Origin of the sequence: Leifsonia psychrotolerans, from assembly GCF_013410665.1 — a bacterium.
GTDB lineage: Bacteria > Actinomycetota > Actinomycetes > Actinomycetales > Microbacteriaceae > Cryobacterium > Cryobacterium psychrotolerans_A.
The window spans coordinates 55,006-170,348 of sequence record NZ_JACCFM010000001.1 but is presented as its reverse complement, the minus strand read 5'-3'; the positions used below and the strand labels follow the sequence as shown (position 1 = coordinate 170,348).

The following is a 115,343-nucleotide window of genomic DNA, read 5'->3' as shown; positions in this document are numbered from 1 at the left end:
CGATCGCCGTGCTCACCGGTGCGAGCAAGTTCTGGGTCTCAGCTATTCGCTCGCCAAAGAGCCGGTCGGCTTCGACGGGGTCCATCCAGACCACGTCAATTTCCCTGTCGCCTGCGGCGTCCCGCGCCTGAAGCAGGACAAGCTCGATGCCGCCAGCCAGAAGCACGAACGCCAGTGGAACGGCAGGAATAGCAATCCACCACCGAGCAGCCCGCACTGGCCGCTCGCTCCTCGGCCGAAAACTGAATGCGCAGATCACCGCCGCGATATACGCGAACAGCGCCGCTAACGGCGAAACGATAGTGAGCAGTAACTCAAATCGCCGCGTGACAATGGAAAAGACGTCACGCAGCAGCGAGTCGGAGCTGCCGCTATCGCCAATGCCGCGCGCAGCAATGATCGACAATGCCAGGCCCGTCCAGGTCACCATCATGAGTATTGCGATCGTGAGCGGCGTGAAGGTGTGCCCACGCTTGCGCAGAATAAACCGCGGCGTCATGAACAGTAGGCCCAACGCCGGCAGAACCACGGGCGAAAGAAGGATGTAGAAGGCTACTTCCCAGCCCCCGGTACCCGACGTGAGCTTTATTACAATCAACGCAGCTGGGAGAAACCAGGCGATCCACGGCCATGCCTTCCAGAAGACGTCCCGTGCAGGCCTCGTTGCGGTCTCACCAGTCGACATAGTCCTTCTCCCCCACGAAGTCGTCGCTTGATTCCACCGAAAACAAGCTGAAGGGAGCAGTCTACGGGTGCGCGCCAACCGGTCTCGCCCTGCAGCCGGGCGTTCGTGATGCGCCAGCGGATGCCACTGGCAGGGAATACCCGCGGCATCCGCTGCGCTGTGCCTGGCATGGACAAACGCATCGGCTTCCTCTCGTTCGGGCACTGGCAGGCGATCCCCGGCTCGCTGGTGCGCACCGCGCAAGACGCACTGCTGCAGTCGATCGAACTTGCCGTCGCGGCCGAAGAGATCGGCATCGACGGCGCGTTCGTGCGTGTGCACCACTTCGCCCAGCAGCTCGCCTCGCCGTTCCCACTCTTGTCGGCCATCGCCGCCCGAACGAGCCGCATCGAGATCGGCACGGGCGTGATCGACATGCGCTACGAGAACCCGCTGTATCTGGCCGAGGAGGCGGCCGCGACCGACCTGATCAGCGACGGCCGGTTGCAGCTCGGCATCAGCCGCGGGTCACCCGAGACGGCGCTCGACGGATACGAGTCGTTCGGCTTCGTGCCCGAGCCCCCGCAGACGGCGGCAGACCTCGCGCACCAGCACACCGAGATCTTCCGCGCCGCGATCAGTGGTGCCGCGATGGCGCGCCCGAACCCGCAGATGACGCGGTCGCTCAGCCCTCTGGCGATCGAGCCGCGCTCCCCCGGATTGCCCGACCGCATCTGGTGGGGTGCCGGTTCCCGAGCCACGGCGGTTCGAACCGCAGAGCAGGGCATGAACCTGATGAGCTCGACACTGCTCACCGAAGATACCGGGGTTCCATTTGACGAGCTGCAGGCCGAACAGATTCAGATGTTCCGTGACGCGTGGAAGGCCGCCGGGCACGCCCGCGAACCTCGCGTGTCGGTCAGCCGCAGCATCATTCCGATCGTGACTGACCAGGATCGCGCATACTTCGGTGGGGCCGCAGACGGCGAACGGAGCGACCAGGTCGGGTACATCGACGGCGGCATCGCACGATTCGGCACGAGCTATGTCGGCGAGCCCGACCGCATCGCCGCCGAACTCGCCCAGGATGCCGCGGTAATGGACGCCGACACCCTGATGATCACGGTGCCCAACATGCTCGGCGTCGACTACAACGCCCACCTGCTGGAGAACATCGCGAAGTATGTCGCACCCGCGATCGGCTGGCGTCACGGGGGCTCGGGCACTCCCCTGGCATAACTCCTGCAGGTTCGAACCAATTCGGGCAACGGCCCCGACCCATTGCCCCGGGGCGGCCCGCCCCAGTGGTCTGCAGGAGTTATGCGCGCGGTGCAGGAGTTATGCGCGCGGTTTCGCTAGATCGTGAAGGTGCCTCCGGTGGGCACGATGTCGGTGGGCACCGGGGCGTCATGGCTATAGGAGGCCGTCACCAGAATCGGCATGTGGTCTGATGTGCCCCGAGGCAGCGTTTCGACGCTCTCGATGGTGAGGCCGATCGAGGTGGCCAGATCGTAGTGGCCACGAAAAACCTTGTAGCGCGTGTACGTGCGGCTGTCGCTGAGCGTGAGGTCGTAGCCGCGCGACTGGACCTTCTCACTCAGGTTTTCTTTGAACAGCGGGTAGTTGTAGTCCCCCACCATCAGGGTGGGCAGGCCCGGTCCGAGCGTGTGCAGCTCTTCATGGGCTGTTCGGATCTGGTTGCGCCGCAGCGAATTGCGGGCGGTCAGGGGCGCGGCATGAAACGAAGCGACGACGAGCTCTCGCCCCGCCGACCGATCGGTCAGACGCGTGCCGATCAGCCGTTCATGAGCCGGACTCAGCACGCGGTCGTGCAGCGATTTCTTGAGGGCGAAGGCCTGCGTGGTGATCGCATCAAACCGGTCACGCCGATAGTAGAGCGCGAGCCCCAGGCGGTTGCGAGTTGTGGCGTCGGCTAAGTGAAGTCCGCTGATCTCTTCGGGGAGAGCGAGCGTGTCGCACTCCTGCAAGCAGAACATGTCAGGGTCGTAGCTCTCGGCGAGTGCCGCGAGCTCTCCGCTGGCACGGTTCTTGCGGAGGTTATAGCTGATGACCCTCACAACTGTTCGTCCTCACTTTTCGCGGTGTAGATGACAGCCTACGTTCGCTCCGAGGCGACACGCTGCCATTCTGTGCAGAATTACACTGTACGAAAGATGTGAATTCTCTGGATGAGTCGTGTGACTCAGTGTGTCAACAGAATCTTCACCGCGGCGACGACCACACACACGACGGCGAGCGCCACACCTGCCAGGATGGTGCGCAGCGAGCTCTTCTCAGCACGGAGGTGGCTGAGAATCACGCCGAGCAGCGCCATGCGTCCGACTGTCACAAGTACGGCGACTGCCACCGCGGCCACCGGGGTGAGCCAACCGATCCAGGCGGCGGCCAGCAGCACAGCAGGAATTGTCGTCGACGACACAATCGGCATGGCATTGCGCAGCTCGTGGATGATTCCGGACCGCCCCAGCGACTCACCGCGGCGGGTTCGGTGTCCGACCAGTTCAGAGGTCAGATGCGCCAAATAGGTCGAAAATCCAGTTCCGAGAATCACGAACATGCCGCGGCCGTCCAGGATGTCGGCCGGGTTCAAAACGACCAAAGCCGCCAAGATGAGCAAGTTTCCGTACACGTATGCGGTGGTACGGGCGGCGACATCGTCGGCGGGGAGGCTCGGGCGGTTCTGACGATTCGTGCGAAACCAAGCCACGGGGTGGGAGCTCCTTCTGGTGCTGTCATGCGGGAAGACCACGCTAGCAGGCCGGGCTGGGTGAAAGCGTGGGCCTCGGCCCGGCACTCAGCTCGCGCGGTCCCGATGGGCGATCAGGGCCTCGATCACGAGCGCGTGATCATCGCGCTGCGGCAACCCCGAGACGCCCACCACTCCCACCTGCATGCCGTTCACGCGAATCGGGAACGCCCCGCCGTGCGCGGCAAAGGCGGCGACGTCGAGCCGGGAATCCGTGTCGAAGTTCGCACCACGCGACCGAAAATCGGTGCCGACGGCAAGCGATGAATGACCGAACCGGCGCACCACACGAAACTTGCGTTCCAGCCAGTCGTCATTGTCGGCGGATGCTCCGGGCAGGCCGGCATGAAACACCCGTTGGTCGCCGAGCATGATCGCAATCGCCACCGGATGCAGCCGTTCGCTGGCCAACTCGACGAGGTGCAGACCGACTGTCCACGCGTCGGCGTGGGTGAATGCGCTGAACTGAATCTCTCGTTCCTGTTCAAGCAGCGTCGCGAGCGCGGCCTCTTCGTCGTGGCGGTCGGTCATCACGGGCTCCTTCTCGGGCGGCTGGGGGCGGATGCGCTGATTCAGCGAATCTCCACCGTACGGCAACCCCCGCTTGGGCCACGAACCGCGCACACCGTGGCGCCGCAGGCCAGCCCACGCGTACGCTGGGCGCATGCGTGCGATTCTGGTGAGGTCCCCTGGCGGTCCCGAAAACTTGAGTGTGGAAAACGTGCCAGAACCGCTCGTCGGGGCTCACGACATCCGTATCGCAGTGGTGGCGTGCGGGGTGAACCGAGCAGATATCGCGCAGCGGCTCGGCCGATATCCGTCGCCGGCCGGAACGCCGCCGTGGCCCGGCCTGGAGGTGTCCGGCACCGTCACCGAGATCGGCCCTGCGGTCACACGCTTCGCCGTCGGTGATCGGGTCTGTGCTCTGCTCGGCGGTGGTGGATACGCCGAACAAGCCGTCGTGAATGAGGATCTCGTGCTGCGTGTTCCGGATTCGGTCGATCTCATCGATGCGGCGGGCCTGCCTGAAACGGTCGCCACTGTCTGGTCGAACCTGTTCCAGAGCGCCCGGTTGCAGCGCGGCGAGACCGTTCTCGTGCACGGTGGCGCGAGCGGAATCGGTACGACTGCCATTCAGCTGGCGCGATTGAGCGGCGCTCGGGTGGCAGTCACTGCCGGAAGCCCCGAGAAGCTCGAGGCGTGCCGTCGGCTCGGGGCCGACATTCTGATCAACTATCGCACCGAGCGGTTTGCCGACGCACTGAGGGACGCCACAGACGGGCACGGCGCCGATGTCATCCTCGATATCGTCGGTGGCGCCTCTGCGGCCGACAACGTGAGCGCGCTGGCCGTCGACGGACGCATCATGGTGATTGCCAATCAGAGCGGTGTGAACGCCGACTTCGACCTGTTCCGGCTCATGCAGAAGCGCGGACGACTCTGGGGCACCACGCTGCGCGCCCGGCCGCACGTGCAGAAGGCCGCGATCATGCAGGGCATCCAGGCGGATGTCTGGCCGTGGCTGGCCAGCGGAGAGTTCCACCCCGTGATCGACAGCCGGTTTTCGTTCGCCGATGCGGCCGCGGCCCACCGTCGGATGGAGGCGTCCGAGCACGTTGGCAAGATTCTGCTGACGCCGTAGCGGCACTCTGCCCGCAGCATCCGTCTGGAATCTCGTCGCCGATTCGCCGATTTACCTCGTTACGGCCGACTTTCTCTCGCGTGCCGGGGGAACTCGACCGAAAAGGGCGAAGGAGGCGAGGAGGCTGCCGCACGGGACACAGGGAAGCGCCGGGCAGGCCCTGCTACCGTGGAGGAAGCATCCACGTATTGGTGCACTCGTCGCGGCCTTTCGCGCACTCATCCCGAGGGGAATCCGCTCACAGTGATCCATGCCGTGAAGAACGTGAAGAACTGGTCTTTCAACACCTGCGCGATCACCGGATTTTCGCTCAGCAGCTTCGCCGTGATGCTGCTCATCGTGAACGCCCTCGCCCAGAACCTCTTCGTGGGCGTGCTGTTGCCGATCGCCGTCGTCGCGCTCGTTCTCGGCGGAGCGGTGTCTGTGCGCGCTCACTTCCTCTGGATCCAGGGGAACAAAGACCCCAAGAAGCCCGTTCGCCGAGGCCGACCGCTCAGCTGAGCCGACCGAGCTGAGCTGACTCAGCCGAGCAGACTCAGCAGGTATGGCAGCGCCATCACCGGCGTGAGCACGAGCGCAGCGTAGGCGGCCAGCTTCCAGACTCTGCGACGCGCGGCAGCGGCATCCACCTCGGTGGCGAGCAGCTCGAACGTGGCCGTCAGGCCGGCCGGAGTACGCACGCCGGGGTGCCGCACTGCCTCACCTGGCACAATCTGAACCGGCCCGGTCTCGTGCCAGGTGCCCGGGTCGTCCAGCAATTCTGCGACTTGATGCTGTTCTGTCGGACTGAGCACCGGAGTGAGGTTGGTCAGCCACCGTCGAATCTGCCACGCGTCGACAACCTTCACCTGCGCGGGCTTCTGCCGGATCGTCACGCGCTTCGAATCGACGAATGCGACGACGGGCTGCACCGGCGCGGGAAGCGGCATCCGCTCCTCGATGATGGCCGAGACTCGTTGTGCCTCGGTCTCGGCGTCAGGAATGTAGTTGCGCATCTGCCCATCGACCAGAAGCGTCGACTCCGCAACCCAAATCTCGGTGTCGCTGTGGTGCTTCGTATTCACTGTGAATATGCCGCACGGACCAATAATGAGGTGGTCGATGTCGAGCGCGCTGAGGCCGGCTGGGAGCGCATGAAGCACCGTCCACTCGGGCGGCAGCTGGTCGAGGATGCGGCCCATCGCGATTTCGCCCTGCGCTGCTTGATACCAAGCCGAAGCCTCGGCGCCCAACGGGGAGCGACCGAAGAATCGCGCGATCCTTGAGCGGGGCGGGGCATCAGCCTGGTGCCGCACGAGATTCTCAAGGACCGACTGGCCCGCGCAGCGCTGGCGCATGCTCAGAGTTTCGGTCACGGATCTCCTTGTCGGCTGAATAGAATCTAGCGGGCTGAACACGCCCGTGCGTAGCCCCAAATGGGGGGTTGTGGGCACGCCGTCACGCGGCGGTCGTCTGCGCTGTGTCACATCGAGCGCACTGCGCCGCTCAGCATTCTTGATGAGCCAGAAGAGGCGAGGGCCGAAGTCTTCGCCGGAACGATTGTAATCGCGTTGGGAGCGTGTGTGTGACGCGCCCCCGCCCCCACGCGAACCCCGCACCCTCGTCTCGCGGACTTCTCACTGCGGATGCTGGCGTAGCGTTGACCCATGAGAGCACGTCGGAATCCGGGTCGGGCCCCATGCGCCTGACCGTCCGTCAGGGCTTCGGCGTGGGGCGGCTTCTTCTTGCCGCCGCGGGAATAACCGGCTTGATCAGTAATTTCAATTACGTGCTCGGATTCAAGTCATTCGGTGCAAACAACTTCTTCACCTACTTCACGATTCAGAGCGCGATCGCCGCCGTCGTCATGTTCGTGGTCGCGGCCGCACTCGCCTTTCGACGGGCTGACGATCCGCCCTGGCTTGACGTGCTGCGCACTTTCGTCACGACCTACATCATCGTGTCGGGAATCGTCTTTGCGATCATGGTGGTGCAATCGTCGACGCGCGCTTATCGCATCGACGTGCCGTGGTCGGATCAGCTGCTGCACTTCTGGATTCCCGCCTTCGCGCTGATCGATTGGCTCTTCGACCCACACAAGACGCGGGTCTCCTGGCGCCTGATCGGCTGGGTGCTGCTGTACCCGCTCGCCTGGGGGGCCTTCACGCTCGTGCGTGGGTCGATTGTGGGCTGGTACCCTTACTTTTTTCTCGACAACAGCCAGGTCAGTCTCGCCGAGACCGCGGTGTACTGCTTAATCTGCCTCGCGATCATCGGCGGCATCGCCGCATTGCTCATCGCCACGTCGCGGCTCACACTGTCGCTCTGGTGGGAGGCCCGGCCCCGCGCGTCTACGATCCCGAGTGCGCCGCGAAGGGTTCCAGGCTCGCAAGCGCCACCGCAAGAACCTCATCGTCGCTCTGGGAGGCCAGCTTCAGCGCGCTCTGCGCGGTGACCACCCCCATCAGAACCGGCTGTCCGGTGAGCGGCATGAGGTTGACCCAGACCGAGAAGTCACCGCCGCCGACCGTGTTCCAGAGCGGGGCTTCGGTCGACCAGAACGGCTCCGTGAAGCGCAGCCAGACCTTGTCGAGCACGCCCATGCCGAGGGCGGCGATCGCACCCCGATGCGAGAACGGCAACGGCGGATCGAATTCGATCGCCTCGGCCTTCAACACCCCGAGCGGAACCGTCACGATCACGCGGTCGACCTTCACCGACTCGCCGGTGGCCAGCCGCAAGCTCACCTGCTCCGCCGTATGGGCGATGCGCGTGACCACAGTGCTGAGCATCACATCGAGCGCTGCCGCATCGCGTGTCAGAAGGTTTCCGAAACCACCCAGCACGATGCGGGCGTCCGCGTCGGCGGCGGCCATCTCACTCGGCGTCGAGGCGAACCAGGCGGAGACGGCGTCGGGCGCGGCACCGGTCACCAGGTCGAGCGAGGAGGCGAGCTCAAGACTCAGCCAATCGGCATCCGTGGCGCTGAAGTCGGCGTTCGCGGTGGGCGCGGCCGTGGCGGACGCCGTGGGCAGTTCGGGGGCGCCGGAACCGGTCAGCGCAGCTGCCACCGAGACATCCTGCTGCTGGGCCGCAGCCCAGGTGAGCGCGGCGGTCAGCAGGTCAGGGCCGGTCGGGGGCGCCTCAACGACCTGACCCGTGGGGGTGCGGGTTTCAGCGGGTGTCACAAACGGCGCCGTCGCGACGTCGGCCGCCGAGAGCGCAGCGTCGAGAGTCGTTGACGTGCTCGAGCGGATGAATGAGGCCCCCAACTCGATCGGGAACGGCCAGTCGGAGCCGGTCACGGTGTCGATCCGTCCACCGATGCGGTCGCGCGCTTCCAGCACCATCACGTCGAACCCCGCTGCGACGAGCTGGCGGGCCGCGGTGATTCCGGCCAGGCCGGCGCCGATGACCGCGACCTTCTCGCCCGCCGCGCCCACGTCGATCAGGGCCGTTGCGGCATCGCGACCGGTTTCCAGGGCGCCCTGCACCGTGCCGGGCGATGACTCAGAGACGGCCTCGCCGGCGAGGAAGATGCGGCCCTGCACGGGAACGCCCAACGCGGTGCGTTGCTCGGGCATCGACCCCACGCTCTGATAGCTGAAAGAGCCCCCCGCGAACGGGTCCGCCGACCAATTGGTGCGCTTCACGGCGAGCGGGGTGGGAATCGGAGATGGCGAGGGCGAGCCGGTCGGCACCGGCGAGAGGGTCGGCTCGGGGGTGGCTGTGCACGCGGTCAACGCCGCCAGGGTCAGACCGGACGCCGTGCCCAGCAGGAAGGTTCGACGATTGATCATCGGATGCGGATCCGATGGCGGTGAGACTCGGTAGCCGCCCGCGTCTGCTGCACATCATTCATAGAGTTCAAACTACAGGAGGAGGGGTCTGGAGGAACCCGTCGCCCAGCAGCTCCCGCACGCGCGGCAGCAGTTCTGCACCGAGTGCGCTCTCGTCGACCTCAAGCAACTGAGCCAGCGCGCCGATGATGGCACCGACGGACAGTTCGCCGTCGCAGGCGCCGATCAGCGCGGCGAGGGCGGTGTCGAGCTGCACGGAACGCCCGAAGCCGCTGCCCTGATGCAGCGTCATCAGCGTGGGATCGTCCTGACCCGGCCAGTAGTGGCGTTCCTCCGTGACGTCGGGCGCCACGGTCAGTGTGGCCTGGGCCAGCTCGGCGTCATCCGTGGCCACCTGCCAGTCGAAGGCGGTCAGGCATTCGGCAAGGTGAGCGCCGATTCCTGCGGCGTTGGAGCCGAGCGAGTCGTGCAGCCGTTCGAGACGACGCAGGCGGGCGGGCTCGGCCGCTGCTCGCGGCTGTGTCGACTGCGGACTACGCGGCGCGGGGCGGCGCAGCAGCATATAGCCGAAACCCACCTGGCTCACCCCGCGCGCCTCGAAATCATCGAGCCAGGCCCCGTAGAGGCGGTCGAAGTCGGCGGTGTCCGGGCGGGTGCCCCCGTCACGAATCCATGTCTCCGCATAGTCCGTCGGCCACTGCGCCTCGCGTTCGATGATCCAGGCATCGAGGGGGGCTGAGCCGTCGAGGGGTGTGTCGAGCCAGCCCCGCAGACGCTCGAATGCGTCGGCCTCCGCGTGATACTCCCAGTTGCCGAGCAGTTGGGCCACACCGTCGGGCGTGAGATGCTCGGCCGCGCCACGCACGACCGCCTCGACGATCGCATCGCCGACCAGCCCCCCGTCACGGTATTCATAGCTCGGCACCCCTTCCGTGCGGGGCGTGATCACGAACGGCGGGTTCGAGATGATGTGGTCGAAGCGTTCACCGGCAACCGGATCGAACAGGCTGCCGAGGCGAAATTCGATATTACGGATGCCGTTGAGCTCGGCGTTCAGAGCGGCGAGCTCGAGGGCTCGGGTCGAGATGTCCGTCGCGACGACCCGAGTGGCATGCCGAGCGGCGTGCATCGCCTGAATGCCGCAGCCCGTGCCGAGATCGAGCGCCGACTCGACGGGGGTGGGAATCATCAGTCCCGCGAGGGTGAGGGAGGCCCCACCGACGCCGAGCACGTGGTTTTCACCGAGGGCCTGACCGAGGGCGAGTTCGCCGAGATCCGACACGATCCACCAGCTGCCGGCGCCGTGTCCGTCGATGAAGCTGTAGGGTCGCAGGTCGAGTAGCGGCTGAAGCAGCCCCGACTGCGCGGTGTCTTCACCCGGCTCGCCAGCCGTAACCAAGCCGAGCGCTTCGGCCCCGGCCGAGCCGAGGGTGGGCAGTGCGGCGTCCAGATCCGCACGCGGAACCGGCAGTCCCAGCACGAAGACCCGAGCGAGGGTCGCCGACGGCTCGTCGCGGCCGAGTTTTTCGCGCAGGGCGGCGAGCGCGCGCAGCGCCGGAACCCGCTGGTTGCGGTGCAACGCGGCATCCGCAGCGCTCCCCCACAGCCCGGTGAGCGCGCTCACGCTGAAGTTGGCGGCAGAGAGGTCAGAGCGAAGCAGGTCGATCAGTGCAGAAGTCACTGAACCATTCAACTGCACCGAGCGCCCCGCCCACCATTTTCCCGAGCAACGCGCGCGTCAGAGCCAGCGCATCGTGAACGCCCGGGCGAGCAGGCCACGGGTCGGCGGCAGCGCCAGAGTGCGCACGAGCGCGTTCCGCGCCGTCAGACGGATGCCAGTGGCCGGGCGCCCCATGGCCATATTGAAGCCGGCCTGCCGCACCGCCATGCGCGCTGCACGCAGACGCGTACGCTCGTACCCGGCGAGCGCCGCCGCAGCACGTGCGGCAGCCGCGGCGCGCTGGTCGCTCGGTCCCGGTTGCAGCGCCAACTCGAGCACCGGGGCGAGCGCGACAGCGTCGAGCCAGCCGAGGTTCATGCCCTGCCCTCCGATCGGGCTGATCTCGTGCGCGGCATCCCCGACGAGCACCACCCGACCCGAGACCATGCGGTCGGCCAGACGCTGCTGCACCGCGAACGCACTCGCGGGCGCGCGTCGATCGCCGGCCGCCCGTGCAACATCGGAAGCACCGTCAGCACCGTCCGGAGTCGTGCCGCCACCGCGACCGACGGCATCCTCTCCCACACGATCGCGAATGAGGGCTGCCAGGTCGCTGACGGAGGAATCCAGCATGAGACTTTCCGTCAACGCCACCCAGCGGCGTCGACCCGCGGGCAGAGGGAACGACTCGACCACTCCCGCGCGTTCGAAGAACAACCGGGCGGTACTGCTTCGAACTCCCCGGTCGGCGAGGTCCGCCATCAGATAGCTCGCGCCCCGCCCGTAGGTACGCCAGCCGATTCCCGCCGCTGCCCGCACCCGACTGCGTGCGCCGTCAGCGCCGACGACGAAGCGCCCGCAGAACGAGCGGACTCCCGACTCGGTGCCGGATCCGACGTCGGTGGTGTGTAACTCCACACGGTCCCCCTGATCGAGGAGGCCTGAAACCGTCACCCCCTCGCGCAAACCGCCGGGACAGAGCTGGGCAAAACGTGCGCGCAGTAGCGACTCCGTCTCGTACTGGGGCAGGGCGGCAACGAACGGATGCCGCCCACCGACTCGCGTGAATGAGAGCCGCCCCATCAGGGCTCCGTCGCAACTGACCTCGCCCTCGGAGATCTTCACCGCGTCGGCCAGCAGGTCGTCGAGTACCCCGATCTGTTCGAGAGCACGCAGCCCAGGCGGATGGATACCGATCGCCCGCGACAACAGCGACGGCTCGGTGCGCCGTTCCACCACGACAATGTCGAGTCCGCGCACCGCGAGTTGGCAGGCCAGCATCATGCCAACCGGGCCTGCACCGACGATGATGACGTCGCGCAGACGAGCCTCCGCATCGGGAGAGTCAGGCACCCGTGCCCCCCGTGGAATAACGCAGCAGGTAGCGGGATGGCACCTCCCGAGTCACCCACCACCTCGACAGTCCGGCCACAGTCAGCACCGCGCGTAATTCGTCGACCGTGAAGCTGCGCCTGATCGAGGTGAGGCCGTCGGGGCGAATGTAAGAGTCGCGAAAGAAGGGCCAGGTTGCCAACCCGAACCCCAGGTAGCCCAGCCGGCTGCGTTCGATGTCGGCGTGCAGAACCACCTGCCGACAGAGCCGTTCCGAGTCGAACAGCAGCCCGCCCAGCTCGCGCGCGGTCAGGTGATGGAGAACATGATTCGAGACGACGATGTCGAAACGGGCGCCCTCACCAACCAGCTCCGAGCTGAACGCACGTCGAAAGGTCAAGCCGGGCTGTGCCGGCTGCGCAAGCGCATAGGTGTGAGCCCGCGCATCCGGATCGATGGCCGTCACATGCAACCGCAGCCCGTCCTGTCGCGCCCACGTCGTCAGCGACCGGGCGAGATCGCCGCCTCCCGCACCGATATCGAGCAGTGTGCGCGGCTGGTCGACGTGCAGCAGCGGGCGGATGTCGCGTCGATAGATCTGTCGCCAGCCCGAGACCACCGCGTTGACGACGGGAAAGCTCGCGTAGGTGCGTTCGAGGCGCACGGGGTCACAGTCGGGGCTATCCATGAGCTCGACGGCGTCGTCGTCCCGCACCCGCAAGGACCGCATGCTCCTCGCCGTCCTTACCCGCGCGCCACGGTGAGCAGGCCGGATTCGACAGTGAGTCCCGGACCGAAGGCCAGTGCGCAGACCCGCTCGCCGTCGGCAACGGTCGGGGCATCGACGATCGCCTTCAAGACGAACAGCACCGTTGCACTCGACATATTGCCGTAGCGGCGCAGGATCTCGCGGGACGGTGCCAGCTGTTCCTCACGCAGTTCCAACTTCGCCTCGGTTTTATCGAGAATGCTGCGCCCCCCGGGGTGGATCGCCCAGTGTGCGATGTCTGTCGCGACATCGAGCCGTCCGCCCGGAGCAATGCACTCGCGCAGCGTGGCATCCTGCGCCAACAGCGGTGTGAGGGCCCCTTCGATATGTTCATCGATGATGTGAGGCACATAGCTGCTCAGCACCATTTCAAACCCTTCGTCGCCGATCTTCCAGGCCATGTCGCCTTCGCCGACTGGGGTGATCACAGTCTCGAAGACGTCGAGGTGAAGAGCGGTCTCGCCCGGCGCGGGTGGGCGGGCACTCACGATTCCCGCTGCGGCGCCGTCGGCGAACAGCGAGGAAGCCACGATGGTGTCGGGATCGTTGGAGGTGCGCAGGTGCAAGGAGCACAGCTCGGCACTGACCACGAGCACGACGGCGTTCGGGTCGGCTTCGACAAACTGTTTCGCCGTGCGCAACGCGGGCATCGCCGCATAACAGCCCATGAAACCGAGATGGTAACGCTGGGTAGAGGGAGAGAGCCCCAACTCCCGCACGAGCATATAGTCGGGGCCCGGCGCATAGAAGCCCGTGCAGGAGACGGTCACCACATGTGTGACGTCGGCCGCCTCGATCCCCGGACAGTTCTGCAGCGCGAGTCTCCCGGCCTCGACGAAGAGCTTCGTGGCTTCGACGATGTACAGCTCATTGCGCACCCGGGTGCTCGGTGCCAGCAACTCCGAAGTCGCCGGGTCATAGAACTGAGGATTCTCGACATCGGCCTCGAGCGAGAGCTCCGAAATCACCGTGCGCCGGGTCTCGATCCCCGACATGTTGAACGAGGTTGCGACGAGGCGTTGGGCGAGGCGGCTGAGTCCTGGTTGGGCGACGAAAACATCGCGGACCTGGTCTTGCACCAGGATCGTTGGAGGAATCGCGGTCTGGAGTGCACGCAATGTGACGGCCATAGCTCAGTGTTGCACGCGCATCCGCCGGGCGGCACCCCCGATTTTTCGGCGGACCGTCCGGTTACGGCAGGCGAATGAGGTTACGGCAGGCGGATGAACAGACGGGTTCCCACGACGGCGAGCGCGAAACCAGCCGCGACGATGGCCGCCATGCCTCCGATGTAGGCGATCAGCGTTTCCGTCGAGTCGGAAGTGGCCCGCGACACCGTGATGAGAAACGCCAGGGCAGTGACGAGCGCGAACGGAGCAATCAGCAAGATCAGCCGTCCCGCGCGCCAGGGGCGGGCGATCGCAAGCCCCCGGCCGGGCAGGCTCGCGAGAACGACGCCGGCGACGCACCCCCAGAAGGCGACGACGAGCAGTCCGGCAATCACATCGCTGGGGCGATGCCATTGATTCGCCACCGTCGACAGCCCCGCGGCCACGGCGAAGGCCGAGCCCCACGCGCCCACCATGGGCCGAAAGCGGGGGCTCGAAACGAGAAAGACGGCGAGGGCGGATGCCGCGGCAACCGTCGTATGCCCCGAAGGGAATGAGTTGCTGGCGTAGCCAGACACCCCCAGATCCGGTCGGGACAGCACGCCGTATTTCAGGATCTGAGTCGTGGAGACGGCGGCGCCGGCGACACAGACGGCGACCAGCAAGGTGACCCAATTGCGGCGGGCGAGCGCGATGACCAGGGTGAGAACCAGCCCGATCACGGCCGAGACCAACGGCACTTGGTCGAGGAGGGTCTCGGCCACCGGAGTGACGCTGCGAGAACCGAAATCTGCGCCGTCAAAGGCCAGCTGATCGACGATCTGACCGCTGTAGCTGCGCACAAAGAATGCATACAGACCGACGAAAGCGACCGGGGCACCGAACGCCCCGGCAAGATACCGGGTCGGGCTGGAGGTCGAGAGGGTGCGCACGAACCAAGAGTGCCACAACCAGATGGGGGACTCCTCACAGCCCGTCGCCGGGTTGACAGCCTTCGTTACGCCAGATGTCTGGCTCCGTTGCGCGGGAGCAGCTCGGGTTCTTACTCTGTGACTCTGCCCTCGCTCCCTCTCAGAAAGAAGATCATGAGCCTTCTCGTCGATTCCGTCCCCACCGTCTCCGCCGCCGAGCGCGCCGAACGCCTCACTGCCGCGGGTGCGGCCTGGTCCGAACGGATCCGCGCCAATGTCGACAGTGCACAGCTGACCACACGGGTCTCCGGCGAGGGCGAAGGGTCCGTCGCCAGCCGTATCACCGTCGGCGCCCAGGTCTTCTTCGTCGACGAACCGGCAGCGTTGGCCGGTGACGACATCGCACCCAGCCCGGTCGAATACGCGCTGGGTGCGCTCATCTCCTGCCAGATCGTGGTGTACCGGCTCTACGCCCAGAACCTCGGGATTCGACTGGATTCGATCACCGCCACTGCCGAAGGCGACCTCGATGTGCGTGGGCTGTTCGGCGTCGACGAGAGCGTGCGGCCCGGTTTCTCCGCCGTACGGCTCACCGTGCGGGTGACGGGTCCCGAATCCGACGAACGCTACGCACAGCTGCATGCCGCCGTGGACAGCCACTGCCCCGTTCTCGACCTCTTCGCCAACCCGACCCCGGTCACGGTGACACTCGTCGCCAATTAGAGGCCTTTTCCCTCTGCGTCGCCTGCGTGGCGTACACCGAATGTTCAAGAACGTCTGGTCGAATACTTGGTGTACCGCAGCACTCTCACATTCTGGGGGCGCACGCCGACATGAAGAGGAATCGCGTGAGCATTCGAACGGCCGAATATCCGAGGCCGGACCATTTTCTGCTCCATCTCAGTGACACTCACCTGCTGGCCGGTGACCGGCGACTGTACGATCGTGTCGACAGCGCCGCACACCTGGCCCAACTCTTTGCCGAGGTCGAAGCCTCGGGGGCCCGGCCCGAGGCCCTCATCATCACGGGCGATCTGGCCGATAAAGGCGAGCCGCAGGCGTATGACCGCCTCCGCGAGATCGTCGAGCCGGCGGCCGAGCGACTGGGCGCCCGGGTGATCTGGGTGATGGGCAATCACGACGATCGGGCGGTTTTTCGTACCTCGCTGCTCGGAGAACTTCCCGCGACGCACCCGATCGACGACGTCGTCTTCATCGACGGACTGCGCATCATCACTCTCGACACCACGGTGCCCGGCCACCACCACGGCGAAATCACGACCGACCAGCTGGTCTGGTTACGTGAACAACTGCGGGTTCCGGCACCCGACGGAACGATCCTGGCCATGCACCATCCGCCGGTGCCGAGCGTGCTCGACCTCGCGGTTTCGGTGGAGCTGCGCGATCAAGCCCCGCTGGCCGAGGTGCTGCGCGGAACCGATGTGCGCAGCATCCTGGCCGGTCATTTGCACTACTCCTCAGCCGCTACGTTTGCGGGAATCCCCGTGTCGGTCGCGTCGGCCACCTGTTACACGCAAGATCTGACGGTGCCCGCGGGCGGCACCCGAGGTCAGGATGCCGCCCGCGCGTTCAACCTGGTGCACCTCTATGCCGATACCGTCGTGCATTCTGTCGTGCCGCTCGGCAGCCATCCGGAACTTGATTTCATCGATGCGCACGAAAGCGCCCGACGGTTGGCCGAATCCGGAATTGAGATCCTGCCCGCCGGGACCCTGCCACCGGCACCGGTTCCGCCGCTGACCACCCCGATTCCTGTCTACAGCGGGTAGTCGGCCTCGCTCGGCGCCGCCGGCCGCTCCCACGGTGCGGGGAACGGAAAGTACAGTTCGAGGAACTCGGTGACAGCCTCGCGTCGCACCTCGTCGGAGATCTCGGGAAAGCTGCCGTCATTGAGGCAGAACATGTCTTGATCGCGGCGCTTGCGCAGCTTGTCCATCTGCCGCAAAGCGCGCTTCAGCGTGGTTTCAATGTAGAGCGAACGCGCTTGCGTTTGCGCCACCGCCCGACCGGTCATCAGTGCGTAGTAGTGGTACAGCGAGTTTGTTACCGAGATATCGGTCGCCGACCGGAAGCGGCTCGCGGCGGTGCGTGCGAAGTCGTCGGGGAACTCCTGCTCCAACTCGTTCATGACGCTCTTGCACAGGGGCGCCGCAGTGTGTTCAAGATGGCGCGTGGTGACTTTCCCGAAGCGTTCGAGCAGCAGCGCCCGGTTCACTCGGGCGGCATTCTCAAACCCGCTTCGACTCGGGTCGTTCTCGCCGAGCCCGATGCGCGTGGGGGCCTCGATGAACTTGGTGATCCCGCCCGGCGAGAAGAACATCTCCGGACCCACCGGGCGACCAAAGAACATGTCGTCATTGGAATACAAGAAGTGCTCGGCAATGCCAGGGATGTTGTGGAGTTGGCTCTCGACCGCGTGCGAATTGTGGGTGGGCAGCACGCTCGGGTCGGCAAAGAACTCTTCGCTGCGCATGATCGTGACCCGCGGGTGATCCGCGAGCCAGACCGGAGCGGGTGAATCCGTGGCGATGAAGATGCGACGCACCCACGGCGCAAAGAGGTAAACGCTGCGGAGCGCGTACTTGAGCTCGTCGATCTGACGAAAGCGCGCATCGGAGTCGTCGCCCTCCCCCACCTGGTGAGATTCCATCCGCAGTGCACGTTCACGTTGGAAATCGGCCGACGAGCCGTCAACCCAGGAGAAGACCATGTCAATGTCGAAGCTCACGTCACTGGCGAGATCGTCGAACATGCTGCGCAGGGTGCGCCACTCCCGGTTGTACAGCACAACGGTGGTCTCGCGTGCCTCGGAGCGCAGCAGCCGAGTGCGCATCAGCGCATTCTCGACCGGCGCGATGATCTCGTCGTCGTCGAACCGCCAGAATTCCAGTTGGAAAGCGGTCTCTGCGCCGTAACGCAACCGCCCGATCGGTTCGATACGTGGGCGGTAGACCCGAAAGACCGCACACCGACGCAGGGTCGCCAGGGCGCCGTCGGCGATGAGCAACGGCTGCGCCTGCGTGCCGTCAGCGGGCTTGGCATAAAACGGCTCCTCGGCGAAGGCCGCGGAGAGAGCCCGGGAAATCGTCGCGCGCTTCGACCGGTCGACGGCGATTACCAGCCGGTTGTGGTCACCGCGCACCAACAGAAAGTCGATGCCAGCCTGCTCGAGGGCATCGTGCACAGCCACGAGGTCTTTCGCCATCGATTCGTGCGGTGTGTAGTGTCCGTTCACCAGGGCGATCTCGCCTTTGCGCACGACCACATCGTCACGGTCAAAACGGCGCGTGCGTGGGTCGACAGTGACGAGCACCGGCTCGGGCTCGGCGCTGAGCGACAGAACCGGCATCGATCCGGTTGCGGTCGTCGTCGGGTCGGCGGCGACCCGGGGTTCGCCAAGGCTTCCGGATGTCGCGAGCGAGTCCGCGCGGTCAAAAGTAGACATGGTCTCCTGGGGGGATCGGAAGGCGCATTCACGACGCTGCCGGAATGTCGAGACCTAGATCTGTGCAACCCGAGTGAATTCAGTCGCGTCTGTTTCAGTGTACGTCCGCCCGCGTCACGACACAGCCACGCCCCACCGACACCGGCAGTAAGCGTCGGGAAAGCCGCTCACCCCCGGTGTGCAATACTGGGTGATGCTAGCAGCGGGTGAGCCTTGCGACCCGCTCGGAGAGTGCGGAACGCCCGCCGATCAATGTGATTGTCTTCGGAGCAAAGGCCGTTAGATCCCCGCGGATCCCGGCCGGCACGCACGCCGGCTGCACCACGTAGAGCGGCGCTCCCTTGGCACCCGCCAGCGCCGCACCAGCAAGCGCGTCAGGGAACTGAAACCCGGTCGCGAAGTAGGCGCTCTTCACACTCGTGAACGCAGCCTTGTTGATCTTCTGCGAGGTGTCAAACCGATCGGTTCCTGAAATGCGAGTGACCGTTCCAACACCCGTCAACGACGACACGATACCGTCAGCAACCGCCGCTTTCCCACCGACGACAGTGATCCGAGTCGCTCTGAGCTTCGTCAACAGCGCTGTCGTCGCCGCGTCAGCACGGGCGGCACCACCGTTGACCAAAAGCACCGGCACACCACGAGCCCCCGCTGCAGCCGACGCCGACAACGCATCGGGATAGTTCAGCCCGGTCGCAACATAGGCCAATGACACCGAACCGGAAAACGCCTGCGCGACAACCTGCCGAGCCGTGTCAAACCGGTCGACACCCGCGACCCGTTTCACCGTCGGCGCAAGCTCCTTCAACTCGGCCAGAACACCGTTCGACACCGCCGCAGTACCCCCGACAACCACGATCTTTCCCGGCTTCACACGCGTGATCTCGGCCCGCACCGACGCCGGAAGCTCGGTCGGCTGCGTCAAAAGCAACGGCCCACCCTCCTTCGTCGCCGCCGGGGCCGCCCCGAGCGCATCCGGGTAGTTCGTGCCCGTCACAATGTAAACGACCGGAGCCGACGTCGCGAAACCAGCGCGCGAGATCGCAACGGCCGTCGCATACCGATCCTCACCCGAAATGCGCGTGACGACGGGACTCCACGGGGCCGGCGTCGGAGTCGGCGTGGGTGTCGGCGTGGGCGTGGGCGTCGGAGTCGGCGTCGCAGTCGGCGTCGGCGTCGCAGTCGGCGTCGGCGTCGCAGTCGGCGTCGGCGTCGCAGTCGGCGTCGGCGTCGCAGTCGGCGTGGGTGTCGGCGTGGGCGTGGGCGTCGGCGTCGCAGTCGGAGTCGGAGTCGGCGTCGCAGTCGGAGTCGGAGTCGGCGTCGCAGTCGGAGTCGGCGTCGCAGTCGGCGTCGGCGTCGGCGTGGGTGTCGGCGTACCCAGCTTCGCCGCAATCGTTGCGGTGGGTGCGGAGACCTTGGTCACCGTGCCATATCCGACGCGTGAACCCGTGACGTCCACGCTGATCTGGCTGCCGACATCCGCCGCTGTCAGAGTGTATTTCGTCGACGTAGCGCCCGAAATTACGGTGCCATCCCGCTGCCAGCGCTGGGTTATCGTGGCGTTCGCAGGCTGCCAGGTGCCGACGTTCGCTGTCAGAATCTGACCGTCGATGAGAGTTCCCGTGATGGTTGGGGTCACCCCGGTCACCGGAGGAAGGGGTGCGTTGTCCACCATCGAGGCGTTGATGCCCGTTGCACGGCCGCCGGCGCTGACGTAGACGGCACTCGCATCACCAATGAAGCTCACGTTGTTCCACACCTGCGGGTCGTAGTTTCCGCTGCTGGTTTTAGCCTTCGTAAAGCCAACGGTGTACTGCCCCGCCGGAAGGCCGACAAACCGGTACGTGCCAGCCGTGCCCAGATTCGCGATCTCCGGGGCGACGATGCGGCCCGTGTACCAACCCATCGTGCTGTAGCGCTCATAAAGCTCCACCGAAAAATCAACGCCGGCCGGGATCGGGGCAACGCCGCCCGCGGTCCGCGTGTTGACCGTGCCCGAAATTGACACGCCCGGCGCGAGCTTGACCGCACCCACGTCCACCGCACTCGCCCCACCAGCCTGGATGAACTCCCGGCTCGGCGCCGGATACACACTCCACGCGAGCGCCGTTTCAGCACGGGAAAGATCACGGAACGACAACTTGTATCGAGCGTCTCGCGGCACATCGAAGCCATAACTGCCGTTGACCGTCGTCACACGCTCGATCGCGCCCATGGCCTCATCACCCAACGACGTGTCTTGCACGTCATACAGGGTCACCTCGATCGGAATCCCCAACGGCACATTCGCCTGGTTCGTCACACGCCCGGTGAGATTCGCCGCGCTGTTCCGGGCGATCATCGAGAAGTTCAGATTCGACAGTGCCGCATTACCTCCGGGCGGGTACAACACCTCGGCGGCTTTCATCGACCCCTTGCGCGGCCAAAATTCGTCATGGTAACGGATGCCGTTGGTCACAACCGCCGCCACCCCCACACGATAAACAGTGCCACGCGACAACCCGGCGAAACTGTAGTTCCCCGATTCACCACCGCGCACCCGCACAGACCGAACCGGGGTCTCATCCCACCGAATTGACGCATCGGCGGCATACAAATTGACATCGAACTCGACACCCACCGGAATCGCCGCCGGGGCACTCCCCCGGACCTGCGTGTCAACGTGCCCAGAAATCGTCAAGGCCGACGCGGCCATGGCCGCATCCGGCGCCGGCGCCACAATGAAACCCAGCGACAGCGCCAAAGCCAGCGCCACCCCAGCAAATACCCGAAAACGCGACGGCCGTTCACTGCTCACGAAGGAAAACAACACTGCTTCGACCGCCTACTTGGCGATATTCACCGTCGCCACCGAAGTCTTGGTCGCCGTTGTGTAACCGGCCAGACTTCCCGTGACGGCAACGCTGATCTTTCTCCCGACATCCGCCGCCGTCAGCGTGTAGGTCTTCGACGTCGCCCCGGCAATCGCGACACCGTTGCGCAACCACTTCTGAGTGAGTGTGACGGTCGTGGGCTTCCACGCGCCGACGTTCGCCGTCAGAACCTTGCCATTCGCCCGTGTACCCGAGATCGTCGGTGTCACCGCGGTGAGGTTGGGCAGGGGCTTCGGGGCGATCTTCGGGGTCAAAACCGAGGTTGTCGTCGCCGTGGCATACCCCGCGAGCGATCCGCTCACGGCCACGCTGATCTGGCTGCCGATATCGTCAGTCGTGAGGGGGTAGGTCCGCTCCGTTGCACCGGCAATCGCAACTCCGTTGCGCAGCCACTGCTGGGTCAGTGCTGCGCCAGCCGGCTTCCACAGACCCACTTTCGCGGTCAGCACGCTGCCCTCGGTACGAGTCCCCGTGATCGTGGGCCTCGGAGCTGCGGTAAAAGGCCTGGCGGCGATCAGAGTCGTCGGCACCGATGTCATCGTCGTCGTGACGTAGCCGGCCCGGGTGCCGGTGACGACTGCGCTGATCTGTCGGCCAACATCCGCCGCCGTCAGCGTGTACTTGATCTTCGTCGCCCCGGTAATCGGGCTTCCGTCACGCAGCCATTGCTGAGTCAGTTTGGCGGTCTTGGGATTCCAGACGCCTGGTTTCAGCGTCAGCACCTTGCCGTTGGCGAGTATTCCTGTGATGGTCGGGGTCGGCCCAGTCATCGGCAACGGGATCGGCTTCGCGGCGATGGATGCCGTCTCGGTCGAGGTCTGCGACGCCGTGGTGTATCCCGTCATGCTCCCGGTGACGATCACGCTGATCCGACTGCCGACATCTGCCGCCGTGAGAGTGTAGCTCGCCGCGGTTGCTCCAGAGATCGGGTTGCCCCCGCGCAGCCACTGCTGGCTCACCGCCACACCTGTCGGCTTCCAGACGCCCGCCTGCGCGGTGAGGGTCTGGCCATCGATGAGAGTGCCGGTGATGGTCGGGGTCGCGGGGCTCACCGAGGGCAGAGGCCGCACCACCATCGAGGCGTTGATGCCCGTTGCACGGCCGCCAGCGCTGACGTAGACGGCACTCGCATCACCAATGAAGCTCACGTTGTTCCACACCTGCGGGTCATAGTTTCCGCTGCTGGTTTTCGCATTCGTAAAGCCAACGGTGTACTGCCCCGCCGGAAGTCCGACAAACCGGTACGTGCCAGCCGTGCCCAGATTCGCGATCTCCGGTGCGACGATGCGGCCCGTGTACCAACCCATCGTGCTGTAGCGCTCATAAAGCTCCACCGAAAAATCAACGCCGGCCGGGATCGGGGCAACGCCGCCCGCGGTCCGCGTGTTGACCGTGCCCGAAATTGACACGCCCGGTGCGAGCTTGACCGCACCCACGTCAACCGCACTCGCCCCACCAGCCTGGATGAACTCTCGTGTCGGCGCCGGATACACACTCCACGCGAGGGCCGTTTCGGCACGGGAAAGATCACGGAACGACAACTTGTATCGAGCGTCTCGCGGCACATCGAAGCCATAACTGCCGTTGACCGTCGTCACACGCTCGATCGCGCCCATGGCCTCATCACCCAACGACGTGTCTTGCACGTCATACAGGGTCACCTCGATCGGAATCCCCAACGGCACATTCGCCTGGTTCGTCACACGCCCAGTCAGATTCGCCGCACTGTTCCGGGCGATCATCGAGAAGTTCAGATTCGACAGTGCCGCATTTCCTCCGGGCGGGTACAACACCTCGGCGGCCTTCATCGACCCCTTGCGCGGCCAAAATTCGTCATGGTAACGGATGCCGTTGGTCACAACCGCTGCCACCCCCACACGATAAACAGTGCCACGCGACAACCCGGCGAAACTGTAGTTACCCGATTCGCCACCGCGCACCCGCACAGTCCGAACCGGGGTCTCATCCCACCGAATTGACGCATCGGCGGCATACAAATTGACATCGAACTCGACACCCACCGGAATCGCCGCCGGGGCACTCCCGCGGACCTGCGTGTCAACGTGCCCAGAAATCGTCAAGGCCGACGCGGCCATGGCCGCATCCGGCGCCGGCGCCACAATGAAACCGAGCGACAGCGCCAGAGCCAGCGCCACCCCAGCAAATACCCGAAAACGCGACGGCCGTTGACCGCTCGCGAAGCGTTGAGACAATGACATAGTTCAGGGCCATCCTTGATGTCGGTCGAGAGCAGGTGGATTCAGAGACACCGCAACTCGAACGATCCCCCTTGGCCGGCGCGAACCATCGTTGGCTTCTGCACGATCGTTCGCACGGAAGGCCTGGTCGACGGAATACGAGAGCCTGACGCCATACTAGCGATTAATGAGACAGTGCGTTCACTAATTGCGCTCGAGTTGTGCTGAATCTGTGACCGGCAGACGGCAGACGAAGTCTCGGCAGAGGTAAGCGGTCACCCGGCCACTGCGCGTTGCGCGCGAATCGAACAGCGCGAAGCCTGCCTCGGCAAATGCTCGAGCTTGGCTCTCGGTGACGCAGGTGACCAGATTGGCCGGATATCTGCGGGCCGCTGCGCGCAGACCACTGGGATCGGCGGAACCCGAATCGTCGGATGACAGGACATCGGGTGAGACGACGACGAGCTGTACGGCGGGCTCGGTGAGCGCGTTGATCAGGCGAAGCGTAGCTCCGAAGGCGAGGGGTTGTGCCAGCGCACGGGAGACGATGCCCGACAGCGCCGAACGAGCCGCGTCTCGATACCGAGTCTCGGCCGTGAGTAGAAAAAGCTGATGGGCGGCGTCGGCAATCGCCGTCAGCCCTGAGGGGTAGGCGCCGTCAGAGGGATTGGCGGTGAAGGCGAGCCCCTGGCCTTCCAAAACCGGGTCTCCGCCGCCCGGTGGGCGGAACCGCAGGGCTGTGGCCGACTCGCGATCCTCGGCATCGGCGCTGTCGGATGCCGGCGAGAGAGTGCTGTCGATGAGTCGGCGGGCGCCTTTGGCGTAGCCGACGTCGCCGGTGACCAGTGCCAGATCGAGGAGCGCCCGGGCGAACATCCCATAATCTTCCAGCGTGGCCGGCGCCGCCGAGATGCGCGCGTCGACGCTCACACGCACGAGGGTACCGTCGGCCCGCACATGATGGGCCAGGAGGTAGTCCGCCGCCTGACGTGCACTCACACACGCGCGGTCGTTCTCTCCCGCGAACCCGGCGCGTGCCAGCGCCGAGATCGCCAGGCCGTTGAATCCGGTGAGCACCTTTTCATCGAGGGCCGGTGCGCGCTCGGCCCTGCGGTCATCGAGCTCGAGCGCGTAATAGCCGCCTTCGACGCGCACACCATTGACGATGCTTTCGGAATCCTGGGCGCTGGCGAAGCCGCCACTCGGAAGGCGCAACACGGTGGTGAGAAAATCGACAAGCCCGTCGACGACGATGCGTGCCCACCGCTCGTTCGTGCGTTGCCACGCCCGGGTATACAGGGCGAGCAACTGGGCATTGTCGGAGAGCATGCGCTCGTAGTGCGGTTCCGACCAGTCGCGCTGCACGGCGTAACGAAAGAAGCCGCCTTCGACCGGATCGCGCAGTGGGGAGGCACCCATCCTTTTGAGGGTGCGCAGCGCCAGCGCCTGTGCGGACGGTCGAGGGTCATCGAGCAGAAAGCCGAGCGTCGGCGCCATCGGAAACTTCGGCGCGCCACCGAAACCGCCAGAGCGCGTATCTTCCTGAGCCACGAGCTGTGTCAGTGCCTGCTCGATCTCGACCGGCTCGGCCAGTGTCCCCGACCTCGAGGCCTCTGGCAGCGCGGCGATGTCGGCGAGGGCCTGAGCCACGCGCGCCGCAGATTCGGTGACGTCGTCGCGGCGCTGGGTCCAGGCATCCGTGACGGCATCAAGCACCTGCATGAAGGACGGGAGCCCCTGTGCCGGCTGCGGCGGAAAGTAGGTGCCGGCGTAGAAGGCCTGCCCGTCGGGCGTGACGAACACGGTGAGCGGCCAGCCGAGGTTTCGGGTGAATGCACCGGCCGCGGCGAGAAAACTGGTGTCGACGTCGGGGTGCTCTTCCCGATCGACTTTGATGCTGACGAAATTCTTGTTCAGGACACTCGCGAGCGCCGGGTCACTGAACGATTCTCTGTTCATCACGTGGCACCAGTGACAGGTGGAATAGCCGATTGACACGAGCACCGGCAGATCGCGTGCCCGAGCTTCGGCGAAGGCCTCGGCACCCCACTCATGCCAGTCGACGGGATTGTCGGCATGCGAACGCAGATAGGGGCTGATCGCAGCAGCGAGACGGTTCGGCATAGGCCTATTCTGCTCTCTCAGGGGAGAGTGAGTACGTCGGATGCGAGGGCGCGCTGCCGCCGCTGCACCCGCATCCAGACGAAGAATCCCACAATCGTGAACGCGCCATAAAACAGGTACAGCGTCGCCGAGGCGTAGTAGCCCGCACTGACCAAAAGTGGCACTCCGACGATGTCGACGGCGACCCAGATGAGCCAGAACTCGGTCCAGCCCTTGGCCATGCCGTAGGTGGCCAGAAGCGATCCAGTGAAAATCCAGGCGTCGGCCCACACTGGCTCGAACGAGCCGAGAGCGGTGAAAATGGGGGTCAGGATGAGCGTTCCGCCGACGAGTCCCAACCCGAGCAGAACTCGCACCCGGTTGCCCGCCCAGCGCGGAGTCACCGCCACCTGGCCGACGGCTGCACGGGCCCGTCTCCATTGGATCCAACCGTAGATCGACACGACGATGAACATGATCTGTCGACCGGCTTGACCGTAGAGATTGATCGGGTTGGGCGTGCCGAAGACGGCCCCGAGGAAGACGGTGAACAGCAGAGCGTTGCCGGCAATTCCAACCGGCCAGGCCCACACCTTGCGTCGCATACCGCCGAGTGCGCTGGCCAGACCGAAGAGGTTGCCGACAACCTCACGCCAGAGGATCACCTGATCGCCGATGTGCAGTTGGGCGTCGAAGAGCCAGCTGATGACATTCATCGTTCCCGCTCCCTTCGCCCGCGCGTTGGGCGGCGTCCTCTGTCTATTTGGTACCGGTAATGAGCGTACCCGGCAGTTCGTACTGCCCCTGCGCCGGCGGGGTGCCGTTGTCGACCAGATCCTGGATGAGCGCGACGACCTGACCGGCAATCGAGGCCCAGTCCTGCTTGATCGTGGCCTGGAACGGGCCCTTCTTATCGATCTCGGCCAACGCGAAGTCCTGGCCGTCGACTCCGACGACGGGCACGTTCGTGACGCCGGCGGCGTTCAGCGCCTGCGTGACGCCGAGGGCCGGTTCGTCCCAGCCACCCCAGACTCCGGTGACCTCGGCACCGCGCGACGAGATGATGTCCTGCATCGAGGTGCGGGCACTGTCGACGGCGCCCGGGTTCTCGACATGCTTCTCTTCGAGCACGGTGATTCCGGCGGCCGCAAACGTCTCGCGGGCTCCGGCGGCACGTGCCTTCACACCCGGGTGCGGTTCGTGGGTCATCATGACCACAGCCCCCGTGCCACCCATCAGGTCGATCAACGCGCTCGCGCTCTGGTCACCAAGGCTGGTGTTGTCGCTCGTGACGTTGGCGGCGATCAGATCGTTGGCCGCGGCATCCATGGCGAAGACCGGAATGCCGGCGGCCACGGCCGACTTCAAACCGAGCGAGATCTGGGTCGGGTCACCGGAGCCGAGCACGATGGCATCCGGTTGCTGCGCCGCGGCGTCCTGGAACGCACTGTTGAGCTTGTTCATGTCGCCAGCGGTGTCGACGACGCTGATCTCCCAGCCCAGCTTTTCGCCCTGCGTGGTGAACTCGTCAATCGACTCCTTCGTCGCTGCACTCGACAGGTAGGGCGTGAGTACGACGACGCGCGTCACATCGTCGGCTGCGGGAGCGCTGGTGCTTGAGCAGGCCGTGAGCGCGAACACAACGGGCAGCGTCAGTGCTGCGGCGAGGCTCAGCCGTCTGGAGATCTTCATGGTGGTGCCTTTCAGGAGGTGGGATGTGGTGCGGTGCGGTGCGGTGCGGTGCGGTGCGGTGCGGTCGAATCAAATCTGGGCGAGGGACTGAAAGCTCCCGGCGAGCGCGTCGTAGAGTGCGCGGTGCACCGGAAGGAGTTCTCGATAGAGAGGGGTGCCGGGTCCGGGTTCGGTCACGAACCCCGCCCCGGTCTCATCCCCAGCGGCGATGTCGAAAAGCGAACGGATGCTGTGAGCCAGTCCGAGGGCGTCTGCGGCGTGTCGGGCGGCCGAGACGGTTCCCGGATCCCCGTGCGGGCCGGTGATGACCGGCACATCGAAAACCGAGGCCAGAATGCGACGCCAGGTCGGCGACTCCGCTGCTCCGCCCACCAGGGCGAGCCGTCGTGGCGGAGGGGGCTGCCGGTCGTCGGCACGCGTGTCGTCGGCGCGCATGTCGTCGGCGCGCATGTCGTCGGCGCGCATGTCGTCGGCAGCGTGCCGCAGGTTCATCGCGACCCCGGTCAGAACCGCGAGGTAAAGATCGACCGCATCCGTCTGGTCGGTGATACCGATGAATGCGCCACGCGCCTGGTTGTCGCGCACCGGGGTGCGCTCGCCGTTCAGCCCCGGCAGGCACAGCAGGCGGGCCGGCGGTGCGGAATCCAGGCGCGCGCCGGCGAGGGCATCGGCCTCGGCAAAGCTCAGACCGGGAAGAAATGTTGCCAGCGCCCAGGCCGACGCCGTGCCGGCCGAGAGCACGGCGCCGATCTGCAGGCGCCGCTGCCAGCCGGGCAGCACGATGGAATGGCGCGGTGACGGATCGGCGGCAGTCGCGCCGATCTGCGCAAACCAGCCGGTACTGCCGAGGTAGAGGTAGGCGTCGCCGGGTTCGCTCCCCACGAGTCCGTCGGTCGTCGCTGCGGCATCGCCGAGCGCCAACACGAGCGGGATACCGGCGGGCAGTCCCCACTCGTGCGCTGCGGCATCCGTCAGAGTGCCCACGATGGACTCGGCGCTGGCCGCATGCTGAACCAGTCGGGGCAGCTGCGCGGGCGTCGCACCGCTGGCTGTCACCATCGCGTGGAACCACTCGCGCCGGCCGACATCGAGCAGCCCGGTCACCGACGCCGTCGCCAGGTCGCAGGCCGGCTCGGCGCCGGCCCGCCAGAGCACATAACCTGCGGCGCTGAACAGCAGGCTCGTCGAACTCGCAAGAGTCGCGGGTTCGGTGTCGGCCAGCCAGGCGATTTTGGCGCCCACATTTGACGAATCCTGGTGGTTGCCGGTGCGCCGGGCCCAGTCGGGAAACGCGTTGCTCAACCGAGTGTGCTGGGCGCCGGCCCGGGTGTCGGAGTAGAGCAGCGCGGCGCGAACCGGGCTGCGCCTGACCTCGCCGGCACCGCCCGAGTCCGCCACACAAATGAGATCTTGCATTTGCCCGGTCGCTGCGACGGCGACGACCCGGTCGCGCACGGCCGCCGGGCACTCGCGAAGCGCGGCGACGCCGGCCGCCCACCAGTCGCTGGGATCCTGCTCCCGCTCCCCCGCACGTCCCGACACGGTCGGGTAGGGCGCCTGAGCACCCGCGAGAGTCACACCGTCGGTGTCGATCAGGGCGACCTTCACCCCCGATGTGCCGAAATCAAGCGCGGCGAAAACTGCTGCGCTCATCGACGGTTCCGGCTCAACCGACTCAGGCTCACGGCGAGCACAATGATGACACCCGTGAGCACCTGCTGCAGGTAGCTATTCACGTGCAACAGGTTCAAACCGTTGCTGAGCACGCCGACGATGCCGAGCCCCACAGCGGTGCCGCCGATGGTGGGTGAGCCGGTTCGACTGAGCGTGACGCCGAGAAAGACAGCCGCGATCGAGCTGAGCATCATCGGATCGGCGGCAGACGGATGCCCGGAAGCGAGCCGCGCGGTGAGGATCACGCCGGCCAGGGCCGCGCCCAGACCCGCGATGAGAAAGGCCGAGAATCTGACCAGTCTGGTGTTGACTCCCGAGAGGCGCGCGGCCTCCGCATTGCCGCCGATCGCGTACCAGGTGCGCCCGAGCACCGTGCGTGAGAGCAGGAACCAGACCAGAAGCATGACGACAACGGCAATGACAATCGGCACGGGAACCGGGCCGAGGCGCCCCTGGCCGAGCCAGATGAACGATTCGGGCAGGCCGAACACCGTCGTTCCGTTGCTGAGCAGCAGGGCCAGGCCGGTGAACGAGGTCATTGTCGCCAGGGTGGCGATGAAGGCAGACAGCCCCACATACGCCACCAGGAATCCGTTGATCGCTCCGGCCAGCAGGCCGGCGGTCAGGCCCACCGCGATCGCCTGAACCGGGTCGACCCCGGCAACGAGCAGCTGGGCCACCAACACTCCGACCAGGCTGGCGAGAGCCCCCACCGACAGGTCGAAATCGCCGACGACCATGACGACGGTTTGTACGGCGGCAACCAGTGCGAGCACGGCTACCTGCTCGAGGATGTTGCTGAAGTTCAGAGGAGTGAGAAAGATGGCGGGCTTCAGCAGACCGAAGAGCACGATCAGCCCGATCAGCCCGATCAGGGTGCCGAGCGACGCCATCCGGCCGGGAAGGCGGTGGGCCAGCGCTCGCACCGTCGGGTTCGCGGTGCGCGGTGCAGATTCGAGACGCGACATTATTCGGCCCTCCAGTAGCAGTGGTGCAAAATCGACGACTCGTCGGAGTCGGCGGCCGCCACCACAGCGGTCAGCCGCCCTTCGTGCAGCACAGCGATCTCGTCGGCGAGGCCGAGCAGTTCAGGAATGTCGGAGGAGACCACGATGACCGCGACTCCGTCATCGGCCAGGGCACGGATGAGCGCATAGATTTCGGCTTTGGTGCCCACGTCGATGCCACGCGTCGGCTCGTCGAGCAACAGCACACGTGGGTTCCGTTCGAGGTACCGGGCCAGCACGACCTTCTGCTGGTTGCCTCCCGACAGCTCGTTCACCGGCTGCGCAACGGATGCCGCGGTGATGCGCAGGCGCGCCACGCCACGGGTGGCCATGGCCTTCTCCTGGCGCGCGGAGGCGACGCCCCACCGGCTGAGGGCGGTGAGGTTCGCCAGAGCGATGTTGCTGCTGATCGACTCCGCCATGATGAGCCCCTGGCTGCGGCGTTCTTCCGGAACCAACGCGATGCCGGCGGCCATGGCCCGTTTGACCGAGTGACCCGGATGCGCAGCATCGTCGACGGTGATCTGTCCGCCCGTTTTCGCCTCGGCGCCGGCGATGATCTTCACGAGTTCGCTGCGCCCCGAACCGGCCAGACCGGCGATGCCGAGCACTCTGCCTCGGGACGCGGTGAGGCTCACGCCCTGCAGTCGGTGGCCGTGCAGGTTCGTGATCTGCAGCAGCGGCACCCCGGCTGTGCCGGCGCGGCGCGGGTAGATTTCATTCTGGGCACGGCCGATCATCGCCGCAACGACGTCGTGTGTGTGGGTCTCCGCAACGGGCTTGGTCCAGACCAGGCTTCCACCGCGCATCACGGACACCGTGTCGGCGAGCTGGAACACCTCATCGAGCCGGTGCGAGATATAGACGATCGACGTGCCGGCGGAGCGAAGTTCACGCAGAACCGCGAACAGTTGCACGGTTTCGGTGTCGGTGAGTGCGGCCGTCGGTTCGTCGAGAATCAGCAACCGCGCTTCGCGGGCCAGCGCGCGGGCGAGCGCGACCATGGTCTGCTGCACGGCCGAGAGTTCGCTGATGGGGGTGCGCAGCGGAATCGTCTGCCCCAGACGGGCCAGAATCGACGCGGCATCCTGGTCCATCTGGCTGCGGTCGACGAGGCCGAACCGGCCGGGTCGGCGCAGACCGAGGAAGATGTTCTCTGCTGCTCCCAGACTGGGGACGAGGCTGAGCTCCTGCGGGAGCGCGACGATCCCCAGGCTCTGGGCCTCGGCGACCGAGCGCGGATGCCGCACCACGCCGTCGATCTCGAGGTGCCCGGCGTCGGCGGGAAGCACGCCGGCGAGCATTCGGATCAGTGTGGACTTTCCCGCACCGTTCTCGCCGAGCAGAGCGTGGATCGTTCCGGCCGGGAACTCGAGGTGCACGTCGTTCACGACACGTGCGGTACCGAAGTCCTTACGGAGACCGCGGAGGGCAAATACCGTCGGATCTGCGCGTTCAGGCATGAGTGGGGGGCGCGTGTGCATCGTGCCCCCAGTGACTCATCGATTTTGACCAGTAGAGCAATACTGGCAGAACTCAGAGCAGAAACACGCCGCGTCGGCTCCGCTCACCGAGAACGCAGATGCGCCAGTGTCAGCCCGATCGGGATGCTCACGAGCACGAGCGCAAGAAAGACCAGGTAGCTCGCCCGCGCCCAGACCACGGCTGTTCGCTGCGATCGGTGTGCACGGGGGCCGAGGGCGCGAATGGCGAGAACAAGCGTGACGACCAGCAGCACACCCCCGGTGTCGACAACGAGGGGAAGGCCAAGGAACGTGCCGGCGAGCACCGCTGCGCTGCCACCGTTCCACGCCACCACCTGCACGGCGACTGTCGCACGCGACGGAGCCCGCGGCACAAGCGCCGCCTGTGCTCGACCGAGTGCGATCTGCGCGACGCCCACAACGAGCACCAGATAGGCGGCGGCCCACGAGCCATGGTCGAGGCTGAGCGGCGCGGTGATGGCGGCAAGCAGGCCCCCTGCTACCACCGCTACCGATCCGACGAGCGTGAACGGGCGAGAACCCGGGGGGCGAGCGTCAGATTTCACGCCGCTCAAGCTAGCACCCGCCGTGTGGGTGCGGCTAGCGTTGAATCATGGAATCCGTTCGAGCAGACCTGCACAATCGCGACGACGTCTACGCGCTGACCAGCGAATTCTACCGACGAGCCTTCGCCGACGACCTGCTCGGGCCGATTTTCACCGACATTGCCCAGATGGATCTCGACCATCATCTGCCGATCATCTGCGACTTTTGGGAGACGGTGTTGTTTGGCGCCGGACTCTACCGCCGGAACGCCCTCGCGCTGCACGTCAGCCTGAACGAGAAGGTGCCGCTTCGCGCCGAGCATTTCGAGCGGTGGCTTGACCTCTGGGTGACGACCGTCGACGGGCTCTTTGTGGGCGAGCACGCCGAACGCGCCAAGCTGCAAGCGAGCCGTATCGCGGGATCCATTCACCGTCGGTTGCAGGGACGTTCCGGCAGTGAGTTCGAGACGATCACGCGCGCGCCGATCACGCCGTAGCAGCGGGAGTCACCGCTGCCGCTGCTAGTTGACCTCGTCGGGGTGTGCGCTGACGCGGCCCACACGCTCGAGCCCCGAGAGGGCCCGGACCTCGACCGGGGTCAGTTCGAAGTCGAAAACATCGAAGTTCTCGGCCATGCGGGCACGGTTGCTCGATTTCGGGAAGACGATGTTGTCGGTCTGGAGGTGCCAGCGGATGACGACCTGTGCCGGCGTCTTGCCGTGTGCCTCGGCGGCAACGGCGACCACGGTCTCGTCGAACAACGGGTACTTGCCCTGGCCGAGCGGACCCCAGGCCTCGATGGCGATGCCGTGGCGGCGCGCGTACGCGCTGACCTCGGGCTGTTGGTGCGCAGGGTGCAGCTCGATCTGGTTGACGGCGGGCACGACATCCGTCTCAGCCAGCAGGCGGCTGAGGTGGGGCACCAAGAAGTTGGAGACACCGATCGAGCGGGCGCGGCCGGAGTCACGAATCTGCTCGAGCGCCTTCCAGCTCTCGATGTACTTGTCGTTGGCCGGCGCCGGCCAATGGATCAGGTAGAGGTCGACGTAGTCGAGACCGAGTTTGTCGATGCTCTCATCGAAGGCGTCAAATGCCGACTGGGTGCCCTGACGGTCGTTCCACAGCTTGGTGGTCACAAACAGGTCGGAACGATCGATCGCCGACGAGGCCAGCGCCGCGCCGACGCCCTCTTCATTGCCATAGATGGCAGCGGTGTCGATGTGGCGGTAGCCCACCTCAAGCGCATCGGAGACGATGCGGGTCGTTTCGGTCGGTTCGACTTTGAACACGCCGAATCCGAGCTGCGGAATCGTGTGGCCGTCGTTGAGGGTGAGGGTGGGAACGCTGTGTGTCATCCCTCCACCCTACGGGTTCCTCCGCTGGGATTGCCGGGACCGGGTCAGCTCAGGGCGTGTATCAGGGGGTGCATCAGTACACCTCTCCCTGCGCCAACTCCGTGCTCTGCACCAACTCCGTGCTCTGCACCAACTCCGTGCTCACAAACTGAATATCCCAGTCGGTGGGGCCCGAAATGACGTGGCTTTCGGTGAACCGTCCCCGTGCGCGCTCGTCGAGCTCGGTGAGAAACTGAACGGGGTCATTCACGTTCGTCAGAATGAACCCTCCACCGGGACCCAGCGTGTCGAGAGTGCGGATCACTGCACGGCACAAGATGTCGTGAGGGATTCCGCCCACGTCGAGCGCCGTATACGACTGATAGTCGAGCTCCCCGCATTCACCGAAACGCGCGACGGGGTCCCTGGCGGGAACCAGCGCGACCGGCAAGATCAGGTCCATGGCATTGAAACTACCATCATCCTTTTAATCTGGCCTGGAAAAGCCCTCACCCTGCGGGAACCACTCGGCGGACAACTCAATCTCGCATCGGCCCGGTCCGGTGAATGGGCGCAAACTCACAGTGTGGTTCTCCTGGCCGAGCACTTCCGCCGCACCGCGCAGCAGCCCCAGATGCACTCCGCAGACGACGTCAGGGTTGCGCAGGGCTTCCTCTCGGAACGGGCAGGCCCGCAGGGTGATGAGGTGAGAGTCGCTCACCGCGTCGTAACCGAGCCGGTCGAGAAGACCGACCAGGGCATCGACGCCGGGCCCCGTCGCGTGATTCAGCTCCTGCTCGTATTTCTGCGACCAGGATTCTCCGGCGCGAATGGCTCGTGCACGCCCGCCATCGTCATCCTCTCCCAGAGAACTGCTGAGCACAGCGACCAGATCCCGGTGGGCCTCGACGCTGCGAACCGACGGATCAGAGGTGTACAGCACGCGGGGGCGGCCCCGGGTTCCGGCCCGAGGGGCAGCGCGACGCACGAGACCAGCGTCTTCCAGCCGATTCAAGTGGAAGCGTGTCGTCGTGACATGCAGCTCGATTCGCGCGGCCACCGACGCCGCGTCGAGCGGTTGCGCAGATTCCTGCAACGCTGCCAGCACACGCCGACGAGCCCCCGAAGCGAGGGCAGCATGGCGGGCATCTATTCGCTCGTCATCAGGCATGATGCGAGCGTAACAGGCGCCGTTCCCACGCATGTCCGGCCCGATCTGACGCACGGCAGCCGTCGAACCGAATACGATGGAAGGCTCATGATTCCCGCGCAGATCACCTTCCCCCCAGAACTTCCGGTCAGCCAACGGAAGGACGACATCGCGCGTGCCATCCGCCACAATCAGGTCGTGATCGTCGCCGGGGCAACGGGGTCGGGCAAAACCACGCAACTGCCGAAGATCTGCATCGAGGCCGGCCGCCAGTCGATCGGGCACACCCAGCCCCGCCGACTGGCCGCGCGCACCATTGCCGAGCGCATTGCCGAGGAACTCGGCCAGGAGGTGGGCGAGCTTGTCGGCTACCAGGTGCGCTTCACCGACCGGGTCGGCGCAGACACCAAGATCAAGCTCATGACCGACGGCATCCTCTTGAACGAGATGCATCGCGACAAGCTGCTGCGCAAGTACGACACGATCATCATCGACGAGGCGCACGAGCGCAGCCTCAATATCGACTTCCTGCTCGGCTACCTGCGCCAACTGCTGCCGAAACGGCCCGACCTCAAGCTCATCATCACCTCGGCCACCATCGATCCTCAGAGCTTCGCCGAGCATTTCGCCTCCGCCGACGGCACCCCCGCACCGATCGTCGAGGTGTCTGGGCGCACCTACCCGGTCGAGATTCGATACCGGCCGCTCGTCGCCGAGGCGCTCACCGACGACGATGAAACGGCGGATGCGGCGCCCGCCGTCGACCGCGACTACATCGAAGGCATCAGCGCAGCTCTCGACGAACTTGAGCGCGAGTCGAACGGCGACGTGCTCGTCTTTCTCTCGGGCGAGAACGAGATCAGGGACGCCGCCGACGCGCTGCAAGGCAAGTACGCCTCCTCGTCACGTACCAGCCCGACCGAGGTGCTGCCGCTCTACGGCCGGCTCTCCTCGGCCGAACAGCACCGGGTGTTTCAGCCGTCGACGGTGGCCGGCGTGCGTCGCCGCATCGTGCTGGCCACGAACGTGGCCGAGACCAGCCTCACCGTGCCCGGAATCCGCTATGTGATCGATGCCGGAACCGCGCGCATCAGCCGGTACAGCGTGCGTTCCAAGGTGCAGCGGCTGCCGATCGAGGCGATCTCGCAGGCGTCGGCGAACCAGCGCTCCGGCCGAAGCGGCCGCACCAGCGACGGCATCGCGATTCGGCTGTACTCCGAGGAAGACTTCCTGCGCCGCCCCGAGTTCACCGAACCCGAGGTGCTGCGCACCAACCTGGCGGCCGTGATTCTGCAGATGATTTCACTCGGCCTGGGTGACATCGCCGCGTTCCCGTTTCTCACCCCGCCGGATTCCCGCGGCATCAAAGACGGTCTCGATCTGCTGGCTGAACTGGGCGCCGTCGAGCCAGCCCGCACAGTACGCGGACCGAAGACGGGCAATGCGGCACTGGACGGCGCTGCAGTTCAGGGCACGCCCGACCAACGCAGTCCGAAGCTGACGCGAGTCGGCCATCAGCTCGCCCAGCTGCCGATCGATCCGCGCTTTGGCCGCATGGTCGTCGAATCAAAGACGCAGGGCACCAGCCGGGAGGTGCTGGCGATCGTGGCCGGCCTGACCATTCAGGATCCGCGCGAACGCCCACTCGAACGGCGTCAGCAGGCCGACGAGCATCACGCCAAGTTCATCGACCCCACCAGCGACTTCCTCACCCTGCTGAACCTCTGGAACTATCTCGAAGAGAGGCAGCGCGAGCTCGGCTCGAGCGCATTCCGGCGGCTGTGTAAGACCGAGTACCTTAACTATCTGCGGGTGCGCGAGTGGCAGGATGTCTACCGGCAGCTGCGCCAGCTGGCCAAGCCGCTCGGCCTGCACCTGGGCGATCCGAGTGTCAACCCCGACGGCATCCACCGCTCGCTGCTGGCCGGGTTGCTCTCGCACCTCGGTCTCAAAGACACCGCGAAGAAGGACTACGTCGGCGCCCGGCAACAGCGCTTCGTGCTGTTCCCCGGCTCCGCCCTGGCGAAGAAGCAACCCGCGGCGGTGATGAGCGCGGAACTGGTCGAAACCAGTCGGCTGTTCGCCAGAATGAATGCGTCGATCGACCCGGCCTGGGCCGAACCGCTCGCGGGCGACCTCTGCAAGCGCAGCTATTCCGAACCGCACTGGGAGAAGAAGCAGGGCGCGGTGGTCGCCTACGAACGTGTCACGCTGTTCGGCGTGCCCATCATTCAGAAGCGGCGCATTCAGTTCTCCCGCGTCGACCCGGCATACGCTCGCGACCTGTTCATCCGTGAGGCGCTCGTCGAAGGCGAATGGGATCTCGACCGGGTCGACCGCCGCTTGTCGGCGTTCGACCGTGAGAACAAGAAGCTCCGGGCTGAGCTCGCCGAGCTCGAGGAGCGCACGCGGCGTCGCGACATCCTCTTCGACGATGAGGCGGTCTTCGAGTTCTACGACACGCGCATTCCTGCCGACGTCTGCTCCACCCGCACGTTTGAGAGCTGGTGGCGCACCGAACGAGCCGCCCACCCCGACTTCTTGACCATGACCGCCCAGACCCTCGTCGCCGAAGACACTCCCGAGATTGACGAGAACCTGTTCCCGCCGATCTGGCAGCAAGGCGACCAGAAGTTTTCGCTCAGCTACCGCTTTGAACCGGGCTCAGCCGACGACGGCGTGACCGTGCAGGTGCCCCTGCCGCTTCTCGCCCGGCTGTCCCCCGCCGGGTTCGACGGTCAGGTCGCCGGGTTCCGGGCTGACCTCGTCACGGCGCTGATCAAGTCGCTGCCGAAAGCCATCCGGCGCAACGTCGTGCCCGCCGCCGATTGGGCCGCCCGACTGCTCACCGAATTGGATGCCGCGGCCGTGCAGAACGTCGGCCAGGCCCCGGACGCGGCCTTCGTCGACACCCTCGCCGCCCTCATCAAGCGCCTCACCCATGTCCCGGTGACCGCTGGCGACTTCGACCTGTATCGCATCCCCGCGCATCTGCAGATGACGTTCCGCGTCGTCGACGAGCGCGGGCGCACCGTCGATTCCGGGAAGAACCTCGTCGAACTGCAGCGTCGTCTCGGCGGGCAGGCCCGCGAGAGCGTGGCCGCCGCATCCGTTGCGTCGACGCCGACGAACGCCATCGAGCGCTCGGGTCTGACCACGTGGGACTTCGCCGAACTGCCCCGTTTTCTCGACACCAAACAGGCCGGTAACACGATCCGCGCCTACCCGACCCTGATCGATGAGGGTTCGTCGGTCGCGATCCGCCTGATGTCGACCGAGGCCGAGCAAGCCCGCACGCTGCCCGGCGGCGTGCGCCGGTTGCTGCTGCTGGCGACGCCCTCACCGGTTGCGTATGTGCAGCAACACCTCACTGGTGCCGAGAAGATGTCACTGGCGACAAGCCCCTATCGCAGCACGCAGGCCCTGTTCGACGATTGCCTCGCCGCGGCCGTCGATGATGTGCTCTACCGGGTGAAGCCCGACGGCCTCGTCTTCATGCGCGCCGAGTTCGATACGGTGCGCGACCGGGTGTCCGGGGTGATCATGGATTCGATGTTTGAGACGGTCGGACTTGTCGCCCGGATTCTCACAGCCAGTCGGGTCGCCGACAAGGCGTTGAAGGCAGCGACCAGCATGGCGCTGCTGCCGGCGATCAGCGATGCCAGGGAACAGCTCACCGGGCTTGTCTACCCCGGTTTCGTCAGTGCGACGGGCCTGGCCCAGTTGCGACACCTGCCCCGCTACCTGGGCGGTATCACCGCACGCGTCGGCAAACTGGCTGAGAACCCCGGCCGTGACAGGGTCTGGATGAATGAGGTGCAGGCCGCCACGGCGAAGTTCGCTACTGCGGGCGGCACGATCCCGCTCCCCGCGACTGCGGCGCCGAATCTGGTGCGTGCCCGCTGGATGATTGAGGAACTGCGGATCAGCCTGTTCGCGCAGGAGCTGAAGGCGGCCGAGTCGGTGTCGCTGCAGCGCATTCAGAAGGTTCTGTCGAGCTAGCCCTCGAAGAGTGCGCCCGTCGGCAGGCCGAGGCCGTGCTCCATCGCTCGACTGATCAGGCGTGAACGCGAGTGGGCGTCGCGGTAGTGCACCAACGATTGGGCGTTGAGGCCGTCAATCATGCCGATCAGCTGCCAGGCCACGTCATCCGGCTGGTCCGTCTGAAACTCACCGCGATCGAGGCCCGCCTGCACGACTCCGAGCACGAACTCGTGCCACGCGTCCATCTGTGCTCTAACCGCGCCCGACACCACGCTGCTGCGCCGACCGAGGCTCCAGGCATCGAGCCAGACTGCCGTCGTCGCGTCGGTGTCGGGCCCGAGCAGGGTGTCGATCACGCAGCGCAGTGACGCCGTGGGCGACGTCTTCGCAGCGACGCTGTGGGCGACCCGAGTGAGCTCGTCGTTCACGACCGCCGTCACAGTCGAGGCGACCAGTTGTTCCATGTTCGGCTCATAGTGGGCGACCAACGCGGAGGTGACCCCCACCTGCGCGGCGACGGCGCGCAGCGTCAGGGCGTTCAACCCGTGCTCGAGCGCGATCGCACAGGCCGCGGACTTGATCTCGGCGGCGCGCTCGTCGGACGACTTGCGCGCGGCGCGCGGCTGGTGGCTGGCACTTGACACGATCGCCCCTCACGTTCTACTTTGACCCTATGGTATTGATCACTTGATCAATAAGCCAGTCATGCTGCATGACGCACTCGAAGAGGAGCCACATGTCCTGGACAATGCCAGCCGAGACGACCCGACACCAGCGTACCTGGATGGCCTTCCCTCGAGAGGGCTACACATTGGGCGCGGATGCCGCATCGGCCGAGGAGGCCCGCCATGCGTGGTCCGCCGTCGCGCACGCGATTGCCGAGTTCGAACCCGTCACGATGCTCGTCGACCCGAGTGCCGGAGCCGATGCCCGGCGCCACCTGTCATCCGAGGTCACCCTGGTCGACGCCTCCTACAGCGAGTTCTGGCTGCGGGACAGCGGCCCAACGTTCGTCATCGGCGACGATGGTCGCCTGGGTGCCATCGACTGGATCTTCAATGGCTGGGGCGCCACCGATTGGTCGGAATGGAAACAGGACCAGTCGCTCGCCGCGTTCGTCGCCACCCTCGCGGGCGCCGAGATCGTACCGTCCCTCCTCGTGAATGAGGGCGGCGCCATCCATGTCGATGGCGACGGCACCGTACTCGTCACCGAGACCGTGCAGCTCGATCCGCATCGCAACCCGTTTGCGGACAAACGCCGCATCGAGGCCGAGCTGACGCGCACGCTCGGTGCGACGAGGGTCATCTGGCTGCCCCGCGGCCTCACTCGCGACTACGAAGAACTCGGCACACGCGGCCACGTCGACATGGTGGCCACGATCTCCTCCCCCGGCACCATCCTCGTGCACGAACAGCAGAACCCCGAGCACCCCGACTACCAGGTGAGCCGTCAGATTCGAGCTTGCCTCGAAGACACTGTGGATGCCGAGGGACGCGAGTGGCAGATCATCGCTCTGCCCGCGCCCGAGAACCTCCGCGACGAGCGCGGCTTCGTCGACTGGAGCTATGTCAATCACCTCGTCGTCAACGACGGCGTGATCGCCTGCGGGTACGGCGAGGAACGCGCGGATGCCCACGCCCGCGACATCCTCTCGGCCGCCTACCCGGGTCGCCGGGTGGTCACCGTCGACGCGCGCCCCATTCTTGCGCGCGGCGGCGGCATCCACTGCATCACGCAGCAGCAACCCGTCGCGAAGACCCCTCCCCTAACCCCCTAACCCCCTAACCCCCTAACCCCCTAACCCCCCTCTAACCCCTCTAACCCCTCTATAACCGAACGCGAGATCGGAGTCGTTGTCGTTATCAGCGCGTGAAAACGACAACGACTCCGATCTCGCGAGGGGGAATCGGGCGAATCGGAGGCTAGAGAACCTTCGAGAGGAACGCCTTCGTGCGCTGGTGCTGCGGGTTCGACAGCACCTCGCGCGGATCGCCCGCCTCGACGACGACTCCGCCGTCCATGAACACGAGCGAATCGGCGACCTCACGAGCAAAGCCCATCTCGTGTGTGACGACGATCATCGTCATGCCCGACTTCGCCAGACCCTTCATCACGTCGAGAACCTCACCGACGAGCTCGGGGTCGAGTGCGCTCGTGGGCTCGTCGAAGAGCATCAGCTTGGGCTCCATCGCCAATGCCCGGGCGATCGCGACGCGCTGCTGCTGCCCACCCGAGAGGTGTGCCGGGTAGTAGTCTGCACGGTCGGCGAGGCCGACCCGGGAGAGCAAATCACGTGCACTCTTCTCGACCTGGGCCTTGGGCAGACCCTTCACCCGGATCGGTGCTTCCATGACGTTCTCGAGCGCCGTCATGTGCGGGAACAGGTTGAAGCGCTGAAACACCATCCCAATTTCGCGGCGCTGCTTTGCCGCCTCTTTCGGATGCAGCTCGTACAGTTTGCCGTTTGCCTCACGAAAGCCGACCAGGTCGCCGTCGACGCTCAGTCGACCGGCCGAGAGCACCTCAAGGTGGTTGATACAGCGCAGGAAGGTCGACTTGCCCGACCCCGACGGCCCGACCAAGCACATCACCTCGCCGCGCTTGACCTCGAGCGAGATGCTCTTCAGCACCTCGTTCGAGCCGAAGCTCTTCGACACACAGTCGGCGAGCACCATGGGAACGTCGGTGCGCTGGTCGGGAACAGTGGCGAATGTGTCCGTCATCGCTTTCCTTTGTCGTTGTCGTCACTCGGTGGAATGATGACCGTCGCCTGCCCGGCGCCGGCCACGGGAACCGTACCGGTGAGCGCCGAGGTGTCCTTCTTATCGGGGCGACGATCACCGACGCCGCGCGCGAACCGCTTCTCCAAGAAGTACTGGCCCACCATCAGAATCGAGGTAAAGAACAGGTACCAGATCGAAGCCACGATCAGCAGCGGGATCGGGTTGAACGTCTCCACTGAAATATCGCGTGCGCGGGCATAGAGATCGAAGCTGAAGGGCACGGCCGTCACGAGTGACGTCGTCTTCAGCATCGAGATGACCTCGTTGCCGGTCGGCGGGATGATGATGCGCATCGACTGGGGCAAGATCACCCGGCGCATGGTCTGGAACCAGCTCATGCCGAGGGCCGTGGATGCTTCCTCCTGGCCGCGGTCGACCGAGAGCAGGCCGGCGCGCACGATTTCGGCCATGTAGGCGGCTTCGTTCAAGGCCAGGCCGATGATGGCAAGGGCGAACGGGCTGAGCGCGGCATCCGTGTTGATCGAGATCCACGGCGTCGCGAAGGGGACCCCAATGTCGATGGTCTTATAGATGATCGCGATCAAGCCCCAGAAGGTGAGCTGAACGTACACCGGTGTGCCCCGGAAAACCCAGAGGTAGAACCAGGCGACACCCTTCAACACCGGGTTGGGCGAGAGGCGCATCACGGCGAGGGTGACACCGAGAATGATGGCTATGACCATCGAGTAGACGGTCAGTTGCAGGGTGACGAACGCCGCCTGGCTGATGCGCTGGTCGAAGAGATACTTGCCGACGTAGTCCCAGCCAAAGGCCTCACGTTGCGACGCGTCGATGATGAAGAGCACGAAGATCAGGATCAGCACCACGGCGAACGTATTGCGCCACGGGTGGCGCAACCGAATCGCCTTGATTGCCGCTGGCGAGCCGGAGCCGCCCGGCGGGGTTTCCCCCGCCGGGCGATTCATGACAGGAGCGCTCATCGACTAGCCGTTCGCTGCTGCGTTGATGGTGATCTTCGCAATCCCACCATCAGCGACACCCCAGGTGTCGAGGATCTTGCCGTAGGAGCCGTCATCGACCATCGACTGCAGAGCAGCCTGCACGGCCTTGGTCATCTCAGAACCCTTCTGAGTGGCCATGCCGTAGGGCGCCACGTCGAAGCTCTTGCCGGCGGCGACCAGCTTGCCGCCGGTCTTCGAGATGGCGTAGCCGGTGACAGGCGAGTCGGCGCTGAGCGCGTCGGCACTGCCGAGAACGACGGCATTGGTGGCGTCTTCCTGAGCGTCGTACTTCATGATCTGAATCAGCGGCTTGCCTGCTGCGGTGCAGGCTTCGTTCTTGGCCGGGATCTCATCGGTCTCTTCGACGGTTCCGGTCTGAACGGCAACCTTGAGGCCACAGGCGTCGTTGGGGTCGACGGTCTTGCCCGCCGGGGCGGCCCAGAGGATGCCGGCGTTGTAGTAGTTGACGAAGTCAACCTGCTTCTCGCGCTCGACGTTGTCCGTGAACGACGACTCGCCCATGTCGACCTTGCCGCCGGTGATGCTCGGGATGATGTTCTCGAACTTGGCGACCTGGTACTGCGGTTTCAGGCCCAGCTTGGCTGCAATGCCGTTCGAGAGCTCGATGCCCCACCCGATCGGGCTGCCATCGGTGTCTTTGTACTCGTTCGGCGGGTACGCCGCATCCGTTCCGATGAGCAGGGTGCCTCGCTTGACGATGTCGGCGGGAACCAGTGCCGCAGCCGCGTCGTCTTTGCCAACCGCGGTGGCCGAGGAGCTGCCCGAGGACTCCCCGGGGGTGGCTGGTGTGGAGTTGTCAACACAACCGCTCAGCAGCAGTGCAGCGGCCGCAGCGAGAGCGGGGAGTGCGTATCTTGCGCGCATTGTTATTCCTTCTTTGTCGGGAGTCGCTGGTTCGTCTTTGAATTCCGTTAACGGGTTCGACCTCTGTGAGCCTAATGCACGACCCTCACGCAAATTCTTTGCACCCACTATCCACTATCCGGCCCGGAAACGCCCCCCGAGTCGACGAGTTGTCACGAAATCGTCACATGCCGCCCGAGGCGCGGTTGCGGTCGGCGCACGGCAATACACTTGAACATCGTGGGTATCTACTGGAATCTTCTGCAAACGCCAGGCGTTGCTCGAATCATTGCGGCTCAGCTCACGGCCCGTTTCCCGTTTGGGATGCTCTCGCTGGCGTTTCTGATCCACATCGAGCAGGTCTACGACTCGTACGGCGCTGCAGGCCTTGTGCTCGGTGCGATGAGTATCGGCCAGGCCATTGCCGGACCGCTGACCAGCCGTCTGATGGGCCGCTGGGGAATGCGTCCGGTCATTTCACTCACCATCGCGATCTGCGCCACCTCGATCGTGCTGATGGCCGTGATCCCGATGCCGATCATCAGCCTCATGCTCGTCGGGTTTGTCGCGGGAATTTCAATGCCCCCGATCCAACCCGCCGTGCGCACCATCTACCCCAAACTGGTCAACTCGAAGCAGCTCACACCGCTGTTCTCGCTGGATGCCTCGGCCCAAGAGATCATCTGGGTGCTCGGCCCCGTCGTGGCCACCTTTGTGGCCATTCAGGTGAGCAGCGTGGCCGGCATCCTGCTCGCGGCGACCTTCCTGGTGGGTGGTGGCATCTGGTTCCTCGTGCTCCCCGAGGTCGGCCGTGTGCGCATTCCGCGCAGCAAGCGCAAGCTGGGCGCGGTGCTGAAACGCCCCGCTGTTCTGCTCAGCACCGTGGTCGGATTCATGCTGGTTGCGGCGTGTGCCTCAGTTGAAGCCGGTGTCGTTGCCACCTTCGGCCACGGAAGTACCGACTCCGGGTGGGTCTTGGCTGTCTTCGCCGCGGGTTCGCTCGTGGGTGGACTCGCCTTCGGGCATATGCAGATCGGGCCGTGGGCCCTGGCCGGACGCATGCTCATTCCAACCATCGGCATCGGCCTCGCCAGCGTCTTCCTGAACTTCTGGTGGCTCTCCGCCACTCTGTTCGTTGCCGGCATCGGCATCGCCCCCGCATTGGCCGTGCTGTTTGGCATCGTCTCGGCGAGCGTCAAGTTCTCCGACACGGCAGAAGCCTACGGCTGGGTGGGAACCGGGCAGCTGATCGGCGCCGCGTTGGGCTCGGCCATCGCCGGCTTCTCGATCGACCACTACGGCCCCACCTCGGCGATCCTGGCAGCGGCAGGTTTCGCGGCCCTCGGCTGCCTGATCCCCGCCCTGGGCCGACGGTGGCACCCCGATCTGCGCGGCCGGGACGCCAGCCCCATTCCCGACACCGAGCCGGTGGCGGTAGTTTCGTAACCGATGACCACTTCACCGCTGCTCACTCTGAACGACAACGCGCTCATCCCGCAACTCGGGCTAGGCGTCTACAAGGTGCCGGATGCCGAGGCCGCCGACACGGTGCTGACCGCCATTCAGGCCGGCTATCGTCACATCGACACGGCAGCCCTCTACGACAACGAGAGTGGTGTGGGCGCGGGCATCGCCCGGTCAGGTGTGCCGCGCACCGAGCTGTTCGTGACCACCAAGGTCTGGAACGACCGCCACGGCTACGACGAAACGCAGCGCGCATTCGACGAGAGTCTGACCAAGCTGGGCCTCGATTACGTCGATCTGTACCTCATCCACTGGCCGGCGCCCCGACAGAACCGTTACATCGATGCCTATCGTGCCCTCGAGAAGTTGCAGGCCGACGGACGGGTGCGGTCCATCGGGGTCTCCAACTTTCACCCCCACCATCTCGACCGGTTGCTGGCCGAAACCGACATTGTTCCGGCGATCAACCAGGTCGAGTTGCATCCGTGGCTCGCGCAGAACGACGTGCGCGCGTACGACGCGATCTACGGCATCCGCACCGAGGCGTGGTCACCGCTGGCCCGCGGCCGGGCAATCGGCGACCCGACTGTGGAGGCCATCGGCGCACGGTACGGCAAATCTGCCGCGCAGGTCGTAATTCGCTGGCACCTGCAGCTCGGCAACGTTGTCATTCCGAAGTCGTCGACTCCCTCTCGGATCCGTGAGAACTTCGACGTCTTCGACTTCACCCTGGATGCCGCAGATCTGGCGAGCATCGCCCACCTCGATGCGGGCGAACGCACGGGCAAGAACCCCGACGACGTCGACTAAGCCTCAATCCACCGGTCGACTTTGAGCGTGAGGGATTTTCCGATTTCACGTTGAGTTGAGCTGTTTTTGGGGGCTGGGCATGGCTTCGCGTCGGCCTCGCTGCCGGTGATGTTCCACGTTGTCCTTGCGCCGTTTGGCTGGGTGGTCAGATGGATGCGGGTCCGGGTGGTCCGCAGGCTGCCGCGAATGCGGCGGTCCAGTGTTTCTCCCAGGGCCAGTCCTTCGGCAGGTGTAGAACGAGTCGGCGGGCCGAGGTTGAGATTCGGGCGGGAACGCTGATGAGTTTGCGGCGGATCGTGCCGCTGCGCGCTTTCCCGAGATCGGTGCCGGTGAGAGCACCAATGGCGCGGGCGAGATTGAAAGCGATGCAGGCCAGGATCAGCCAGGCGGCGTTTGCGGCGAACTTTCCCGAGGGCAGGTGTGCCAGCGCGGAGTCTTTCAGGTCTGCGTTGACTTGTTCGATGATCGCGTGAGCGCGATGGGTTTTGTCGGCGGTGACGGTGTCCAGGGTGCTGGTGGTGAAGAACGCGTGGAAACGGTGCGTGTCAAACAGGGTCGGCTGCGAGAGGTCTTTCTTGTTCAGTTCGGGGATGCGCCGCACGACCAGTCGTCCCTCGATGCGGTCCGCTTTCTTCTTCGAACCGAACGCGATAAATGGTACTTCGGCGACTTCCGCGGACGACACCCAGGTTCCGGTCTGTTCGTCGCGGATCGCGTCGGTGTACTCGATGCTCGTCCAGGCGCCCTCGCCGATCGTGCCGATCGCTTTCTTCACCGCCGGATCCATCCGGGCCGTGATCGAGACTTTCGCGCCTGCCCGCCCGGCGGCGGCCACGACGGTGTGGGCGTAGAACGCCGAGTCCGCCCGCAGCAGCACCGTCCCGGTGGCGCCGTTTCCGCGGAGCCGGGTCACGTTCGCGAGGAGGTCGGCGACGAATTTCCCGGCGCCGCGCACCGAGTTCGCGGCGCCCTTGCGCAGCCGTGAGCCGACGATGATCGGCGCACTGGTTTCGGTGCTGAGGATGCCCAGCAGGGCGTTCAGGCCGCGCACTCCGGAGTAGCCGTAACCGGAGCCCTGCTTCTGGTAGCCGTGGACTTCCTTGATGGTGTCGTCGATGTCGACGAGCGCGTACTCGTCAACGCCGGCCGCGATCGGGGCCGTCTCGGCCAGGCGGCGCAGCCAACGGGACGCGACAGCATCCAGCTGCCGGATGTGCCCGAACGTGAATGCGCGCAGAAACGACCCCAGGGTCGAGGGCGCGTAGGCGCCAGTGAAGAGTTTCTTCATTCCACCGTGACGAAGCAACGCCATATCGTCGATGCAGTCGGCGCCGGCGACCATCCCGGCCACCAGCGCAGTGACCTTCAACCCCGCGTTCGCGCCGAAGTACCCCGGCAAGGTGAGGTGCGTATCGGCCAGGTTGCCGAGCCCTGTTTTCACGGCCAACGCCATCGCCGGGACGAGCCCTGCCGTCGACACGAGATTCGTTTCGTCGAAGGATGCTGAAACCGCCGCGGAGGTGTGAGAAAGTTGCATCTACGAGATGCCTTCCTTTTCGGTGAAACAGAACTCTAGACAAGCTCTATTTTCGCTGATCAGTTAGGCATTCTCGGTTTAACGCGCCGCTAAACCCTCAACTCGAGCGGTGGATCGAGGCTAAGCGGCAGCTAGAGGGTCACGAGTGCGTCGGGGCCGTTCGGGTCTGGAATATCTTCGGCGTTCGGCAGACGGCGGAAGAAGCCGAAAAAGACGATCGAGAGTGCCGTCGCCGCGAGGCCCCCGATGATGAGCGGCAGCGCGAGGTCGATGCGCCCGACCAGACCGCCGAGCACGCTGCCGAGTGGCATAACGCCCCAGAGCAGCGTGCGCCAGGTTCCGTGCACCCGCCCGAGCAGGTGGCCGGGAATGATGCTCTGACGCAGCGACATGACCAAGATGTTCCAGATCGTCGACGACCCGCTCGAGATCGCGAAGACGACCGCGGCCGCCCACACATTGGGCCAGGCTCCGAGAGCAACGAATGTGACACCGCCGATGACCCCCATGACTGCCATCGTGGTGCCAGCGCCCCAGCGGTTTTTGAGGCGGTTCGCCACCACAGAACCGATGATGCCGCCAACCGCCCCGCTCAGCATGAAGATGCCGAACCAGGCCTCCGGCACCTGCAGCGAATGGAGGATGAACAACACGACGCTTGCCGTGGCGAATGAATAGGCGAGGCCGGTCATGGTGCTCACCGACCAGAGCACCACGAGCATCCGGCTCGACACGATGAAGCGATAGCCGTCAACGAACTGGCGGAACCAGGCGATCTGCGGCTCTGCCCGCGCGAGGGCGTGTTGGCGACCGGATGCGACGCGCGGCAGCAGGATCGCCAGCACCGCGGCCACGGCGAACGCCACGGCATTCGCCCCGAGCGGGATGAGGACCGAGACGGCGAACAAGAGCGATGTCAACGGACCGGCGAGGAAGTTCTGCACCACGAGTTCGCCGGCCTCGATGCGCGAATTTGCTCGCGGCAGATCGATCTTTCTCACGAGGCTCGGCACGACCGCGCGTGTCGCGCCGTCATAGAGGGTCTCGAACGCGCCGTAGACGAAGATGATGGCGTAGAGCCAACCAATGGTCAGCGTGCTGGTGGCTGCCAAAACGCACAGGGCGACGGCCAGCGCGACCCGCACGATCTCGGCGAGAGCCATTGCCAGGCGGCGGTCGATGCGGTCGATCAGGATCCCGGCGGGAATGGCACAGAACAGCCACGGCAGCATCGCCATGGCGGCGACACCGCTGATCAGGAGGGCGTCATCGGTGAGCCGTGCGGCCAGCAGCGGCACGGCCGTGCGCGCGATGCCGTCACCCAGGTTGCTGGCGAGACTGGCGGTGAAGAGGTTGGTGAATGCGGGCCCGAGCCGATTCGACGAGCGAGCCCGCCCTACCACCGGGGATGAACCTGCTCGCTGAGCAGTCGGGTGTAGATTTCGCGCACGCCGGCGTTGAACTCGTCGCTGAACGCGTCGAGCGTGCCGGCGACAGCGTTGGCCTGGGCCTGGGCGATGTTGCGAGCACCGGGGATCACGGCGCTCACCCCCTCCTGGTGAGCGGCCCAGGCCAGAGCGGCCTGCGCGGGGGTGATGGCGGAATTTTCCCGCGCGACAAGCTCGGCGAACTCAATGGCGGCCTGCACGCCGAGGTCGTAGTCGACGCCCGAGAACGTCTCACCGACGTCGAAGTGGCTGCCGTCACGGTTGTAGCTGCGGTGGTCATCGGCGGCGAACGCCGTCTCGCGCGTGTAGCGCCCACTCAGCAGACCGCTGGAGAGAGGAACCCGGGCGATGATTCCGACGCCGGCCTCGCGGGCAGCGGGCAGCACGGCGTCGAGCGGCTTGAGCCGGAAGGCGTTCAGAATGATCTGAACCGACGCGATTCCCGGACGGGCGATGGCCGCGAGCGCCTGGTCGCAGGTTTCAACGCTGACCCCGTAATTCGCGATCGCCCCGTCGGCGACCAGTGTGTCGAGGGCGTCATAGACCTCATCAGAGTCGATCACGGCGCTCGGCGGGCAGTGCAACTGCACCAGGTCAAGCGTGTCGGTGCCCAGGTTGCGGCGGGAGCGGTCGGTCCAGTCACGGAAGTTGTGAAGGACGTAGTTCTGCGCCAACTGGTCGACGCGACGACCCATCTTCGTGGCCACCGTGATTCCCCGGTCGGCGCCGTCCTGCAGAAGGAAGCGACCGATGATCTGCTCGCTGCGGCCGTCGCCGTAGACATCGGCGGTGTCAAAGAACGTGACACCGGCATCAGCGGATGCCGCCAGCACGGCCGTCGCGTCGGCCTCCGACACGTTGCCCCAATCAGCGCCGAGCTGCCACGTGCCAAGGCCGAGAACTGAAACGGTGCGGCCGGTACGGCCCAGGGTTCGCTGATGCATTGCTCCAGCCTAACAATGACGGCTTGGCTGTTCGGCCGGCGCGTCAGTCCCCATCGATCGCCTGGGCGATCACCCGGGCCAACCGCCTGCGAATGATGTGGTCGTTCCCCTCGACGCGATGCATCGTGACGTGCCGCATCCGTTCGATCACCGTCATGCTGCCGTACGGAATGAACGCGTCAAGCGAGCCATAGACCACGTCGACGGGCACGCGCAGGCTGGCGATGTCGCTGACGACGGTCTGAGATTGGATGCAATTCTCCATCGATTTCACGAACGGCATCCAGTTCTGCTCGGTGATCTCGAAGATTCCCTTCGGCAGCAGCCGGGAGAGGATCGCGGCGTTCGCCAGGGTGAAATCCTTGTTCGAGCGAAGATAGGTGTAGGCCTTGAGGTACGCTCCGACACGGGCGCGCACCCGTTGGTCGCCGATCTCGGAGGGCGCCAGGTAGACCGGGGGGCCCACGAGCACGACCCGTGAAACGCGCACACGCCGGGGCGTCAGCAATCCCTGCAGACCGCGCTGCTGGTTCACGGCGGCCAGTCGCGACACGATGAGGCTTCCGAGCGAGTGGCCAACCAAAATGACCGGCTCGCGCAGCGCGAGCGAGCGGATCGTCGCCGCGATCGAGGCGACATGGTCTTCAATCGTGTACTCGCAGTCGATGGGTGCCGGCGACTCGCCGAAGCCCAGAATGTCGAGGGCGATCACCCGATGCCGGTCGACCAGCAGGGGGATGAGCTGGTCGAAGGTTACCGACGACGAGGCGATGCCGTGCACGAGAACGATGACTGGGCCGGTTCCCTCGTCTGAAGCGACATGCAGAAGAGGTGGGCGGCGCGCCCGAAACCGAGCCGTCTGCGCCGCCCACCAGGTCATGCGTCAAGTATGACGGTTCACGCCGTCGGCCGGGCGATGCCGGGCCTCGCTGGTGTTTAGTCGAGCGTGTCTTTGAGGTCGTGCTTCGCGTACGTCGCGTCGCGTTCGGCCTCGGCCTTCTTCACCTTGCCCTCGGCCTTCAGCTCTTCGACCTTGTCCTTGGCGTCGTCAACCACGTCGCCAATCTTCTTGCCGGTGGCGTCGATCTTTTCCTTGGCGTCATCGAGCAAACCCATGTTGTCCTCCTTGTGAGCACCTCTCGGCGCATTTCAGTAGTACCGGTCGGCCGGAATCGACCGACTGTTCGAGCGTAACGGGGCGCCGGGGCTCGTTCCACAATTCTGACTCGACTCACAGACGCCGGATCGCTAAAGAATCGCTGCCGCTGATCGGCCCTCCCGCCTCCGCTGATCGCCCCCTCCCGCTGATCGACCCCTCTCCGCTGATAGAGGTCTCCCCGCTGATCGAGGTCTCCCCGCTGATCGAGCTCGTCGAGATCCCGTGAGCCACCCTCGAGACGCGGCGCGTGGTCTCGACGAGCTCGACCCACGGTTCGGTGATCAACCCGCACCCCTCCCGCTGATCAGCCCCCTCCGCTGATCGAGCCTTCCCGTTGATCGACCCCCTCCCGCTGATCGAGCCTGTCGAGATCCCCTGACCTACCCTCGAGACGCGGCGCGTGGTCTCGACGAGCTCGACCCACGGGTCACTGACCGACCCCACATCCCCCTCCCGCTGATCGCCCCCTCTCCGCTGATCGAGCTCGTCGAGATCCCGCGAGCCACCCTCGAGACCATGGACCGTGGTCTCGACAAGCTCGACCCACGGTTCGTTGATCGCCCCGCACCCCTCCCGCCGATCGAGCCACCCCGCTGATCGAGCTCGTCGAGATCCCGTGAGCCACCCTCGAGGCCTTGGCCGGGATCTCGACCGGCTACTAGTTCTCGATCCCTCCACAGATATAGCTTCGAGAAGTTATGCACCAATACTGAGAAAAGCTCGTAATCATGTTCGTTCTTTGGGAGAATAGAGCTATGTCAATCACCCTCCCACCCCCCGTCTCCGCCCCGGAGCCGACACCCGCCCCGGGTGCGTCGGCACCGACCGCGGCCATGGTGCTGGCGGTGCTCGAACAGACGCAGGCACTGTGGGCCGGGCTCGGCACGGTCAGCCCCGACCGGTTCACCGACGACGACCTCCTCGGTGTGCTCGGTGCGTTCGAAGGCGTCGGCCGGCTCGTCGATGCCGGCCGGGTGGCTGTGGCGGCGACGGTCGAGGAACGCTCCGGCCGGTGGCTTGGCCGCGACTCCCTCGCCGCGAAGCGGGGCTGTACCAGTGGCATCGACCTGATCACCCGGATCACCCGAATCTCCGGCCGGGAAGCGAAACGCCGCAGCGCCCTCGGCCTGCGGATGCGCGACACGCAACACGTCGGAACGATCATCCCCGCACTGTTCCCCACTGTGGGTGCCGCGGTCGCTTCGGGCTTGCTGGGGGTGGATGCGGCGGAGGTGATCATGTCCGGTCTGGCCGAGATCTCCCCGCGCGTTGCCCCCGATGATCTTGCGGCTGCGGAACGCGCTCTGGTGGGAGCGGCGACGGGCACGATTACGGCTGAGAATGAGGGTGAGCCGGGCGCGGGCTTTGCGTTCTCGGCGGACTCGATGCGGGTGCAGATGTTGCAGTGGCAGGCGGCGCTGGACCCCGACGGGGTGGCACCGAATGAGGTCGAGGGTGAGGCGACGAGCACGATCAGTTTCGGCCGCTTCAAAGACGGCGTCTACCCGGTGCGGGGCGGGGTGACTCCTGATCTGTACGGAATCATGAACCTCACCTTCGACGCGTTCATCGCCGCCCACAAAACCCCCGCGTTCCCCACCGCCGCCGAACAAGCCCGCGACCAGGCACGCGACGACCGCGCCGAGCACGACGACCGCGCCGAGCAGGACCCCCACGAAGGTCCCGACGGGCACGACTTGAACGACGAGCGCGACCGCGACGACCACGACGGCCACGAACGCGAGCACGAACTCGGCCAGGACCATGACCATGACGACCGCGACCGCGAGCACGACGAGCACGACCACGAGGTGCCTCTTCCCGGGTCGGCCGGGCACGAGTTCGATGACGTCGACACCCGTACCGCCGGGGAGAAGCGGGCCGATATTCTGCGCGGCATGTTCACCCAGCTGGCCCAGGCCGATAACACCCCCAGCATTGGTGGTGCACCGCCGACCGTGGTGGTGCATGTGAACGTGAACGATATTGAAGCCGGTCGCGGTGTCGGCTGGATCGACGGCGTCGACGCCCCCATCTCCCTTCGCACGGTCGATCAGATGATGTGTGCCGGAGGGACCCAAACGGTTCTGTTCGGTCCGAACGGTGAGGTTCTGACGCTGACCGATCCGCAACGACTGTTCAACCGTGCCCAACGCCGGGCGATCCTCGCCCGCGACGGCGGCTGCGGCATTCCCGGCTGCGATGCACCCGCACAGTGGCTCGAATTTCATCACGTGATCCCCTGGAGCAAAGGCGGCGTCACCGAAGTCGACAATGGTGTGGCGTTGTGTTGGCGACATCATCACACCATCGAAACGTCCGGCTGGGAGATCCTCATGGTCAACGGCCGACCGCAAGTCAAAGCCCCGGCCTGGATCGACCCGACCCGCACCTGGCGCGACGCCAACCGCCACCGCACCGACACCCACCGCCGCGACTAAACCGCCGCACCTGACCTGCGGCCAATCAGACGAAACCACTCCGAAATCCAGGCACAAAAACTAGGCTGGACTCCGTGACCGAAACCTCTTTCCTGCCCGGCGACCAGTTGCTGAGCGATGACTTACTCCTTCGCATCCGCGGTCGTGCCGCCGCCTACGACCAGAACAACGAATTCTTCACCGAAGACCTCGCCGACCTGGTCGATGCCGGCTACCTCACGGCACTCGTTCCGGTCGAATTTGGCGGCCTTGGCCTCAGCCTGGCGCAGGTCAGCCGTGAGCAGATTCGTCTCGCCGCCCACGCGCCGGCCACTGCGCTGGCCGTGAACATGCATTTGGTGTGGACTGGCGTCGCCAAGACGCTTTTTGATCGCGGCGACCACTCACTTGACTTCTTGCTTGAGGAGACTGGCCGGGGCGAGATCTTTGGCTTCGGCGTGAGCGAACCAGGCAACGACCTCGTGCTCTTCGGATCCCGCACCGATGCCCGCCCCGAGCCAGACGGTGGCTACCGCTTCACCGGCACCAAGATCTTCACCTCACTCTCCCCCGCCTGGACCCGCCTGGGCACCATGGGCCTCGACAGCTCGAATCCGGACGAGCCCAAGATCGTGTGGGCATTCGTCGACCGCTCCGAACCCGGAATCTCGCAAAAGAATGACTGGGACACCCTCGGCATGCGCGCCAGTCAGAGCCAATCCACGGTGCTCACGGGCGCCTACGCTCGGCCCGATCGTGTCTTTCGTCGACTCGATCCCGGCCCCAACCCCGACCCGCTGATCTTCGCCATCTTCGCTAATTTCGAGATTCTGCTCGCGTCGGTCTACACCGGTATCGGCCAGCGCGCCCTCGAACTCGCGGTCGGCGCAGCCCATCGACGCACCTCGTTGAAAAATGACGGCCGGGCGTTGTCGCACGATCCCGACATCCGGTGGCGTATTGCTGACGCGGCAATGGCGATGGACGGAATCTATCCGCAGATCGAGTCGTTGGCAGCGGATGTCGACGCGCAGGCCACACACGGCAGCCGGTGGTTTCCGCTGTTGGCCGGCCTGAAGCATCGTGCCACAGAGAACGCTCGGCATGTCGTCGACCAGGCGGTTCGAGTGAGCGGCGGCTCGTCGTACTTCGCAGGAAACGAGCTCGGCCGACTCTACCGAGATGTCTTGGCCGGCATTTTTCACCCCTCCGATGCCGAATCGGCTCACGGCACTGTTGCGGCCGCCTGGCTCGGCCCGCTCGATGACTGAGCCGCCACGCGCGGCGGGCCCTACCGGAGCCATTCAGATTCCCGTCGCACACACCAAGTCAGTTCTCGACCTGACCATGCGCCTGGCCGAGGTCATTTTCGCGGCCGGCGCGGGTGCTGAAGATGCCACGGCGGCCATGCAGGGAATCACGCGTGCCTATGGCCTGCGCAGCACCGAGGCTGACATCACTCACACCCTGATCACTCTCACGTTTGAGGATCCGGCGACACACGACAGCATCACGCGCAGTCGTAACGTGAAATATCGCAATCTGGATTACTCCAAGCTCACGGCGACGTCCGAACTCATCGCCGATCTGATCGAGTCGCCCCTCGACGTCGCCGATGCCCGTAAGCGCCTGGCGACGATCGTCAGTACCAAACCCATGCTGCCGGTGATTGTTCGACGCATCGGCTGGAGTCTCGTCGGCGCCGGCGCCGCTGCGCTGATCGGTGGCGGCTCCACCGTTGTGGTCGCCGCGTTCATCGCCACGTTCTTCGTGGATCTGGTGACCAGCGCGATGGCCCATCGCAAGGTTCCGGTGTTCTACCAGACCGTCGCCGGCGGGGCCATCGGGCCGATCATGGCCGCACTCGTGCACATCGTCGATCCCCGGGCGAACCCCACTCTCGTGGTCGTCGCCACGATCATCATGCTGCTCGCCGGCGTCACAGCGTTCGGCGCGGTGCACGACATCATCTCCGGCTTCTACGTCACGGGCACCGCTCGTCTTGTCGAAGCGTTTCTCATCACCGGCGGACTTGTCACGGGCGTCGCCGGAGCCTCACTGGTGCTCAGCCGGTTCGGCTTTCAGCTCAAGATCGACGCGATCATCCCCCCGTCACTCGGCGCACTGCCCGTGCAATTGGTCGCAGCCATCGTGATCGTCATCGGATTCTCACTCGCGGTTCAGGTTCCCTGGCGCGCGTTCTGGGTGGTCTGTGTGCTCGGCGCCCTCGCCGAACTGTTCTACCTGTTCGGCCTCAACGCACAGTTCGGCCAGGTCTGGTCCTCGGCCGGCAGCGCCTTCGCAATCGGCCTGTTCGCCACGGTCGCCGCGCGTCTGGTGCGTACGCCGCCGCTCGTGATTGTGGTCTCGGCGCTCGTACCGCTCGTGCCCGGTCTCATCCTCTTCAGCGGCCTACTGCAGATGTCGGAGGGTGAGATCAACGGGTTGATCGGCATGCTCACGGCCGCCGCGGTCGCAGTCGCCCTCGCGGCTGGGGCCATCCTGGCGCAGTATCTGGTGCAATACGTCTGGGGTCCGGCGCGCATCCTGCAGCAACGTTTCGTCGGCCCACTGATGGCCCTGCCGGTACGGCTCTCACGCGCATCCGGGAAACGTCCCTGACGTGTCGGGCGCTCCGTGCCTCGACTTCAGAGCTACGATGCTGAACTTTGCCGGGTTACCGCGTAGGGTCGACAATACGCTGCCGATGAGGCTCGGGATGAAGGAGTACAGATGGCTGACAAATCACCCAAGAAGGATGCCGGCAAGAAGACCGCCGACCGTTCGCTGAAAGAAAAGCGCGCCGACAAGAAGGCGAAGTCGGACGAGACCTCCGCGAAGGCACGCAAGGCCTAGGCTTTCTGCCTGGGTTGCAGTGCCCTCGTCGTAAACGGATGCTGTCACGATAGTCGTGGCAGCATCCGTGTTTAACCGCCTTCGAATCGACCGTCCCGAAAGGACTCCCCATGACGCTTCCCCGCGCAGACACGCGTGTCACCTACCCGGCACAGACTGTGACCGGCACTGCGACGGTGCTGCACGTGGCGCCCCGAGTCGATGCACCGGGCACCGCGCAGCAGGTCGTTCTGCTGGATGAAAGCTGCGTGCATCCGGTCGATGCCGGCTGGCCCGACCAAGGCCCCGATCGCGCGATGCTGCAGCACGGCGACGCCCACTACCCGATCGTCGACTGCATTGTTGCGGCCACGGACGGCTCTGCGCTCTTTCTCGGCCGTGATATTCCCGTGAGCAAGGGAACCGAGGGCTGGTCATTCGTCGTGGCGCATGTCATCGAGGCCGACGCCGTCCTCAGCGCCGGCGACACTGTTGACCTGACGGTCGACGCCGACTTTCGCCGTGCGCTCTCGGTGGGTCACACGGCCTGCCATCTGGCTTCACTGGCCCTAAACCGTGCGCTCGCCGACCGGTGGAAGAAGGAGATCCGCCTCGACGGTCTCGGCCAGCCCGACTTCGACGGCGCGGCCAACGACGCCTCGACAATTCGTGAAAGCGGATCGCTCGACAGCTATCGGCTCGGCAAGTCGCTGCGCAAGAAGGGCTTCGGCACGGACGGAATCGCCGCGGCGCTGCCTGACCTCGAAGCCGCGATCACCCAGACGATCACCGACTGGCTGTCGACGGATGCGGCGGTGCACGTCGAGCGCGACGGTGAATTGCTGACCGATCGTCGATCGTGGGTGTGTGCGTTGCCGGAGGCGACCGTGCGTATCCCCTGTGGTGGCACCCACGTATCCTCACTCGGCGAGCTCGGCCAGGTACGCGTCACGCTCACCGTCGCCGATGTAGAGGGCACCCCGGTGCTCACGATGGAGACGTTCGCAACGCCCACGGCCTGATCAGAACCGAAACCGCATCACTCCACCAAGCGCGCCAGCAACTCGATCAGCAGACGCTCCGTCAGTGGCGCGGGCAGGGCCTCGATCAGGGTGAGCAGCGGAGCGAGCTGGTCGGGCAGCACCCCGCCGCTACTCGCACTCGTTTCACCGCCGGCACCACCGCCGATACCGAGCTGCGACAGCACGCCGAACGCCTGATCCGACGACAGAGCGATCTCTCCCCCGCCCGAGCCGGCCAGCAACTCGGCCACCCCGCCAATCGCGCCGAGCACCTGCATCGGGTCGATCGACGCAACCCCGCGCACCTCATCGGCGGCCTGCACGAGTGCGGCCACGAGCGGCTCCAGCACCGACTCGGTCACCGGTGTGATCGTCAGGTGAGTGGTCGGCGGCAGGCGCACGCCGTTCGCCTGGGTCAAGCCGGGCTGCTGCTGCAGCAACCAGCCGAGCTGCCTCACCCGGTCGGCCCACACGTGCGGGTCGATCCGGCGTTCGGACGGCACCGACTCATCGGCTGCCACAGCGAACAGAGGACCGACCGGGGCACCCAACACCGCGAGTCCATCGATTGCCCGGATGGCGTCGGTGAGCGCATCCGTTGCCCGTTTGCATGACGCGCTCAGCGCTGCAAAGCCCGGCTCGCCGAGGCGATGCACGATCGCCCAGGCTGCGGCAAGCGCGCCGGCCGATTTCGAGCCGAGCATGGTGGGGTTGACCACCGGATAGCCGGGCCACCGTTTTGTGGCGAAGAATTGGGCGCGCTGCCGATCGCGTCCACGGTGCAGAAGCACCGAGACGCCCTTCGGCGCGTAGCCGAACTTGTGCAGATCGGCCGACATGCTGGTGACGCCGGGAACCTCGAAGTTCCACGCCGGAAGGTCGTCGCTCCACCAGGGCAGCACCCAGCCGCCGATGCAGGCGTCGACGTGGCAGGCGATACCGAGTGCGGATGCCGCAGCCGCAACCGCGCCGACCGGGTCGAGCGTCGCGTGCGGGTAGGCCGGCGCCGAGACCACGACCAGCGCGACATCGGGGGCGAGGCGATCGATCAGCTCGGCAGTGTCGACCCTTCCGTCAAGGCCGACGGAGACCAGGTCCAGCTCGAGGCCGAAGTAGTGTGCCGCCTTGTGGAACGCCGCGTGCACGGTCACCGGAGCGACCAGGCGAGGGATTCCCTCCCCGCCCGCCGCGCGCCAGACGTCCCGGGCTGTCTTCACCGCCAGCAGACAGCTTTCGGTGCCGCCGGACGTGACGCTGCCCACCACCTCGTCGCTGCCGGCCGCGTCGGGGCCGGCGCCGAGCATCCGTTTGGTGAAACCGATCACGTCGCGTTCCATCGCGGCGACCGACGGGAACGTGGTGGGGTCCAGGCCGTTCACGGGCTGCATGATGCGAATCGCGGTGGCGGCGAGCTCATCGAGTTCGGCCAAGCCCGAGTCGTAAACGTACGACAGCACATGTCCGCCGTGAGTGGGGGCGTCCAGCGTGCGCAGCTGCCGCAAACGGTCGATGATGAGTTCGGATTCGGGGGTCAATTCGGTCGTCACGTCGGTCGTCACGTCGGTCGTCACGTCGGTCGTCATGAGTGTGCCTTTGCTGTGGGAATGGAGTCGACGTCGGCCTTACGCAGGCCGTATCGAGTGAGGGTGAGCAGGCTGGCGACCATGATCGCCGCCGGCACGATACTGAAGCTGAGCACGATTCCGGCCACGGCCGAGTCGGGTTGCATGATGCCCGTGTTGCCAACCGAGGCGATGTAACCGGATGCGCTGAGCACGAGCGTGAGCACTGTCGCGCCGAGCGCCATCCCGGTTGTCTCACCGGCGGTCCAGACGCCGCCGAACAGGCCGGCACTCCCCTCACCGTGGGTCTTCGCGTCGTGCGAGATCACGTCGGGGAGCATGGCCATGGGCAGGGATTGCATGCCGGCGTAGGCCGCTCCGGCCAGCGCAACGGGCAGGTACACCCATTCGCCCGGCGCCCACAGCTGCCCGACCATGGCGAGTGCCGCGAGGGCGAACAGCAGGCTCGCCCAGACGAATGCCCTCTCCTTCCCGATGCGGTTCGCCAGTCGCCCCCAGGCCGGCGCGAGCAGCAGTGCCGGGGCGATCAGGGCAACGAAGAGAAACGTCACGGCGTCTTCCGAGTGCAACACCCAGGTCGCGATGTATTGCGCGCCGGCCAGCATCAGACCGGTGGCCAGCCCCTGCAACACGAAGGTCGCCAGCAGCGCACGAAACGGCGGACTGCGCCGCAGCACGGCCACGCTTGAGCGGTAGCTCTGGCCAATCGAAGCGGCTGTCGTGGCGGATGCGCGGGGTGCGGCATCCGTTCGCACCCTCGTGCGCGCTCTCGTGCGCGGCGCGATTGTCGACGACACGAGCATGCCGACACCGATCACGATCCCGGCGGCGACGGCCATCAGCAGATAGCCGAGGCGTGGGTCGGCGCTCAGACTGCGCAGCAGCGGGCCGCCGGCCCCGAACAGCAGGATGGCGAGCGCGAGCACCACCACCCGCCAGGTGAGCAGCCGCGTGCGGTCGTCGTAGCCGCTCGTCAACTCGGCGGGAAGTGCGATGTAGGGCACCTGGAACAGGCTGAAGGCCGTGGCGCAGAGGAGGAACGCGAGGGTCACCCAGACGGCGGCAGGCACCGTGTCGACGGCGGCAGGCACCGCGAAGGTCAGAATGAAGAAGATCGGCAGCAGCATCGCACCGAGCCTCATGAACCGGCGCCGTGAACCGGTCACGGCGAGGCTTCGGTCGCTGAGAGAGCCGATCACGGGGTCGATCACGACATCCCAGATTTTGGCCACGGTGACGACAAGACCGGCGGCGAGTGCGGCGATGCCGAGAGTATCGGTCAGGTAGTAGACGAGCACCAGGCCGGGAAGGGTGGCGAAGCCACCGGTGCCGAGTGACCCGATCGCGTAGGCCGCGATGGTACGTCGAGGGAGAGTCTGCGTCGTTGCATCCATGCTGAGAGCCTAGGGCCGACACTCCGTCTGGCGTGCCAGCCCGAACGGGCATTCTCGCACGGGCTTGACGAGCCCTCGAGGCGGGTCAAAGCTCAGCAGTGAGTGAGTTGCCGGCCACACCCGGCCGACGCCACCCCCGGTCAAGGAGCAGCTCATGCCTGTCGTTGAAGAAAGTGTCTACATCGCCCTCCCGCCCCAGGCGGTGTTCGACTATCTGATCGTGCCGTCGCACGCGCCGGTCTGGGACTCATCGATCGTGAAGGCCGAGCAAGTCGGCACGGATGCGATCGGCCTCGGCATGCAGGCAACCGGCACCAGCAAGATCATGGGGCGGCATTTCGACTGGACTACCGAGATGGTCGAGTTCGACGCTCCACGACGGTACGCGCAGAAGTCGGTCGGTGGCACGCTGGACTTCACCATCTCGAACACTCTTGCCGCCGAGGGAGCCGGCACCCGGCTGACCTACCGCATCGACGCGGCAAGCGGCCTCGGCGGTGTCTTCGGCAAGCTGGCCGACCCGTTCGTGGAACGTGCCCAGGCTCGCACCGTGCGGGCCAACCTCGAAACGTTGGCCGACCTCTTGGCAGAGCATCCGGATCTCTAGCCCCTTACCCAGTGTGGGGAAACACTCGTTCTGATTCTGGCGATGCCGAGGGGGCATGCTCTGCCGAAACCTGTCGACTATTTCGAGATTGGTTCGCCCGACCCGCAGGCCTCACACCCCTTCTACTGAACCCTTCTTGGCCACCCACCACACCGAAAATCTCCTCTTGGCGTTTCGCCTCCTTTGTGCTTATCCTCATTAACAATCGAACAAACATTCGAGATATTTGAGGAGCTTCCATGATCGCGCACACCACCGACACCGTCACCGTGTGGAGAGAACACGGAGTGCCCGTTCGCCTCGTCTGGCGCGGCGTGCGCTACCTGGTGACCGACACCCCGACTGCCCTGCGCGGTTCCCCCGACTACCTCGACCCGGGCATCACACATGCCCCCGAACCCATCATCGGCTGGCGTTTTCAGGGCACACCCGCCACGGGCGAGTCTCATATTTTCGACGTGCGACGCACCGGCCGCGCAGAATGGGAGCTCGTACGGATCTACGACTAGTAGATTCTCAGCCAACCGACCGAGGCGGAGACATGGCACAGGTACCACTCGAACCCCACGCAACCCCGAACACCGACGATTCGCTCCGACACACGCTGACCCAGCTCGCCACCGAGACGACTGGTGCAGACCGACCCGATCTCGATCTGCTCCCCTCGCTCGCGCTGGTGCAGCAGATGAACCACGACGATGCTCAGGTTCCCGTGGCCGTGGCCAAGCAGGCTCCCCAGATCGCCGCGGCCATCGACGGCATCGTCGAACGCATGCGCCGGGGCGGACGGCTGTTCTACCTCGGTGCGGGCACCCCGGGCCGACTCGGAATCCTGGACGCGAGCGAGTGCCCACCCACATTCGGTATCGATCCCGGCCTCGTCATCGGGCTGATCGCCGGCGGAACAGCCGCGATCCAGTCGGCCGTCGAAGACGCGGAAGACGACGCGGAGGCCGCTCCCGCCACTCTCGCCGACCATGCTCTCACCGCGGCCGACACCGTGGTCGGAATCTCCGCGTCGGGGCGCACCCCCTATGTCATCGGCGGGTTGCGCTACGCCGCCTCGATCGGCGCACTCACCATCTCGATTGCATCGAACCCTGATTCCCCGATCGCCGCCCTGGCCGATATTCCGATCGATGTGGTGGTCGGGCCCGAGTTCATCAGCGGTTCGACCCGGCTGAAGTCGGGTACCGCCCAGAAGCTCGTGCTCAACATGCTCTCGACGATCACCATGATCAAACTCGGCAAGACCTACCACGGCATGATGGTCGACCTGCGGGCCACGAATCAGAAGCTGAAACAGCGCTCTCAGCTGACTGTGATGCACGCTACCGGGGTCGACGCCGAGGCCGCACGGCAGGCCCTCGATGCCGCGAATGACTCGGTCAAAACGGCGATCTTCATGATCATCACGGGGCTCGGGCGGGACCTCGCCAGCGCAGCGCTTGACGCGGCCGACGGCATCCTGCGGGTGGCCCTGCTCGCCGCGCCCGCGCCGTCGAAGGAGACCCACCCCACCCGATAACGTTGATGGGTGATGAGCGAGCGCGGCCTCTGCGGCGCCGACGAGAGGACGACACAGACATGGCCAACCCGATTCGCATCGGCATCGTCGGTTACGGCAACCTGGGGCGCGGGGTCGAGGCCTGCATCGGGCTGAACCCCGATCTGCAGCTGGTCGGCGTTTTCACCCGCCGTTCGCCCGAGAGCGTCATCCCGTTGCACGCGCACACCGCTGTCTTCGCTCTCGACGAGCTGTCCACCCGCACCACCGAGATCGACGTGCTCATCCTCTGTGGCGGATCGAAGAACGACCTGCCCGAGCAGTCACCCCAACTCGCCGCCCAGTTCTCCCTCGTCGACAGCTTCGATACCCACGCGCGCATTCCCGAGCACTTCGACGCGGTCGACGCGACGGCCCGAGCCAGCGCCACGACGGCGCTCATTTCGGCCGGCTGGGATCCGGGCCTGTTCTCGATCAACCGCGTCTTCGGAGAGGCCCTCCTGCCCGACGGCGCCAGTTACACCTTCTGGGGTCGAGGCCTCAGCCAAGGGCATTCGGATGCGATTCGTCGCGTTCCGGGCGTGGCCGGCGGGGTGCAGTACACCGTTCCGTCCGACGCAGCCATCGCCGCCGTGCGCAGCGGCAGCCGCCCCGAACTGACCACGCGCCAGAAGCACACCCGCGAGTGTTTCGTCGTTCTCGAGCCGGGGGCGGATGCCGACGCCGTGCGCACCGCAATTATCACCATGCCGCACTACTTCGACGACTATGACACCACGGTCACGGTCATCGACGCCGAAACACTGGCGCGCGACCACGCGGCGATGCCACACGGCGGCTTTGTGATTCGGAGCGGCACGACGAGCGCGGGCACCGACCAGGTGATCGAGTACAGCCTGGCGCTCGGCAGCAACCCTGAATTCACGGCCAGCGTGCTGGTCGCCTACGCTCGGGCTGTGCACCGCATGAACCAGCAGGGCCAGTTCGGCGCCAAGACGGTGTTTGATGTGCCACCGGGGCTACTCTCGCCCAAGTCGGCCGCCGAGCTGCGCGCGGAACTGCTCTAATCAGACGCCGTGCGTCAGCCAGCGCCACGCGCTTCCCTGCCACGACTGCGTTCCACGCTACGCCGGAGGGCTTCCATCAGGTCGAGCACCTCGCCCTGATGGGCCTCGCCCTGCGTATCCCCCGCGGGCGTCTCGCCAAATGTCACGGCCGTGCTGATTGCGTCCCCCTGCGCCAGCTTCGCGTCGATCAGCGCCCGCAGCTGCAGCTGGTAGTCGTCACTGAACTCATCGGGCGTGAAGTCCGTTGAGAACGACTCGACGAGCGCATGCGAGAGTTGCAGTTCTTTATCGCTGATGCGCACCGGCTCCGCCAGTGCCGCGAAGTCTGCCACGCGCATCTCGTCGCCCCAGAGCAACGACTGCAACATGAGCACGTCGCCGTGCACGCGCAGGGCGCCGAGCCGGGACTTCTGACGCAACGCGAAGTGCACGATCGCCGTGCGATCGGTTGCTTCCAACGTCTCGCGCAGCAGCACATACGCCTTCGCCGAGGTGCCCGCCGGCTCGAGAAAATAGCTGCGATCGAACATGATCGGGTCGATCTGATCGTTCGGCACGAACGACACCACATCGATCTCCCGACTGCGCTCCTCGGGCAGTGACTTGAGGTCGGCATCCGTCAGCACGACGGTGACCTCACCGTCGTCGTATGCCTTGTCGATGTGCTCGTACGTCACGACCCGCCCGCAGACCTCACACCGCCGCTGATAACGGATGCGCCCCCCATCGGCGTCATGCACCTGATGCAGGGCGATGTCATGATCTTCGGTGGCGCTGTAGACGGCGACGGGAACGTTGACGAGCCCGAACGTGATCGCGCCTTTCCAGATCGATCGCACCGTCCCAGTAGACACCGAACCGGGAAGGGCCGCTAGCCACGCTCGTGGGGCGGGAGCATGCTGGCTGCATGCCAGCGCGATCCCAAACCGTGTCTGTCGGCGGCCATCGCGTCACGCTGACCCACCTCGACACGGTGATCTACCCCGAAACAGGAACGACCAAGGCCGACGTACTCGGCTATTACGCGGCCGTGGCCGACCTGTTCATTGCGCATGCCGTGAATCGGCCCGCGACCCGCAAACGCTGGGTACACGGTGTCGGAACACTCGATTCCCCGGGCGCGTTCTTTTTCCAGAAGAACCTTGACGCGTCCACACCCGAGTGGGTGCCGCGCCGACCCATCCAGCATTCAGATCACGTCAACGACTACCCGCTGGTGAACAATATGGCCACGCTTATCTGGTTGGCCCAGCTTGGCGCACTCGAAATCCACGTGCCACAGTGGCAGTTCGGCCGGGGTGGCGATCCGCGCAACCCTGACCGGCTTGTGCTTGATTTGGACCCGGGTGAGGGCGCCGGACTCGCCGACTGCGCCGAGGTCGCCCGACTCGCCCGCAGCATCCTGCGCGACATGAATCTCGACCCACTGCCGGTCACGAGCGGCAGCACGGGCATCCATCTCTACGCCGCACTCGATAGCACGCACACTGCGGCACAGATATCTGCGGTGGCGCATGAACTCGCGCGCTCTCTGGAGGCCGATCATCCCGCGCTGGTCGTCAGCGACATGAAACGGATGCTGCGCACGGGCAAGGTCTTCGTCGATTGGAGCCAGAACAACGCGGCCAAAACCACGATCGCGCCTTATTCGCTGCGGGGACGCAGCCACCCGTGGGTCGCTGCGCCGCGCACCTGGGATGAATTGAACGATCCGGGCCTGACCCAGCTCGACTACCAGCAGGTTATGCAGCGAATGGAATATATCGGTGATCCGTTGGCCGCCATCGATACTACGGAGGTGAACGAACGCCCGACCGATGATTCCGCGGCGATCAAGGCGACCGGGCTCTCACCTGAACGCACGCAGGATCCGGCCGCTGACCCCCTCGCCGTCTACCGCTCGAAGCGTGACAGCAGCCGTACGCCCGAACCGATGCCGGAGCGCACCGCGGGCACGGGCACGTCGCCCGCGACCGCCGGTTCCTCGACTGACCACAGCTTCGTCATCCACGAGCATCACGCCCGGTCGAAGCACTACGACTTCCGGCTCGAACACGACGGCGTGCTCGTCTCGTGGGCGTTACCGAAAGGCGTTCCCACCGAATCGGGAGTCAACCACCTTGCGGTGCACACCGAGGATCATCCGCTCGAATACGGTCGCTTCGAGGGCACTATTCCGTCGGGGGAATATGGGGCCGGCGAAATCATGATCTGGGATCGCGGGGAGTACGACCTCGAAAAGTGGCGAGACCACGAGGTGATCGTCACGGTGCATGGGGAACCGGGCGGTGGGCTCGGCGGCACCAAACGGTTCGCCATCATTCAAACGGCGGCAGCGGGAATGGACTCACAGAACTGGCTGATCCACTTGATGAAACCGGGCATGACGGCGGGTGCCCGGCGTTACCGGCCGCTCCCCGAGCCGGCTGCCGCCGCACCCGCCCGGATCTACTCCCCGATGCTCGCCGCTGCGGGCAGCCCGGCCGACACCGCTGAGGGAGCCTGGGCCTTTGAGATGAAGTGGGATGGCATGCGCGCTCTCGCCGCTCTTACGCGCGCGGTTGACTCACACGGCGGCGCAGACGGCCCGATGCAGGTTCGCATTTTCTCGCGCAACGGCCACGATGTGACGGCGTCCTACCCCGATCTGATCGACGACATCACGGCGAGCGTTCACGCGGATTCCGCCGTGCTCGACGGCGAGATCGTTGCCTTCGACCGCGGTGGCCGCCCGGACTTCGGTCTCCTGCAAACCCGCATGAACCTGACCGCGCCCCAGGAGATCGCCGCGTCTGCCCGCCTCACCCCGGTGCATTACCTCGTCTTCGACCTCCTCGAGAGGAACGGCCAGCCGCTGGTCGATTCCGGCTATGACGAACGCCGCGCCGAACTTGAGAACACACTGCGTCCGCAGGGCCGCGTGCAGCTCCCTCCGGCCTTCCTCGGCGGTGCCGACGGCAGCACCGGCCCGATTAGCGCTGCCGATGCGCTCCACGCGAGCCGCGACCTCGGCCTCGAAGGGGTGCTCGCGAAGCAGCGCGACTCGACCTACAGCGAGGGCCGTCGCTCCCGCCAGTGGATCAAGATCAAACATCACCTGAGTCAGGAGGTCGTGATCGGCGGTTGGCGCACCGGCACAGGTCATCGTCACGACACGCTCGGTTCTCTCCTACTGGGCATTCCGGATGCCACGGGATTGCGCTACGTGGGCCGGGTCGGCACGGGCTTTCGCGATCGTGAGCTCGTCGAGATCCTGGCCCGCCTCGAACAACGTCGGCGCAACGACTGTCCCCTCGTTGAGGTTCCAGCCACCGATTCCTGGGATGCGCACTGGGTCGAACCCGATCTGGTGGGCGAGGTGGAGTTCGCCGGGTGGACGTCGCAGGGACGGCTGCGGCATCCGTCATGGCGTGGCTGGCGCCCTGACAAGTCGCCTGCAGACGTCGTGCTCGAACAGTGATCATGCTCGAACAGTGATCGTGCTCGAACAGTGATCGTGCTCGAACAGTGATCGTGCTCGAACAGTGATAAGTGGCTCAGCTGCGCGCCAACTGTCGAGGGGCGCTTCGCACGATCCACGCCAGAACCAGCGCGAGCCAGCCGAGCACGGCAGCCAGGAAAATCCGTTCGACGAGGCCGACCGCACCGAGAACACCGCTTGCGGGAAGCAGCACGAGGCTGCCGAGACCGACGATCGCGAGAGCGAGCAGCGCAGGTACACCCCGCGGCCAACGGCCCTCTCGTCGAATCTGTAGGGTCATACCGAACACTCCGACCACGATTGCGACGAACCCGATTCCCGCCAGCAGAAGGTGGGCCCGACCCGTTCCGAGCACGGGATAGCCCTCGACGTTGACCGGAAAGAACGCCAGCAGAGTCGACGTCACCGCCCAGATGCCAACGAGCATTCCGGTGCGCGGGGTGGCGATATCGGCGCGAAGAAGTGCGACCAGAGCACACGCCGAGAGGATGCCGCGCACGACAAAGTTGATGTTCATCAGCCACGAATACGCGCCCCGACCGTAGTTGCTCTCCGCGTCAACCACGAGACCGTAGTCAGGGCGCAGCACAGCCAGCACGACGTCGATCCCGACGTAAGCGATGATTCCGACCAATCCGAACCAGGCCCACCAGCGTGCAGAGGCCGGCATCGTCGCTCTCCTGCTCCTCGCCCGACCGCCGGCTACTCGGACGCCGACTCCCCCGCGATATTGAACATCCAGCGCACGCCGAATCCGTCGACGCACATGCCGAAGCTGTCACCCCACGGCGCCTTCTCCAACGGCATCGAGACCGTACCGCTGGCGCTGAGCTTGTCCCAATAGCCGCGCAGTTCAGTTTCGTCCTCACCGCTCACCGACAGTGAACCGTTGGGACTCGGCTCGCCCATTGACCGTGGAGTATCGGCCGCCATCAGTACGAGCCCGCGAGAACTGGTCAGCGTTGAATGCATAATCTTGTCGTTCTCAGCTGCATCCATTTGCTCGGGGAATTCGGCGAACGTGCTGCTGGTCACCTCACCGCCGAACACCGATTGGTAAAATTCCATGGCCTGCTTCGCGTTGTCACGAAAGCTCAGGTAGGGGTTGAGTTGCGTCGTCATCGTCCTGCTCCTCGAGGATGTTTTCTGCTCTGGCGGGTGTGGATGGAGCGAATGTTGATACCGCTGATCACATGTCGCTGTTCTGATTGTCGGTCGGATCACCCAATAACGCGAGGTTTTCGACAGAGGAACACGTCGCTATTTCGTGAGTAGGAAGCACGTTCGTCCCCGCTATTCGCCTCGCGGATCAGACGATGTCGCAGGCGATAACACGACAGGGAGGATTGAGAGAGCCGGCGCCCAGTCGCGGCGCGTCAGTCACGGCGCATCAGTCGCAGCGCGTCAGTCGCGGCGGTGGGTGTCGGTGCGGTGGCGGTTGGCGTCGCGCCAGGTGCGGGTCGGGTCGATCCAGGCCGGGGCCTTCACGCGGGGCCGACCGTTGACCATGAGGATCTCCCAGCCGGAGGTTTCGATGGTGTGATGATGTCGCCAACACAACGCCACACCATTGTCGACTTCGGTGACGCCGCCTTTGCTCCAGGGGATGACGTGATGAAATTCGAGCCACTGTGCGGGGGCGTTGCAGCCGGGAACGCCGCAGCCGCCGTCGCGGGCGAGGATCGCCCGGCGTTGGGCACGGTTGAACAGTCGTTGCGGATCGGTCAGGGTGAGAACCTCACCGTTCGGACCGAACAGAACCGTTTGGGTGCCTCCGGCACACATCATCTGATCCACCGTGCGAAGGGAGATGGGGGCGTCGACGCCGTCGATCCAGCCGACACCGCGACCGGCTTCAATATCGTTCACGTTCACATGCACCACCACCGTCGGCGGTGCACCACCAATGCTGGGAGTGTTATCGGCCTGGGCCAACTGGGTGAACATGCCGCGCAGAATATCGGCCCGCTTCTCACCGGCCGTGCGGGTGTCGACGTCATCGAACTCGTGCCCGGCCGACCCGGGAAGAGGCACCTCAGCTGAGGCTGAACCCTGACCGTGGTCGTCATGGTCACGGTCGTGGTCGTCGTCATCGCGTTCGTGGTCACGGTCATCGCGTTCGTGGTCACGGTCGTCGTGCTCGCGGTCGCGCTCGCCGTGCCAGTCGCGGTCGTCCTCGCGGCCGTGCTCGCGGCCGTGCTCGCGGCCGTGCTCGCGGCCGTGCTCGTCGCTCAGGTTGTGGTCGTCGTTCAGGTCTTGTCCGTCTAGCTCGGCGCGGTCGTCGCGTGCCTGGTCGCGGGCTTGCTCGGCGGCGGTGGGGAACGCGGGGGTTTTGCGGGCGGCGATGAAGGCGTCGAAGGTGAGGTTCATGATTCCGTAGAGATCAGGAGTCACCCCGCCTCGCACCGGGTAGATGCCGTCTTTGAAGCGGCCGAAACTGATCGTGCTCGTCGCCTCACCCTCGACCTCATTCGGTGCCACCCCGTCGGGGTCCAGCGCCGCCTGCCACTGCAACATCTGCACCCGCAGTGAGTCCGCCGAGAACGCGAAGCCCGCGCCCGGCTCACCCTCATTCTCGGCCGTGATCGTGCCCGTCGCCGCACACACCAGAGCGCGTTCCGCCGCCGCAAGATCATCGGGGGCAACGCGCGGGGAGATCTCGGCCAGACCGGACATGATCACCTCCGCCGCATCCACCCCCAGCAAGCCCGAAGCGACCGCGGTACCCACCGTGGGGAACAGTGCGGGGATGATCGTGCCGACGTGCTGAGTGTCCCGCATTCGCAGGCCCAGGGCGCTACGCCGTTTCGCTTCACGGCCAGAAATGCGGGTGACCCGGGTGATCAGGTCGATGCCACTGGTACAGCCCCGCTTCGCCGCCAGGGAGTCGCGGCCCAGCCACCGCCCGGAGCGTTCCTCGACCGTCGCCGCCAGAGCCACCCGGCCGGCATCAACCAGCCGGCCCACGCCTTCGAACGCACCGAGCACGCCGAGCAGGTCGTCGTCGGTGAACCGGTCAGGGCTGACCAGGCCAAGCCCCGCCCACAGTGCCTGCGTCTGTTCGAGCACCGCCAGCACCATGGCCGCGGTCGGTGCCGACGCACCCGAGGCGGGTGTCGGCTCCGGGGCGGAGACGGGGGGTGGGGAGGTGATTGACATAGCTCCATTCTCCCAAAGAACGAACACGATTACGAGCTTTTCTCAGTATCTGTGTATAAGTTCTCGTACCTGTGTCTGTGGAGGGATCGAGAACTTGAGCCGGCCGGAACCACGCCCCCGGGTCTCGAGGGTGGCTCGCGGGATCTCGACGAGCTCGATCAGCGGGAGGGCGCGGGGTCGATTACCGAACCGTGGGTCGAGCTTGTCGAGACCTCGGTCCCCCGGGTCTCGAGGGTGGCTCGCGGGATCTCGACGAGCTCGATCAGCGGGTGGGTCGAGCATCGGGAGGGGACGCGGGGTCGGGCGACGACCCTCGGCTCGAGCTTGTCGAGACCGCGCTCCCCGGTCTCGAGTTCGGCTCACGGGATCTCGACACGCTCGATCAACGGGGTTGGATCGATCACCGAGCACGCGCACCGTCACGATCACACGACCACCGGGCGTCACCGCATCCGTCGCATCGACCTCGAAGCCGCTCGCTGTCTTGACCCGCCAAACGGAGTACATCCCGAGTGACACGTTCCCACACCTCGTCGCCGATCCCCACGATCACCGACACGTCTGAGCGACGATAGCAAGTTGGGCCCTGCGGCCAGTCGGGAGTCTCTGGGCTCGTCATGCTTCGCCTGCATCGCATCGCATTGCATCGCATCCACGCATGATACGAACGGGCCACGGCACTCAGCGGAGGCCGACGGATGCAGCGTCGTCACAACCGACGCCGACGAATCGGCCGCAGGAACATTCGCTTTGCACTCGACCGGGTGACGAACATCTGCTGCCCGTCAGCGCGGCCCGTCGGCCCGCATTCCCGGTGGCAGGTCTGGCCCTGGATTCCCCGTATCAAAGCGCACCAGGTCGTTTGCCTTGTCGAGCGACTCGTGCACCCCCATCAGCACGCGCTTCTTCGGGTCGAGGTCCCATTTGAAGAGCAGATACCGATCGCTCCCGTCGGTGCCGTGCACACGCTGAATCACCGCTTTGGGCAGCGCCGGATCGGTCCGCATGCACAGCCAGGTGTCGAGATCAAAGCGAATGGGTTTCGGAAGCGCCATGGCACTGATGCTAGACGTGGCCACCGACATCGCACTCAGCCAGCCACATTCGCCTTCATCGATTTGCCGGCCAGGTGCGGCCCCGCGACGACGGGCTCATATCGGGGCGATTCTCCCGCCGCCACACATGACGGCAGACATTCGATGAGCGCTTGATAATTGGCATTGTGGAAGAACGGCATGCTCTGCCGACGCGTCGAAACCGCGGAACCGGCATCCGGATTCACGACGCGGTGCACGGTCGATGTCCACCGGTCGTTGGTCCATCGAGCCATGAGATCACCGATGTTGATGACGTAGCCGCCGTCGATCGGAGGGATATCGACCCAGCTCGACCTGGGTTCGTCGCGCACTTGCAGGCCACCCCGGCCGAGTTCCTGGCGCAGGATCGTGAGGGTGCCGTAGTCGGTATGAGCCCCGGCGCGAAGCTGCCCCTCTTCAATCGGGAGCTGCTGCTCGGGATAGTTGATGGCGCGTAGCGCACTCGGGCTGCGATCGATGGAGTGGGCAAAGAACTCAGCGGGCAGATCCAGTGCACGCGCGAAGATCGACATCAACCTGTTCGACAGGGTCAACATCGAACCGTAGTAGGCCTCCCACGCAGGCCGCATCCCGGGCAGCGCGCTCGGCCACTGGTTGGGCGCGAATTGTCGCGCCTCCTCCTCGTCGATCGGAGTGTGCGTGAACGGCACGATCGCGCCGATGTTGAAGGATTCTTTAAGGTCGCCCGGCGAGTCCATGCCCATCGACTGCGCGAGGGACTCAGCTTTCAGTGGGAAATAGCCGAAATGACCTCCGGGCGGACGCTCGACTTCACGCTTCTGCTCGATCGAGAGGTCGAAGAACTCGCGGGCCTGGTTCCAACAGTCGTCGGCGATTGCGTCATCGACGCCATGGTTGACGATTTGGAAGAAACCGACTTCGCGCAGCGTGTCATCGAAGTCTCGCGCGACGAGCGCCGGATCCCTGTCGATGTCAATTGTGGGAACCTCACGGCCACCGGCGTTCAGGTCTTGAGCACTCATCATTGAGGTCCGTTTCACTGTTGTGGTCAGAAAAGTCAGGCTATCAAACCCAGTCGCACGTGAGGCGCGGGCGCGCCCCCGCAGCAGGCACCTGTCGCCACGACAGCACGGATCGAGAGTTCACTGACGAACGTTGCTCTCGCGTCGCAACGCTCATGGACGAAAGCAGGGTCGAATGACCTGATTCCCCCCTTCGTGAGTCTTCCTGCGCGTCAGCCGCGAGTTCCGGACACGTCACGACGTCGCGTCAGTCGCGCCGCAATTATGGCCGCGAACCCGAGTACCAGCAGGGCAATGCTCACTCCCGTTGAGGGCGTTGTCTGTATGCCGGTCGCGGCGAGTTCCTCGTTCCCGGCCGTCCCGTTCGCAGCGTCAGCGACAGTGACGTTTGCAACGACGGTGACGCCGACGTCGGCAAAATTGAGGATCAGGTGATGGTCACCGTTCGGCACTCCCGTCAGATCGAGCGCGCCAGTCACCGTGCCGCCATCCCACTGCACCGTGCCAAGTGCGACCGGTGTGGAGCGCATGTTGCCGACAATGCCCGACCGGGAGTCCTGCATCCTCTGAATAACGTCAGCCATGGCGTCGAATGTCTCGTTGCGTTGATTGGTCAGGCTCTGCAGACGGAGCATGTCCATCTGCTGCCTGTGGACAAGCGAGTCGATCAACTCTCGGAGGTGCTGGGCAAGTCCCGGCGCCGCCGTGGTGCCGCTGGCTGCCGAAGCGTTGAGGAAGTCGTGGTCGACCTGGGCCAGCCGCACAGCGCGCGTGGCCTCCGTAAACGTCTCCTCGGTGGGCGACGCACGATAGGCAGCGACAGCCGAGAGTGCGGCGTTCAACTGTGAGATGCGTGTGTTGGTGGCTTGCACCCGAGCAATTGATTCGGCAAGCGCTTCGCTCGACGCTGTTGCCCGGTTTTTTTGGATCGAAGTCAACTGCGCATCAAGGTCCAGTGCCACGACCGGAACACTGCTGACTGTGAGCGTCGGAAACTGTTCAGTGATGGGCTGTATCAGTCCCGTCAGCGCCTGCTGCTGACCCTCGTTCGGTTGTTGCGCGAGTCCGAGTAGCTGATTCAGCGCGTTGTTCATCAAGACGCTCCCGTGACCCGCGTGAGCCGTTGCGTCAAGCAGAGCGGCCAGCTGCGCCTCGGTGCTGCCGTTGAGCGCAGCTCCGAGGCTGTCGGCGTCGTTGAACGTGACGGGAGCCGGGCCCGCAGTCGGCTCGGGGGTCGGTTCAGCAGTCGGCTCAGCAGTCGGCTCAGGCGTGGGCTCAGGCGTCTCGATCGGCGTCACGACGAAAAGACGCTCGATCGCAACTCTGGCCGGGATCGTGTCACCGCTGGGTAGCGCGAAGGGCGGGTTCTCCGAGATTTGCTGCACGGCTAGGTCATACCCGGGAGGCGGCACGAAAGAGATTCCGTAGTCATTCGTCGGGCTCGTGGGCAGTGCGCCCGTCACGAACGAACCGTTGTGGGCCACCGCGACTCGCTGCACAGCGGAGGTGCCGCTCGTGATCACGACGGTCGCGCCGCTGAGATCGGCGAGCGGGCGCCGCTCTGCGGTCGCGGTGATCGATCCCGATACCGTGCCGTACGTGCCCCGGAAAGTGATGTCAACCGGTTCCCCGCCGCCCAGACTGAATTCCGTGAGAGTGTCCGTTGATTCCAGGTCGCCAGGCGCGCCCGGCCACTGTGCAGTCGCCCGATAGTTGGTTCCTTCACCTGCAATCTCGAGATCGAGCGTGCCATCGGCTCCGGTGACGCCTGTCGCCACCACGGTGTCGTCGCCGTGCCCTCGCTGCACGAGAATGTCCACTCCCGCAAGTGCGGCCGCCTCCGTGCCGCCAGTGATGCTCACGGCGATGGAGACAGAGTGGGCTGCCGGTACGACGGCGCTGGCGACCCACGGGCTCGCCACCAGAGCCAGCGCGGTCACGACAGTGATCGCACCGGCGTGGCGCATCCGTGTCGACAGCGTCGACCGATCTTTCCGTGGCACGAGGGGGATCGAGTGGAACGGGCGCTGCATGGCGTACCTCTTTTGGTATCGGCGGTTGCACCAAGTATGGACTGAGTCCAACATTGGATGCAAGTCAACATTGAACCGCGTACTGTTGCGAACAGTGAATCATTTCAGCGAGAATCGTGACGAACAGGGAACGTTGAGGAAGTGGACATGGCACAGGGCCTGCGGGAGACCAAGATGCTCGCCGCCCGGCGAGCAATGGAAAGCGCGGCGGTCTCGCTCGCCTACGACGAAGGCGTCCGGGCGGTAACGGTCGAGCGCGTGTGCGCCGCAGCCATCGTCTCGCGCAGCACCTTTTTCAACTATTTCGCCTCACTCGACGAAGCCATCTTCGGAACAGCCCTTGAGTACGATCCCAGCCTCACAGAGGCGATCCTCAGCAGTCATTCCCGGGACCTCGTGGTCGCGGCAAACCTGATCGTGGTGGCATCTGTGCGCGGCCAATCCGACGACACCATTACTCAGCAAAGGCTCGCACTATTCGTGCGAGAGCCCGGTGTGACCAGTGCCGTCTCATGGGCGAGCAATGAGAGTCGGGAGCGCCTGGTGACCGTCATTCGCGAGTGGCTCGACGCACACCCGGAACTCGCCCGGCTCGACGACGCGGACCACGCGACCGAAGCCCGGCTCACGGTCGGACTGTCTATCGCAATGGGTGACGAGGTGATTCGCCACGCCCACGAGGTGGATGGGGAGTTCCCCACCGATCTTGAGGCACTGCACACCGCGCGCCGCCGGATGGCCGCGATCAGCATGCCGGCCGAATAGGCCGGCCCCTGATTTGTCCGTGCCGCAGCCACCGCGCCACCATGCCCGAGGACATCCCCCAAGCACAGCCCCCCACCGGCTACAACCCTGTGCTCCATGCGGTTGTGAATCACTTTGCCTCTCAAACGACAAAATGCCCGACACGTCGTGCCGAGCATTTTGCTATTGGTGGAGCTAAGGGGATTCGAACCCCTGACCTTCTCATTGCGAACGAGACGCGCTACCAACTGCGCCATAGCCCCAAACTGCTTATGAACATTATCACGCACTGGGCGAAGATATTTACACGTCGGTCGGCAATACTCCGCCACAGCGCGCACAGATGCCGAGCGACGGGTCGTCGACATAGGCACCGCATTCGGGGCAGACGTTCGCCAGCCAACACGCGGGATCCCCGCCGCGCTCCGGAGGAACGTCGGCTGACGGTTCAGACCGTGGCTCGTTACCCGGCTGCACGGCGACGACGTAACACATCATCGAGGTTGGACATGCCCGGTTCGGTATCGCCGATGATGCCCATCGACGCGAATGCGCTTGAGGCCGCCGAGGCTGCAGGACGAGCTGTCGTCGGCCGAGTGATCGGCGTGACGGCGGCCGCATAGGCCGCCTCGCGTTCGGCTGCACGGCGCGACAATTCGGCCTCGGATGCCGCCTTCCGCAGCTCGGCACCGGCATCCACCGACGCCATTGCCGCCTGGGCGATTGAGCCCCGGGTGAGGTACATCGGGCGCGGGAGCGGCTTGGGCGTCCAGGTTGCGGCGACGACCGGCGCCTCGTCAAAGTGCACCGGTTCAAAACGCTGCTGGTGCACGCGCGTCGGAGCCGCCGCCACGTCAATCCGCACCGCTGCACGAGAGCGCGCGAATCGAGCGGTACGCGCCAGACGCGCCAGGCCGCCGAGCGCCGTCGCCGCGGCCAGTCCGCCGAAACCGAGCAGCAACCACGAGCCTCCGACCAACCCGATTGCGGTGCCGGCCACAACCGCAACGACGCCGACCAACAGCAGCAGAGAACGAAGTGCACGCTGACGACGCAGAGTTCCCAGTGCCCGCTGCGCAGTGACGGGGGTGAGCACCGCCGCTGCCTTCACAACGGCCGCGCGGCGAGCCGCCACCGCTGCATCCGCCGAAATCTTCAATTCTGCCCGGGCTTTCGCCTCGGCCTGAGCCAACAACTTCTGCTGACTCGACACCGTGCGCGCGTTTGCTTCGAGTCGCACCTGCTCGGGCACCTCCGCCGTTTCAGCGAGAATGCGCAGGGTCTGCTGCAGACGAACCGCGTTGCGTTCCATCGCGAAATACTGCCGACGCCGGGCCCAGGTCGGCATGAAATAGGCAACCCACAAGGCGGCAGCTACCGCCACCATCACTCCCCCGCCGAGTACCTCACCGCTCATAGTCCCTACGCTATGAGTCAGATGGCCTCATGTCTCTGATTACACGGGGTGTGTCATCGATCAATTACAGGCAATGGATGCGCAGCCGCGGCCAGGTCAGCGGCCGAAATCGCGGCCGCATACGGCGGCACGAGGCCGTCTCGCCAACGCCGCAACACACCCTGCTGCAATTCTTCGGCCGTCAGGCCGAAACAGAAGTGGTCCCGCCAATCGCCGTTGATGTGAATGAAGCGGCGCCGCAAGCCCTCATATCGAAAGCCCAGCTTCTGCACGACCCGCAACGAAGCGTCGTTCTCGGGTCGAATGCAGATCTCCATGCGGTGCAGGCCGAGTTGATAAAAGCAGTAGTCGGTGGCCAGTGCCACAGCGGTCGGCGTGATCGATCTTCCGGCGAAACGCTCCCCCACCCAATATCCGAGACTGGCGCTGGAGAGCGAACCCCAGCTGATGCCCGACACGTTCAGTTGCCCCGCCAACTCGCCGTCGTACTCGACAAGAAAGGGCAGGCCGTGGCCGGAGCGGGAGTGAGCCAACAGATTCCGGATGCTCGACCGCGTGTCGAAAGACATGGGCGCGTACGGGTTCGTCGCCTCCCATTTGCGCAGCCACCCCCGGTTTTCCATCAACGAGGCTTCGAGCAGACGTGCATCGCGCACGCGAATCGGACGCAGCGTGACCGAGCCCTCACTCAGCGTCGGGATAGTAATGGCCATGCGCGGTATTACGACTCGTCGAGGTGTGCCGCGAAATCGCGCAGCCACGGTCGCAGCTGATCGCGCAGATCCTCACGGTCGACGGCAAGCTGGATGATGGCCTTGATGTAGTCGACCCGGTCGCCCGTGTCATAGCGGCGGCCGCGGAAGATGACGCCGTATACTCCGCCGGTGGTTTCGGGGGTGACGGCCATTTCCTGCAAGGCATCGGTGAGCTGAATTTCGTTGCCCTTGCCCGGCTTGGTGTGTTCGAGAACATCGAAGACCTCCGGACGCAACACATACCGGCCGATGATGGCCAGATTCGACGGCGCATCGGCGGCGGCTGGCTTCTCGACCAGCCCGGTCACCTTGACCACGTCGGGGTCGCCGGTCAGTTCGATGGCCGCAGCTCCGTACAGGTGAATCTGCGAGGGGTCGACTTCCATGAGCGCCACAATGCTGGTGTTGCGCGCGGCCTGCTCCATGAGCATCCGTCCGAGTAGCGGGTCGCGCTCGTCGATGATGTCGTCGCCAAGCAGCACCGCGAACGGCTCACGGCCCACGTGCATCTTGGCCCGCAGAATGGCATGGCCGAGTCCCAGCGGGTCGCCCTGGCGTACGTAGTGCACGTCGGCGAGGTCCGTCGACGCGTTGACCTTGGCCAGGCGTTCTTTGTCGCCCTTTTCTTTCAGGAGGGCCTCAAGCTCGGTCATGCGGTCGAAATGGTTTTCCAGTGAGTTCTTATTGCGCCCGGTGATCATCAGCACATCGTGCAATCCCGCGGCCACCGCCTCTTCGACGACGTACTGGATGGCCGGTTTGTCAACGACCGGCAGCATCTCTTTAGGCATCGCTTTGGTGGCCGGCAAAAAGCGAGTGCCGAGACCTGCGGCTGGAATGACGGCTTTCGTGACTCTGATTCCCATGGACCCTACGTTATCGGCATCTAGGATGAAAGGTATGGTCTCTGACATTGGTCACCGAAAGAGGGCGCTCCGCGCGGAATTGCGGGAGCGCCGCTCGAACCTCACCTCAGTCGCACGCGATGCGGCAACCGTCGGCTTCACCGAAAACCTGCAAAGCCTGGTGGTCGACCTCTCTGCACAGTCAATTTCGTGCTATCTCTCAGCCCGCAATGAGCCGAACACCCGGCCGTTCCTCAACTGGGCCGAAGCTGAGGGCATCCGCATTCTCTTCCCCATCACTCGCGAAGACGGTCTCCTGGACTGGACCGTCGGTGAAGAGCACGAAGAGGTCGAGGGCATCACCGGCATGCCTGAGGCGGCCGGCGAATTGCTCGGCCCGATCGCGATCAACAGCGTCGATCTCATCATCGTTCCCGCCGCATCCGTCGATGCGACAGGGATGCGCATGGGCTGGGGCCGCGGCTATTTCGACAAGACTCTCGGCTCAATGGAGCGCTGCCCTCCGGTCTACGCCGTCGTGTACGACAGTGAGTTCGTCGATGAAGTCCCGCGCGAAGTACACGACCAACCGGTTGACGGCGTGGTCACCCCCACGAGGATCGTCTCTTTTTAGAGCACTCCCTCGTCTCATTTGTCCGGCTCGCATCCGCCTGCCGATTCCCCCAGCTGGAGATTCAGTGCCCACCTATTCCTACCGTTGCACCGCGTGCGACACCGCCTTCGATATTCAGCAGGCCTTCACCGACAACTCCTTGACCGAATGCCCCACGTGCGGCGGCAAGCTTCGCAAGGTGTTCTCGTCGATCGGCGTGACCTTCAACGGCTCCGGCTTCTACCGGAACGACGCTCGTTCCGACGCAAAATTGAGCGCCAAGTCCGCGGCATCGGCAACCGGATCGGCCTCCGGGTCGCCAAGCGGATCGGCCGCAAAATCTACCCCCAAAGAGGGCTCCGCGTCCGCTAGTGTCACAAGCAGTAGTTCAGCATCGACCACGAAGAGCGCGGCACCCTCAGCATCCTAGGTCCGCCTCTCCAGAGGAAGGATTGGCCATGATCCAGGGCTTCAAAGAATTCATTATGCGCGGCAACGTGATTGATCTTGCGGTTGCCGTCGTCATTGGGGCCGCGTTCACCGCGGTGGTGACCGCGCTCGTCACGGGAATCTTCAACCCGTTGATCGCCGCCATCTTCGACACCAGCGACCTCGCCGGTGCGATGGTCGTTTCGGTCGGTTCCGCCAAGCTGTCGTTCGGACTCGTGCTGGCAGCGCTCATCAACTTCGTGCTGATCGCTGCTGTTGTCTACTTCGTCTTCGTTCTTCCGATCAACAGAATGAAGGAAGCCCAGGATCGCCGTCGCCGGGCCGGTGTCGTCGACGAGGCCGCGCCGGCCTCAGAGCTCGAGCTGCTCGCGGAGATTCGCGACCTGCTCGCTGTCGGTACGGCAAAAGAGACGAAGCACACGCTGTAGCGTTTCTCACCCCGGTGTCTCACCCCGGCGTGTCTCACACGGGCCGGTTACCTCGTCAGCGTCGGCGGCGAGGTGACCAGCGCCGTGACGATCTGGCGCAGTGTTGACGCGTTCACCGCTGAGTTGACCAGGTAACGCGTGTACAGCCCAAAGCCGAGCACCGCATGCAGAATTGCGGGTCCATCGACGTCAGCCGGCAGCTCTCCGCGTGCGATCGCCCGCCCGATAAAACGCTCGGCGGCCTCGTCACGACTCGCCAGAACCTCGTCACGTAGGAACGCCGAGACTTCAGGCTCGAGCATCGCCGTCCAGGCGACGGGCGCCAGGCTGCCGAACGAGAGCAGCGACGGCCCCGTCCCAATGTGCTCGATGAAGTCGTCGACGATGGTGCCGGTGTCGATTTCGACCGTCCCGGGAAACTCCGAGGCGATCGCCACGGCCACCAGGTGCGCCTTGGTACCCCAACGCCGATAAATCGTCGTCTTGGAGCATCCGGAATCGGCCGCAACTGTTTCGATCTCGAGCCGCGGGTAGCCGACCGCACTGAGTTGGGTGAGGACGGCAGCGAAAACACGTTCGGCCAGCGCGGCATCCAGGGGACGCCCCCGACGCGGTGCTGTAGCTTGATCGAGCGTGTTTTTTGTCATGATTGTCAATGCTATCGTCCCTCGAGCGAGGGACGACAAATTGACTTTTACTACCAGTGCGGCGGGCGATCCTGCCGCAGGCGATCGTCGTTTTCGCCGCGTGGCGCTGGTGCACCCGGAACGCCGGATGCGACGCCGCCCTCCTCGCGCGGTACGGGCACATCGGGGCTCGGGTCGGTGTTCGGTGCCGGTTCGAGCCGGGCCCGCCGGGCGCGACCCGCCGCCTTCACAATCGGCTGACGCGCAGTTTCTCCATGCTGCACGTCGGCCGGCGCGTCGGGCCGCGGCTCGTCACCGCTCATTTCGGTTGCACACCGATCATCGTCGCAATCCGGGCTGCGACGGCATCGGGATTGGTGAACAGGTCGAAACTGTGCACCCGCAAATAGTGCCAGCCCAACCGGCGCAGCACCTCAGGGCGCAGCCGCAGTGATTCCCGCAGGCTTGACCGGCCGACGACGGCATCCGTTTCAATCGCCACCGCACGCCCGCCATACGAGGCGGCGAGAGCGAGCTTGCCGCGGTGACCGAGCGACACGTGCATGCCGAGGCCCTCGAGTCTAGAAGCCAGGTCGACCAGCAGTGCCTCCCGTGCATCGGGAGCCGCGACCTCGCTGGTGTTCGCCTCGGTCTCGCTGAGCACCTGGGCCAGCGCCAGGATGCCATAGCGCTGGCGATCCGCATCGATATCGGAAGGTCGGAAGCACGAGACGATGTCCATCGAGCGGCGCGCCCGGGTCATGCCGATGGCCAGCAAACGTTCACCACCCGGTTCACCGAGCGAACCGAAATTCGATAGCATGCGGCCGTGCGGAGTGCGTCCGTATCCGATCGAGAAGATGACCCGGTCGCGGCTCTGCGCCACGGACTGTTCAAGGGTGAGCACCGTGAAGGGCTCGGCACGATCCTTCAGAATGAAGTCCGACAGATCGGTGCGCTTCGCGAACGCCGCCAGCACGGCCTGGTGCACACGCACGGCGTGCCGCGCGCTCGCCGTGATCACCATGAGCGATTCACGCGGGCGTTGCACCGCGTGCTCCATCACGAGAGTGACAACCTGATTGACCTCGGCGTCGACACTTTCGACGGCGCCCGTGTCGGTGTCGGGCATTCCGTGACCGCCTGCCACATAGTTCAGGGTGAGGCTGCCGTGGCCCAGGTAACTGCCGGCCCACGGGTAGGAGTCGATCCGGCCGCCGTAGAACCTGTGATTCACGAGCTCGGCCAGGTCTTCGCCGCCGCCACGGTAGCTGCGCGTGAGGGTCAACGTGGGGAGCAACTCGCCCAGCCGGGCCAGCGCAGAGTCTGCGTGCAGCGCATCAACGTTGGAGTCGACGCCGACCGCGGGCGCCGTGAGATCGGGGCTCTCGGTCAACGCCGTCGTGAATGAGGAGGGCGTCTGCGTGACGGGGTCGCCGAACGCCACGATCTGCTTGCCCCGACGGATGGCGCCGACGTTCTCGGCGAGGGTGGTCGCACCCGCATCGACGAGCAAGACGGCATCGAACCCGATCGAATCGGTCAGGCCGGCCACCTCATAGGGCGAGGCCAACCAGACCGGCGCGAGCACGCGTCCGAGGTGCGGGGACTCGTGGTGCAGACGCTCGGGCGTCACCGCGTCGGCGCGGAGCATCCGGCGCAGTTGATTCGCCTCATCGGGCCAATCGACGACGCCGATCTTCCAGGTTTCGGCCAGCAGCCAGGCGAGGAGCGATCCGGTTGCCGAGGCATGCGCTTCATCGACGAGCTTGAAGTCGGCTTCGAGACGATCAAGGACCTGCGTGTTGGCGTTCAGCAGTGCCTTGTCGCCGGCCAGCATCGTTTCAAGCACCGACTGCCACCAGGCGAGTTCGAGCTCGGCGGCAACATTCTGCTCAGAGACATGACGGTGCGAGAGGTCGGACATCAGCGGGTCAAGGTTGCTTTCGCGCAGGGTAGCGAGCAGCGCCGTGCGCTCATGCAGATTCGCCAGCACCTCGCTCTCGGCGGCGAGCCCGGCGATAGTGTGAACGAGTTCCTTGATCGGACGGTTCGCCAGCTGACGCGGGCCGCCGGCGATTCCAAGCGGCACGTCAAGCTTTGACAGGTCGTCGGCCACCCGTTGATAGGCCACGTGCACGTCGGCAATCCCCACCGGCACCTCGGGTGTCGCGCCGGCCACAACGTAGCGCTGCCAGAGTGTGCGCTGCTGCTGGATGCGCCGCAGGCACTCATGCATATCGCTCACGTGCACGCCGGGTCGCAAATACTCGTCGGCGAGCTTACGCAGGCGACGACGGCTGGCGCCCGCCATCTCGGGCGAATCCCGCCGCGACGCTGTCGCGGCGATCAGTTCGGTGAGCGGCCGGTCGTACACTGCTGGCTGAAATTTGTCGAGGGTCTCGCGAATGTCGAGCAGCAGGCGCAGATAGACGCCGAGCTCTGTGATGGTTTCGAACGGGCGCAAGCGAGTCTGCCCGACCAGGCGCAGGGCGCGCTCGAGCAGACGAGGCAGCTCCTGCTGGTTGATGCGCTTGGCCAGATCGTGCGAGGTGGATGCCTCGGCAGTGGTCACAAACGACGCACCGTACCAGGGCGAATCGCCGGGTCCGTAGCGGAATTCCCCGAGTGCCGCGGCCTTGATCAGCGTGGTCGCTGCGGCACCGCGGTCGCGGGCGAGCAGTTCGAGCGCATGCCGGTCGAGCCGGGCGGTCGTGGCCGGCGGTGACGGAAGCTGGGCCAACCGGGCCAGTTCGCCGAGCGCGTCGAGCACCGAAACACCGAGCGTCGAGTCCCGGCGGGTGAGGGCCGAGCGGTAGTCCAGCAGCACCTTGCGCAAGCGCACGAGCGCGTCATCGATGTCACCGACCTGCGGCTGGGTCGCCTTTTCGTTCCGTGTGATCGACTGGATCAGATCGCGGCGCAGTGAACGCTGACTCACGGCGACGCCGGCCAGACCGACCTGCTGCAGACGATGCGCGATGCCGTCCAGGCTCGAGCGACGGGCGCTCACGACGAGCACCCTCTTGTGCTGGCCAATCAATGCGCCGATGGCGTTGACGATGGTCTGGGTGCCGCCGGTACCCGGCAGGGTCTTGACGACGAGGGAGTTGCCGGCCGCGATCTGGTTGACCACGTTTTCCTGCTCGGTGTCGGCGTCAAGCAGCAGGGTATCGGTCGACGGTGGGCGGGCATCCTGGCCGACCGGGGTGACGGGCTGGTAGGCGGCCTCGATCAGACGGCGAGCTTGCGGGTTGCCGGCGATCGCGTCGAGTAGCGGATGGTCGAGATCCGCGGCATCCGCGGCGAGCGCACGGCCCACGTCGGCAAATGACGACACGACCAGGCGCGGCACGACGTTGAACCAGGGCAGGTGCGAGGTGAGACCGCGCAGGCGATCGATCACCGGCTGCGGCTTGAACGCGCCGTTGGTCACGGCGAGCGCCACGAACGCGTCGGCGTCGAGGGTGATCTGGAACTGGTCGTGCAGCGCACGGGCCAGTTCGGGGTTCAGGAACGGGGCCCCGTTGAGCTTGAGTTCAAAGTCGCGGCCGTACCGGCGAATGGCCATGGGGCGCAGCAGCACCGGGGCGCTGTAGTCGACCTCGCCGTGGCGCCACTCAGCCAAACCAATGGCCAGGTGCACCGATTCGATGCCGCGCATCGAACGCAGTTCGATGCCCTTCTGCGTGATCTCGCCGGCCGCCAGCCGGGCGTTCCGCAGGGCCAGCTCGTCGCGGATCAGGTTCGACAGCAGTGTGGTCTTGCCGATGATGAACTGTGGCAGACCGCCCGGATGCGACGCACTCAGTTCGATGCGTGTGCGCGGGCCATCGGAGAAGTGCAGCAAAGGCGAACGGCCACCCACCTGGGCGAGTTCATCACGCCAGCGCTGCCAGACCGGTTCGGCGATGTTGCCGGCCAGCAGTGTCGGATCGCCGAGGCTCACGGCGTGGGGAGACGTCATGTTGTGCGGCTCGGGCGAGGGCAGGCCGGAGTGTTCCGACAGAAAGTCGTCGTCTTCTGGATTTCTCTCAAGTCGCCACACAGGGCCTAGCCTAATTCCACCGACGGGCAATTCCGGTTAGGCTGCACGGGTTTCGCGGATGCAGAGCAGTGGCACTGATCAGTCAGAGCGACGGACCGGCCTCGGCTTAGCCCTACTGGTGCGGAGGCGTGGGCGCAGCCGGGCCTAAAGCCAGTTGCGTTTTTTGAACACGGCGTACAGACAGAAGCCCATTCCCACCATCAGGGTGAGGGCGAACGGGTAGCCGAATTGCCAGTGCAGTTCCGGCATGTTCGTGAAGTTCATGCCGTAGATCGTGCCGACCAGTGTGGGCGCGAATAAAATGGCGGCCCAACTCGAAATCTTCTTCACCTCTTCGCTCTGCGCCAGACTCGTCTCGGAGAGGTTGCGCATTTCATCGTTCTGCCGCTGACCGACAAGCGTGGAATGCGTGGTGAGGGCGTTCTGCAGCAGCTGCCGAAAGGCATCGCCGCGCTCCACCACACGAATGGTGTGGTCGAGTACGTCCCGCAGGTGTCGTTGCACTTCGAGGTCGACGTCGTTCGTGTCGAAGCCCCTCTGCAGGGACTTGAGCATTCCGATCAGGGGCTGGGTCGCCCGCTGAAACTCGATGACCTCCCGGGAGAGTGCATAGATGCGGCGGGACACGATCGGGTCGCCGTCGAAGAGTTGGTCCTCGATCTCGTCGATGTCATTTTCGAGGCCCGCGACGACCGGCGCATACTCGTCGACGACCTGGTCGAGAATCGCGTAGAGCACCGATTCGGGGCTGAGCGCCAACGCATCGGTCGTGGTCTCGAGGCGGTGACGCACCCGGGCAAGATCAGGCGACTCGGCATGGCGAATGGTGACGACGAAGTCGGGGCCGACGAACACGTGCAGCTCGCCGAACTCGACCCGCTCGTCGGCGTCGATGTACCGGGCCGGCCGCAGCACCACGAAACGCGTGTCGCCGTAGCGCTCGAGCTTGGAACGCTGGTGCCCGCGCAGAGTGTCTTCGACGGCGAGGTGGTGGAGGTTGAATTCACCGGCGACCGTGCGCACCTCGGCTTCGGTGGGGCGATACAGGCCGATCCAGGCGAACCCGTTGTTGGCCTTCATATCCTCGAATGTCTCGTCGAGGGTGGCGGGCGTGGCCACACGTTTGCCGTCCGAATAGATTGCGTTGTCGATCAGCGCCATGGTGTCTCCTTCGTGCCTTCGCCTCAGATCTCCAGTGTCGCATCCGCAGATGGCTGCCAACCGCAGGCACTCCCAACGGCGCTCCCGTATGCTGTGCGCATGACCGAGCCACTTGCTTTCGCGGACCGAGTCTTCTTCGGATCGATCGTCACCATGCACGACGCTCACCCCGAGGCCACCGCCGTCGCCGTGCGCGCCGGTCGTATCACCGCCGTGGGTGACCGAGCAGATGTCGCCTCCCTCATCGGCCCCGACACCCAGGTTTCCGAACTGGGTAGCAGCGTTCTGCTGCCCGGCTTCGTGGAGGCGCACGGGCATCCGCTCTCGGAGGCGGTCATGCTGGGCACGCAGGTTCTCGACATTCGACCGGTCGTCATCGACACGGCCGCCGGCGTGCAGCACGCCCTCGACCAGGCGATCAAAGCCGCGGGAACGCACGGCGTCTATGCGAGTGGCTGGGATTCGCTGCTGCAGGTGGGACTCGTTGAGCCGACCCGCGAATGGCTGAACGCTCTTTCTCCTAACAAGCCGTTGGCGATTCTGCACAATTCAGGCCACTTCGCCTATTTCAATGACGCGGCGGCCGCCGTGGCCGGTGTCACACGGGACACCGCCGACCCCGTCGGTGCGTCGTTCGCACGCGATGCTCAGGGCGACCTCACGGGTATCGCCCGCGAAATCGGCGCCGTCGAGCAGATCTTTTCTCCCGCGTTGGCCAGCAGCCCCGCCGACTTCGTCTCGCAATTGGCCGCCGAATCACGTCGGCTGAATGCGGCTGGTATCACAACATCCGGGGAGCTCAGCTACAGCCCCGCTACGAAAGCCGGGCTGGACGCCGCGAGCGCGGCCGGTGCGTTGACGGTGCGCCTGCGCCTGTACGAGATGTCGACGGCGGCGCAGCACAGCGACGCCCGGCCGGGTGAGGGTGACGAACTCGTGCGCCAGGTCGGCATCAAAATGTGGGCGGACGGCTCCCCCTGGGTGGGCAACATTGCTACGTCGTTCCCCTATCTCGACACCGATGCCACACGTGCCCTCGGCCTGGAACCGCACCACCATGGCCAGGCGAACTACACGCCCGAGCAGATCGAAGAAATCTCGGCGGCCTACTTCTCGCACGGCTGGCAGCTGGCCTGCCATGTGCACGGCGACGACGCCGTCGATTCGGTTCTGGATGCCTGGGAACGCGTCGTGCAGCGGCATCCGCGCGATGACCACCGCTTGCGTCTCGAACACGTCGGGGCCATGACCCCGGCCCAGTTTGTGCGGGCTGCGAGTCTGGGAGTCACCGCGAGTGTCTTCATCGACCACCTCTACTACTGGGGCGATGTGCTCGTCGACGATCTGTTCGGCACCGAGCATGGCGCTCCCTGGGCGCGGGCCGGTTCGGCGCTGGCCGCCGGACTGCGGATCTCGTTCCACAATGACGGCTCGGTCACTCCACCCGAACCACTACGCAACATCGAGATCGCGGCCACGCGGCGCAGCAAGTCGGGTCGGCTGCTCGCGCCCGAGGAACGCATCACCGTGGCGCAGGCTCTGCGCGCCGAGACCATCGACAGCGCCTTCCAACTCTTCTCCGACCATGAGGTCGGCTCGATCGAGCCCGGCAAGCTCGCCGACTTCGTGGTGCTGGGTTCGTCACCGCTCGCCGTCGACCCGACCGCCGAACCGGCCGGCAGCATCGCAGACATTCCCGTGCTCGAGACGATTCTCGGTGGGGTGACCGTCTACACCGCGTGACCGCGCGCACGACGCACCTGTCAGGTGATCTCGACACGCTCGATCAACGGATTCTCGTTGGTCGAGCCCGTCGAGACCCGCGCGTCGTGAACCCACGCAGCCTCAGGCTGTTGCTCACCACGAACACGCTCGAGAAGGCCATCGCCGCTCCGGCCAGCATGGGGTTCAACAGCCCGAGGGCGGCCAGCGGAATCGCCGCCACGTTGTAGGCGAAGGCCCAAAACAGATTGACCTTGATCGTGCCGAGGGTTCTGCGGGCCAAACGGATGGCGTCAGCCGCCGAACGCAGGTCGCCCCGCACGAGGGTGATGTCGGCGGCCTCGATCGCGGCATCCGTGCCCGTGCCCATCGCCAGGCCCAGGTCGGCCTGCGCGAGGGCCGCGGCGTCGTTCACGCCGTCTCCGACCATCGCCACGGTCTTGCCCTCGGCCTGCAGTCGTCTGATCACCGCCACCTTGTCGGCGGGCATGACCTCGGCGATGACCTCCGTGATGCCGACCTGGGCTGCGACATGCTCGGCGACTGCACGGTTGTCGCCCGTGAGCAGCACCGGGTTCAGCCCCAACGCCTTCAGCTGGGCGATGGCCTCGGCGCTCGTCTCCTTGACCGCGTCGGCGACGACCAGCACGCCACGCGCCTCTCCATCCCAGGCGACCAGAACCGCCGTCTGTCCGGATGCCTCGGCTTCAGCCTTCCGCGCGGAGAGCCGAGACGACAGCGTGATCGACCAGTCGGCCAGCAAGGACTCACGCCCGACGAGCACGGCGTGCTGCTCGACGATTCCCTGCACGCCCGTGCCCTCGACGTTGGCGAACGATTCGGGCGTTGGCAGCGCGCCGACCCGCTGGCTGGCACCCCGCGCGATCGCCTGTCCGATCGGGTGCTCCGAGGCGTCTTCGAGCGCACCGGCCAGACGCAGCAGCTCGTTCTCGTCAACGCCCTCGGCCGCAATGATGTCGAGCAGGGTCATCGTTCCCGTTGTGACGGTGCCGGTCTTGTCGAGCACGATGGTGTCGACGATGCGGGTGGACTCGAGAATCTCGGGTCCCTTGATCAGGATGCCGAGTTGGGCACCCCGGCCGGTTCCCACGAGCAGCGCGGTCGGCGTGGCCAAACCCAGCGCACACGGGCAGGCAATGATCAGCACGGCGACGGCGGCCGTGAACGCGGAAGCGAGCGGGAAGCCGAGCAGGATCCAGGCACCGAGCACGACCACGGCAAGTACGAAGACGACGGGCACGAACACGCCCGATATTCGGTCGGCGAGACGCTGCACATCGGCCTTGCCCGACTGCGCCTCTTCAACCAGGCGTGCGATCTGGGCCAACTGCGTGTCGGTGCCGACCCGCGTGGCACGCACGACGAGGCGTCCGCCGGCATTGACCGTCGCCCCCGTGACCGAATCACCCGTCGCAACCTCGACCGGAACCGACTCCCCGGTGAGCATGCTCGCGTCCACGGCCGAGCGGCCGTCGATGACCACACCGTCGGTGGCGATCTTCTCGCCCGGACGCACCACGAACTCGTCGCCGACGACGAGCTGGTCGGCGGGAATGCGCGTCTCGACGCCTCCGCGCAGCACCGCCACATCCTTCGCGCCGAGTCCGAGCAGAGCACGCAGCGCGGCCCCGGCCTGCCGCTTCGAGCGCTTCTCGACGTAGCGCCCGGCGAGCACGAACATGGTCACGCCGGCGGCGACCTCGAGGTAGATATTTCCGGCTCCGTCACTCGGCGCGACGGCCCACTCGAAGCCGTGGGTCATGCCCGGCATTCCGGCCGTTCCGAGGAACAGGGCGTAGAGCGACCAGAGGAATGCCGCCAACGTACCCACCGACACGAGCGTGTCCATTGTGGCTGCGCCGTGGCGGAGGTTCGTCCAGGCGGCCCGGTGGAACGGCCAGGCTCCCCACAGGATCACGGGCGCGGCGAGCGCGAGCGAGGCCCACTGCCAGTAGGTGAACTGCAGGGCCGGAATCATCGCGAGCAGGATCACCGGCACCGCAAGCACAACACTGCCGATCAGACGCTGGCGCAGGCTGGCCAGTTCGGGGTCTGCTGGCGGCGTGGTGTCGGCGGCGGATGCCGCGGCATCCGTTTTCGGAGTCGGCAGCACGGCCGTGTAGCCCGTCTTCTCGACCTCGTCGATGAGCGTCTGCAGATCGAAGCCCGCCGGCGCGGTCACCGCGGCCTTCTCGGTGGCGTAGTTCACCGTGGCCGTGACGCCGTCAAGTTTGTTGAGCTTCTTCTCGATCCGCAGTGCGCACGAGGCACACGTCATGCCGCCGATCTCAAGTTCGATGGCGGGGCTGAGGCTCGCCACGATCAGGCCCGCGCGGCCTGGTAGCCAGCCTCGTCGACAGCGGCGAAGACGAGCGAGTCGTTCAGCGGTGCGTCACTGGTCACCCGGAGTACGCCGGTGGCGGCATTGACCTCGACGGCGCTCACACCGGCCAGTTGGCCGACTTCGGCGGTTACCGAACGCTCGCAGTGTGAGCAGGTCATTCCGGTGACGGCGTATTCCACGGTGGTCATGTCGATCTTCTTTCGTCCACGTAATTATACCCGGTGGGGGTATCTAAATGGTCAAACCAGACACCCCGCTCGGGTATTCCCGCGGTTGCTAGACGGCGACGAAGCGGGCGTCGATGGCCGCCGAGATCTCAAGCTCTTGCGGCTTGAGGCTGAGTTCGGACTCCCCCGATACCGCCAGGGCACGCACGAAAATCCCGTCATGGACGCCCCCAGCCGACACCCCACCGCTGTTATCGCCCAGCATTCCCGGGTCGGCGAGTGCGATCGCCCGCACCGACCCGAGACCGATGCTCTTGGCATACACACTGGCCTTCGTCGTGGCATTGTTCACCGCGAGCGCCTGCACCGTGGCGGTCATCGCGGCCTTCCGCGCTTCGGTCAGCGACCACTCGATATTCCCGACGCTCACGCCGTCACGGTCGGCGATCTCTTCGATCCACTGGGTCAACACGGCGAAATCCTTGAACCGCACGCTGAAGCCGATTGCTGCGTGAAACACCGGGGGAAGCTGGATGCCCTCGTTGTTCCATGGAACCGTACTCCACACGTTCACGGCGTCAGACGACCAGCGGGTCACCGGCCCGGCCGGCGAATCGTGACGATCGACGATCGTCGTGCGCACGGCATCCGCCACCCGAGTCGTATCGCTCACCACGAGTTGCCGACGGGGACCCTCGAATGCCACCGTCACGGCTGCTGTCGCTCGCTCGGGCGGGTGCCACGCCGTGTGTCGTCCCTGCACGGTGATGACTGTCTCTTGCATGGCGTTTCCCCTCGTCTGGTTTTGCCATCCTGACAGACCGCCCGCCACGGTGGGTAGGGCCAAAGGTGCGATGCGCCGCCATCACTATGGTGCGGCTCTTGCAAAGCTACTCAAAACATTGTGAAGTAGGCATTTCACCTCTGGACTTGGTCGTCCGATCGCGTCGTTCACGCAGGCCGGGCGGTAAGTCCGCCACCCCTATTCGCTCCGCCAAGCAACTACGCGAGCGCGAGATCGACGAACTCGTTGCCCGCTACCGTGAGATCCGCAGCATGCGCGAGGTCGCACGCGAGTTCCGGATGTCACGAACGACAGTGGCCAAGCATCTGGCTGATCGTGGAATCGACGCATCGCGCGGCATGAAAGCTCTGGAAATCAACAAGGCCGTATCGCTATACATCAAGGGTCTATCGAGCATGACCATCGGTAAACAGCTCGGCTATGACAATCACACGATCATCAAGGCGCTGCGCGAACAGGGCGTTCCGATCCGCGTTGCACTTGGTCGTTAGGTTAGGTTGCCCTGTTGCCATGGAAGGAGCACTACATTAACCGTCCGAGCGCGGGTCAAGGCAACCCTTTTCCGGCGTTTGCTAGATCTTGTACTTCTCCTTGCGCTTTTGGAAGGCTTCCTCGCCGCCGTCAAGAATTTCACAAGCGTGCTCTCGTATCCCGTGGCGTCCGAGGACGGTTGCGCTCTTTGCATTGTGTTCTTGGGAATGTTCAAGTGAGCCTGTCAGATACTCGAAAGTACGCCCGCCCTTGTTAGGGCGATCTGCACCATGCCGGTTCGCAACGATGACCGACTCTGAGTCAGCACCGACAACTAGGTTGGCGTCATGACTCACCATGATGATCTGGCGCTCGCGTTTTCTCTCAAGAAGGTAGGGCACAATTGTTCCGTAGATGGATCGACTATCGAGGTCGTCTTCAGGCTGATCAATCAGCAACGGCCACGGCTCCTGAGATTCGTTGAGGATCAACGTGAGCGCGAAGAGAGCTTGTTTCCCGGGGGTCATTGATGACCTGCCGAAACCGCCAATCCTGTCGGCATCGAGCTCAGCCGTAAACCGCACCTCGGGCACTACTGTCATCAGACTTTGCGCGGTAGCCAAAGAAGTAAAACCCTTGTTGAGCTCCTGGTCTCCGCTCCGGATTGCAGTCAAGAATGCGGCGGGTTCGGCCTGCGCCTTCAAAAAGTCAATGTCGTCGCCCTTCTTTGAAACATAGGCACTAATTTTGCTGCGGTTGAAAGCTACTGACAAATTCGAAACCACATCAGGATCCACCGCCGATTCCATGCCAAAAGTTAAGCCGTCAAGCACTCGCTGCTTCGATGAAAAAACCTTCTGGAGCTCAGTGAGCGCGACGGCTCGCTGAGCAATCGCTTCAACAATCTTCGTCACCTCAGCGGTTCGCACCTTTTCCTTGGCAATGCGAGCTGCCTGCTTCTTCTCTATCGCCTTCAACGCCTTGACTTGTTTGTCAAAATCCAAGGCCACCTGCTCCAACTCCGAATTCGCCTCGTGCTTTGCGATGAGCGTCGCATTCTGCTCCTTGATGATGTCAACATCAGATCGCAGAGTCCGCTGCTCAGCGAGCGTCGACGTGAAACTGACATTAAGCTCTCTTTCGACGGCCTCGAGCAACTCCGCTTCTGCCGCCCCCCGCTTTTCTTCAACTCGTTCGGCGATCGCGTCAGGGAGCTGGCCCCCAGCTGGACGAATCGCTACGGTCACTTGAACGGCACCAGGTATCGCCTGCGGATTTGCACTATCGACTCCTGCAGCCACATATTGCGACAGCTGAGTCAGCTCCTCAACAATGTCGTCCAATCGGCTGCGTTTGCTCTGGAGGTCTACCGAAATCTCTTGGTACTTAGTGATTTCTTCGTCGGTTAACTGCGAAGCCTTCTTTATCTCATCGATCTTTGACTTGTACGTGTCACGCGCAGCCTCAACAGCCTTCTTGTCACCCAAATCTCTTAGGTCCCCAGTCAAACGGTCCATCTCATCGGATGCATCAAACCAGGCCACAATTGCAGCTCGGATGTCATCGTTGGCTGAGACCAAATTCGCTACAGTCTGGTCTTGGATGACTTTCAAGTCCGGATGATTGCGAAAGAGCGACGGGGCGATCTTCTCGGTTACTTTGTTCGGATGCTCGCTAATGGAGTACAGGGAGTTCTGCGGAACGTAGATCACTTTGCCGTTCGCAGCGTCGGGCGCCCCCCACTCAATTTCGCGGACGGTCGCACTCACGTCGGCCCACGTCTTGCCCGCCGCAGGGCCGGCAAATTTCCTTTCCATTTTTGAAGCATCGATCTGCTGCTGAATCGTCTCACCAGGATCAACGGCGTGCGCAATGAATGCAAGGAGCGCAGATTTGCCAGACGAGCGGCTTCCGATGATGGAGTTCAAATTCCGATTGAACACAACCTCTGCCGGGAAATCATTGGTGTCTGAAAATCGAATCTTCGAGATGTACTGGTACGGCCGCTTCTGGTCCGGTTCGGCCAACTGAAGCGCTACTCGCTGAGCAGGCTCGATCAACGTCTGAAGGAGACCCTCGTAAGTTAGATCAGCTTTGATCCACGTAACGAAGTGTTTGACCCCCGATCCCGCATCCCCTTTGCCGAGGCGAGATTTCAGATCCTCAAAGCTGTGAGCGTCAGATCCTTCAAAGACAGGCTTAGGGATAATTTTCTCATCGGCCTCAAGCCGATCCACGTCCAGAAAATGGTCCCGCGAGTTCGGCCCAGCGAAGAAGGCGTGCGATTGCTTGTCGATCTCGTCGACGAGCTGATTCTTCCTCTTCTTGCTCCCCTTCCCACCAGGCCTGATCCCGTCCCCCTTTGCTGACGTAACGATCAAGACCTGGTTCTCGAGAGGAGAGCCAGAACCGAAGGTGTGCTCCAAAGCGGTCATGATACTTTTGCGCGAGACCGTGGCACTTTGAAACTCGTCAGCTGACTGAAGTTCTGCGCAGACTACCGATTTCTTCGATTTACCAGCGGTCGTCTCCGTGCTTAGCGCCATCATTAGCTTGTGCGCATCCGATTCAGACAGGTCTGGTCGAAAGATCAGGTGAATGTTTACCGACTGTCCGTCATCGTTGAGCACCTCAGGCAGGCGGAGCTCCAAGTTTGGAAAGAACACTTTATTGGACTCACCGGGGTACAGCGCCGCATACTGCTTTTTGAAAGCAAAGAAACTATCCAGAGAGAAGTAATCAGCAATCCCAATACATGCGACGTCCGAATCGTGAATGATTTCGCAAAACTGAACCCAATCAAGTTCTCCTGCGAGCTTTGAGTATCCATCAGTCAGTGTTGTTCCGGGAGCGTGAACGTGGAGGTCCCACTTTCGCCATTCCGAACCTCTGGGAAACCTCATTGTCTATACTCCTTCGCCTTGAGATACAGCCTGGCGAGCAGCCCAAGCATCAAAATCAAAATCGTCCTGTGCAAATGCAAGCGACGTATCGACCACAAACTTCATGCACTTAGCAAACACTTCCTCGTTGACGAGAACGCCTTCGCGCCGATGCAAGTGGGCTGCGCCGTCTAGCGTGTAAACGGCTGACGGCGTGTGCGCGTCGAAGTATGCATAGCGACGCATGTCAATTCCGAGCGCAAGCATCTTGACCCAGCCGTCGAGACTTTCGAGCCATTCGAATGCCTTCTCAGCTTCCTTGCCCGCCTTTCGAATGTCGAATATTGAGGGCATAAATGATGGCTTGGTTGAAAAGAGACTCCTGCCAGGGTGCCAAGCCTTACGACTCTCGTAGTCTCGGGTAATGCGATCGAAAGCGAGCTTGAGTTCGTCCATTGCTCCGTCCGGCTCGCCAGAGCTCCAATGCGACTGGGCAAGCTCGAGGTGTGCACGTGCTTCTTGGTCACGAACAAAAAGCAGGAGGCTCACCGACTCAATTTCGACGCCGAAGACCCGTTGCGAAAGTATGCCAATCAGTTCAGTCGAGTTACCAAGGTGTCTACCGATCGTTCCTGATTCGGCTTGATTACCGTGATGTTTGAAGTTGACGCGGGCCAGGTTCATGGCGGCAATCCCCGAACGGTAACCGACAATTGCCGGTTCGCCCTCTACACGACCAGCCACAGCATCGAACAACTGGAGAAAATCGTTCCGATTCGGGGTCGCGATATGCAGATGCTCCACGACGAGACCAAACATCGACTCCACTGCGTCTTGCATGCTGCCGAGGGCAAGCGAGTTCAGCGGCGCGGGCTGCTGCACCTGTTGCCCAGCAACCATGAGCTGATAGCGGATCAGACTTAACCGTTCTGCTTCATGCTGCTGCAGTGCCGCGGGTAGACCTGTCATTTCCATTCCTCGTCAGCCAATGGCGCGCCATTTAGCTCGTCTCTGAGCGCGCGCCAGTTCGGCAAGTTCTTATCCATCAGCTCTACAAAACGGTCGTTGTGCGTGCGTTCGTGCAGGTGCGTCATCTCGTGAACGACGATGTATTCGAGGCATGCCGGGTGCTTCTTGGCGAGCTCGACGTTGAACCAGAGTCGACCGGAATCGGGGTTGCACGATCCCCACTTAGTCTTCATCCGTCGCACTGTCCAACCTGTCACTTCACGGCCGATGAGCGGCTGCCATTTCTCGACAAGCGCCGGAATAGCGGCCTTAAGTTGACGGCGATGCCAGGCATCGAGCGCCTTCCGACGGGCGGCGCCATCTGAATCGGCGGCAACTGTCAGACGAAGTTTCGATCCGGCGACATCAACGTGCGGCCTCCCTGAAACTTCCTGTATTTCGAGTCGAAGGCGCTGTCCCCACACGTAGTGGGACTCCCCCGCGATCATCTCGCGCTCAGACTGCCGGTCAGCAGCCTGAAGCTGTTCACGCTGCTTCTTAATCCAGGGCAGACGCTGCACGATCGCCAGGCGAATCGCGTCTTCGTCGAGACGTTCAGGAGCGGCTACACGCACGCGCCCCCTCGGCGGATAGACAGAAATGTGCATGTTCTTGATGTGCTTGTAAACGACATCAACGCCGATGCCGGCGACGGTGAGGTAGGCGTTAGCGGTACTCATCGCGTGCCCTCACGAGGTCGAAGAGTTCCTCGAACCGATCAAAATCAGCCGGCAACACCTTACGAATGGCATTGGCGACGACCTTTTCTTTCATCTTGTTTCCGACCCAGTCGTGCGGTTTCGCCACATTGATCGCAGTATCGAGCTGGATGACGATGGTTGTTTCTGACCAGCCGAAGTCGACCAGCGCCTTTTGCGCACCGTTCTTCGCCCAGTCCGGATAGACCGTATCGGATTCTTTCTTGCCGACCTTCTTCGCGAGTGCAAGGAGCTCCTGCAGGTACAGCTTGTAGTCGGAGGCTTCCTGACGGTGTTGTTCGATGAGTGCATCGAGCAGCGACGACATCGTGTCGTAGTATTTCGGGTTCATCGCGTGCTCATCGATGATCGTCTTGCGCACGTTGTTGATGATGGTCTCGGCGACGGCTTCCTTGTTCTTCTTGATGCCCTCGGGCAACGAGTCAAGTGCACCGGCACCGCGTTCGACGATCAGCTCGACGAGACCAACGTCCTCAAACTCTGCGACCAGTTCAGATGAGCCGGCTTGGATGTAGGTGTCAAGCAAGAATCGCATTCCGGCCTCGAATTGCTTGAAGTCGACGTTCTCACCGGCTCCGAGCTTCACCTCGTCACGAACCGCGACGTAGTGCGCGACCTCGGTCTTGATAGCGGCTGCTTCGGCCGCACTGTATCCGGCCTTCTCCATGTCATTCGCGAGCACTGCGTAGGCACGCACAAGTGCGCTCACGGACTTGTAGAGTTCGACTCGCTTGGGCTCATTGGTCTTGAGCTGGTCCGCATTCCCGGCATCGACTGCGCAGAAGTAGCGCTGGTACTGCAGCGTCTCTTTAGGCGGTGAGACTGGTTCGCAGAGAGCACGGATGCGTTCGAGCGCATCGTCGAGATCCTTGCGCTCTTGCTCACCGCGATCCTTTAGCAGACCCGCAATGTCTTCCTTCGCGTAACCGTCAAGTGCGCCCGACGTGTAGTCGGTGATCGCGTCTTCGAGTGAATTGAAGAGGTCTTGATAGTCGACGACGTAGCCATACTCCTTGTCGTCACCGTCGAGCCGGTTGACGCGGCAGATCGCCTGGAAAAGTCCGTGGTCGCGCATCTTCTTGTCGATATAGAGATACGAGGCAGAAGGTGCATCGAAGCCGGTGAGGAGCTTGTCGACAACAATAAGCAGGCGCATCTGACCCGGTTCCTCAACGAAACGGCGCTTGACCTCCTTCTCAAACTCTTCGATTTTGAGCACGGCGCTGTCTGCAGGCTCGTCAAAGTGATCAGCAAGCATCTGCCGATAAATGTCGTATTGGCGCAGCTTCTCGGTGGAGCCGTGCCCACCATCTTCCTTCGAGATTTCGGACGCGTTCGGCACATAGCTCGTGACGATCGCCACCTTGCCTTTGAAACCGGCCTGCACAAACATCTCGTAGAACTTGCATGCCTGATAGATACTTCCGCCGACGAGCATCGCATTGCCGCGACCATCCATCAGGCGAGGTTTGAGTTCCATATCGAGCAGGATGTCCTGCACGATTCGCTTGGCACGCGGCTCGGCACTGACCACTTTCTGCATGGTGCCCCACCGCTTCTTAAGCTCCGCCTTCGTGAGGTCGGTCATTCCCTTTGTCTTGGCCTCGAACCATTTGTCCACTTGGTCGTGGCTGGTGAGTTCTTGATCGATGTGGCGCGCTTCATAGCGAATATCAAGCACCACACCATCGACGACGGCTTCGTTGAATTTGTAGGTATGGATGAAGCTGCCGAACGTCTCAATACTGGTCGTTTTGTCTGCTTTGAGAAGCGGCGTGCCGGTAAAGCCAATGAACATTGCACCAGGCAAGAGCTTTTTCATCGCGGTGTGCATCTTGCCCGACTGGGTGCGGTGCGCTTCGTCGACAAAGACGAACAGGTTGCCCTTGGCGCTGAAACCTGCAGGAATCTTGGCATTTAGGTCAGCGAGGAATTGCTCGCTGGACTCGTCGAGGTCTTTGTCATCATCGCCGCCACGAAACTTATGAACGAGCGAGCACACGAGCCATGGCTCGTTCTTGTTCAGCGTGCCGATCAGGTCGGCCCCACTCGAGGTGCGGTAGATCTGCTCGTTGACGCCGCCGAAGACCTTTTCTATCTGTTCGTCGAGTTCAGTGCGGTCGGTGATCAGAAGCACTCGGCCATCTGGCTGGTGCTCGCGAATCCATTTCGCCAGCCACACCATAGTCAGGCTCTTGCCCGAGCCCTGAGTGTGCCAGATGATGCCACCCTCGCGCTTAGCGATGCGTTCCTGTGCGGCTTTAACTCCGAAGAACTGATTGTGCCGCGCGGTTTTCTTGACCCCGGCGTCGAACACCATGAAGTCGTGAATTAGCTCAAGCAAGCGTTCCTTCGAGCACATCTGCAGCAACGCGCGGTCGAGCGGCTCCTGAACTTCGGACGGCTCTTTCCATTCCAGCCAGTACTTCTCGGGGGTATCGATCACGCCGTAGCGAAGACCCTCAACATCGTTACCGGCGAAGAGCAGCTGCACCGTCGTGAAAAACGGACGGATAAAGTCCTTCTTTTGATTGCCAATGTTCTGCCGGATACCGTCGGACACTCCAACCTTGGAGCGCTTGAGTTCGATGACGCCCAGGGCGATGCCGTTGACGTAGAGAACTACATCGGGACGCTTGTTGTGTTCGCCCTTGATCGAGACCTCCTCGGCTACGACAAAGTGGTTAGCGGCAGGCTCCACCCAGTCGATAAGCCAGACGGTCTCGAACTGCTCGCCGACCCCTCGCTTGACCTTCACCCCATAGCGGAGAAGATCGTAAACCTCACGATTCGCCTCGTAAAGTGTGCGGCCACCACCGAGCGTGGCAGCCTTCTTCAGCTCGTCGATCGCCTTGCCTGCGAGCAGAGAATCGTAGCCGCGGGCCACAAGGTTTTGCTCCAGCTGCTCGGATTCCACCTGCGAATTACCTTCGCGGTACTCACGGTTGCCACCGTACTCGTAGCCAAGCTCTTTCTGGAACAGCTCAACGACACGATCCTGCGTCTTGCGCTCGATCTGGCCTACCGCACTCATATTGCTACCCCCAGATTTTCCAGACGGGTGCGCCCAGTCAGCAGCTCTTGCATCATGCCTTGTTTGATTGCGCGAATCTGACTAATCTGCTTCCGAAGTGACCGGATTTCTGCGTCGGCCGAAGACAGAACTTGAGCGATCGCAATCTGCTCTTCAACATTCGGAGTCGGGACTTCAAAAGCAGCGACTATCCCCCAGTCTGAACGTGGCATGTGGGTGCCGTGCGAAGCACTCGCAACCTCTATGAATGCTTCAGACTCAACTACATACCGAACAAACCCGCCGACGGACTTTCCCGGCAGGCTGCGAAGTGCCCAAATCTCAGTTGAGCAGTATCCGGGACTGGTGGCTAGCCAGTACTTACGAAGGTATGCGCGAAGTTTGCCAAACAGCACATCGCCCTCCCTGAAGATCGTCTTGAGCGAAATGCTAACCACGGCTGACTCGTTTGGAAGTACAGAGCCAGTTCCTGACTCGATATGTTCAAGTTCAACGACTGCGTCGCTGTGCACCGCCGACGCCGCCTGGCCTCGCGCCTTGACTGGCAGCGCCAGATCTCCAAATCGCTGGATCGTCCATTCAGCAGTAAACCCGGGGAGGCGGATCTTGCCGGTGAGGAGCTGCTGCATCATGCCTTGCTTAATAGCCTGCTTCTTCGCAATCAGACGCTCGAGCGTCCAGAGCAGAAGTTCAGCATCGTCCAGTGTTTTTGCAATGTGAAATTGCTCTTCTTCTGAAACGAGGGGGATCTCAAAATCACGCACCTGTTCAAGGGAGAGGTTTGCCTGCGCTGCTTGAACATTGATCTCGGAGACTCGCCGGAGTATGGCCTCGCTTCGTAGTTGCCATAGTAGATATCGAGAGTTCAATCCTGCCTGTCTTGACGGTCGGATGATCGCAAACGCTTGATTAGTGTTGGCCGGAATCCAAGAGTCTTCGACTACGGTCGACCGCCCCAGGGCCCCGGCGATAGAAAACAGGATGTCGCCCGCTGCAAGTTGCGAGCGCCGGAGTATTTCGTGAGTTTCAGAATCAATATGCGCTTCGCGCCCCGAAAGATAACGCCCATCGGGGGCGATCGTCTCCACCTTTATGAAATTAACTCCGCGTGCGGTGAACCGCCTTCCGATCGAGGTCGGCGTGGTGCCCTTGGTGACAAAATCGGAAAGCTTTCGAACGCTGACAGGTGGCAGTGTCGTCATAGGATCCCCATCTCTTTGAGGTGCTTGGTCACGTCGGCGCTGAGCGCTTCAACCTCGGCCTCGATGTCGGACAGCGTGCTGTGGTAGCGATCGCCGAGCACAGCGAGTCGAACGCTGAGCTGTTGAATGGGCTTGACGAGTTCGCCTCCAACACCGCGAGCGACCGATGCACCCCACTTGTCGTCAATGACGAGTGTTTGCGCATCGTCAATGTTGAGCTGGCCGTACTTGGCCAGTGTCTCCGCATCGAGTGCAGCCGCGGCATTCTTCGCCTTCTTCTTTGCGTCAGCCTCGGTCTCGTAGAGCGCGAGCAGCTTCGCGAGGCCAGCAACCTCGTCGGCCGTTCGCTCTAACTTTGCCACCTTGAGGCGAGCGGTTGCGAGCGCCTTGGTGATCTTGCCGTCATCCATCGCCTCGACGAGCACCCCGTCATCACTCGAGTTCTCCTCGACGAACTCAGTTACTGCCTGGCTGGCAACTTCAGCCGCTGCATTCAGCTCGTCTAGTTTTGTCTGCACGTCGGCAAAGTACCGTGCAACGATTAGTGCGGGCGGAATGAGATCCATTTTGTATTTCGACGCACTCCGACCACTGCCGAGAACGAGGTCAGGTGTCTCGGTGAGCTTCCGGTTTTTGTCTTCGATGGTCTTGCGGGGCTTGGCGGCCGCATCCCACCCTTCGTTCATTATGAGAGCGACGTCGTCATGCATCGAGTCGTTCCAATAACTCATCAGCTGCTCGTAAACGGAGTACTCGTCAATCAGTGGCCGCTTACGGAACCCGTCGAGTAGCTCTTCGGAGAGCGAGCTGATCAATACGCTCGGCTTCGTCGTGTGTGTAATTGCGGTCATCTCGTTGCGGTGCGCAGCCCACCACGATGCGACGTGGTTCCGAACGCCCTCCGCGAAGGCAAGATACTCGGGCGCACTCGTGATCGTCTGCGGCACGTCACTCTTGTCGGTGAGGAGTTCTGAGTAACCCTCCCGTAGCGGCCGGAACAGCTCGGAGCGAAGCGACGGAAAGGCCGTCCAAAAACCGTCCAGCGCATCGAGATCGCGGTTCGGGATACCCCCATGGATGTGCGCATGCAGGTCTTGAACGTCCTCCGGCTCGGATGAGTCGATATAGCGCGGGATATTGAGGTTGTAGTCGTTCGCTTCGCTCTCGATCTCACTGAGCGGCACCGTGCGCGAGTAGCCAGTCACCTCAAGTTGTTTGGTGAATGCGTCAACGATCTTGTGCATATCGCGCGGCCGCAAACGGTTCTTCGGACCATCTTTTGCGAAGCCTTTGGAGGCGTCGATCATGAAGATGCCGGTGCGATCCTGAGCATTCTCCTTGTCGAGAATCAGAATGCAGGCCGGGATGCCGGTGCCATAAAACAGGTTGGAAGGCAGACCAATGATGCCCTTGATGTAGCCGCGGCGGATGATCCTCTTGCGTATGGCAGCCTCTGCATTACCGCGGAAGAGGACACCGTGCGGAAGAATTACCGCGCCCTTGCCGTTCGACTTGAGCGACTTGAGCATGTGCAGGAGGAACGCGTAGTCGCCGTTCTTCTCAGGAGGCCGGCCATACCCGTCGAAGCGGCCGTATTCGTTCTCGAGGCCGTTGCTCCATGACTTCACCGAGAAAGGTGGGTTGGCCACGAGGAAGTCGAAGGTGTCGAGTTTGTCGTTCGTGGTCAGTTGCGGACTCGTGATCGTGTCGCCCTTGCGGATGTCGGCGATCTCGTTGCCGTGCAGAATCATGTTCATCCGGGCAAGCGCCCAAGTGGCGTTATCTTTCTCCTGGCCGTAGATAGTCAGGCCGTTTGGAGCAGCGTCGGCGACTTTGAGTAGTAGTGAGCCCGAGCCACAAGCTGGGTCATAGACGGTGGCCGACTTCGAAGTCGACGGTGTGATGCCGATCAACTGCGCCATCACGCGCGAGACTTCGGCAGGCGTATAGAACTGCCCCTTCGATTTGCCGGACTCGGTTGCAAAGTGTCGCATCAGATATTCATAGGCATCTCCGAGGAGGTCGTCGCCTTCGGCGCGAGAGCCACGAAAGTCGAGGTCCTGGAAGATCGCGATCAGCTTGGTCAGCCGATCCTGCATCTCCTTGCCCTTGCCAAGCTTTTCTTCATCGTTGAAGTCAGCGAGGTCGATGACCTTCTGTAGATCGTTGGCCTCGGCGAGTTTGCCGATTGACTTATTGATCTTGTCGCCGATTTCCTTGTCGCCCTTGAAAGTGACGAGGTCGTCGAATGAGCCGCCAGCGGGAACGTCAATAAGGCTGGAGGTGTCGCCCTTCGCCTTGTCGCTGACGTACTTTACGAACAACAGTGTGAGCACATAGTCCTTGTACTGCGAGGCGTCCATGCCACCACGAAGTTCGTCTGCACCCTTCCAGAGGGAGCTGTACAGATCTGACTTTTTGAGAGCCACTACCACGTCACCACCCTCGAAATCGCAGGCATTACTGATTGAACCGGGGTTATCGGGATATGACTCATATCGTGCGTGTACTCCTCCACACCGAAGTGTGCGCGTTAGTTATCCACAAAGCTTCTCTTCAGCGTATCGGCGTGCGCCGACACAATCGTGAGGCAGGGTCTTCGATCGATTCGTGTTCCGGGAGATCACCTCAAACCGGACGTAATAATCTACGTCTATTTATACCATGACCAGTGTTTTTAGTGAAGCTCATACAGGCATGCCTACTACGGAAGCCGACGGTCGATCCACTCGACGCCAGCTGTCTCGATGAACAATGTCAGGCCGCACGGGTACTTGTTCGGGTATTTGAGGTCGCCTTTTTCGGTAGTTATCTTGAATCGGACCGTTGACACGCCGGGTACCCCCGCAGCGACGAAGTCGCCGGGCTCGTACACGTTCTTGACCGCAAATTTCCTCTTTAAAGTGGACGACTGGCGAGCCATTCTGGCTCACCACATGAAATCACTGAACATCAACGAGTTAGTGAAGAGCGACCACCCCGGGAGAGAGCTATGAAGCCCTCATCCCGGGGGCGGTCGCAGTTTGGGTATTAGGCCTCAGCCTGTTTCCCGCGAGGGCTCCGAGTCTTCGAAGTCTCCTCGGCGCCAAAGATGGCCGAGATCGCGTTGCGCTTGGTCTCGGCCTCTCGCTCGATCTCAGCCCTGACCGTCTCGGCGCGCTCGAGCACCTTCGGGTCGGACTTGCTGGTCTCGACCCAGGCTTCGAGGGCGATTCGGATCTCTTCGGTGACGCTGCGGTCGTTGAGCTGGGCGATGACGTCCAACTGCGCACGCAGGTCGTCAGTAATGCGAACAGCGAGCGTTCGCGTTGGACCGGGTGCCGCATAGCCTGCGGCGGGATTTGTCTCACTCATGGTGAGCTACCTCCTCATTGGAAGCGGCCGACGAATCCGGGATGGATTCCTCTTACGAAGCCGCGGTCCTTTGAGGAGGCGTTGCTCAGTATGAACCTCGAGAGACGGGCGTCAATCTTCCGATCGTGAGCGTTGTGAAAACTACGGCATGGCTGGTTACCACTCCCAGGCGATGCCGCTGAAAAGGCCTCCGTGAACGTCGCGGAGCCGGAGGGTGGCGACGCCATGCTCGTTGAGCTCTGCGCGGTTGTATTCGTTCGCTTCCGTCGGCCGGGCAAAGGGGCTGACCTCCTTGAAGGTCCACTGTGATCGAGGCTTTATCCCGACGAATTTCACTTGTATTGATGCGAGGAGTGAGCGCTCGTGGAAGGCCCTACTGGCGAGTTTTATCGCGTCCTGCTTTCCATCAGAAGCAGCGACGGGCTTTATGCCAAACCGGAGATCGTAGCTCTCGCCGTCCTGCATAGGTTCGGTCTTTGTGCGCGTGGCATCGAGGTGCCAAAAATGGTCGTTGTAGCCTGCGCCTGGCACAGCACGGGTGTTGACCTTGAATGCTCCGGCAGGGTCGGGGGAAACTGACCCGTCGTAGGAGCGGGACACTGTGACGAAGTCGAGCTCGCCGTGCATGTTGACGAATCGGTAATACTCGCGGGTCGCTTGCCATCTGCGATTCTCAACAACTAACAACGTACTGGTGTGCTCGTAGATGATGCCTCCATGCATCTCGGGCACGTGGAGCACGAGCGGCGATTGTGCATAGGTGCCAGTGACTAATCGTGAGTGCAAGTGTGACAGCGCTGGCTCCTCGCGCGCAGCGACAGTATCAATGCCGCGATTTATCTTCGCCCCGTGAACAGCTCTGCGCTGCTGAAGCCGTGCAAGGTGCGCGGTTTCGGGGCTGAGCGCGAAGACGTCGAGCAGCAGGTCCGCCTCGCCGTTGTCCTCTAACGAATGAATGGCGGAGAGAAACCGGTTCTTGAGCCGTTCGAAGGTGTCGTCCGTGGAGTACCGCAAGACTTCGTCAACGATCGGCGTGCGCGCCAGTCGGCGCTGGATAAAGCCCTCGTTCTTCCGCAGTAGAGCGAGCTCATCACGCAGAGATTCAGCGTCATCGGACTCGAGTTTCATAGCTGCCCTCCGTTATTGCCGCATCACCAGAGTTCCTACTTTATTCCGACTTTCAAGCGGCCCGTCCGCCCACTCGTAACGTCGAAGCAGCCCCGGAATTCCGGGGCAATTCCTCTCTCACTCGAAGGAGCAGATCATGGCAACAACCGAAATTCTGTCGTCGGGCAACTCGCTCGGCACCCAGGGGCTGAGCCGCATGTCGATGGGTATGCAGCGTCAGACGAACCGCGAGGTCGAGCGGGTGCAGTCCCGTGCGATCGTCGCAAAGCTCACCGAGGATGGCCGCGCCTTCCTCACGAACACCGCACTGGAGCACGTGGGTGCGCTGACCGCGCTGGAGCAGCACCTCATCAGCATCGCTCCGCTGGGCGAGGCCCGTTACCGCGAGATTGTCGACAGCTACACGCTGGGCGCATCCGCGGCCATCCGGCGGTGGAACTGATGTTGCCCGGCATTCTCGTCCTGCTGGCGCTGCCGTTCGTCGCAGTTGGTTACGCCGTCATCGGCGTGGTGAAGGGAGGTGAGCTGCTCATGAAGTCGTTTCATAACCACCGCCACTTCCGCGCGCAGCGGGCTGAGGCCGAGCTTGACCGAAAGCAGGAGGAGCTTCGCCGCACGATCCTCAGCCTGGCCGACGCGCTGGGCATGGAGGCGCACGAAGCACGTAAGGCGCTGATCCGTGAGTCGTACCGGGCATCCGGACAGGTTCCCAAACAGTCCGAGTGACCGCACCACTGGGTGGGTCTGACGTTTCTGTTCAGACCACCCCGGCTCTTCCCGTTGCTGTTTTCACAACATTCACGACCAGACGATTGACAGCTTCACGCCCGAAGCGCATAACCAGTCCTCACCACCGCTCGCGACACATGCGAGCAAAGAAAGGAGATCTTCGACATGACCAACCCGACGACCACCACCACCACGAGGTTCCCCGTGATCTATGCCGACCCGCCCTGGGATATTGCCCAAGCCGGCGCCCGCGGCGCCATCAACCATTACGACCTCATGACCCTTGATCGAATCAAGGAGATGCCGGTCGCCGACCTCGCCGCCGACAACGCGACGCTGCTGCTCTGGACAACGAACGCAGCCCTGCCTGGCGCGCTCGAGGTGATGCGAGCCTGGGGCTTCACCTATAAGACGAATGCCGTGTGGGATAAGTACTACATGGGGCTCGGGAACTACTTCCGCGGTTCCCACGAGATCCTCTTGCACGGCGTTCGCGGCAAAGCTCCATTCAAGTTTCGCGGGCAACGCTCCACGCTGCTGTTTCCCCGGCAGGATCACTCACACAAACCCGAAGAAATGATCCCCTCATCGAGCGCGTCCTCGACGGACCATACCTTGAGCTGTTCGCTCGGCAACGACCGAACAGCCATGCCGATTGGTCAGTGTGGGGCAACGAGATCGATTCCGACATCGTCATCCCGGGCTACCCGGTGCCGTCCGATTTCACCGAGGCGCCCGGCCGCAGTGGAGTTCAGGAGTGATGCGCCGTGGCCGACGACTCCCCCCGCGCCTTGCCACAACGCTTCTTTCGCGGATGCCTGTATCTGCTTGGCGGCATCGTCGCGCTGTGGCTGGCGCTCGAGCTGCTCGCGCAGTTGTGGGGCTGGATTTTGCTGGCCGCAGCCATCGCATTGGCCATCTGGACTGGCGTTGTCAGCTACCAGCTGTGGCGAGATCGGCGCTGACGAGCATGAGCACGTTCACCTCTGTCGGTTCGTTGTGGAATACACAACGACGCTTGACAGAAACACGCGTTGAGTTCATAACTGGCGCCTACCCAGCAGGGATCCCCCCTTTTCCACGACGTCCGGGGCGTGAAACGAAAACGAGAGAAGGGAGGTTCATCATGACCAACCGTTCAACCCGACGACGCTATCGAAAGAGCTCAGGCCGTCAGGTCTGGGTGTTCAGCGAACTCAACCATGAGCTGCGCCCAGAGCAGATCGCGAAAATCATCACCACCGCGGGCCTTGAGCAGGCCCGACGTGAAGCCGAGGCGCGCGCTCAAGACATCGCAGCGCGAGACGTTGACACTCATGGAGAGGCTCGGGAGGAGGATCACCATGCGTGAGCCTTTCGTCTTCACTCGCCTCTATTTGCAGCGCCCCATCGAGGCCGGCACCGTCACGCAACTGCTCACCCGGCTAATGGGCTCAGACGTACCCCGCCCGCTTGTTCTGGAAGTCAACGCCAACGCTGACGGCGTCGCACACCTGCTCGGGTGCGCACCGACTGCGATGCAGGCGGTAAAACGCCTCCTGTCGGGTGGAATACCGGGGATCGGGTACGGAGCCGCCGCTCGGCTGGACGTCGCCACGGTAGGGCGCGTGTCGGCAGCACCTGGCGGGCTTCCCTTGGCGGAGGTCGACCCGGAGCAGGTGGTCGCGTCGCTGTACGGTGCGCTGGCGTCCCGGCGCGGCTCGGAGAATGTCGCCGTGCAGTTGGTACTGGGGCGTGCGCATCACCCGAGCCATGTTTCAAAGCAGACGCCCGACCCGCTGCAGCCGCTGCACAGTCGACTCCTCGACGGCACCCGGCCTGCGCCCGCCGACGTCCACCGGCGCCTCAGCAACCGGGCAAGCCAAACCCGCCTGGACACCACCGTGCGCATCGGCGTTACCGCCGAGACACATAAGCGCCGGATGACCCTCACCTGGCGAGTCTTCGGCAGCCTCCAACTGCTGGAGAGCCCGGGCGTGCGGCTCACCCTCACCCGGGAAGCGCCAACCAAGTGGCGGCAGGGCACACCATCGCGCAGTAGCCTCCGCCTCAGCGCGGGTGAACTCACCCCACTCTTGAGCTTGCCCCTCGGAGAGCGAGACTACCCGGGCGTCCCCGGCTTGCACCCGCGCCTGCTTCCGGTGCCGGAGATAGTCAGCAGCTCGGCGTCGGTCTTCGCCACCGGCACCGCGCCCGGCCCCGGCCCCGGCCGCTCCATCGGCATCGATCCGACCAGTCGTCTGCAGCACGTAGTCACGACCGGGCCGACGGGGTCGGGGAAGTCCACACTGCTTGAACACCTGATCCTTTCCGACATCGCCGCCCATCGCGCCTGTGTTGTTATCGAGCCGAAGCGGCAACTCATCGACAGCACCCTCGATCGCGTCCCTATTGAGGCCGCGGAGCGCATCGTGGTTATTGACGCCGCCGATGAACGACCGGTCGGATTCAACCCACTCGATGTCGGCGACCGCGATCCTGACATCGTCGTCGACGGCATCCTTGCCGCTCTCGCTGCGGTCTTCGAGGACGGCTGGGGGCCACGCACCGAATACTTGATTCAAGGCGCGTTGCTCTCACTCGCCCGCGCAGGCCAGAACCGGCCCGATCCGTTCACGCTGATCGATCTACCGCGTCTGCTCACCGATGCCGCCTTCCGTCGCCCGGTGATCAGCGCCGTATCTGACGACCCGACGCTGGCGACGTTCTGGGCCGAGTTCGAAGAGATGCGCCCCGGGCAACGCGCGGCCGCCATCGCCGCACCCCTGAACAAGCTTCGTAAGCTCGTACTCCGAAAGCAACTGGTCGCCGTGCTCGGGCAGCCCCGGCCACGGTTCCGCCTGCGCGACGTCTTCCGGGAACGCAACACCGTTCTCGTGCCGCTCAACGATGCCCTCATCGGCACCGGCGCGGCCAAGCTGCTCGGTAGCCTCATCGTCGCTGAACTGTGGATGGCGACGCTGGAACGGGCGAGCGAGAAGGAACCAACCAAGCGCCCCGGAATGGTCTTCATCGACGAGGTGCAGAACTACCTCCATCTGCCGACGTCGATCGCCGACGCCCTGGCCACCTCGCGCTCGTATGGCGTCGCCTGGCATCTCGCGCACCAATATCGCGGGCAGCTCCCTGTCGCGATGCGCGCCGCGTTCGACACGAACGCCCGCACCAAGTTGTGCTTCGCACTCGGCCCAGACGATGCCCGCGACATGGCGCGAATGGCGCCAGTGCTGTCACCAGAAGATTTTCAAGCCCTCCCACCGTACGAGATCTACGCCCACCTGATCGCCAGCGGTATACCCGCAGGATGGTGCTCCGCCGCCAGCCTGCCACCCGCACCGGCAGTCGGTGCAAGCCAGCAGATCCGCGATGCGAGCCGAGACCGGTATGGGGCGCTCCCGCTCGAGCCTCACGTCACACCGGAAACCCCGACGACGAATCAGTCGGAGAAGAGTGCGCCCGCGAGGTCGTCACATCAGAAGCCGAGGCGCTCATGAACCCGCCATTTGCCGGTGCTGACCACAGACAGATCGTGTCCGGTCGGTCATCCGCTCGATGTTCCAATCACGACGAGCACCCGCCACCCCGTTCGCCCCTGTTCTGGCGGTCTTCGACCACTGTGGGCGGGGACTCCCCCTGCGTTGCAGGGGACAAACAGCGGTCGGCTGCGCGGAGGTTCCGATGAACATTCGGCAGCGCATCGGCGCCCTCGAGCAGCATCTGACCGAGCGCGATATCGCCATCCTCAAAGACCTGGAACAGTTCCGACTGCTCACCACCCGCCACCTCCAGCGCCTCCACTTTCCAGCCGCACCGCTCGGACCTCACATCACCGTGAGCGGCGCAACCCGTGGCACCACCCGAGTGCTCACAAGGCTGGAAGAGCACGGCGTCGTCACCCGGCTGGCACGACGTGTCGGCGGAATCAAGCACGGCTCCGCCGTGACCATCTGGCAGCTCGGCGCAGCCGGCGACCGGCTTCTCCGCGCCCGCCGCGGCGACCCGATCCGCCGCCGATACGACGAACCTGGGCTTACCTTTGCCACCCACATGCTGGCCGTCGCCGAAGTTAGCGTGACGCTGAAAGAACACGCACACGCTACCCAGTTCGAGCTGCTGGAGTTGAAAACGGAACCGGCCTGCTGGCGCACCTTCAGCGGCACCGGCACCAGCGTGCTCACCTTGAAACCAGACCTCTACGCGGTCACCGCAGATGCGACCACCGAGACGCACTCATTCATCGAGGTCGACCAAGCCACCGAACACCTGCCGGCTGTGCTGCGAAAATGCCACACCTACCAGCGCTACGAACGCAGCGGCACCGAACAACGACACCGTGGGCTGTTCCCGGCCGTGGTCTGGATTACCCCGACGCAGACTCGTGCCGACCAAATCCGCACCACCGTCCTCGGCGACGAGAGCCTCGACAGCGAGCTGTTCTGGGTCACCACCATCGAAAACGCGCTCCGCCATCTGGCGCCCTACCCGCCGACCATCACCTAACCGAAAGGAGGAAACATTATGAACTCATCAACTCTCACAGTGACACCGGACGAAACGAACCGGGCCGTGCAAACCATCCAGCTCGGACTCGCTCTCGACCCCGAGGCACGCAGCCAGACGCTAGCGCGCCTCATCGCGGCCAGCCTTCACGACGGCGCTGGCACTGCTTTGGAGCGCTTCGCCTCAAGCGGGCATTTGGACGCCGAAGAAGCCCTTCACGAGCTGAACACCCTTCGGGTGCCGCTCGAGCAGGAGGGATGGGTCGACGCGCTCGGCCGCTACATACTCCTCACCGCAGGAGGCCAGTCATGAACGAACACGAACCCCGCACCCCAATGCCGGCGGAGCCTGAGCTCTCGCAAGAGGTAGCGCAGGCAACGTCCGACACCGCACCGTCCCTGCCCGAGCGTATCGAAGCCGGAATCGCAGCAGCGCTCGGACAAGAACGCGAGGTCCATCTTGATACCGCCCGAGCTATCGCCGAAGCGCTCAGCCAGGCCGTCGGCGACGACAGTGTGCTTGCCCGGTTCGCCGACACCGGCCAGGGCAATTACCTCGCCCTCCGCGAGGAATACCTGCCGCACTACGGCGAACCCAGCACCCCAGCGGAAGTGCGGCGTTGGATCAACTGGCTCGGCACCTTCCTTGTGCGGCGTGAAAACACCGGCAGCGGCCGACGCTTCATGAACGAACACCTCGAGCCCACCCTCGACCGCGTGCTTGTCCGTACCGTTCTCGAGTCGCAAGCGGGCCCGGTGACCGTGTATCTCCCCGCCACGCTTGATGCCCGGGAGATCATCGCTCTCACAGCTCGGCTCGAGGCGCTCGATGAATTCTTCGGCACCTCATTCAAGGCATTCCTCACCCTCCCTGACGTCAACGCCGCCGACCCGAACCTGATGGAGAGCTACCACGAGACGTACGTCGGCAGCTTCCGAACAATAGAAGAAGCCCTGCGCGCACTGACGCCGCTCGCAGACTGGGAGGCGGAACTCTCATCCTGGGCCACAGACCATGGTCTCGACTCCGAAACGGTGCGAATCAACCTCGACGCCGTCGAGGAGATGATGCGCACGATGCACGACGTCGTCGAACGGAATGGGTTGCTCCATGCCTTCAACAGATAGCGGCCCAGCTACCCCCGAGTTGAATCAGACATCACCCCAAGCCGCGTTCGCGCACAGCAGACGAAGAGCGATGCGGAATAGTCAACAGGCCCGGAAAATCGGGCCTAACGAGGTAAAATTGGAAGGTAAACGGAGAACGCACACGATGCCACGTCACGCATCGGGCACGCGCCCTGGCCCGCAAAATCACGGGGCGCCTACTCCATCACCACTCTCTCGAAACCACAGAAGCATCTCGTGGCTCGAGGCTGCCCTCTTCGATCTGAAAGGAGGGCAGCCATGAACCTGCCCGAACACCCTTACCCGAGCGCATTCGCTGCCGCGCCCCCACCGCTACGCGCTGCGCATCCCGAGCTACTCGAGATCGACGAAGACGAGCTTGAAACCGGGAGCAATCCGCTCATGATGGCCACCGTGCCTTCTGGTTCACGCGCAGTCGTCTACCTCCGCGTGTCATCCAAGGGGCAAGTCAACACGGACTACGACCCCGAAGGTATCTCCATCCCAGCCCAGCGCGTGTCCTGCCAACGCAAAGCTGACCAGCTCGGCATCACCATCGTTGCCGAGTACGTCGAGCCGGGGCGCTCCGCCACTGAGATGACCAAACGTGTCGCTTTCCAGCAAATGTTGGAGCGCATCCGCCGCGACCGCGACGTCGATTACGTCATCGTCTACAAGCTCTCCCGTTTCGCGCGCAACCGCATCGACGACGCCGTCGTCATGGCTGATCTTCAGAAACGCGGCGTCGAGCTTATCTCCGCCACGGAGTCGATCGACGCTACCCCTGTCGGGCAACTTATGCACGGCATCCTGTCCGCGTTCAATGAGTACCGGTCGCGAGAGGACGGGGCCGATATTGCTTACAAGATGGGGCAGAAGGCCAAGAACGGAGGGACGCTCGGAAAAGCACCGCTCGGATACTTCAACACCATCGAGCGCATCGAAGGGCGTGAGTTTCGGTCAGTCGCCATCGACGAGGAACGAGCCCCCTTCGTCAAACTCGCCTTCCAGATGTACGACACCGGGGAGTTCACGATGGATGACATCGTCGAGGAGCTCACCGATCGAGGGCTCGTAACCCGGGCAACTGCCCGTCGACCAGCCGGGCCGATTTCCACCTCGAAGATGTCGCGCATGCTCCGGGACCGCTACTACGTCGGTGACATCATCTACCAAGGCGAGGGGTATGAGGGCAGGCACCCTGCGCTTATCGATCGTGATCTATTTGAGCGGATCCAGCAGCGACTTGAAGCGACCGGACGCGCCGGGGAGCGAAAGCGCATCCACCCGCACTACCTCAAGGGATCCATCTGGTGCGGCGAATGTTATGTAGAGCGCGGGATCCCCGACAGTCGCATGATCATCCAACGCTCGGTTGGACGGAATAAGGCCGAGTACTTCTACTTCTTCTGCCGCGGGCGGCAGGAAGGCCGATGCGACTCTCGTCATCTCGCCTTCGACCTTGTCGATGATGCGGTCATCGATCATTACCGAACGGTGCAGCTTCGACCGGAGTTCATCCAGTACGTGAGGGGCGCTATCGACGAAGCGCTCAACGACCAGGCAGGCATCCAGCGGCAGCTCCGGGCACAACTCACTCAGAACCTCAAGCGACTGTCCGTGAAGGCAGACAATCTCATCGACCTCGTCTCCGATGGCGGCATGGCGAGCGCCAAGGCACGCGAGAGAATTCGGGCGATAGAACGCGAGCGAGACCAGGTTCAAGCACAACTCGAAACCATCGTCGACGACCTCTCGGTCGGAGCCGACTACATCAGAGGATGGCTGGAATTGCTCACCGACCCTTATGAGCTCTACAAGAACGCCAGCGACGAGATGCGCCGCCGACTCAACCAGGCGATCTTCACTCGTATCTGGGTAATGGACAAAGATCGCGCAGAATCTGAGCTCGGCGAACCAGTCCGACTACTCATGGACGCCCAATCGGCATGGGCTGCCGAACGAACGTTCGAACTCACGAGCGCAATAGAAAAAGCGCCGTCTAGCGACGACGCTCTTACGCCTGATACCGGAGAAGACTTACGAGAAGGCATGGATTCGGTCCATGGTTCTAGTAAGCGTTCTCTGGTGCCCCTGGAGGGACTCGAACCCCCAACCCTTTCCTTAGGACGGAACTGCTCTTCCATTGAGCTACAGAGGCTGACCAAGAAAGTTTAGCGGTTACCCGGGCGGGTACAGATACAACGGAACGTCCCCGGCCGACACGGTACGGGTGTGATACGTGTGGCTGCCCATCCAGTTGTATTCCTCGAGCATCACCGAATCACCCGATACCGACTGCACGTAGGCGACGTGGTTGTAGTTGAACCACGCCACCGCGCCCACCATCGGTGTCGTGCTCGTGATCCAACCCTTGCTGTCCCAGCCTCTGGCCCAGTTTGACGCATCGCCACCACCGGGAGTCATCGTGCTCCAGGTCCATCGCCACGGACCGGCGCTTGCACCGGCGTCGCGGTTGAGTCGCCACGCCACGAAGTCAACACACTCGCGGTAGTAATAGCCGAGCGGAGAGAGACCGCCACCCTGGCTCTCGGTGGCGTCAAAGGCCCACGGATAGTCGTCGCCCTCAACCCGGATGCCCGTGGCCTTGTACTCGGCGACGGCCGCCCGAGCGGCAGCTGCCGAGGCCTCCCGCTGCCGTTCCGCTGCGCTCAGCGCGAGCTCTTCGACCGACGTGGCGGAGAAGGTGTCACGCGCGACCGCGAGGTGGGATGCGCCGCTGGCGACAACGAGATCCTGCGCCTCACTCTGCGACCGCAGATGTCCCGCGGTTGCAGCGTTCACACCATCGACCGAGTTCGGAGCGAACGCGTAGGCCGGAAGGCCCGCCGTCAAGAAGAGCGCCGGAATGGCGACGAGCGCCGCCACGACCGTGACAGGGCTGCGGCGCCGCGTGCGGCGCGAGGGCATCGCGCGCTGCCGCGGTGCGACCGGTGGCACGACACCAGAGGCGACTGGCTCGACAGACTGGGCAGCGACATGCTCAGTAGCGATCTGCGCAACCGGCTCGGCTTTCCCGGCTTCCGCCGCCTCCCGTTGTGCTCGCAATTCCCGTCGTGACGGAAGGGCGTGCGCACTCTCGAGAGATTCAGACGGGCCGGGCGTAGTCAAAAGGCAATCCTCAGCTGGTCTGACGTTGGGTGGACTCCTCCACGTTACGCGAGACTGCGCTCAATTTCATGCCCCTCGAACGGGGAAAGTCTCACTCGAATGTTCAAGGTTTGGTGGATTATGCGGCGCGCGCCAGGTACTCGTCCCACTGCGACTGCGGGCTCTCTGCGCCGCGCACCACCCACACCGCGCCGTGCGGCACCGCCGGGCGGTACAGCATCCCCCAGCCCATCTCGGCCGGAGTCTGATTGCTCTTCTGGTTGTTGCAGCGCAGGCAGCAGGCCACCAGATTGTCCCAGGTGTCGCGCCCGCCCCGCGACCGCGGAAGAACGTGGTCAATGGTGTTTGCCGTTTTCCCGCAGTAACAGCAGCGGTGATCGTCCCGACGCAGCACCCCCCGGCGGCTCACGGGTGACACCCGTGAGCGGGGCAGCCGCACGTAACGGGTCAGCAGAATCACGCTCGGGCGGTCCCAGCTGCCGGATGAGGTCCAGACCGGATGCCCCTCGTCGCGTTCCACGATTGTCGCCTTGTCGTTCAGGACCAGAATCAGTGCCCGCTTGAACGAGACGACGGCGAGGGGCTCATACCCCGCGTTGAGTATCAGCGTGCGCATGCGCTCCCTCTCGACAACGGCCGAACGACTTCCAGGCAACAAAAAAGGGCGCTGTCACAATGACAACGCCCCAGTGGCCACGGCGTGGCTCCGGTCTCTGTGACAACACATCTGGTTGCCCGTTTTTATGCAAAACATCAGGGCATCAGGTTAACGCACAATTGGCGTGCCACGAAGGTGTGGCACGCCAATTCGAAAGTGTGTTAACGGATGTTCAGAATCAAATTCCGAGCCGAACGATGTAGTAGTCGCTCGTCCAGAGGGGCTGAATGCGCACGGATGCCCCTTCGTACGGGGCGTGCAAGATATTTCCGTTGCCGGCATAGAAGCCGTCGTGGCCATCCATGATGACCAGGTCACCCGGCTGAGCGTCCGCGAGGGAGATGCGGGTTCCCGCGGCCCCCTGCCCCGTCGACGAGTGCGGCAGGCCGATCCCGAACTGCGCGTAGACGTACATGACGAAGCCCGAGCAGTCGAAGCCGGCCGGCGTGGCGCCGCCGTAGACGTACGGCACGCCCTGGTACTGCGAGGCCACGCTGAAGACTGACGAGAGATCGTAGTTCGGGTAGGGCGGGCTCGCGAGGTAGTCCGAAACTGACGGACCCGAGTAAGACGTGGCGTAGCTGGTCATCGCTGCGGCAGCGGCCTGACGGCGCGACTCGGCAGCGGCGGCCTCGGCTACTGCAGCCGCGGCCGCGGCAAGCTCTTCCTTCGTGGTGGCGGTGAAGCCATCACGCGAGACGCTGACGGTGGCCGCCTGTGCGTCGACCTTCACGTTCTGCGCGTCGGCCTTAATGAGCTCAGTGGACTCGGTGGCCCCGTACTGAGTATCAGTGCTGCCGGGTGCGAAAGCATAGGCGGGCAGTGCCATGGTGGCGACGAGGCCGCCGGCAAGTGTCATGACGACGATGTTGCCGAGGCTGCCCCGGCGACGGGACTTCTTCGGTCGAGAGTTCTGGGGAGCCGTGCTGCGGACGTCCGCCACGGCTGGTCTATGTGAGGTACTGATGCTCACTGTCGAGGACAGCTTTTTACCTAATTCAGCCAAAGTTTTAACCTCCGGCGCCTCGACAACACTAGGTAGTTGCCCCGTCCAATGCGCTAATCGCGTGGGTGTGCCAGAGGCAAGAGACGGGCTAAGAAGGCGTCTTGCTCTGGGTCCTTTGACCGGCTTCTGGTCTGTGGGACATCCAAGAGGTTACGGGACGTACACCGTTTTGTCACGTTGGATGCCCAGATTGCTAACAAAATGATAACGAATCGGCCCTCGTATGAGGGGTAAACGCCGTCTCGTCAGACCACAGCCGGCGGAGTCGTGACGAACAGGTGGCTCGCGACCTCATTGGGCAATTCGAGGCCTGCCCCGAAGCCCTCGACCTGAACCAGCACGTAGGAGCCAACGGCCGAAAAGACGCCCGTGGCACCCGGCATCACACCGGACTGTTTGAGCTGTGTCAACAGCTCGGGGTCGAACTGAACCGGCTCGCCGAGACGACGGATGACGGCGGTCACGGGTTCCGTCGACCCGGCGACGACGCTCACCACGTTGGTCACACCATTCATGAAGTTGCCAGCCGACGGCTGGCCCAACTCTTCGAGACCGGGAATCGGATTACCATACGGTGACTCGGTGGGGTGGCCGAGAATCTCGAGAATCTTGCGCTCGACGCGCTCGCTCATCACATGCTCCCAGCGGCAGGCCTCATCGTGCACGAACTCCCACTCGAGTCCGATCACATCGCTGAGAAGACGCTCCGCCAGACGGTGCTTACGCATCACGTGCACGGCCTTGCTGCAACCAGAAGCGGTGAGTTCGAGATGGCGGTCGCCCGAGACGACGACGAGGCCGTCTCGTTCCATCCTGGCAACTGTCTGTGAAACCGTCGGACCGGAGTGACCCAGTCGCTCGGAGATACGCGCACGAAGCGGAACGATGTTCTCTTCTTCAAGGTCGAGAATCGTGCGGAGGTACATTTCAGTGGTGTCGATG

Annotated in this window: 100 protein-coding genes, 2 tRNA genes and 2 pseudogenes (2 of these 104 only partly in view); 36 read left to right on the top strand and 68 right to left on the bottom strand. The window is 64.1% G+C overall.

Annotated elements, in window-relative coordinates:
* A protein-coding gene (locus HNR05_RS00820; protein WP_179577292.1) for a hypothetical protein crosses the window boundary here: on the bottom strand, positions 1-685 show its 5' portion. Its footprint begins 404 nt before the window's first position; only the first 685 of its 1,089 coding nucleotides appear in the window; it begins with the start codon at positions 683-685; its stop codon lies off the left edge, out of view.
* Between the two features lie 168 nt (positions 686-853).
* Here HNR05_RS00820 and HNR05_RS00815 point away from each other — a divergent pair, with 168 nt between their 5' ends.
* The gene (locus HNR05_RS00815; protein WP_179577291.1) at positions 854-1,903 is read left to right on the top strand and encodes an LLM class flavin-dependent oxidoreductase; all 1,050 of its coding nucleotides are present in this window, start codon (positions 854-856) and stop codon (positions 1,901-1,903) included.
* 116 nt (positions 1,904-2,019) lie between these two features.
* Here the strand turns inward: HNR05_RS00815 and HNR05_RS00810 are convergent, their stop codons facing one another.
* The 3 genes from HNR05_RS00810 to HNR05_RS00800 all read right to left on the bottom strand — a co-directional run bounded on the left by HNR05_RS00810 (position 2,020) and on the right by HNR05_RS00800 (position 4,097).
* Positions 2,020-2,742, bottom strand: coding sequence for an endonuclease/exonuclease/phosphatase family protein (locus tag HNR05_RS00810; RefSeq protein ID WP_179577290.1), 723 nt, complete (start codon positions 2,740-2,742; stop codon positions 2,020-2,022).
* A gap of 125 nt (positions 2,743-2,867) precedes the next feature.
* The gene (locus HNR05_RS00805; protein WP_179577289.1) at positions 2,868-3,392 is read right to left on the bottom strand and encodes a hypothetical protein; all 525 of its coding nucleotides are present in this window, start codon (positions 3,390-3,392) and stop codon (positions 2,868-2,870) included.
* 87 nt (positions 3,393-3,479) lie between these two features.
* The gene (locus HNR05_RS00800; RefSeq protein ID WP_343062408.1) at positions 3,480-4,097 is read right to left on the bottom strand and encodes a heme-degrading domain-containing protein; all 618 of its coding nucleotides are present in this window, start codon (positions 4,095-4,097) and stop codon (positions 3,480-3,482) included.
* Between HNR05_RS00800 and HNR05_RS00795 the strand changes: the two genes are divergently transcribed.
* Both HNR05_RS00795 and HNR05_RS00790 read left to right on the top strand, forming a co-directional pair.
* Positions 4,096-5,073, top strand: coding sequence for an NAD(P)H-quinone oxidoreductase (locus HNR05_RS00795; protein ID WP_179577288.1), 978 nt, complete (start codon positions 4,096-4,098; stop codon positions 5,071-5,073). The genes HNR05_RS00800 and HNR05_RS00795 overlap by 2 nt on opposite strands.
* 255 nt (positions 5,074-5,328) lie before the next feature.
* Complete coding sequence (locus HNR05_RS00790; RefSeq protein WP_179577287.1) at positions 5,329-5,574, top strand: hypothetical protein; 246 nt, start codon at positions 5,329-5,331, stop codon at positions 5,572-5,574.
* 20 nt (positions 5,575-5,594) lie between these two features.
* On the opposite strand, the gene HNR05_RS00785 is transcribed toward HNR05_RS00790, so the two are convergent.
* On the bottom strand, positions 5,595-6,428 hold the full coding sequence (locus tag HNR05_RS00785; protein WP_179577286.1) for an NERD domain-containing protein: 834 nt from the start codon (positions 6,426-6,428) through the stop codon (positions 5,595-5,597).
* Positions 6,429-6,751: 323 nt separating this feature from the next.
* Here HNR05_RS00785 and HNR05_RS00780 point away from each other — a divergent pair, with 323 nt between their 5' ends.
* A complete protein-coding gene (locus HNR05_RS00780) occupies positions 6,752-7,507 on the top strand; it encodes a Pr6Pr family membrane protein (protein ID WP_179577285.1) in 756 nt (251 codons plus the stop codon).
* Here the strand turns inward: HNR05_RS00780 and HNR05_RS00775 are convergent.
* The 6 genes from HNR05_RS00775 to HNR05_RS00750 form a co-directional block, all read right to left on the bottom strand.
* Positions 7,404-8,852 (bottom strand): flavin monoamine oxidase family protein, encoded by a 1,449-nt coding sequence (locus HNR05_RS00775; RefSeq protein ID WP_179577284.1) that lies wholly within the window; start codon positions 8,850-8,852, stop codon positions 7,404-7,406. The two genes, HNR05_RS00780 and HNR05_RS00775, sit on opposite strands and share 104 nt — an antisense overlap.
* Before the next feature lie 67 nt (positions 8,853-8,919).
* Positions 8,920-10,533 carry a DUF7059 domain-containing protein gene (locus HNR05_RS00770; protein WP_343062406.1) on the bottom strand — a complete coding sequence of 538 codons (1,614 nt, stop codon included), beginning with the start codon at positions 10,531-10,533 and terminating at the stop codon, positions 8,920-8,922.
* Positions 10,534-10,590: 57 nt separating this feature from the next.
* Positions 10,591-11,865: an FAD-dependent monooxygenase gene (locus HNR05_RS00765; protein ID WP_218868775.1), complete on the bottom strand. Its 1,275-nt coding sequence runs from the start codon at positions 11,863-11,865 to the stop codon at positions 10,591-10,593.
* Positions 11,858-12,574, bottom strand: coding sequence for a class I SAM-dependent methyltransferase (locus tag HNR05_RS00760; RefSeq protein ID WP_179577282.1), 717 nt, complete (start codon positions 12,572-12,574; stop codon positions 11,858-11,860). The genes HNR05_RS00765 and HNR05_RS00760 overlap by 8 nt, the downstream gene beginning before the upstream one ends.
* Before the next feature lie 14 nt (positions 12,575-12,588).
* On the bottom strand, positions 12,589-13,743 hold the full coding sequence (locus tag HNR05_RS00755; RefSeq protein ID WP_179577281.1) for a type III polyketide synthase: 1,155 nt from the start codon (positions 13,741-13,743) through the stop codon (positions 12,589-12,591).
* An 80-nt stretch (positions 13,744-13,823) separates the two neighbouring features.
* Positions 13,824-14,654, bottom strand: a complete 831-nt coding sequence (locus tag HNR05_RS00750) for a phosphatase PAP2 family protein (protein ID WP_179577280.1) — start codon at positions 14,652-14,654, stop codon at positions 13,824-13,826.
* Between the two features lie 153 nt (positions 14,655-14,807).
* Between HNR05_RS00750 and HNR05_RS00745 the strand changes: the two genes are divergently transcribed.
* Positions 14,808-15,356 (top strand): OsmC family protein, encoded by a 549-nt coding sequence (locus HNR05_RS00745; protein WP_179577279.1) that lies wholly within the window; start codon positions 14,808-14,810, stop codon positions 15,354-15,356.
* A 125-nt stretch (positions 15,357-15,481) separates the two neighbouring features.
* Entirely contained in the window at positions 15,482-16,423 is a 942-nt protein-coding gene (locus tag HNR05_RS00740) for a phosphodiesterase (protein ID WP_343062405.1), read from the top strand.
* Here HNR05_RS00740 and HNR05_RS00735 read toward each other — a convergent pair.
* The 10 genes from HNR05_RS00735 to HNR05_RS00690 form a co-directional block, all read right to left on the bottom strand.
* The gene (locus HNR05_RS00735) at positions 16,411-18,099 is read right to left on the bottom strand and encodes a stealth family protein (protein ID WP_179577277.1); all 1,689 of its coding nucleotides are present in this window, start codon (positions 18,097-18,099) and stop codon (positions 16,411-16,413) included. The genes HNR05_RS00740 and HNR05_RS00735 overlap by 13 nt on opposite strands.
* Before the next feature lie 196 nt (positions 18,100-18,295).
* Complete coding sequence (locus HNR05_RS17860; RefSeq protein ID WP_179577276.1) at positions 18,296-20,896, bottom strand: cell wall-binding repeat-containing protein; 2,601 nt, start codon at positions 20,894-20,896, stop codon at positions 18,296-18,298.
* Positions 20,897-20,923: 27 nt separating this feature from the next.
* Positions 20,924-23,191, bottom strand: a complete 2,268-nt coding sequence (locus tag HNR05_RS00725; protein ID WP_179577275.1) for a hypothetical protein — start codon at positions 23,189-23,191, stop codon at positions 20,924-20,926.
* A 183-nt stretch (positions 23,192-23,374) separates the two neighbouring features.
* The gene (locus HNR05_RS00720; protein ID WP_179577274.1) at positions 23,375-25,294 is read right to left on the bottom strand and encodes a thioredoxin domain-containing protein; all 1,920 of its coding nucleotides are present in this window, start codon (positions 25,292-25,294) and stop codon (positions 23,375-23,377) included.
* A 17-nt stretch (positions 25,295-25,311) separates the two neighbouring features.
* Positions 25,312-25,989, bottom strand: coding sequence for a nicotinamide riboside transporter PnuC (gene pnuC / locus HNR05_RS00715; RefSeq protein WP_179577273.1), 678 nt, complete (start codon positions 25,987-25,989; stop codon positions 25,312-25,314).
* A gap of 43 nt (positions 25,990-26,032) precedes the next feature.
* On the bottom strand, positions 26,033-26,965 hold the full coding sequence (locus tag HNR05_RS00710; RefSeq protein ID WP_179577272.1) for a sugar ABC transporter substrate-binding protein: 933 nt from the start codon (positions 26,963-26,965) through the stop codon (positions 26,033-26,035).
* Positions 26,966-27,034: 69 nt separating this feature from the next.
* Entirely contained in the window at positions 27,035-28,618 is a 1,584-nt protein-coding gene (locus HNR05_RS00705) for an FGGY family carbohydrate kinase (RefSeq protein ID WP_179577271.1), read from the bottom strand.
* Positions 28,615-29,607, bottom strand: a complete 993-nt coding sequence (locus HNR05_RS00700) for an ABC transporter permease (RefSeq protein ID WP_179577270.1) — start codon at positions 29,605-29,607, stop codon at positions 28,615-28,617. The genes HNR05_RS00705 and HNR05_RS00700 overlap by 4 nt, the downstream gene beginning before the upstream one ends.
* Positions 29,607-31,109 (bottom strand): sugar ABC transporter ATP-binding protein, encoded by a 1,503-nt coding sequence (locus tag HNR05_RS00695; RefSeq protein WP_179577269.1) that lies wholly within the window; start codon positions 31,107-31,109, stop codon positions 29,607-29,609. Before HNR05_RS00695 ends, HNR05_RS00700 begins: the two co-directional genes overlap by 1 nt.
* A gap of 104 nt (positions 31,110-31,213) precedes the next feature.
* Positions 31,214-31,696, bottom strand: a complete 483-nt coding sequence (locus HNR05_RS00690) for a hypothetical protein (RefSeq protein ID WP_179577268.1) — start codon at positions 31,694-31,696, stop codon at positions 31,214-31,216.
* A gap of 47 nt (positions 31,697-31,743) precedes the next feature.
* On the opposite strand from HNR05_RS00690, the gene HNR05_RS00685 reads away from it, so the two are divergent.
* The gene (locus tag HNR05_RS00685) at positions 31,744-32,172 is read left to right on the top strand and encodes a group III truncated hemoglobin (RefSeq protein WP_179577267.1); all 429 of its coding nucleotides are present in this window, start codon (positions 31,744-31,746) and stop codon (positions 32,170-32,172) included.
* 24 nt (positions 32,173-32,196) lie between these two features.
* Here the strand turns inward: HNR05_RS00685 and HNR05_RS00680 are convergent, their stop codons facing one another.
* From HNR05_RS00680 to HNR05_RS00670, 3 genes are all read right to left on the bottom strand, one after another.
* Positions 32,197-33,030, bottom strand: coding sequence for an aldo/keto reductase (locus HNR05_RS00680; RefSeq protein ID WP_179577266.1), 834 nt, complete (start codon positions 33,028-33,030; stop codon positions 32,197-32,199).
* Positions 33,031-33,103: 73 nt separating this feature from the next.
* Positions 33,104-33,472 (bottom strand): DUF2249 domain-containing protein, encoded by a 369-nt coding sequence (locus tag HNR05_RS00675; RefSeq protein WP_179577265.1) that lies wholly within the window; start codon positions 33,470-33,472, stop codon positions 33,104-33,106.
* Positions 33,473-33,496: 24 nt separating this feature from the next.
* Entirely contained in the window at positions 33,497-34,180 is a 684-nt protein-coding gene (locus HNR05_RS00670; protein WP_179577264.1) for a helix-turn-helix transcriptional regulator, read from the bottom strand.
* Here HNR05_RS00670 and hrpA point away from each other — a divergent pair.
* Complete coding sequence (hrpA, locus tag HNR05_RS00665; protein ID WP_218868772.1) at positions 34,148-38,161, top strand: ATP-dependent RNA helicase HrpA; 4,014 nt, start codon at positions 34,148-34,150, stop codon at positions 38,159-38,161. The genes HNR05_RS00670 and hrpA overlap by 33 nt on opposite strands.
* Here the strand turns inward: hrpA and HNR05_RS00660 are convergent.
* Positions 38,158-38,787, bottom strand: a complete 630-nt coding sequence (locus HNR05_RS00660) for a TetR family transcriptional regulator C-terminal domain-containing protein (protein WP_343062404.1) — start codon at positions 38,785-38,787, stop codon at positions 38,158-38,160. The two genes, hrpA and HNR05_RS00660, sit on opposite strands and share 4 nt — an antisense overlap.
* Before the next feature lie 92 nt (positions 38,788-38,879).
* Between HNR05_RS00660 and HNR05_RS00655 the strand changes: the two genes are divergently transcribed.
* Entirely contained in the window at positions 38,880-39,923 is a 1,044-nt protein-coding gene (locus tag HNR05_RS00655) for an agmatine deiminase family protein (RefSeq protein WP_179577262.1), read from the top strand.
* Between the two features lie 145 nt (positions 39,924-40,068).
* On the opposite strand, the gene HNR05_RS00650 is transcribed toward HNR05_RS00655, so the two are convergent.
* Genes HNR05_RS00650 through HNR05_RS00640 form a run of 3 tightly spaced genes read right to left on the bottom strand, consistent with a single transcriptional unit; the run spans position 40,069 to position 42,776 of the window.
* Positions 40,069-40,869 carry an amino acid ABC transporter ATP-binding protein gene (locus HNR05_RS00650; RefSeq protein WP_281369774.1) on the bottom strand — a complete coding sequence of 267 codons (801 nt, stop codon included), beginning with the start codon at positions 40,867-40,869 and terminating at the stop codon, positions 40,069-40,071.
* The gene (locus HNR05_RS00645; RefSeq protein WP_425485065.1) at positions 40,866-41,870 is read right to left on the bottom strand and encodes an amino acid ABC transporter permease; all 1,005 of its coding nucleotides are present in this window, start codon (positions 41,868-41,870) and stop codon (positions 40,866-40,868) included. The genes HNR05_RS00650 and HNR05_RS00645 overlap by 4 nt, the downstream gene beginning before the upstream one ends.
* A 3-nt stretch (positions 41,871-41,873) precedes the next feature.
* Positions 41,874-42,776: an ABC transporter substrate-binding protein gene (locus tag HNR05_RS00640; protein WP_179577261.1), complete on the bottom strand. Its 903-nt coding sequence runs from the start codon at positions 42,774-42,776 to the stop codon at positions 41,874-41,876.
* Between the two features lie 219 nt (positions 42,777-42,995).
* Here HNR05_RS00640 and HNR05_RS00635 point away from each other — a divergent pair, with 219 nt between their 5' ends.
* Positions 42,996-44,201 carry an MFS transporter gene (locus HNR05_RS00635; protein ID WP_179577260.1) on the top strand — a complete coding sequence of 402 codons (1,206 nt, stop codon included), beginning with the start codon at positions 42,996-42,998 and terminating at the stop codon, positions 44,199-44,201.
* Positions 44,202-44,204: 3 nt separating this feature from the next.
* Positions 44,205-45,029 (top strand): aldo/keto reductase, encoded by an 825-nt coding sequence (locus HNR05_RS00630; RefSeq protein WP_179577259.1) that lies wholly within the window; start codon positions 44,205-44,207, stop codon positions 45,027-45,029.
* 145 nt (positions 45,030-45,174) lie between these two features.
* Here the strand turns inward: HNR05_RS00630 and HNR05_RS00625 are convergent, their stop codons facing one another.
* The 5 genes from HNR05_RS00625 to HNR05_RS00605 form a co-directional block, all read right to left on the bottom strand.
* Entirely contained in the window at positions 45,175-46,566 is a 1,392-nt protein-coding gene (locus HNR05_RS00625) for an IS1380 family transposase (RefSeq protein ID WP_179577258.1), read from the bottom strand.
* 131 nt (positions 46,567-46,697) lie between these two features.
* Complete coding sequence (locus tag HNR05_RS00620) at positions 46,698-47,969, bottom strand: MFS transporter (RefSeq protein ID WP_179577257.1); 1,272 nt, start codon at positions 47,967-47,969, stop codon at positions 46,698-46,700.
* Positions 47,963-48,958 carry an aldo/keto reductase gene (locus HNR05_RS00615; RefSeq protein WP_179577256.1) on the bottom strand — a complete coding sequence of 332 codons (996 nt, stop codon included), beginning with the start codon at positions 48,956-48,958 and terminating at the stop codon, positions 47,963-47,965. The genes HNR05_RS00620 and HNR05_RS00615 overlap by 7 nt, the downstream gene beginning before the upstream one ends.
* Positions 48,959-49,001: 43 nt before the next feature.
* Positions 49,002-49,838: an alpha/beta fold hydrolase gene (locus HNR05_RS00610; protein ID WP_179577255.1), complete on the bottom strand. Its 837-nt coding sequence runs from the start codon at positions 49,836-49,838 to the stop codon at positions 49,002-49,004.
* Between the two features lie 56 nt (positions 49,839-49,894).
* Complete coding sequence (locus HNR05_RS00605) at positions 49,895-50,074, bottom strand: hypothetical protein (RefSeq protein WP_179577254.1); 180 nt, start codon at positions 50,072-50,074, stop codon at positions 49,895-49,897.
* A 798-nt stretch (positions 50,075-50,872) separates the two neighbouring features.
* Here HNR05_RS00605 and HNR05_RS00600 point away from each other — a divergent pair.
* From HNR05_RS00600 to HNR05_RS00585, 5 genes are all read left to right on the top strand, one after another.
* Positions 50,873-52,558, top strand: coding sequence for an HNH endonuclease signature motif containing protein (locus tag HNR05_RS00600; protein ID WP_179577253.1), 1,686 nt, complete (start codon positions 50,873-50,875; stop codon positions 52,556-52,558).
* A gap of 74 nt (positions 52,559-52,632) precedes the next feature.
* A complete protein-coding gene (locus tag HNR05_RS00595; RefSeq protein WP_343062402.1) occupies positions 52,633-53,808 on the top strand; it encodes an acyl-CoA dehydrogenase family protein in 1,176 nt (391 codons plus the stop codon).
* Positions 53,801-55,159, top strand: coding sequence for a threonine/serine exporter family protein (locus HNR05_RS00590; RefSeq protein WP_179577252.1), 1,359 nt, complete (start codon positions 53,801-53,803; stop codon positions 55,157-55,159). Before HNR05_RS00595 ends, HNR05_RS00590 begins: the two co-directional genes overlap by 8 nt.
* Before the next feature lie 111 nt (positions 55,160-55,270).
* Positions 55,271-55,393: a hypothetical protein gene (locus tag HNR05_RS17710; RefSeq protein WP_281369773.1), complete on the top strand. Its 123-nt coding sequence runs from the start codon at positions 55,271-55,273 to the stop codon at positions 55,391-55,393.
* Between the two features lie 110 nt (positions 55,394-55,503).
* Positions 55,504-56,394 (top strand): alanyl-tRNA editing protein, encoded by an 891-nt coding sequence (locus HNR05_RS00585; RefSeq protein ID WP_179577251.1) that lies wholly within the window; start codon positions 55,504-55,506, stop codon positions 56,392-56,394.
* A 17-nt stretch (positions 56,395-56,411) separates the two neighbouring features.
* Here the strand turns inward: HNR05_RS00585 and HNR05_RS00580 are convergent, their stop codons facing one another.
* Together HNR05_RS00580 and HNR05_RS00575 are read right to left on the bottom strand one after the other, a co-directional pair.
* A complete protein-coding gene (locus HNR05_RS00580) occupies positions 56,412-57,977 on the bottom strand; it encodes a pyridoxal phosphate-dependent decarboxylase family protein (protein ID WP_179577250.1) in 1,566 nt (521 codons plus the stop codon).
* A complete protein-coding gene (locus tag HNR05_RS00575) occupies positions 57,974-59,371 on the bottom strand; it encodes an MFS transporter (RefSeq protein ID WP_179577249.1) in 1,398 nt (465 codons plus the stop codon). Before HNR05_RS00575 ends, HNR05_RS00580 begins: the two co-directional genes overlap by 4 nt.
* A 154-nt stretch (positions 59,372-59,525) precedes the next feature.
* Between HNR05_RS00575 and HNR05_RS00570 the strand changes: the two genes are divergently transcribed.
* The 4 genes from HNR05_RS00570 (at position 59,526) to HNR05_RS00555 (ending at position 62,552) form a co-directional block, all read left to right on the top strand.
* The gene (locus HNR05_RS00570; RefSeq protein WP_179577248.1) at positions 59,526-59,978 is read left to right on the top strand and encodes an SRPBCC family protein; all 453 of its coding nucleotides are present in this window, start codon (positions 59,526-59,528) and stop codon (positions 59,976-59,978) included.
* Positions 59,979-60,217: 239 nt separating this feature from the next.
* Positions 60,218-60,487, top strand: coding sequence for a hypothetical protein (locus tag HNR05_RS00565; RefSeq protein ID WP_179577247.1), 270 nt, complete (start codon positions 60,218-60,220; stop codon positions 60,485-60,487).
* 32 nt (positions 60,488-60,519) lie between these two features.
* A complete protein-coding gene (murQ, locus tag HNR05_RS00560) occupies positions 60,520-61,506 on the top strand; it encodes an N-acetylmuramic acid 6-phosphate etherase (protein WP_179577246.1) in 987 nt (328 codons plus the stop codon).
* A gap of 59 nt (positions 61,507-61,565) precedes the next feature.
* The gene (locus HNR05_RS00555) at positions 61,566-62,552 is read left to right on the top strand and encodes a diaminopimelate dehydrogenase (protein ID WP_179577245.1); all 987 of its coding nucleotides are present in this window, start codon (positions 61,566-61,568) and stop codon (positions 62,550-62,552) included.
* A 14-nt stretch (positions 62,553-62,566) separates the two neighbouring features.
* On the opposite strand, the gene ku is transcribed toward HNR05_RS00555, so the two are convergent.
* Complete coding sequence (gene ku, locus HNR05_RS00550) at positions 62,567-63,391, bottom strand: non-homologous end joining protein Ku (protein ID WP_179577244.1); 825 nt, start codon at positions 63,389-63,391, stop codon at positions 62,567-62,569.
* A 68-nt stretch (positions 63,392-63,459) separates the two neighbouring features.
* Between ku and HNR05_RS00545 the strand changes: the two genes are divergently transcribed.
* Complete coding sequence (locus tag HNR05_RS00545) at positions 63,460-66,012, top strand: ATP-dependent DNA ligase (protein ID WP_179577243.1); 2,553 nt, start codon at positions 63,460-63,462, stop codon at positions 66,010-66,012.
* Positions 66,013-66,088: 76 nt separating this feature from the next.
* Here HNR05_RS00545 and HNR05_RS00540 read toward each other — a convergent pair whose 3' ends face one another.
* The 6 genes from HNR05_RS00540 to HNR05_RS00515 form a co-directional block, all read right to left on the bottom strand.
* Positions 66,089-66,703, bottom strand: coding sequence for a DUF998 domain-containing protein (locus HNR05_RS00540; RefSeq protein ID WP_179577242.1), 615 nt, complete (start codon positions 66,701-66,703; stop codon positions 66,089-66,091).
* A gap of 32 nt (positions 66,704-66,735) precedes the next feature.
* On the bottom strand, positions 66,736-67,155 hold the full coding sequence (locus HNR05_RS00535; protein WP_179577241.1) for a VOC family protein: 420 nt from the start codon (positions 67,153-67,155) through the stop codon (positions 66,736-66,738).
* A gap of 282 nt (positions 67,156-67,437) precedes the next feature.
* Entirely contained in the window at positions 67,438-69,192 is a 1,755-nt protein-coding gene (locus tag HNR05_RS00530; RefSeq protein WP_179577240.1) for an HNH endonuclease signature motif containing protein, read from the bottom strand.
* A gap of 785 nt (positions 69,193-69,977) precedes the next feature.
* Positions 69,978-70,247, bottom strand: coding sequence for a hypothetical protein (locus HNR05_RS00525; RefSeq protein WP_179577239.1), 270 nt, complete (start codon positions 70,245-70,247; stop codon positions 69,978-69,980).
* Between the two features lie 35 nt (positions 70,248-70,282).
* A complete protein-coding gene (locus HNR05_RS00520; RefSeq protein ID WP_179577238.1) occupies positions 70,283-71,275 on the bottom strand; it encodes an isopenicillin N synthase family dioxygenase in 993 nt (330 codons plus the stop codon).
* Between the two features lie 209 nt (positions 71,276-71,484).
* Complete coding sequence (locus tag HNR05_RS00515) at positions 71,485-73,305, bottom strand: hypothetical protein (protein ID WP_179577237.1); 1,821 nt, start codon at positions 73,303-73,305, stop codon at positions 71,485-71,487.
* Between the two features lie 147 nt (positions 73,306-73,452).
* Here HNR05_RS00515 and HNR05_RS00510 point away from each other — a divergent pair, with 147 nt between their 5' ends.
* Positions 73,453-74,070, top strand: a complete 618-nt coding sequence (locus HNR05_RS00510; RefSeq protein ID WP_179577236.1) for a TetR/AcrR family transcriptional regulator — start codon at positions 73,453-73,455, stop codon at positions 74,068-74,070.
* A gap of 166 nt (positions 74,071-74,236) precedes the next feature.
* Here the strand turns inward: HNR05_RS00510 and HNR05_RS00505 are convergent.
* The 4 genes from HNR05_RS00505 to galU form a co-directional block, all read right to left on the bottom strand.
* Positions 74,237-74,312: transfer RNA gene (locus HNR05_RS00505), tRNA-Ala, on the bottom strand.
* A 200-nt stretch (positions 74,313-74,512) separates the two neighbouring features.
* Positions 74,513-75,466, bottom strand: coding sequence for a hypothetical protein (locus HNR05_RS00500; protein WP_179577235.1), 954 nt, complete (start codon positions 75,464-75,466; stop codon positions 74,513-74,515).
* A gap of 53 nt (positions 75,467-75,519) precedes the next feature.
* Complete coding sequence (locus HNR05_RS00495) at positions 75,520-76,179, bottom strand: GNAT family N-acetyltransferase (RefSeq protein ID WP_179577234.1); 660 nt, start codon at positions 76,177-76,179, stop codon at positions 75,520-75,522.
* 8 nt (positions 76,180-76,187) lie between these two features.
* Positions 76,188-77,087, bottom strand: coding sequence for a UTP--glucose-1-phosphate uridylyltransferase GalU (gene galU / locus HNR05_RS00490; protein ID WP_179577233.1), 900 nt, complete (start codon positions 77,085-77,087; stop codon positions 76,188-76,190).
* A 34-nt stretch (positions 77,088-77,121) separates the two neighbouring features.
* On the opposite strand from galU, the gene HNR05_RS00485 reads away from it, so the two are divergent.
* The 3 genes from HNR05_RS00485 (at position 77,122) to mscL (ending at position 78,557) form a co-directional block, all read left to right on the top strand.
* On the top strand, positions 77,122-77,700 hold the full coding sequence (locus HNR05_RS00485) for a 5-formyltetrahydrofolate cyclo-ligase (RefSeq protein WP_179577232.1): 579 nt from the start codon (positions 77,122-77,124) through the stop codon (positions 77,698-77,700).
* 64 nt (positions 77,701-77,764) lie between these two features.
* Positions 77,765-78,109 carry an FmdB family zinc ribbon protein gene (locus HNR05_RS00480; protein WP_179577231.1) on the top strand — a complete coding sequence of 115 codons (345 nt, stop codon included), beginning with the start codon at positions 77,765-77,767 and terminating at the stop codon, positions 78,107-78,109.
* A gap of 28 nt (positions 78,110-78,137) precedes the next feature.
* A complete protein-coding gene (gene mscL, locus HNR05_RS00475) occupies positions 78,138-78,557 on the top strand; it encodes a large conductance mechanosensitive channel protein MscL (protein WP_179577230.1) in 420 nt (139 codons plus the stop codon).
* 47 nt (positions 78,558-78,604) lie between these two features.
* Here the strand turns inward: mscL and HNR05_RS00470 are convergent, their stop codons facing one another.
* The 4 genes from HNR05_RS00470 to HNR05_RS00455 all read right to left on the bottom strand — a co-directional run bounded on the left by HNR05_RS00470 (position 78,605) and on the right by HNR05_RS00455 (position 84,392).
* Positions 78,605-79,204, bottom strand: a complete 600-nt coding sequence (locus tag HNR05_RS00470; RefSeq protein ID WP_179577229.1) for a TetR-like C-terminal domain-containing protein — start codon at positions 79,202-79,204, stop codon at positions 78,605-78,607.
* Between the two features lie 50 nt (positions 79,205-79,254).
* Positions 79,255-79,506, bottom strand: a complete 252-nt coding sequence (locus tag HNR05_RS00465) for a hypothetical protein (protein ID WP_179577228.1) — start codon at positions 79,504-79,506, stop codon at positions 79,255-79,257.
* Positions 79,503-83,150, bottom strand: coding sequence for an AAA family ATPase (locus HNR05_RS00460; protein WP_246318319.1), 3,648 nt, complete (start codon positions 83,148-83,150; stop codon positions 79,503-79,505). Before HNR05_RS00460 ends, HNR05_RS00465 begins: the two co-directional genes overlap by 4 nt.
* A 225-nt stretch (positions 83,151-83,375) precedes the next feature.
* On the bottom strand, positions 83,376-84,392 hold the full coding sequence (locus tag HNR05_RS00455) for a magnesium and cobalt transport protein CorA (RefSeq protein ID WP_179577226.1): 1,017 nt from the start codon (positions 84,390-84,392) through the stop codon (positions 83,376-83,378).
* A 99-nt stretch (positions 84,393-84,491) separates the two neighbouring features.
* Here HNR05_RS00455 and HNR05_RS00450 point away from each other — a divergent pair, with 99 nt between their 5' ends.
* Positions 84,492-86,135 (top strand): amidohydrolase, encoded by a 1,644-nt coding sequence (locus HNR05_RS00450; RefSeq protein WP_179577225.1) that lies wholly within the window; start codon positions 84,492-84,494, stop codon positions 86,133-86,135.
* Positions 86,136-86,178: 43 nt separating this feature from the next.
* On the opposite strand, the gene HNR05_RS00445 is transcribed toward HNR05_RS00450, so the two are convergent.
* The 3 genes from HNR05_RS00445 to HNR05_RS00435 all read right to left on the bottom strand — a co-directional run bounded on the left by HNR05_RS00445 (position 86,179) and on the right by HNR05_RS00435 (position 89,430).
* Positions 86,179-88,455, bottom strand: coding sequence for a heavy metal translocating P-type ATPase (locus HNR05_RS00445; protein WP_343062401.1), 2,277 nt, complete (start codon positions 88,453-88,455; stop codon positions 86,179-86,181).
* Between the two features lie 2 nt (positions 88,456-88,457).
* Positions 88,458-88,667, bottom strand: a complete 210-nt coding sequence (locus HNR05_RS00440) for a heavy-metal-associated domain-containing protein (RefSeq protein ID WP_179577224.1) — start codon at positions 88,665-88,667, stop codon at positions 88,458-88,460.
* An 88-nt stretch (positions 88,668-88,755) separates the two neighbouring features.
* Positions 88,756-89,430 (bottom strand): SIMPL domain-containing protein, encoded by a 675-nt coding sequence (locus tag HNR05_RS00435; RefSeq protein ID WP_179577223.1) that lies wholly within the window; start codon positions 89,428-89,430, stop codon positions 88,756-88,758.
* A 98-nt stretch (positions 89,431-89,528) separates the two neighbouring features.
* Between HNR05_RS00435 and HNR05_RS00430 the strand changes: the two genes are divergently transcribed.
* On the top strand, positions 89,529-89,942 hold the full coding sequence (locus HNR05_RS00430) for a hypothetical protein (protein ID WP_179577222.1): 414 nt from the start codon (positions 89,529-89,531) through the stop codon (positions 89,940-89,942).
* A gap of 81 nt (positions 89,943-90,023) precedes the next feature.
* Here the strand turns inward: HNR05_RS00430 and HNR05_RS00425 are convergent, their stop codons facing one another.
* From HNR05_RS00425 to HNR05_RS00390, 8 genes are all read right to left on the bottom strand, one after another.
* Complete coding sequence (locus HNR05_RS00425; RefSeq protein WP_179577221.1) at positions 90,024-92,825, bottom strand: TrlF family AAA-like ATPase; 2,802 nt, start codon at positions 92,823-92,825, stop codon at positions 90,024-90,026.
* Positions 92,826-92,828: 3 nt separating this feature from the next.
* Complete coding sequence (locus HNR05_RS00420; protein WP_218868769.1) at positions 92,829-93,779, bottom strand: hypothetical protein; 951 nt, start codon at positions 93,777-93,779, stop codon at positions 92,829-92,831.
* On the bottom strand, positions 93,770-94,492 hold the full coding sequence (locus tag HNR05_RS00415; protein WP_179577219.1) for a M48 family metallopeptidase: 723 nt from the start codon (positions 94,490-94,492) through the stop codon (positions 93,770-93,772). The genes HNR05_RS00420 and HNR05_RS00415 overlap by 10 nt, the downstream gene beginning before the upstream one ends.
* Positions 94,479-97,565, bottom strand: coding sequence for a type I restriction endonuclease subunit R (locus tag HNR05_RS00410; RefSeq protein ID WP_179577218.1), 3,087 nt, complete (start codon positions 97,563-97,565; stop codon positions 94,479-94,481). The genes HNR05_RS00415 and HNR05_RS00410 overlap by 14 nt, the downstream gene beginning before the upstream one ends.
* A complete protein-coding gene (locus tag HNR05_RS00405) occupies positions 97,562-98,767 on the bottom strand; it encodes a restriction endonuclease subunit S (RefSeq protein WP_179577217.1) in 1,206 nt (401 codons plus the stop codon). The genes HNR05_RS00410 and HNR05_RS00405 overlap by 4 nt, the downstream gene beginning before the upstream one ends.
* Entirely contained in the window at positions 98,764-101,202 is a 2,439-nt protein-coding gene (locus tag HNR05_RS00400; protein ID WP_343062398.1) for a type I restriction-modification system subunit M, read from the bottom strand. The genes HNR05_RS00405 and HNR05_RS00400 overlap by 4 nt, the downstream gene beginning before the upstream one ends.
* Positions 101,203-101,797: 595 nt before the next feature.
* Positions 101,798-102,121, bottom strand: a complete 324-nt coding sequence (locus tag HNR05_RS00395; RefSeq protein WP_179577216.1) for a ribbon-helix-helix domain-containing protein — start codon at positions 102,119-102,121, stop codon at positions 101,798-101,800.
* Positions 102,122-102,277: 156 nt separating this feature from the next.
* Complete coding sequence (locus HNR05_RS00390; protein ID WP_179577215.1) at positions 102,278-103,249, bottom strand: hypothetical protein; 972 nt, start codon at positions 103,247-103,249, stop codon at positions 102,278-102,280.
* 136 nt (positions 103,250-103,385) lie between these two features.
* Between HNR05_RS00390 and HNR05_RS00385 the strand changes: the two genes are divergently transcribed.
* The 4 genes and pseudogenes from HNR05_RS00385 to HNR05_RS17425 all read left to right on the top strand — a co-directional run bounded on the left by HNR05_RS00385 (position 103,386) and on the right by HNR05_RS17425 (position 104,943).
* Complete coding sequence (locus HNR05_RS00385) at positions 103,386-103,691, top strand: hypothetical protein (RefSeq protein WP_179577214.1); 306 nt, start codon at positions 103,386-103,388, stop codon at positions 103,689-103,691.
* On the top strand, positions 103,691-103,975 hold the full coding sequence (locus tag HNR05_RS00380) for a hypothetical protein (RefSeq protein ID WP_179577213.1): 285 nt from the start codon (positions 103,691-103,693) through the stop codon (positions 103,973-103,975). Before HNR05_RS00385 ends, HNR05_RS00380 begins: the two co-directional genes overlap by 1 nt.
* Before the next feature lie 168 nt (positions 103,976-104,143).
* A pseudogene (locus HNR05_RS18020) lies at positions 104,144-104,548 on the top strand (MT-A70 family methyltransferase); the annotation flags it as partial.
* A 197-nt stretch (positions 104,549-104,745) separates the two neighbouring features.
* Positions 104,746-104,943, top strand: a complete 198-nt coding sequence (locus HNR05_RS17425; RefSeq protein ID WP_179577212.1) for a hypothetical protein — start codon at positions 104,746-104,748, stop codon at positions 104,941-104,943.
* A gap of 200 nt (positions 104,944-105,143) precedes the next feature.
* Here HNR05_RS17425 and HNR05_RS00365 read toward each other — a convergent pair whose 3' ends face one another.
* Positions 105,144-105,323, bottom strand: a complete 180-nt coding sequence (locus HNR05_RS00365; RefSeq protein ID WP_179577211.1) for a hypothetical protein — start codon at positions 105,321-105,323, stop codon at positions 105,144-105,146.
* Here HNR05_RS00365 and HNR05_RS00360 point away from each other — a divergent pair.
* The 5 genes and pseudogenes from HNR05_RS00360 to HNR05_RS18015 all read left to right on the top strand — a co-directional run.
* Entirely contained in the window at positions 105,322-107,472 is a 2,151-nt protein-coding gene (locus HNR05_RS00360; RefSeq protein ID WP_179577210.1) for a type IV secretory system conjugative DNA transfer family protein, read from the top strand. The two genes, HNR05_RS00365 and HNR05_RS00360, sit on opposite strands and share 2 nt — an antisense overlap.
* A gap of 184 nt (positions 107,473-107,656) precedes the next feature.
* A complete protein-coding gene (locus tag HNR05_RS00355) occupies positions 107,657-108,478 on the top strand; it encodes a replication-relaxation family protein (RefSeq protein WP_179577209.1) in 822 nt (273 codons plus the stop codon).
* A gap of 18 nt (positions 108,479-108,496) precedes the next feature.
* On the top strand, positions 108,497-108,790 hold the full coding sequence (locus HNR05_RS00350; protein ID WP_179577208.1) for a hypothetical protein: 294 nt from the start codon (positions 108,497-108,499) through the stop codon (positions 108,788-108,790).
* Complete coding sequence (locus HNR05_RS00345) at positions 108,787-109,605, top strand: hypothetical protein (RefSeq protein ID WP_179577207.1); 819 nt, start codon at positions 108,787-108,789, stop codon at positions 109,603-109,605. Before HNR05_RS00350 ends, HNR05_RS00345 begins: the two co-directional genes overlap by 4 nt.
* A gap of 279 nt (positions 109,606-109,884) precedes the next feature.
* Positions 109,885-110,796 (top strand): annotated as a pseudogene (locus HNR05_RS18015) (recombinase family protein); the annotation flags it as partial.
* A 30-nt stretch (positions 110,797-110,826) separates the two neighbouring features.
* Here HNR05_RS18015 and HNR05_RS00330 read toward each other — a convergent pair.
* The 6 genes from HNR05_RS00330 to HNR05_RS00305 all read right to left on the bottom strand — a co-directional run.
* Positions 110,827-111,330, bottom strand: coding sequence for a hypothetical protein (locus HNR05_RS00330; RefSeq protein WP_179577205.1), 504 nt, complete (start codon positions 111,328-111,330; stop codon positions 110,827-110,829).
* Between the two features lie 361 nt (positions 111,331-111,691).
* A tRNA-Arg gene (locus tag HNR05_RS00325) sits at positions 111,692-111,766 on the bottom strand.
* Between the two features lie 20 nt (positions 111,767-111,786).
* Positions 111,787-112,737 (bottom strand): CHAP domain-containing protein, encoded by a 951-nt coding sequence (locus tag HNR05_RS00320; protein ID WP_179577204.1) that lies wholly within the window; start codon positions 112,735-112,737, stop codon positions 111,787-111,789.
* Positions 112,738-112,855: 118 nt separating this feature from the next.
* On the bottom strand, positions 112,856-113,353 hold the full coding sequence (locus tag HNR05_RS00315) for an HNH endonuclease (protein ID WP_179577203.1): 498 nt from the start codon (positions 113,351-113,353) through the stop codon (positions 112,856-112,858).
* A gap of 220 nt (positions 113,354-113,573) precedes the next feature.
* On the bottom strand, positions 113,574-114,338 hold the full coding sequence (locus tag HNR05_RS17855; protein ID WP_343062397.1) for a C40 family peptidase: 765 nt from the start codon (positions 114,336-114,338) through the stop codon (positions 113,574-113,576).
* A gap of 308 nt (positions 114,339-114,646) precedes the next feature.
* Positions 114,647-115,343 carry the 3' portion of an iron-dependent transcriptional repressor DtxR gene (locus HNR05_RS00305; RefSeq protein ID WP_179577202.1) on the bottom strand. The gene runs 11 nt beyond the window's last position, so the window shows 697 of its 708 coding nt (coding positions 12-708); its start codon lies off the right edge, out of view; it ends in the stop codon at positions 114,647-114,649.

Coding starts and splice junctions, on each gene's coding strand:
- HNR05_RS00510 (WP_179577236.1), top strand. CDS start 73,453: ATGGCACAGGGCCTGCGGGAGACCAAGATGCTCGCCGCCCGGCGAGCA.
- galU (WP_179577233.1), bottom strand. CDS start 77,087: ATGGGAATCAGAGTCACGAAAGCCGTCATTCCAGCCGCAGGTCTCGGC.
- HNR05_RS00440 (WP_179577224.1), bottom strand. CDS start 88,667: ATGACCACCGTGGAATACGCCGTCACCGGAATGACCTGCTCACACTGC.
- HNR05_RS00780 (WP_179577285.1), top strand. CDS start 6,752: ATGCGCCTGACCGTCCGTCAGGGCTTCGGCGTGGGGCGGCTTCTTCTT.
- HNR05_RS00630 (WP_179577259.1), top strand. CDS start 44,205: ATGACCACTTCACCGCTGCTCACTCTGAACGACAACGCGCTCATCCCG.
- HNR05_RS00640 (WP_179577261.1), bottom strand. CDS start 42,776: ATGCGCGCAAGATACGCACTCCCCGCTCTCGCTGCGGCCGCTGCACTG.
- HNR05_RS00380 (WP_179577213.1), top strand. CDS start 103,691: ATGTTGCCCGGCATTCTCGTCCTGCTGGCGCTGCCGTTCGTCGCAGTT.
- HNR05_RS00675 (WP_179577265.1), bottom strand. CDS start 33,472: ATGGACCTGATCTTGCCGGTCGCGCTGGTTCCCGCCAGGGACCCCGTC.
- HNR05_RS00425 (WP_179577221.1), bottom strand. CDS start 92,825: ATGAGGTTTCCCAGAGGTTCGGAATGGCGAAAGTGGGACCTCCACGTT.
- HNR05_RS00815 (WP_179577291.1), top strand. CDS start 854: ATGGACAAACGCATCGGCTTCCTCTCGTTCGGGCACTGGCAGGCGATC.
- HNR05_RS00415 (WP_179577219.1), bottom strand. CDS start 94,492: ATGAGTACCGCTAACGCCTACCTCACCGTCGCCGGCATCGGCGTTGAT.
- HNR05_RS00500 (WP_179577235.1), bottom strand. CDS start 75,466: ATGAGCGGTGAGGTACTCGGCGGGGGAGTGATGGTGGCGGTAGCTGCC.
- mscL (WP_179577230.1), top strand. CDS start 78,138: ATGATCCAGGGCTTCAAAGAATTCATTATGCGCGGCAACGTGATTGAT.
- HNR05_RS00460 (WP_246318319.1), bottom strand. CDS start 83,150: ATGACGTCTCCCCACGCCGTGAGCCTCGGCGATCCGACACTGCTGGCC.
- HNR05_RS00795 (WP_179577288.1), top strand. CDS start 4,096: ATGCGTGCGATTCTGGTGAGGTCCCCTGGCGGTCCCGAAAACTTGAGT.
- HNR05_RS00355 (WP_179577209.1), top strand. CDS start 107,657: ATGAACATTCGGCAGCGCATCGGCGCCCTCGAGCAGCATCTGACCGAG.
- HNR05_RS00600 (WP_179577253.1), top strand. CDS start 50,873: ATGTCAATCACCCTCCCACCCCCCGTCTCCGCCCCGGAGCCGACACCC.
- HNR05_RS00580 (WP_179577250.1), bottom strand. CDS start 57,977: ATGACGACCGACGTGACGACCGACGTGACGACCGACGTGACGACCGAA.
- HNR05_RS00385 (WP_179577214.1), top strand. CDS start 103,386: ATGGCAACAACCGAAATTCTGTCGTCGGGCAACTCGCTCGGCACCCAG.
- HNR05_RS00565 (WP_179577247.1), top strand. CDS start 60,218: ATGATCGCGCACACCACCGACACCGTCACCGTGTGGAGAGAACACGGA.
- HNR05_RS00685 (WP_179577267.1), top strand. CDS start 31,744: ATGGAATCCGTTCGAGCAGACCTGCACAATCGCGACGACGTCTACGCG.
- HNR05_RS00395 (WP_179577216.1), bottom strand. CDS start 102,121: ATGAGTGAGACAAATCCCGCCGCAGGCTATGCGGCACCCGGTCCAACG.
- hrpA (WP_218868772.1), top strand. CDS start 34,148: ATGGCGGGCATCTATTCGCTCGTCATCAGGCATGATGCGAGCGTAACA.
- HNR05_RS00585 (WP_179577251.1), top strand. CDS start 55,504: ATGACGCTTCCCCGCGCAGACACGCGTGTCACCTACCCGGCACAGACT.
- HNR05_RS00555 (WP_179577245.1), top strand. CDS start 61,566: ATGGCCAACCCGATTCGCATCGGCATCGTCGGTTACGGCAACCTGGGG.
- HNR05_RS00360 (WP_179577210.1), top strand. CDS start 105,322: ATGCGTGAGCCTTTCGTCTTCACTCGCCTCTATTTGCAGCGCCCCATC.
- HNR05_RS00420 (WP_218868769.1), bottom strand. CDS start 93,779: ATGGAAATGACAGGTCTACCCGCGGCACTGCAGCAGCATGAAGCAGAA.
- HNR05_RS00530 (WP_179577240.1), bottom strand. CDS start 69,192: ATGTCAATCACCTCCCCACCCCCCGTCTCCGCCCCGGAGCCGACACCC.
- HNR05_RS00615 (WP_179577256.1), bottom strand. CDS start 48,958: ATGCATCAGCGAACCCTGGGCCGTACCGGCCGCACCGTTTCAGTTCTC.
- HNR05_RS00520 (WP_179577238.1), bottom strand. CDS start 71,275: ATGATGAGTGCTCAAGACCTGAACGCCGGTGGCCGTGAGGTTCCCACA.
- HNR05_RS00575 (WP_179577249.1), bottom strand. CDS start 59,371: ATGGATGCAACGACGCAGACTCTCCCTCGACGTACCATCGCGGCCTAC.
- HNR05_RS00745 (WP_179577279.1), top strand. CDS start 14,808: ATGAGCCTTCTCGTCGATTCCGTCCCCACCGTCTCCGCCGCCGAGCGC.
- HNR05_RS00775 (WP_179577284.1), bottom strand. CDS start 8,852: ATGATCAATCGTCGAACCTTCCTGCTGGGCACGGCGTCCGGTCTGACC.
- HNR05_RS00655 (WP_179577262.1), top strand. CDS start 38,880: ATGTCCTGGACAATGCCAGCCGAGACGACCCGACACCAGCGTACCTGG.
- HNR05_RS00760 (WP_179577282.1), bottom strand. CDS start 12,574: ATGCGGTCCTTGCGGGTGCGGGACGACGACGCCGTCGAGCTCATGGAT.
- HNR05_RS00735 (WP_179577277.1), bottom strand. CDS start 18,099: ATGTCTACTTTTGACCGCGCGGACTCGCTCGCGACATCCGGAAGCCTT.
- HNR05_RS00800 (WP_343062408.1), bottom strand. CDS start 4,097: ATGCGCCCAGCGTACGCGTGGGCTGGCCTGCGGCGCCACGGTGTGCGC.
- HNR05_RS00350 (WP_179577208.1), top strand. CDS start 108,497: ATGAACTCATCAACTCTCACAGTGACACCGGACGAAACGAACCGGGCC.
- HNR05_RS00755 (WP_179577281.1), bottom strand. CDS start 13,743: ATGGCCGTCACATTGCGTGCACTCCAGACCGCGATTCCTCCAACGATC.
- HNR05_RS00515 (WP_179577237.1), bottom strand. CDS start 73,305: ATGCAGCGCCCGTTCCACTCGATCCCCCTCGTGCCACGGAAAGATCGG.
- HNR05_RS00470 (WP_179577229.1), bottom strand. CDS start 79,204: ATGACAAAAAACACGCTCGATCAAGCTACAGCACCGCGTCGGGGGCGT.
- HNR05_RS00625 (WP_179577258.1), bottom strand. CDS start 46,566: ATGCAACTTTCTCACACCTCCGCGGCGGTTTCAGCATCCTTCGACGAA.
- HNR05_RS00450 (WP_179577225.1), top strand. CDS start 84,492: ATGACCGAGCCACTTGCTTTCGCGGACCGAGTCTTCTTCGGATCGATC.
- HNR05_RS00540 (WP_179577242.1), bottom strand. CDS start 66,703: ATGCCGGCCTCTGCACGCTGGTGGGCCTGGTTCGGATTGGTCGGAATC.
- HNR05_RS00465 (WP_179577228.1), bottom strand. CDS start 79,506: ATGAGCGGTGACGAGCCGCGGCCCGACGCGCCGGCCGACGTGCAGCAT.
- HNR05_RS00315 (WP_179577203.1), bottom strand. CDS start 113,353: ATGCGCACGCTGATACTCAACGCGGGGTATGAGCCCCTCGCCGTCGTC.
- HNR05_RS00545 (WP_179577243.1), top strand. CDS start 63,460: ATGCCAGCGCGATCCCAAACCGTGTCTGTCGGCGGCCATCGCGTCACG.
- HNR05_RS00365 (WP_179577211.1), bottom strand. CDS start 105,323: ATGGTGATCCTCCTCCCGAGCCTCTCCATGAGTGTCAACGTCTCGCGC.
- HNR05_RS00525 (WP_179577239.1), bottom strand. CDS start 70,247: ATGGCGCTTCCGAAACCCATTCGCTTTGATCTCGACACCTGGCTGTGC.
- HNR05_RS00645 (WP_425485065.1), bottom strand. CDS start 41,870: ATGAGCGCTCCTGTCATGAATCGCCCGGCGGGGGAAACCCCGCCGGGC.
- HNR05_RS00405 (WP_179577217.1), bottom strand. CDS start 98,767: ATGACGACACTGCCACCTGTCAGCGTTCGAAAGCTTTCCGATTTTGTC.
- HNR05_RS00390 (WP_179577215.1), bottom strand. CDS start 103,249: ATGAAACTCGAGTCCGATGACGCTGAATCTCTGCGTGATGAGCTCGCT.
- HNR05_RS00605 (WP_179577254.1), bottom strand. CDS start 50,074: ATGGGTTTGCTCGATGACGCCAAGGAAAAGATCGACGCCACCGGCAAG.
- HNR05_RS00535 (WP_179577241.1), bottom strand. CDS start 67,155: ATGACGACGCAACTCAACCCCTACCTGAGCTTTCGTGACAACGCGAAG.
- HNR05_RS00435 (WP_179577223.1), bottom strand. CDS start 89,430: ATGCAAGAGACAGTCATCACCGTGCAGGGACGACACACGGCGTGGCAC.
- HNR05_RS00590 (WP_179577252.1), top strand. CDS start 53,801: ATGACTGAGCCGCCACGCGCGGCGGGCCCTACCGGAGCCATTCAGATT.
- HNR05_RS00650 (WP_281369774.1), bottom strand. CDS start 40,869: ATGACGGACACATTCGCCACTGTTCCCGACCAGCGCACCGACGTTCCC.
- pnuC (WP_179577273.1), bottom strand. CDS start 25,989: ATGAATGTCATCAGCTGGCTCTTCGACGCCCAACTGCACATCGGCGAT.
- HNR05_RS17710 (WP_281369773.1), top strand. CDS start 55,271: ATGGCTGACAAATCACCCAAGAAGGATGCCGGCAAGAAGACCGCCGAC.
- HNR05_RS00700 (WP_179577270.1), bottom strand. CDS start 29,607: ATGTCGCGTCTCGAATCTGCACCGCGCACCGCGAACCCGACGGTGCGA.
- HNR05_RS00680 (WP_179577266.1), bottom strand. CDS start 33,030: ATGACACACAGCGTTCCCACCCTCACCCTCAACGACGGCCACACGATT.
- HNR05_RS00570 (WP_179577248.1), top strand. CDS start 59,526: ATGCCTGTCGTTGAAGAAAGTGTCTACATCGCCCTCCCGCCCCAGGCG.
- HNR05_RS00345 (WP_179577207.1), top strand. CDS start 108,787: ATGAACGAACACGAACCCCGCACCCCAATGCCGGCGGAGCCTGAGCTC.
- HNR05_RS00705 (WP_179577271.1), bottom strand. CDS start 28,618: ATGAGCGCAGCAGTTTTCGCCGCGCTTGATTTCGGCACATCGGGGGTG.
- HNR05_RS00670 (WP_179577264.1), bottom strand. CDS start 34,180: ATGCCTGATGACGAGCGAATAGATGCCCGCCATGCTGCCCTCGCTTCG.
- HNR05_RS00720 (WP_179577274.1), bottom strand. CDS start 25,294: ATGCCGAACCGTCTCGCTGCTGCGATCAGCCCCTATCTGCGTTCGCAT.
- HNR05_RS00695 (WP_179577269.1), bottom strand. CDS start 31,109: ATGCCTGAACGCGCAGATCCGACGGTATTTGCCCTCCGCGGTCTCCGT.
- HNR05_RS00725 (WP_179577275.1), bottom strand. CDS start 23,191: ATGTCATTGTCTCAACGCTTCGCGAGCGGTCAACGGCCGTCGCGTTTT.
- HNR05_RS00410 (WP_179577218.1), bottom strand. CDS start 97,565: ATGAGTGCGGTAGGCCAGATCGAGCGCAAGACGCAGGATCGTGTCGTT.
- murQ (WP_179577246.1), top strand. CDS start 60,520: ATGGCACAGGTACCACTCGAACCCCACGCAACCCCGAACACCGACGAT.
- HNR05_RS00485 (WP_179577232.1), top strand. CDS start 77,122: ATGGTCTCTGACATTGGTCACCGAAAGAGGGCGCTCCGCGCGGAATTG.
- HNR05_RS00495 (WP_179577234.1), bottom strand. CDS start 76,179: ATGGCCATTACTATCCCGACGCTGAGTGAGGGCTCGGTCACGCTGCGT.
- HNR05_RS00710 (WP_179577272.1), bottom strand. CDS start 26,965: ATGAAGATCTCCAGACGGCTGAGCCTCGCCGCAGCACTGACGCTGCCC.
- HNR05_RS00455 (WP_179577226.1), bottom strand. CDS start 84,392: ATGGCGCTGATCGACAACGCAATCTATTCGGACGGCAAACGTGTGGCC.
- HNR05_RS00610 (WP_179577255.1), bottom strand. CDS start 49,838: ATGACCTGGTGGGCGGCGCAGACGGCTCGGTTTCGGGCGCGCCGCCCA.